The sequence below is a fragment of the Leclercia sp. Colony189 genome, from assembly GCF_009740165.1.
Taxonomy (GTDB): Bacteria; Pseudomonadota; Gammaproteobacteria; order Enterobacterales; family Enterobacteriaceae; genus Enterobacter.
This window is the reverse complement of record NZ_CP046557.1, coordinates 516,510-630,633: the sequence shown is the minus strand read 5'-3', so window position 1 is coordinate 630,633 and position 114,124 is coordinate 516,510. Positions and strand designations below refer to the sequence as shown.

At 59.0% G+C, this 114,124-nt stretch carries 103 protein-coding genes, 1 tRNA gene and 1 pseudogene (2 of these 105 only partly in view); 41 read left to right on the top strand and 64 right to left on the bottom strand.

Annotated features, from left to right (window positions below; translation table 11 throughout):
- Window positions 1-1,242, top strand: partial view of a DUF445 domain-containing protein gene (locus GNG29_RS03005; protein WP_156653841.1) — the 3' portion only. The gene continues 39 nt to the left of window position 1, outside the view; the window shows 1,242 of its 1,281 coding nt (coding positions 40-1,281); its start codon lies off the left edge, out of view; it ends in the stop codon at window positions 1,240-1,242.
- A gap of 30 nt (window positions 1,243-1,272) precedes the next feature.
- On the opposite strand, the gene GNG29_RS03000 is transcribed toward GNG29_RS03005, so the two are convergent.
- Both GNG29_RS03000 and GNG29_RS02995 read right to left on the bottom strand, forming a co-directional pair.
- Window positions 1,273-2,346, bottom strand: a complete 1,074-nt coding sequence (locus GNG29_RS03000) for a glycoside hydrolase family 105 protein (protein ID WP_156653840.1) — start codon at window positions 2,344-2,346, stop codon at window positions 1,273-1,275.
- Entirely contained in the window at window positions 2,343-3,419 is a 1,077-nt protein-coding gene (locus tag GNG29_RS02995; RefSeq protein ID WP_156653839.1) for a hypothetical protein, read from the bottom strand. Before GNG29_RS02995 ends, GNG29_RS03000 begins: the two co-directional genes overlap by 4 nt.
- Window positions 3,420-3,507: 88 nt before the next feature.
- Here GNG29_RS02995 and GNG29_RS23440 point away from each other — a divergent pair, with 88 nt between their 5' ends.
- Complete coding sequence (locus GNG29_RS23440) at window positions 3,508-3,633, top strand: hypothetical protein (protein ID WP_255410173.1); 126 nt, start codon at window positions 3,508-3,510, stop codon at window positions 3,631-3,633.
- A 16-nt stretch (window positions 3,634-3,649) separates the two neighbouring features.
- On the opposite strand, the gene GNG29_RS02990 is transcribed toward GNG29_RS23440, so the two are convergent.
- From GNG29_RS02990 to GNG29_RS02970, 5 genes are all read right to left on the bottom strand, one after another.
- Window positions 3,650-5,323 (bottom strand): hypothetical protein, encoded by a 1,674-nt coding sequence (locus GNG29_RS02990; RefSeq protein WP_156653838.1) that lies wholly within the window; start codon window positions 5,321-5,323, stop codon window positions 3,650-3,652.
- Between the two features lie 84 nt (window positions 5,324-5,407).
- Window positions 5,408-6,487 carry a DUF2955 domain-containing protein gene (locus tag GNG29_RS02985; RefSeq protein ID WP_103823107.1) on the bottom strand — a complete coding sequence of 360 codons (1,080 nt, stop codon included), beginning with the start codon at window positions 6,485-6,487 and terminating at the stop codon, window positions 5,408-5,410.
- Between the two features lie 2 nt (window positions 6,488-6,489).
- A complete protein-coding gene (locus tag GNG29_RS02980) occupies window positions 6,490-7,557 on the bottom strand; it encodes an HlyD family secretion protein (protein WP_103823106.1) in 1,068 nt (355 codons plus the stop codon).
- Complete coding sequence (locus GNG29_RS02975; protein ID WP_103178102.1) at window positions 7,557-8,024, bottom strand: MarR family winged helix-turn-helix transcriptional regulator; 468 nt, start codon at window positions 8,022-8,024, stop codon at window positions 7,557-7,559. The genes GNG29_RS02980 and GNG29_RS02975 overlap by 1 nt, the downstream gene beginning before the upstream one ends.
- Window positions 8,025-8,214: 190 nt before the next feature.
- Window positions 8,215-8,778 carry a LuxR C-terminal-related transcriptional regulator gene (locus GNG29_RS02970; RefSeq protein ID WP_197431829.1) on the bottom strand — a complete coding sequence of 188 codons (564 nt, stop codon included), beginning with the start codon at window positions 8,776-8,778 and terminating at the stop codon, window positions 8,215-8,217.
- A 390-nt stretch (window positions 8,779-9,168) separates the two neighbouring features.
- Between GNG29_RS02970 and GNG29_RS23260 the strand changes: the two genes are divergently transcribed.
- On the top strand, window positions 9,169-10,605 hold the full coding sequence (locus GNG29_RS23260; RefSeq protein WP_231736583.1) for a hypothetical protein: 1,437 nt from the start codon (window positions 9,169-9,171) through the stop codon (window positions 10,603-10,605).
- Window positions 10,606-10,698: 93 nt separating this feature from the next.
- On the top strand, window positions 10,699-13,209 hold the full coding sequence (locus GNG29_RS23255) for an autotransporter outer membrane beta-barrel domain-containing protein (protein WP_231736639.1): 2,511 nt from the start codon (window positions 10,699-10,701) through the stop codon (window positions 13,207-13,209).
- A 73-nt stretch (window positions 13,210-13,282) separates the two neighbouring features.
- Here the strand turns inward: GNG29_RS23255 and GNG29_RS02960 are convergent, their stop codons facing one another.
- The 4 genes from GNG29_RS02960 to GNG29_RS02945 all read right to left on the bottom strand — a co-directional run bounded on the left by GNG29_RS02960 (window position 13,283) and on the right by GNG29_RS02945 (window position 16,317).
- Window positions 13,283-13,978 (bottom strand): helix-turn-helix transcriptional regulator, encoded by a 696-nt coding sequence (locus GNG29_RS02960; protein ID WP_156653836.1) that lies wholly within the window; start codon window positions 13,976-13,978, stop codon window positions 13,283-13,285.
- Complete coding sequence (locus tag GNG29_RS02955) at window positions 13,953-14,348, bottom strand: amino acid-binding protein (RefSeq protein ID WP_156653835.1); 396 nt, start codon at window positions 14,346-14,348, stop codon at window positions 13,953-13,955. The genes GNG29_RS02960 and GNG29_RS02955 overlap by 26 nt, the downstream gene beginning before the upstream one ends.
- On the bottom strand, window positions 14,341-14,664 hold the full coding sequence (locus GNG29_RS02950) for an antibiotic biosynthesis monooxygenase (protein WP_103178097.1): 324 nt from the start codon (window positions 14,662-14,664) through the stop codon (window positions 14,341-14,343). Before GNG29_RS02950 ends, GNG29_RS02955 begins: the two co-directional genes overlap by 8 nt.
- A 237-nt stretch (window positions 14,665-14,901) precedes the next feature.
- Window positions 14,902-16,317, bottom strand: a complete 1,416-nt coding sequence (locus tag GNG29_RS02945; RefSeq protein ID WP_156653834.1) for an aldehyde dehydrogenase family protein — start codon at window positions 16,315-16,317, stop codon at window positions 14,902-14,904.
- 100 nt (window positions 16,318-16,417) lie between these two features.
- Between GNG29_RS02945 and GNG29_RS02940 the strand changes: the two genes are divergently transcribed.
- A complete protein-coding gene (locus GNG29_RS02940; RefSeq protein WP_156653833.1) occupies window positions 16,418-17,320 on the top strand; it encodes a LysR family transcriptional regulator in 903 nt (300 codons plus the stop codon).
- On the opposite strand, the gene GNG29_RS02935 is transcribed toward GNG29_RS02940, so the two are convergent.
- Complete coding sequence (locus tag GNG29_RS02935; RefSeq protein WP_103178094.1) at window positions 17,307-17,786, bottom strand: carboxymuconolactone decarboxylase family protein; 480 nt, start codon at window positions 17,784-17,786, stop codon at window positions 17,307-17,309. The two genes, GNG29_RS02940 and GNG29_RS02935, sit on opposite strands and share 14 nt — an antisense overlap.
- Before the next feature lie 100 nt (window positions 17,787-17,886).
- Between GNG29_RS02935 and GNG29_RS02930 the strand changes: the two genes are divergently transcribed.
- The gene (locus GNG29_RS02930; RefSeq protein ID WP_156653832.1) at window positions 17,887-19,278 is read left to right on the top strand and encodes a PLP-dependent aminotransferase family protein; all 1,392 of its coding nucleotides are present in this window, start codon (window positions 17,887-17,889) and stop codon (window positions 19,276-19,278) included.
- A gap of 94 nt (window positions 19,279-19,372) precedes the next feature.
- Here the strand turns inward: GNG29_RS02930 and GNG29_RS02925 are convergent, their stop codons facing one another.
- Window positions 19,373-19,534: a DUF1127 domain-containing protein gene (locus GNG29_RS02925; protein ID WP_114316002.1), complete on the bottom strand. Its 162-nt coding sequence runs from the start codon at window positions 19,532-19,534 to the stop codon at window positions 19,373-19,375.
- Window positions 19,535-19,710: 176 nt separating this feature from the next.
- On the opposite strand from GNG29_RS02925, the gene GNG29_RS02920 reads away from it, so the two are divergent.
- The gene (locus GNG29_RS02920) at window positions 19,711-21,126 is read left to right on the top strand and encodes a PLP-dependent aminotransferase family protein (RefSeq protein WP_156653831.1); all 1,416 of its coding nucleotides are present in this window, start codon (window positions 19,711-19,713) and stop codon (window positions 21,124-21,126) included.
- A gap of 97 nt (window positions 21,127-21,223) precedes the next feature.
- On the opposite strand, the gene foxA is transcribed toward GNG29_RS02920, so the two are convergent.
- From foxA to GNG29_RS02905, 3 genes are all read right to left on the bottom strand, one after another.
- On the bottom strand, window positions 21,224-23,332 hold the full coding sequence (foxA, locus tag GNG29_RS02915) for a ferrioxamine B receptor FoxA (RefSeq protein WP_156653830.1): 2,109 nt from the start codon (window positions 23,330-23,332) through the stop codon (window positions 21,224-21,226).
- A 196-nt stretch (window positions 23,333-23,528) separates the two neighbouring features.
- Window positions 23,529-24,434 (bottom strand): helix-turn-helix domain-containing protein, encoded by a 906-nt coding sequence (locus GNG29_RS02910; protein WP_197431828.1) that lies wholly within the window; start codon window positions 24,432-24,434, stop codon window positions 23,529-23,531.
- Between the two features lie 137 nt (window positions 24,435-24,571).
- On the bottom strand, window positions 24,572-24,805 hold the full coding sequence (locus GNG29_RS02905) for a DUF2171 domain-containing protein (protein ID WP_103178088.1): 234 nt from the start codon (window positions 24,803-24,805) through the stop codon (window positions 24,572-24,574).
- A gap of 210 nt (window positions 24,806-25,015) precedes the next feature.
- Between GNG29_RS02905 and GNG29_RS02900 the strand changes: the two genes are divergently transcribed.
- Window positions 25,016-25,201 carry a DUF2767 domain-containing protein gene (locus GNG29_RS02900; protein ID WP_114317151.1) on the top strand — a complete coding sequence of 62 codons (186 nt, stop codon included), beginning with the start codon at window positions 25,016-25,018 and terminating at the stop codon, window positions 25,199-25,201.
- Window positions 25,202-25,242: 41 nt separating this feature from the next.
- Here GNG29_RS02900 and GNG29_RS02895 read toward each other — a convergent pair whose 3' ends face one another.
- On the bottom strand, window positions 25,243-26,364 hold the full coding sequence (locus tag GNG29_RS02895) for a cupin domain-containing protein (RefSeq protein ID WP_156653829.1): 1,122 nt from the start codon (window positions 26,362-26,364) through the stop codon (window positions 25,243-25,245).
- A gap of 208 nt (window positions 26,365-26,572) precedes the next feature.
- On the opposite strand from GNG29_RS02895, the gene GNG29_RS02890 reads away from it, so the two are divergent.
- Window positions 26,573-26,869: an SH3 domain-containing protein gene (locus tag GNG29_RS02890; RefSeq protein WP_114316006.1), complete on the top strand. Its 297-nt coding sequence runs from the start codon at window positions 26,573-26,575 to the stop codon at window positions 26,867-26,869.
- Here the strand turns inward: GNG29_RS02890 and GNG29_RS02885 are convergent.
- Window positions 26,866-27,636: a DeoR/GlpR family DNA-binding transcription regulator gene (locus GNG29_RS02885; RefSeq protein WP_156653828.1), complete on the bottom strand. Its 771-nt coding sequence runs from the start codon at window positions 27,634-27,636 to the stop codon at window positions 26,866-26,868. The two genes, GNG29_RS02890 and GNG29_RS02885, sit on opposite strands and share 4 nt — an antisense overlap.
- 97 nt (window positions 27,637-27,733) lie before the next feature.
- Here GNG29_RS02885 and GNG29_RS02880 point away from each other — a divergent pair, with 97 nt between their 5' ends.
- From GNG29_RS02880 to GNG29_RS02865, 4 genes are all read left to right on the top strand, one after another.
- Window positions 27,734-27,892 carry a hypothetical protein gene (locus GNG29_RS02880; RefSeq protein WP_156653827.1) on the top strand — a complete coding sequence of 53 codons (159 nt, stop codon included), beginning with the start codon at window positions 27,734-27,736 and terminating at the stop codon, window positions 27,890-27,892.
- Entirely contained in the window at window positions 27,889-29,046 is a 1,158-nt protein-coding gene (locus tag GNG29_RS02875; protein WP_156653826.1) for an MFS transporter, read from the top strand. Before GNG29_RS02880 ends, GNG29_RS02875 begins: the two co-directional genes overlap by 4 nt.
- A 1-nt stretch (window position 29,047) precedes the next feature.
- Window positions 29,048-29,434 (top strand): VOC family protein, encoded by a 387-nt coding sequence (locus GNG29_RS02870; protein WP_156237681.1) that lies wholly within the window; start codon window positions 29,048-29,050, stop codon window positions 29,432-29,434.
- Between the two features lie 388 nt (window positions 29,435-29,822).
- On the top strand, window positions 29,823-30,422 hold the full coding sequence (locus tag GNG29_RS02865) for a response regulator transcription factor (protein WP_156653825.1): 600 nt from the start codon (window positions 29,823-29,825) through the stop codon (window positions 30,420-30,422).
- 9 nt (window positions 30,423-30,431) lie between these two features.
- Here GNG29_RS02865 and GNG29_RS02860 read toward each other — a convergent pair whose 3' ends face one another.
- Genes GNG29_RS02860 through GNG29_RS02840 form a run of 5 tightly spaced genes read right to left on the bottom strand, consistent with a single transcriptional unit; the run spans window position 30,432 to window position 37,704 of the window.
- Window positions 30,432-36,035, bottom strand: a complete 5,604-nt coding sequence (locus tag GNG29_RS02860; RefSeq protein WP_156653824.1) for an AAA family ATPase — start codon at window positions 36,033-36,035, stop codon at window positions 30,432-30,434.
- Between the two features lie 58 nt (window positions 36,036-36,093).
- A complete protein-coding gene (locus GNG29_RS02855) occupies window positions 36,094-36,462 on the bottom strand; it encodes a response regulator (protein WP_156653823.1) in 369 nt (122 codons plus the stop codon).
- Between the two features lie 26 nt (window positions 36,463-36,488).
- A complete protein-coding gene (locus tag GNG29_RS02850; protein WP_103823084.1) occupies window positions 36,489-36,746 on the bottom strand; it encodes a DUF1427 family protein in 258 nt (85 codons plus the stop codon).
- Window positions 36,743-36,952, bottom strand: a complete 210-nt coding sequence (locus tag GNG29_RS02845; protein ID WP_032616311.1) for a DUF1427 family protein — start codon at window positions 36,950-36,952, stop codon at window positions 36,743-36,745. The genes GNG29_RS02850 and GNG29_RS02845 overlap by 4 nt, the downstream gene beginning before the upstream one ends.
- Window positions 36,953-37,011: 59 nt before the next feature.
- A complete protein-coding gene (locus GNG29_RS02840; protein WP_103823317.1) occupies window positions 37,012-37,704 on the bottom strand; it encodes a hydrolase in 693 nt (230 codons plus the stop codon).
- 234 nt (window positions 37,705-37,938) lie between these two features.
- Between GNG29_RS02840 and GNG29_RS02835 the strand changes: the two genes are divergently transcribed.
- The 5 genes from GNG29_RS02835 (at window position 37,939) to GNG29_RS02815 (ending at window position 43,550) form a co-directional block, all read left to right on the top strand.
- Window positions 37,939-39,810 carry an amidohydrolase gene (locus tag GNG29_RS02835; RefSeq protein ID WP_156653822.1) on the top strand — a complete coding sequence of 624 codons (1,872 nt, stop codon included), beginning with the start codon at window positions 37,939-37,941 and terminating at the stop codon, window positions 39,808-39,810.
- A 5-nt stretch (window positions 39,811-39,815) separates the two neighbouring features.
- Window positions 39,816-40,226, top strand: a complete 411-nt coding sequence (locus GNG29_RS02830; RefSeq protein ID WP_409201133.1) for a DoxX family protein — start codon at window positions 39,816-39,818, stop codon at window positions 40,224-40,226.
- Window positions 40,223-41,833, top strand: a complete 1,611-nt coding sequence (locus tag GNG29_RS02825; protein ID WP_156653820.1) for an MFS transporter — start codon at window positions 40,223-40,225, stop codon at window positions 41,831-41,833. The genes GNG29_RS02830 and GNG29_RS02825 overlap by 4 nt, the downstream gene beginning before the upstream one ends.
- Window positions 41,834-41,863: 30 nt before the next feature.
- Complete coding sequence (locus GNG29_RS02820; RefSeq protein WP_156653819.1) at window positions 41,864-42,685, top strand: alpha/beta fold hydrolase; 822 nt, start codon at window positions 41,864-41,866, stop codon at window positions 42,683-42,685.
- A gap of 313 nt (window positions 42,686-42,998) precedes the next feature.
- Window positions 42,999-43,550 carry a hypothetical protein gene (locus GNG29_RS02815; RefSeq protein ID WP_156653818.1) on the top strand — a complete coding sequence of 184 codons (552 nt, stop codon included), beginning with the start codon at window positions 42,999-43,001 and terminating at the stop codon, window positions 43,548-43,550.
- Between the two features lie 224 nt (window positions 43,551-43,774).
- Here the strand turns inward: GNG29_RS02815 and GNG29_RS02810 are convergent, their stop codons facing one another.
- The 3 genes from GNG29_RS02810 to GNG29_RS02800 form a co-directional block, all read right to left on the bottom strand.
- Window positions 43,775-44,200, bottom strand: a complete 426-nt coding sequence (locus GNG29_RS02810) for a FosA8 family fosfomycin resistance glutathione transferase (protein WP_156653817.1) — start codon at window positions 44,198-44,200, stop codon at window positions 43,775-43,777.
- 193 nt (window positions 44,201-44,393) lie between these two features.
- Entirely contained in the window at window positions 44,394-45,818 is a 1,425-nt protein-coding gene (patD, locus tag GNG29_RS02805) for an aminobutyraldehyde dehydrogenase (protein ID WP_156653816.1), read from the bottom strand.
- Between the two features lie 33 nt (window positions 45,819-45,851).
- A complete protein-coding gene (locus tag GNG29_RS02800; protein WP_156653815.1) occupies window positions 45,852-47,333 on the bottom strand; it encodes an APC family permease in 1,482 nt (493 codons plus the stop codon).
- Window positions 47,334-47,679: 346 nt separating this feature from the next.
- Between GNG29_RS02800 and glaH the strand changes: the two genes are divergently transcribed.
- Genes glaH through csiR form a run of 5 tightly spaced genes read left to right on the top strand, consistent with a single transcriptional unit; the run spans window position 47,680 to window position 53,439 of the window.
- The gene (glaH, locus tag GNG29_RS02795) at window positions 47,680-48,657 is read left to right on the top strand and encodes a glutarate dioxygenase GlaH (protein ID WP_156653814.1); all 978 of its coding nucleotides are present in this window, start codon (window positions 47,680-47,682) and stop codon (window positions 48,655-48,657) included.
- A gap of 11 nt (window positions 48,658-48,668) precedes the next feature.
- Window positions 48,669-49,937 carry an L-2-hydroxyglutarate oxidase gene (lhgO, locus tag GNG29_RS02790; protein ID WP_156653813.1) on the top strand — a complete coding sequence of 423 codons (1,269 nt, stop codon included), beginning with the start codon at window positions 48,669-48,671 and terminating at the stop codon, window positions 49,935-49,937.
- A gap of 23 nt (window positions 49,938-49,960) precedes the next feature.
- On the top strand, window positions 49,961-51,409 hold the full coding sequence (gene gabD / locus GNG29_RS02785; RefSeq protein WP_156653812.1) for an NADP-dependent succinate-semialdehyde dehydrogenase: 1,449 nt from the start codon (window positions 49,961-49,963) through the stop codon (window positions 51,407-51,409).
- A gap of 17 nt (window positions 51,410-51,426) precedes the next feature.
- Window positions 51,427-52,710, top strand: coding sequence for a 4-aminobutyrate--2-oxoglutarate transaminase (gabT, locus tag GNG29_RS02780; RefSeq protein ID WP_156653811.1), 1,284 nt, complete (start codon window positions 51,427-51,429; stop codon window positions 52,708-52,710).
- A 45-nt stretch (window positions 52,711-52,755) separates the two neighbouring features.
- Entirely contained in the window at window positions 52,756-53,439 is a 684-nt protein-coding gene (csiR, locus tag GNG29_RS02775; RefSeq protein WP_156653810.1) for a DNA-binding transcriptional regulator CsiR, read from the top strand.
- 270 nt (window positions 53,440-53,709) lie between these two features.
- On the opposite strand, the gene GNG29_RS02770 is transcribed toward csiR, so the two are convergent.
- The 7 genes and pseudogenes from GNG29_RS02770 to rraB all read right to left on the bottom strand — a co-directional run bounded on the left by GNG29_RS02770 (window position 53,710) and on the right by rraB (window position 59,226).
- Window positions 53,710-53,856, bottom strand: a complete 147-nt coding sequence (locus GNG29_RS02770; RefSeq protein WP_156653809.1) for a type II toxin-antitoxin system CcdA family antitoxin — start codon at window positions 53,854-53,856, stop codon at window positions 53,710-53,712.
- 142 nt (window positions 53,857-53,998) lie between these two features.
- Window positions 53,999-55,041: pseudogene (locus tag GNG29_RS02765) on the bottom strand (DUF1176 domain-containing protein).
- Window positions 55,042-55,148: 107 nt separating this feature from the next.
- A protein-coding gene (locus GNG29_RS02760) for an IS3 family transposase (RefSeq protein WP_156653808.1) occupies window positions 55,149-56,296 on the bottom strand; the annotation gives its coding sequence in 2 pieces (ribosomal slippage) (window positions 55,149-56,062 and window positions 56,062-56,296; 1,149 coding nt in all).
- A gap of 751 nt (window positions 56,297-57,047) precedes the next feature.
- Window positions 57,048-57,132 (bottom strand) — tRNA-Leu (locus GNG29_RS02755).
- A gap of 104 nt (window positions 57,133-57,236) precedes the next feature.
- Window positions 57,237-57,968, bottom strand: coding sequence for a topoisomerase II (locus GNG29_RS02750; protein ID WP_156653807.1), 732 nt, complete (start codon window positions 57,966-57,968; stop codon window positions 57,237-57,239).
- A gap of 34 nt (window positions 57,969-58,002) precedes the next feature.
- Entirely contained in the window at window positions 58,003-58,761 is a 759-nt protein-coding gene (gene miaE, locus GNG29_RS02745) for a tRNA isopentenyl-2-thiomethyl-A-37 hydroxylase MiaE (RefSeq protein WP_156653806.1), read from the bottom strand.
- A 42-nt stretch (window positions 58,762-58,803) separates the two neighbouring features.
- Complete coding sequence (gene rraB, locus GNG29_RS02740; RefSeq protein ID WP_103178050.1) at window positions 58,804-59,226, bottom strand: ribonuclease E inhibitor RraB; 423 nt, start codon at window positions 59,224-59,226, stop codon at window positions 58,804-58,806.
- Here rraB and argL point away from each other — a divergent pair.
- Both argL and argF read left to right on the top strand, forming a co-directional pair.
- On the top strand, window positions 59,116-59,421 hold the full coding sequence (gene argL, locus GNG29_RS23500) for a putative translational regulatory protein ArgL (protein WP_371413825.1): 306 nt from the start codon (window positions 59,116-59,118) through the stop codon (window positions 59,419-59,421). The two genes, rraB and argL, sit on opposite strands and share 111 nt — an antisense overlap.
- Window positions 59,391-60,395 (top strand): ornithine carbamoyltransferase, encoded by a 1,005-nt coding sequence (gene argF, locus GNG29_RS02735; protein WP_156653805.1) that lies wholly within the window; start codon window positions 59,391-59,393, stop codon window positions 60,393-60,395. Before argL ends, argF begins: the two co-directional genes overlap by 31 nt.
- A 64-nt stretch (window positions 60,396-60,459) precedes the next feature.
- Here the strand turns inward: argF and GNG29_RS02730 are convergent, their stop codons facing one another.
- Complete coding sequence (locus GNG29_RS02730; RefSeq protein WP_114316038.1) at window positions 60,460-60,819, bottom strand: hypothetical protein; 360 nt, start codon at window positions 60,817-60,819, stop codon at window positions 60,460-60,462.
- Window positions 60,820-61,073: 254 nt separating this feature from the next.
- Between GNG29_RS02730 and GNG29_RS02725 the strand changes: the two genes are divergently transcribed.
- Window positions 61,074-61,832, top strand: coding sequence for an IclR family transcriptional regulator (locus tag GNG29_RS02725; protein WP_156237651.1), 759 nt, complete (start codon window positions 61,074-61,076; stop codon window positions 61,830-61,832).
- Between the two features lie 4 nt (window positions 61,833-61,836).
- Here the strand turns inward: GNG29_RS02725 and GNG29_RS02720 are convergent, their stop codons facing one another.
- From GNG29_RS02720 to GNG29_RS02700, 5 genes are all read right to left on the bottom strand, one after another.
- The gene (locus GNG29_RS02720) at window positions 61,837-63,450 is read right to left on the bottom strand and encodes a glycoside hydrolase family 43 protein (protein WP_156653804.1); all 1,614 of its coding nucleotides are present in this window, start codon (window positions 63,448-63,450) and stop codon (window positions 61,837-61,839) included.
- Between the two features lie 12 nt (window positions 63,451-63,462).
- Window positions 63,463-64,845 (bottom strand): MFS transporter, encoded by a 1,383-nt coding sequence (locus tag GNG29_RS02715; RefSeq protein WP_156653803.1) that lies wholly within the window; start codon window positions 64,843-64,845, stop codon window positions 63,463-63,465.
- Between the two features lie 239 nt (window positions 64,846-65,084).
- Window positions 65,085-67,052: a YjhG/YagF family D-xylonate dehydratase gene (locus GNG29_RS02710; protein WP_156653802.1), complete on the bottom strand. Its 1,968-nt coding sequence runs from the start codon at window positions 67,050-67,052 to the stop codon at window positions 65,085-65,087.
- Window positions 67,053-67,066: 14 nt separating this feature from the next.
- Window positions 67,067-67,975: a dihydrodipicolinate synthase family protein gene (locus GNG29_RS02705; protein WP_156653801.1), complete on the bottom strand. Its 909-nt coding sequence runs from the start codon at window positions 67,973-67,975 to the stop codon at window positions 67,067-67,069.
- A 188-nt stretch (window positions 67,976-68,163) separates the two neighbouring features.
- Window positions 68,164-68,616 (bottom strand): YhcH/YjgK/YiaL family protein, encoded by a 453-nt coding sequence (locus GNG29_RS02700; protein WP_156653800.1) that lies wholly within the window; start codon window positions 68,614-68,616, stop codon window positions 68,164-68,166.
- A 203-nt stretch (window positions 68,617-68,819) separates the two neighbouring features.
- On the opposite strand from GNG29_RS02700, the gene GNG29_RS02695 reads away from it, so the two are divergent.
- The 5 genes from GNG29_RS02695 (at window position 68,820) to gbpA (ending at window position 72,453) form a co-directional block, all read left to right on the top strand.
- Window positions 68,820-68,924 carry a pyrBI operon leader peptide gene (locus GNG29_RS02695; RefSeq protein ID WP_156653799.1) on the top strand — a complete coding sequence of 35 codons (105 nt, stop codon included), beginning with the start codon at window positions 68,820-68,822 and terminating at the stop codon, window positions 68,922-68,924.
- Between the two features lie 34 nt (window positions 68,925-68,958).
- Entirely contained in the window at window positions 68,959-69,891 is a 933-nt protein-coding gene (gene pyrB / locus GNG29_RS02690; RefSeq protein WP_156653798.1) for an aspartate carbamoyltransferase, read from the top strand.
- A gap of 12 nt (window positions 69,892-69,903) precedes the next feature.
- Window positions 69,904-70,365: an aspartate carbamoyltransferase regulatory subunit gene (gene pyrI / locus GNG29_RS02685; RefSeq protein ID WP_039030593.1), complete on the top strand. Its 462-nt coding sequence runs from the start codon at window positions 69,904-69,906 to the stop codon at window positions 70,363-70,365.
- 68 nt (window positions 70,366-70,433) lie between these two features.
- Window positions 70,434-70,820 (top strand): 2-iminobutanoate/2-iminopropanoate deaminase, encoded by a 387-nt coding sequence (gene ridA / locus GNG29_RS02680; protein ID WP_103178039.1) that lies wholly within the window; start codon window positions 70,434-70,436, stop codon window positions 70,818-70,820.
- Window positions 70,821-71,004: 184 nt separating this feature from the next.
- Window positions 71,005-72,453, top strand: coding sequence for an N-acetylglucosamine-binding protein GbpA (gene gbpA, locus GNG29_RS02675; RefSeq protein WP_156653797.1), 1,449 nt, complete (start codon window positions 71,005-71,007; stop codon window positions 72,451-72,453).
- A 142-nt stretch (window positions 72,454-72,595) separates the two neighbouring features.
- Here gbpA and GNG29_RS02670 read toward each other — a convergent pair whose 3' ends face one another.
- Together GNG29_RS02670 and mgtA are read right to left on the bottom strand one after the other, a co-directional pair.
- The gene (locus tag GNG29_RS02670) at window positions 72,596-74,980 is read right to left on the bottom strand and encodes a beta-N-acetylhexosaminidase (RefSeq protein WP_156653796.1); all 2,385 of its coding nucleotides are present in this window, start codon (window positions 74,978-74,980) and stop codon (window positions 72,596-72,598) included.
- 155 nt (window positions 74,981-75,135) lie between these two features.
- A complete protein-coding gene (mgtA, locus tag GNG29_RS02665; protein WP_156653795.1) occupies window positions 75,136-77,838 on the bottom strand; it encodes a magnesium-translocating P-type ATPase in 2,703 nt (900 codons plus the stop codon).
- Between the two features lie 388 nt (window positions 77,839-78,226).
- Here mgtA and treR point away from each other — a divergent pair, with 388 nt between their 5' ends.
- From treR to nrdG, 5 genes are all read left to right on the top strand, one after another.
- Window positions 78,227-79,174 carry a trehalose operon repressor TreR gene (treR, locus tag GNG29_RS02660; RefSeq protein WP_156653794.1) on the top strand — a complete coding sequence of 316 codons (948 nt, stop codon included), beginning with the start codon at window positions 78,227-78,229 and terminating at the stop codon, window positions 79,172-79,174.
- A 129-nt stretch (window positions 79,175-79,303) separates the two neighbouring features.
- Window positions 79,304-80,722 (top strand): PTS trehalose transporter subunit IIBC, encoded by a 1,419-nt coding sequence (gene treB, locus GNG29_RS02655; RefSeq protein WP_180210234.1) that lies wholly within the window; start codon window positions 79,304-79,306, stop codon window positions 80,720-80,722.
- Window positions 80,723-80,770: 48 nt separating this feature from the next.
- On the top strand, window positions 80,771-82,426 hold the full coding sequence (gene treC / locus GNG29_RS02650) for an alpha,alpha-phosphotrehalase (RefSeq protein WP_156653793.1): 1,656 nt from the start codon (window positions 80,771-80,773) through the stop codon (window positions 82,424-82,426).
- A 370-nt stretch (window positions 82,427-82,796) separates the two neighbouring features.
- Complete coding sequence (nrdD, locus tag GNG29_RS02645) at window positions 82,797-84,935, top strand: anaerobic ribonucleoside-triphosphate reductase (RefSeq protein ID WP_156653792.1); 2,139 nt, start codon at window positions 82,797-82,799, stop codon at window positions 84,933-84,935.
- A 106-nt stretch (window positions 84,936-85,041) separates the two neighbouring features.
- Window positions 85,042-85,506 (top strand): anaerobic ribonucleoside-triphosphate reductase-activating protein, encoded by a 465-nt coding sequence (gene nrdG / locus GNG29_RS02640; RefSeq protein WP_156653791.1) that lies wholly within the window; start codon window positions 85,042-85,044, stop codon window positions 85,504-85,506.
- 3 nt (window positions 85,507-85,509) lie between these two features.
- Here nrdG and GNG29_RS02635 read toward each other — a convergent pair whose 3' ends face one another.
- The 12 genes from GNG29_RS02635 to GNG29_RS02580 form a co-directional block, all read right to left on the bottom strand.
- Complete coding sequence (locus GNG29_RS02635) at window positions 85,510-85,794, bottom strand: type II toxin-antitoxin system RelE/ParE family toxin (protein ID WP_156653790.1); 285 nt, start codon at window positions 85,792-85,794, stop codon at window positions 85,510-85,512.
- Entirely contained in the window at window positions 85,784-86,026 is a 243-nt protein-coding gene (locus tag GNG29_RS02630; protein WP_103178029.1) for a type II toxin-antitoxin system RelB/DinJ family antitoxin, read from the bottom strand. The genes GNG29_RS02635 and GNG29_RS02630 overlap by 11 nt, the downstream gene beginning before the upstream one ends.
- Before the next feature lie 77 nt (window positions 86,027-86,103).
- Window positions 86,104-88,014 carry a transcription antiterminator gene (locus GNG29_RS02625; RefSeq protein ID WP_156653789.1) on the bottom strand — a complete coding sequence of 637 codons (1,911 nt, stop codon included), beginning with the start codon at window positions 88,012-88,014 and terminating at the stop codon, window positions 86,104-86,106.
- 19 nt (window positions 88,015-88,033) lie between these two features.
- Complete coding sequence (locus GNG29_RS02620; RefSeq protein ID WP_156653788.1) at window positions 88,034-89,170, bottom strand: lactonase family protein; 1,137 nt, start codon at window positions 89,168-89,170, stop codon at window positions 88,034-88,036.
- 54 nt (window positions 89,171-89,224) lie between these two features.
- On the bottom strand, window positions 89,225-89,965 hold the full coding sequence (gene dagF / locus GNG29_RS02615) for a 2-dehydro-3-deoxy-phosphogluconate aldolase (protein WP_103178026.1): 741 nt from the start codon (window positions 89,963-89,965) through the stop codon (window positions 89,225-89,227).
- On the bottom strand, window positions 89,962-91,080 hold the full coding sequence (locus GNG29_RS02610) for a DgaE family pyridoxal phosphate-dependent ammonia lyase (RefSeq protein ID WP_156653787.1): 1,119 nt from the start codon (window positions 91,078-91,080) through the stop codon (window positions 89,962-89,964). The genes dagF and GNG29_RS02610 overlap by 4 nt, the downstream gene beginning before the upstream one ends.
- Entirely contained in the window at window positions 91,064-92,197 is a 1,134-nt protein-coding gene (locus tag GNG29_RS02605; RefSeq protein ID WP_103178024.1) for an amidohydrolase/deacetylase family metallohydrolase, read from the bottom strand. The genes GNG29_RS02610 and GNG29_RS02605 overlap by 17 nt, the downstream gene beginning before the upstream one ends.
- A 42-nt stretch (window positions 92,198-92,239) precedes the next feature.
- Window positions 92,240-92,881 carry a DUF4310 family protein gene (locus tag GNG29_RS02600; RefSeq protein WP_103178023.1) on the bottom strand — a complete coding sequence of 214 codons (642 nt, stop codon included), beginning with the start codon at window positions 92,879-92,881 and terminating at the stop codon, window positions 92,240-92,242.
- 13 nt (window positions 92,882-92,894) lie between these two features.
- Window positions 92,895-93,671: a DUF4311 domain-containing protein gene (locus GNG29_RS02595; RefSeq protein WP_039030609.1), complete on the bottom strand. Its 777-nt coding sequence runs from the start codon at window positions 93,669-93,671 to the stop codon at window positions 92,895-92,897.
- A gap of 22 nt (window positions 93,672-93,693) precedes the next feature.
- Window positions 93,694-93,993: a DUF4312 family protein gene (locus GNG29_RS02590; protein WP_006810338.1), complete on the bottom strand. Its 300-nt coding sequence runs from the start codon at window positions 93,991-93,993 to the stop codon at window positions 93,694-93,696.
- 2 nt (window positions 93,994-93,995) lie between these two features.
- Window positions 93,996-94,358: an SFCGS family glycine-rich protein gene (locus GNG29_RS02585; RefSeq protein ID WP_006179053.1), complete on the bottom strand. Its 363-nt coding sequence runs from the start codon at window positions 94,356-94,358 to the stop codon at window positions 93,996-93,998.
- 10 nt (window positions 94,359-94,368) lie between these two features.
- Entirely contained in the window at window positions 94,369-94,707 is a 339-nt protein-coding gene (locus tag GNG29_RS02580; RefSeq protein WP_103178022.1) for a glycine dehydrogenase, read from the bottom strand.
- 418 nt (window positions 94,708-95,125) lie between these two features.
- On the opposite strand from GNG29_RS02580, the gene GNG29_RS02575 reads away from it, so the two are divergent.
- Window positions 95,126-95,281, top strand: coding sequence for a Hok/Gef family protein (locus GNG29_RS02575; protein ID WP_156653786.1), 156 nt, complete (start codon window positions 95,126-95,128; stop codon window positions 95,279-95,281).
- A gap of 68 nt (window positions 95,282-95,349) precedes the next feature.
- On the opposite strand, the gene cybC is transcribed toward GNG29_RS02575, so the two are convergent.
- Window positions 95,350-95,733 carry a cytochrome b562 gene (gene cybC / locus GNG29_RS02570; protein WP_156653785.1) on the bottom strand — a complete coding sequence of 128 codons (384 nt, stop codon included), beginning with the start codon at window positions 95,731-95,733 and terminating at the stop codon, window positions 95,350-95,352.
- 225 nt (window positions 95,734-95,958) lie between these two features.
- The gene (pmbA, locus tag GNG29_RS02565) at window positions 95,959-97,311 is read right to left on the bottom strand and encodes a metalloprotease PmbA (protein ID WP_156653784.1); all 1,353 of its coding nucleotides are present in this window, start codon (window positions 97,309-97,311) and stop codon (window positions 95,959-95,961) included.
- 95 nt (window positions 97,312-97,406) lie between these two features.
- Here pmbA and yjgA point away from each other — a divergent pair, with 95 nt between their 5' ends.
- A complete protein-coding gene (gene yjgA, locus GNG29_RS02560) occupies window positions 97,407-97,958 on the top strand; it encodes a ribosome biogenesis factor YjgA (RefSeq protein WP_156653783.1) in 552 nt (183 codons plus the stop codon).
- Window positions 97,959-98,059: 101 nt separating this feature from the next.
- Here yjgA and mpl read toward each other — a convergent pair whose 3' ends face one another.
- Complete coding sequence (mpl, locus tag GNG29_RS02555) at window positions 98,060-99,433, bottom strand: UDP-N-acetylmuramate:L-alanyl-gamma-D-glutamyl-meso-diaminopimelate ligase (protein ID WP_156653782.1); 1,374 nt, start codon at window positions 99,431-99,433, stop codon at window positions 98,060-98,062.
- 179 nt (window positions 99,434-99,612) lie between these two features.
- Between mpl and fbp the strand changes: the two genes are divergently transcribed.
- A complete protein-coding gene (fbp, locus tag GNG29_RS02550; RefSeq protein ID WP_103178013.1) occupies window positions 99,613-100,611 on the top strand; it encodes a class 1 fructose-bisphosphatase in 999 nt (332 codons plus the stop codon).
- A 159-nt stretch (window positions 100,612-100,770) separates the two neighbouring features.
- Window positions 100,771-101,124 (top strand): LysR family transcriptional regulator, encoded by a 354-nt coding sequence (locus GNG29_RS02545; protein ID WP_103178012.1) that lies wholly within the window; start codon window positions 100,771-100,773, stop codon window positions 101,122-101,124.
- Here GNG29_RS02545 and GNG29_RS02540 read toward each other — a convergent pair.
- The 5 genes from GNG29_RS02540 to ytfQ form a co-directional block, all read right to left on the bottom strand.
- The gene (locus tag GNG29_RS02540) at window positions 101,099-102,667 is read right to left on the bottom strand and encodes a methyl-accepting chemotaxis protein (RefSeq protein ID WP_103178011.1); all 1,569 of its coding nucleotides are present in this window, start codon (window positions 102,665-102,667) and stop codon (window positions 101,099-101,101) included. The genes GNG29_RS02545 and GNG29_RS02540 overlap by 26 nt on opposite strands.
- Before the next feature lie 93 nt (window positions 102,668-102,760).
- On the bottom strand, window positions 102,761-103,759 hold the full coding sequence (yjfF, locus tag GNG29_RS02535) for a galactofuranose ABC transporter, permease protein YjfF (RefSeq protein WP_103178010.1): 999 nt from the start codon (window positions 103,757-103,759) through the stop codon (window positions 102,761-102,763).
- Window positions 103,746-104,771 (bottom strand): galactofuranose ABC transporter, ATP-binding protein YtfT, encoded by a 1,026-nt coding sequence (gene ytfT / locus GNG29_RS02530; protein ID WP_168191997.1) that lies wholly within the window; start codon window positions 104,769-104,771, stop codon window positions 103,746-103,748. The genes yjfF and ytfT overlap by 14 nt, the downstream gene beginning before the upstream one ends.
- A 10-nt stretch (window positions 104,772-104,781) precedes the next feature.
- Window positions 104,782-106,284: a galactofuranose ABC transporter, ATP-binding protein YtfR gene (gene ytfR, locus GNG29_RS02525; RefSeq protein WP_156653781.1), complete on the bottom strand. Its 1,503-nt coding sequence runs from the start codon at window positions 106,282-106,284 to the stop codon at window positions 104,782-104,784.
- Between the two features lie 103 nt (window positions 106,285-106,387).
- Window positions 106,388-107,344, bottom strand: coding sequence for a galactofuranose ABC transporter, galactofuranose-binding protein YtfQ (ytfQ, locus tag GNG29_RS02520; RefSeq protein WP_103178007.1), 957 nt, complete (start codon window positions 107,342-107,344; stop codon window positions 106,388-106,390).
- 308 nt (window positions 107,345-107,652) lie between these two features.
- On the opposite strand from ytfQ, the gene ppa reads away from it, so the two are divergent.
- A complete protein-coding gene (gene ppa, locus GNG29_RS02515) occupies window positions 107,653-108,180 on the top strand; it encodes an inorganic diphosphatase (RefSeq protein WP_103178006.1) in 528 nt (175 codons plus the stop codon).
- A 146-nt stretch (window positions 108,181-108,326) separates the two neighbouring features.
- Here ppa and GNG29_RS02510 read toward each other — a convergent pair whose 3' ends face one another.
- The 3 genes in view from GNG29_RS02510 to tamA are tightly spaced (at most 2 nt apart) and all read right to left on the bottom strand, a layout consistent with a single transcriptional unit that may run on beyond the window.
- Window positions 108,327-108,671 carry a gamma-glutamylcyclotransferase gene (locus GNG29_RS02510; RefSeq protein WP_039028479.1) on the bottom strand — a complete coding sequence of 115 codons (345 nt, stop codon included), beginning with the start codon at window positions 108,669-108,671 and terminating at the stop codon, window positions 108,327-108,329.
- Between the two features lie 2 nt (window positions 108,672-108,673).
- Window positions 108,674-112,450: an autotransporter assembly complex protein TamB gene (gene tamB / locus GNG29_RS02505; protein ID WP_156653780.1), complete on the bottom strand. Its 3,777-nt coding sequence runs from the start codon at window positions 112,448-112,450 to the stop codon at window positions 108,674-108,676.
- A protein-coding gene (gene tamA / locus GNG29_RS02500; protein ID WP_103178004.1) for an autotransporter assembly complex protein TamA crosses the window boundary here: on the bottom strand, window positions 112,447-114,124 show its 3' portion. Its footprint extends 56 nt past the window's final position; the window shows 1,678 of its 1,734 coding nt (coding positions 57-1,734); its start codon lies off the right edge, out of view; its stop codon occupies window positions 112,447-112,449. The genes tamB and tamA overlap by 4 nt, the downstream gene beginning before the upstream one ends.

The following is a 114,124-nucleotide window of genomic DNA, read 5'->3' as shown; positions in this document are numbered from 1 at the left end:
GCGCTGTCGCTGCTGCTGATTGCCGCCGCGACCTTTATCGCTACCCTCTTTCTGCCACAAACCTTTTGGGTGCGCGGCGTAAAAGCCATTGCCGAAGCGGCGATGGTTGGCGCGCTGGCGGACTGGTTTGCGGTGGTGGCCCTGTTTCGTCGGGTGCCGATCCCCTTTATCTCAAAACATACGGCGATTATCCCGCGCAATAAGGACCGGATTGGCGACAATCTCGGCCAGTTCGTGCAGGAGAAGTTTCTTGATACCCAGTCGCTGGTGGCGCTCATCCGCAAGCATGAACCGGCGCTGCTTATCGGCAACTGGTTCAGCAAGCCGGACAACGCCGAGCGCGTCGGGCAGCATATCATGCAGGTGATGAGCGGTTTTCTGGAGCTGACCGACGACGGGCGCATTCAACGGATGCTGAAGCGGGCGGTACATAAGGCGCTGGATAAGGTCGATTTCAGCGAAACCAGCGCCGCCATGCTGGAGAGCATGACGAAAAACGGGCGTCATCAGGTGCTGCTGGACGCGGTCATTAATCGCCTGATTACCCTGCTGCAGCGCGACAGCACGCGCGATTTTATCGCCGCGCAAATCGTCCACTGGCTGAAGACCGAACATCCGCGCAAATCGATGGTGCTGCCCACCGAGTGGCTGGGGGATCAGAGCGCCGAGGTGGTTTCAAACGCGGTGAACGCCATCCTGGATGATGTCAGCCACGACCGCACCCATCAGATCCGCCAGGCCTTCGACCGCGCGGTATTTAAGCTGGTTGATAACCTGAAAAACGACCCGGAAACCGCGGCCAAAGCCGAGAACATCAAAACGTATCTGAAGAACGACGAGGCGTTTAACCGCTATCTGGGCGAGATGTGGGCCGACCTGCGCCAGTGGCTGAAGGCCGATATGCAGCGCGATGACTCCCGCGTGAAGCAGCGCCTTGCCAACGCCGGGCTGTGGTTTGGTGAAACTCTGGTGGCGGACAGCAACCTGCGCGCCTCGCTGAACGAACATCTGGAGCAGGCCGCGCACCGCGTGGCGCCCGATTTTGCCCGCTTCCTCACCCGCCATATCAGCGACACGGTAAAAGGCTGGGATGCCAAAGATATGTCCCGCCAGATTGAGCTGAACATCGGCAAGGACTTACAGTTTATCCGCGTCAACGGCACGCTGGTGGGCGGCACGATTGGGCTGATCCTGTTTTTACTTTCGCAACTGCCGGAACTCCTGCCGCTGCTGGGCCGCTAAAAAAAGGCCGGATCGCCGGCCTTCTGCGCATTACGCCAGCCAGCCACCCTGATCGATCTCCAGCAGCAGCAGGATGGTTAACGCCTGGGCGTAGGGCACCGGGGCCATCGCGATATCGCAGTAGTACTGAATATCCCAGCCCAGCATGGTGCCGCGGGAGGCTTCCCGCACAATCCCCTCCTCGTCAATGCGCGCCATCACCGCGTCGAACGCCCGCAGGGCATGCCAGCTCACCGACGCATCCAGAATCCCCATCCGCACGCCGCGCAGCATCCCCCAGGCGATACCCGCCGTGGCGGAGGACTCCTGGGGTGAGAACGGATCGTCCAGCACCGTGTGCCACATGCCGTTCTCCGCCTGTAGCTCGCACAGCGTGCGCACCTGACGCGTCACCACCTGCGCCAGATAGCGCCGCACGCTGGCGTCCAGATGCTCGCCCATCAGCGCGATAAATTCCGGAATGGCGACGGTGATCCATGCGTTGCCGCGCGCCCAGAACGCCCCGGCGAAATGGTGCTTATCGACAAAGGTCCAGCCGTGATACCACAGCCCGCTTACCGGATCGCTGAGATAGCGGGTATGGAGCAGGAACTGGTAGCTCGCCTCGTCGATCAGATCCCGGCGTTTGAGCACGATCCCCGCCACGCCGAGGAACAGACAGGTCATAAATAGCGTGTCATCCCACAGCTGGCCGGTGTTCGCCTGCTCTTTCACCACGTGCTGGAATCCGCCCTCTTCGGTTTTTGGCAGGTCGCGCAGCAGGGCATCGGCCCAGTCGTTGACCGTCTCCAGTAGATCCTGGCGCTGATGATGCCCGGCCACCAGCGCCAGGGCGATCATCGGCGCGGTGGTGTTGATCTGCATCTCCGGCAGCCCTTTCGCAATCTGCGTTTCGTACCACGCCAGAATCGACTGCTGCAGCGCCGCATCCTGTTGGTGTTCCGCAAAGCGCCAGAAGCCATACAGCCCGACGCCAATCTCCCACTCCCACTCTTCAAAGTTGATGGAGAACCCGTCTCCAGCCCCCACTTCATCAAGATTTTTCAGTCGGCAGAAACCGCGCACCACGCGATCCAGTATTTTCCTCTGCTGCGCGCTGTTCATGCTGTCGCCCCTTCTACAAATGTTTCTGCATGGGCCAGTAATGCCCCGGTATCGGCGGCACGCGCGAGCGCCAGGCGTTGCTGTTGATGCCCCCGGCGGCCAGAGGCGATAAACAGCGCATCCGGGAACAATTTCCCCGCCAGATACTGCGCCGTCTGGAAGGCGATCACATTCTCCTCGCCCCAGAACGCCATCACGTCGCAGCCCCGCTCATCGTGCCAGTAGCGATAGCCCAGCAGCGTGGATTTTACCCGCCGCCACAGCACCGCCGGGAAGTGCTCTCCCCGATGGCGATGCCAGAGAACGAGCAGCGACAGGAGTGAAAACACCGAGCCCGCCTCCCGGGCGCTGACGCGCGTCAGGGTGCTGTACAGCAGCGCGTCGAGTTCCGGGCCATATTCCCGCTGCGCCATCAGCGTCAACAGGCGTTGGCCGCTATCGTCGTGGGCCGTCGTACTGTGCGCAGGCGGCGTGTACTGCCGTGGGGCGATGAGCTGCGGGCACGCGTCCGGCAGCCCATAGCCAAGCGGGATCGCGTCGAGGTAGACCATTTGCAGGGCAAATGTCGTATCACGTTCAAACAGTTCATCCAGATGGATCAGCAGGCGGTTCTTACCGGCGCTCAACGGTAGCGCGACCCCGGTGTGCTGCATGCTGTTGCGGGTGAAGGGCGTAAAGCAGACCAGCGGCTCGTCGTCACGCCAGAGCCGCACGCCGCCGCAGGTCGTCAGACGAAAGGTAAAGGTGCCGCTATGGGGCGCAAAAAGATCCACCCGCAGCCAGCGCTGCAGATGGTACGCCAGCGGATAAAAGCCCGAAAAGGAGAGAATGTTGTTGTCGTCGCTAAAAATCCCTTCCCGGCACGGCAGGGCCTGGGCGGGCTCCACCCGCCGCCGGGCGTGGGTTTTCAGGAACACCCGACGGCAAAACGACGGCGCATCCGGTCCCACCTCACAGGTGGGCTCTGTCGTTTCACCGGTATAAAACTCGGCGAAGCGCTCCGCTTTTGCCGCTGACCCCAGAAAACGCGTGAGTGCGTCGCCCTGTGCTAACTGCCAGTCACCTTGTGACATATCTTCCTCATCAACCCGTCCATTACGCCGCTATCATCAGCAGATTGGCCTTGCGGGGCGAGCAGCCCAGGAGGGGAATTGGCGGGATATGCCTGACAACTCACAAACCGGACGACAGGCAGCGATGCAGCGTGATGCCGATCACACCACGCAACCGGCAAGGAAGAAGAATGATGAGGACGATCACGTCAGGTTTTTAGCCCTCTCCACCTGACGTGATGTTGATCACACTAAGACTTCAGCGCTTTCAGCTCTTCGCTCAGGCTGTCCGCCAGCGCGCGTACGCGGGAGGCATCGAACAGCACGTGCATGCCGGGAGAAGCATCGGCATGCTTTAAGCAGAAGTCGTCCAGTTCGGCGGCGCTGCGATAGAGCTCCTGGATGTTGATCTGGCAGATTTCGCGCATGCTCCAGCTGTTCTCCACCTCGCGGGCAAAGCGCAGGGTAAAGAACGCCTTCTGGGCATGGACAAACAGATGGCAATAGAGGGCAAAGCCCTGCCACTCCTCAAGCCAGCGGCGTTTCAGCGCATACGGGAAGGCGGCGGTGTCGGTAAAGCGCAGGGCCGCTTCCTGTAACGTCTGCGAGGCGTCCCGGGCCTCGTCTTTTTCGCGGGCAATGCGCGCCAGCGACGCGGCAGAGGCTTCCACGTCGCTGGCGCTAAAGAAAATATCGCGCTCCGAACCCGGCAGCCAGTGGTTGCGGTTGAGCTGCCCGTAGAGGCTCCACACTGCCTGGCCATAGCTTTCCGGCACCTGACTGTGGCGATGAAAAACGTGATCGCGCACGTAGATGGCGCCATAGAGCACCTGCCCGGCCTGTTCCAGCAGTGCGTGGAAAGTGGCAAAAGTATCGGCATCTGGCTGCCAGCCATAGCGCTCATCCAGCCAGCTATGCAGCAGTTGCGCCACGCTAAGGTGGCTGCCATCGCTGGCTAACATCCGGCTACAGGCCACCAGATTGCACTCGCTCAGGGTGCCCATCACCCAGTGGTTATCCACCCCTTCCCAGCTGGCTTTGCACACCACGCCGCGGATCGCCGGATTCGAGCGGCACCACAGCAGACGCCCCTGCAGTTCGTCGATGCGCAGCCAGGGAAAGACGCCCCAGCCCACCTCTTCGCCCACCAGATCGATATCCGCCCACACTTCGCGCTCCTCCACCGCCAGCAGGGCCGGGTTATTGGGAAACGACGGCCAGAAACGTTCCGGAGTGAGTTTAATGGAGACGCTGACGCTCTCGGGCAGCGGGCGGATCGCCTCCAGCACGTTGTGCAGATCGTGATTGCCCGCCGGAAATACCCGCAGCACCAGATGTTTATTTTCGGCCTGCATGGTGCGGGACATGGCATTAAAGCAGCGGCTGTAGATGGCCTGGCTTCGGGCGTCGCGCTGGATCTGATTGACCTCGCCCTCTGCCTGTAACTCCCAGTTAGGGCGCGACACGGGCAGCAGGCCGTCGGTGCTGGAGATAGCGATCAACAGGCCGCTAGTGGCAGGAATCCGCTGGCAGATCAGGGCGATTTTACGGGTCAGGAACCCGCACCAGAAATCAACGTCGAGGCGCACGCCGTGGCCCGGCTCAAACAGGTGCGGGTGCGCCAGCAGCAGTTCGGTAGGGAAGCTGAACTCTTTGGCCTGCAGGTAAAAACGCAGCCCCTTTTGCTGGCAGAGTTGGCCCAGCCGGTTGAGGTAGACGCAGCGGGCACGCTGCTGGCTGGAGAGGCGGTCGTTGTCGAGATGCGGCGTGTAGCCTTTCGGGGAGACCAGCTTGTCGAACAGATCCGCCTGCCCGACAACCACGGTGTTAAAGTCATGCGCGACGGCCCAGTCCACCAGTTCGCAAGCCTTTTCCCAGTTCCAGTAAGCCTGATTATTCAGCTCCAGCGCCCGCGTCTGCCACATAGATCCCTTCCCTTTGTCATCCGGTTAGCCAACCGGCATTACTACCACAGAAGGGCGAAGTAATGTGCAGACTACCGCACATTATCATTTATCCCCGGCGGGTGGCGTGATGATATAGCGCGTCGGCGCGAAACAGTTAAGAAACAGATGCATAAGGAACACGATCGTCAGGGTCGCCACCAGCGCCACCGTCACCGAGACGATACGGTAGAGATCGCTGAACACCAGGTCGCCGTCCGGGTGCATGTTCTGGCCGAACATGATGCCGATGGTGGTGATGCTGGCAAAACCGACCCCGGCTCCCACCTTCTCCATCACGTGCAGGCGGGCGCCAAACGCCAGCCCGAGCCCAATCAGCGGCATCATTAGCAGCATGTGGCTGCTGTGATCGTAGAGCACCATCTGCACCAGCAGAATATAGAGGCAGCCGAGCACCACCCCCACCACGCGCCACAGGGAGCTCATTACCGCGCCGCGATAGTGCATCGGGAAGAGGATCAGGATGCCCGCCATCAGCGCCGACAGCGAATCGCTGAGATCGCTTATCTGGAACACCACAAAGATCAGCGTCGCCACGGTCCCGGAGAGCAGCGATTCATGGCGCACGCGGGCGGCATCTTTCTCCAGCCGCGGCGGTGGCGTGCGCGGCTCAACATCCGGCAGCAGATAGTGCATCAGCGCGCTCAGGCAAACCGCCATCACACTGGCTTCGAGGTTGGAAAAGAGCAGCGTGTGCCAGTTGGTGGTGGGATAGCTCATAAAGTTGAGCATGGTGCTCTGGCACACCACCCCCATCGAGCCAAAGAGGAACAGCGGCCCCTGGCTCATAAAGCGAAAACGCATCACGTAGAGGCCAAACACCACCAGGGTCATGATCACTGGCCATTGCGCCAGATAACCGATGATAAATACCATTTCAATGCAGTTCAGCGCCGAACTGAACACAAACTGTTTTGCCACGTGACGGTTAAACACCGGCACCAACGACAGCAGCATGATCGGGTAGATCACGAAAAAGACGCCGTAGCTGGTGTTGTAGAAGCTCGACACGCTCAGGGCGATCATCCCGGCAAAGACGATGCGCAGCGTCTGGCGAAAGTCGTTGGCGGTGTAGACGATATTGCCGTGCGGGGTAAAGACCCGCGCCAGGGTATTAATAGACATGATCAGTACACATAGTGCAGCAGGCTGACGAGGTGAATCTGCATCCCGGAGAAGAAGCGGGCAAACGGACCTTCGCTGTTATAGAGCTGCACGGTGGCGCGCGCCCCGGTCGGCAGGTGCTTTGGCAGCGGCTCGTCCAGCGCCACGTGAATGCGCATGCGCTGCGCGTCTCGCACCCAGCGGTTGGAGGTTTCCGGCTCAGAGAGCTGGCCATTGACGGCCTCCTGCCCGGCCAGAATACCGGCGTCGCTGCTGGTGACGTGGGCGCGGAAAACGTGGCCCGGGAAGGCGTCAAACACCACGGCGGCATCGGTCCCCTGACGGGTATGACGCAGGCTCTTTTCCCGGAAATCGGCGACGATATCGCTCTGGTTATTCACCAGCGCCAGCGCCGCCGAACCGGAGGTGGCATAAAAACCGGGGCTCAGCTGCACGTTACTGACGGTCCCGTCCGCCTCGGCGTAGATTTTCGTCCAGCGGAGATTGAGTTCCGCCTCGTCCAGCGCATTACGGTATTTTTGCAGGGTCACGTTACGCTTTTCGTCGCGCTCGCCGCGCTCAATACGCAGCTGATGAATGGTGGCTTCCAGATTCGCCACCGCCTGCTCGCTGCCCTGCCAGGTGGTGCGGACTTTATCCAGATCCGCCTGGGAGACGTTCTGCAACGTGCTGAGTTTCTGATAGCGATCGAAGGTGACTTTGTCGTTACGGGCGGTGAGCTGGGCGGTTTTCAGGCTCGCCTGGGTCGCCACAATTTGCGCGTCCAGCTGCTGATTGGCGAGACGCGCCTGTTCCAGCGCAATCTGCGCCGCTTCCACTTTATTACGGAATGGCGTCGGATCGAGTTCAAACAGCAGATCGCCCCGCTTCACCTGGCTGTTGTTATGCACGTGCACCGCCGCCACATAGCCGGAAACGCGCGCGGAAACGGGCGTCACCACGCGCATCACCGTGGAGTCCGGCGTCAGCGGGATCCAGATATCGGCGATAATGAAATAGACAAACATCAGCAGGAAAGAGGCAATACTTACCCTTACCCAGCGGGCAAACTTTTGTTCAGGGGTCATGATTATTCGGTCTTGTTATCTTCTTCGCGGATAGTCCGCAAGTTGCAGGCGATTTGATTGAGTGTGGCGCTGAAAATCTCCAGATGTTCCGGGGCGATATTCTGCGATACCCGCTCCTGGAACGTCTCGATAATCCGGGTCAGGGTTTTCAGCACCGCGTTACCCTCGGGTGTGAGCGTCAGCAGCCGGATACGCTTGTCATAAGGCGATGTGGTGCGCAGCAGGTAGCCCTGCTTTTCCAGCTGTGAAAGGGTGCGCATCAGCGGCGGCAGTTCAATGCCCTGCACCTCCGCCAGTTCGCTCACCGAGACGTTATCCCCCAACTGCTTTAACTGCATCATCACCGTCCAGCTCGACTGGGTTAACCCGGTGTCGAGAATGGCATCGTCAATCACTGCGCGCCACTGACGCACAATCATTGCCATCCGCATGCCCATCGGCCTGCGGCAGAACAGATCTTCTTCACGCATGGGAGGTCCTCACTTCACACGCTGAGAAGATAATAGTTATCAGGGTAAGTATCAAGAAACGAGGATGTTAAGCGCAGGAATTGCGAAAGCGGGCAGAGCGTTCATCCCCTGGCAGGTATCAAAATCAACAGCGCTTTTTCCAGGCTTTTTTGTGCCGTCATCCTTCGTTCAATAGAGGTCGCTTGCAGAATCAAGCACGTTGATCAAATTTTTTAAACAACCCGGTCAGATTGGTCACAGCGAATTTACGATAAATATTGCGTCGATGATGGCTTACTGTTTTTCCCGTTACGTCCAGATAGCGGGTAATTTCTTTATTCTTTTTCCCCGACACAATATAGGGCAGCAGCATGGTTTCCATACGGGTTAACCGTTGTTCTTTTTCAAGATGGTGCCAGCGGGCATTTTTAAAAATAGTGACCGGCTGATCTTCCTGGGCAAGATGGGCAAGACATGCGCTTAACTTTCGCACGGCACTTTTACAGTCGATGGTATAATCGGCAATAGTATTAATGAGAATATTTTCAATCGTGCTTTCGTAGCACACATCCCGGGTGATAAAAATAAAATAGCTCTGCTCGTACCGGTTTTTTAGATCCAGTAGGGCATGCAGAACTTTGATATCAGACTCACCATAATCCACTACAATCGCTTTGGCGCGAGAAAGATCCTCTTTTGTCGCTTTTTTGATGTCATCAAGATAATGCACCTGCTGAAACGACGGCGCGTCGAACATTAACTGTTCAACCAGCATGGCAAACCCCTGCTGGAAATATCTACAGGATGTTAAAACTATTACCATTCCCTTTACCCTCACCATCACTGTGGATTTATTAATAATCAGTGAGAATGTATTAATTTGCAATTAACAGTTTTCCGGGGGATTGTAGGAATATTCTCAAGTAATTAGCGGCATTTCGTGCTATCGCGCACAAAAAATGATATTTAACGAAAAGTTTAATCAGTTATAACAGCAAGATATCCGACCACTTAAGACTTTTCCAGGCAAGGAAAGAACAATCCCACCCTCAATATTATTTTCTTTTGTTATGCTGCAAAATGTAACGAAGGATTAAACAGTGTATGTATTTTTATATTCGCTATCGCGAAATAAAATCATTACGTAATAAGAGAGGGACACCTTATGAATAAATCATTTCGCCTGAATCAGCTGGCTATTAGCATGAGCATGATTCTGGGCAGCAGTTTTCTTTTGTCTCCAGCACTGGCAAATACCTGCGCGGGCACTGCATTTACCGGAACCTGCGGATTAACGCAATATGACATGACGTCACCGATAACGCCAAAGCCTACCGCGTGGTATTTCACTCAGAAAACCCAGGATGCGGCCATTGACGGCACGGCCAGGGCCCAGAATATCTATTTTGCCAGCGGCACCTCTTCCCGAACCTCTTCTGATATCCAACAGCTTCTTGTTGATGGCGCGAATCTGAGTGGCCATTATATCAACGTCAGTAAAGAGGGCTCAGCTACCGTTGTCCTGAACAATAAGGCCGCGGTGGACTTCATCGAGGCGGGCGCGAAGAGTTCTAACACCAATACCCATATCGTTGTCGATAACTCTACCCTGAACGGTGCCGCTAAGGGGGGAGATTATGATATAAAAAACGCCCCAAACTCGAAGTACTATCTTGACGGAAACGCCATTCATCTGGACGTCGCTGACAGCGGTGATGCCGATATTGATATCCAGAACAATAGCTTGATTACAGGCCGCATCTACGTGGGCGGCGCGGGGACACACGACGTCACCGTGCAGGACAGCCGTATTCAGGCGGGCAGCATTTTGCTGTACAACGCGACAAATAATAACGCCATTACGGTGCAGAACAGCCTCATCGATACCACTAACGCCGTCTCCAAAACAGCCAATGCGATAGAAATCACAAACCTCACCGCTGCAGATAAAACGCATACGATTGTAGTTGACCACAGCCAGCTGACGGGCTCGGTGGCCCTCTCTACCTCAGGCAGCACCAGCGCGCTGTCGGTTACCGATTCCACCATCACCAAAACCACCCAGAAAAACGGTAACGCCATTAGCCTGTCAAATGGCAAAGCCGCTCAGCTGAGCCTGGATAATAGCGAGATTGTCGGTCATACGGTGCTTTCCGGCTCGGAGAGCGTTACCGCCTCGCTGGCGGACTCCTCCCTTAACGGCAACCTGATTGCCAACAAAGCCGCGCAGATTGCCATGGATATCACCCGCTCCGTGCTGACAGGCAACGTCGATGCCAGCGCCGGCCAGGGCAGCGTGGATCTGCATCTGACCGACAGCACCCTCTCCGGGGATATCAACCTCAACGGTGCCAAAGTGCTCCGCTCCGACATCTGGCTGGATAACGCTGAGGTGGCGGGTAATCTGTACGGCAGCGGCGCTGCGAGCACCCTGCACCTGGCGAACATGCCTGAGTTTAGCGGGACGAAGTTCAGCAACTTCGGCAAGCTGGCTATCGCGGACGATGTGGTCCTCACCGACGGCTTTACCGACACCAACGTGGGCAGCGCCCTGACAGTGAACGGCACTACCGTGACCGCGCCGGTGCAGCTGAGCAGCTGAGCAGCTGAGCAGCTGAGCAGCGGCAATTTAACCTTTGATAACACCAAACTTATCGCCGATACCCTGGCGCTGAGCAGCGGCGCATCGTTGAATATGATCAACCATAGCCAGCTGCAAACCCGTTCTGACCAGCTGTTCAACCTGGCGGCCTCATCCCTGCTGCCAGAGGGCTATAACGAGACCGGGGCGAACGTAGGCTTTACTGACAGCACGCTGATCCTGACCGATGACACCTACCATCTGGACTATGTGAAGGCGGTCAATGAGCTGCTGGGCTCCACAGAAGGCAACAGCCTGGTGATGCTCGGCACGCTGCAGAATGCCGATAGCGTGGCGGGCACCGCCAGCGTAATCGAAGCCGCCATGACCCAGGCGGTGCTGGCCAACACCCAGGTTACCTCTGACAAAAACCGGCTCATTATCGGCGAGAAAGATGCGATCACCGATGACACCATTTTCGTGCGGAACGGCTTCGGCGCATCGCAGCTGCGGTTTGAAGGTGAAGGCCAGCCAGCGGTGGATATTGTCGGCGGCCAGACGCTGACTCTGACCGGGGCCGCTGGCGCGTTGATCGACGTGGCCGGCGCACCCGATGCGCCTGTTGCGGTAGCGGTCAATAACGGGACGCTGAACTTAGGCATCGCAGCCATGCAGGATGTGACCGGTCATCTCACCGGTACCGTCACCGTGGCCCCTGAAGGCGCGCTGAACATTGTGGCAGGCGATCACACGCTGGTTTCCGGCGGATCTGCTGCCGGGGTAGTCAGCAGCGGCCTGGTCAGGGTTGAACAACAAGCCACTCTGCACAGCGATGTCGCGCTTCAGGATAGCGCCCAGATGGCGGTTAACGGTTCCCTGCTGGCAGGGCAGCTCTCGGCCAGCCAGGAGGCACAAATCACCGTCGGCGATATCGCCGCCGCGGGCACGCTGGTCGCAGAACGTTTGGATCTACAGGGCGCCCGGATGTTTATCGACCCGGCCTGGACGGATGGTGGGACGCTGGCTAACGCCTCCCATGTGGCAAGCGGCGGCAGTGAGATTAACGGGCGCGTCACCGTGGGTCAGAACGCCCTGCTGGTGCTGGGTGATACCTCCACCGCTGCGGCAGAAGCCCGTTTCGCCAACAGCGGCTTAACCTGGGGTGAAAACGCCATCACGGCGGCGGTCTCTGTCCATACCCCGCAATACCTTAACGCCACCCAGGGCGGGCTGCGGGTCGACGGTTCACTGACCGGCAGCTCAGCCGACCGTGACGCCGCCTTTAATACCGTTGACTTTGCCGACCACTCTTTGCTGATGGTCAGCACGAAGGAGATGACCAATGGCCAGGCCGCGCTGAATGCGACCGAGGGTAGTCTGAACGTAGCGGACAGCGCCGCACTTTACGTCGCGGATGCGAAGGCCAACCAGACTTACTCGGTTGCCAGGGGCTTTAGCGATGTCAACATCGCTGGAAACGGCTGGCAGAACGAGAATCTGCTGTTGAATAAACTGCTGACGGCCACGACCCAGGAGCGTGACGGCGAGGTGCGGGTCACTACCCAGGCTCGTGCGGCACAGGACGTCCTGCCGGGCGTGGTCACTACCCATGCGCTGGATCAGCTTATCGCCAGCGGAGAGAACTCACGCTCTGCCAGCCAGGCGGGCGGCGTGCAGCACAATACCTGGGCGGCAGGCAACGCGGCGGTGGATGCCGTTCTGGAGCGTAACTCCATTGCCAACGCGGGCCTGCAACCCGCTGACACTGACGCCAGCGTCTGGGTTCACGCCCTGTACGGTAACCCGCGCAGCAGCGACCTGAGCGCCGGAAATCTGAGCTACGGCCAGAACAGCAAATTCTACGGCCTGATGATGGGAGGAGACAAAGCCTGGCAGACCGAACACGGCACCCTGCGCAGCGGCGCGGCGTTCCATGCCGGTAATGGCGACAGTGATTCACGCGGCGATACCAACGCCACCCACAATGATTTCAGCTTCTGGGGCGTTACCCTGTACCAGAACTGGAACCAGGATCGCTGGAACCTGACGGGCGACGTCAGCCTGACCCAGACCAGCAACGATGTTTACCAGAAACAGCCGGGCTGGCTGGAAGCAGGCAACAAGCTGAAGGCAAACGTCGACGGGATGCTGTTCAGCGCGGGCGTGCGGGGCGAGTACCTGATCGAAACCGATGTGCTGGATATCATTCCTCATGCGGGTGTGCGTTATAACCAGCTCAAGACCGAGGCCTTTGATACCAAAAACGATCAGGATGAACGCGTCTTCCATACCGATAAAGGCACGCAGAACATCTGGCAGTTCCCGGTAGGGGTGAAAGTCGCGAAAACCTTCGCGCTGGATTCCGGCTGGAAGATGAGTACCCAGGCCGATGTCGGCGTGGTTGCTGTCACCGGCGACCGGGAGAGTCAAAACACCCTGCACACCGTGGGCATCAGCGCCAGCGATACTCTCCGCGCAGAGATCATGGATGACACCGCCTTTAACGGCCAGCTGGGGGTGAAAATGCAGAAAGGCAATATGACCTTCGGCGTAGGCTATAACGTGAATGCCTCTCATCACGACACCGATCAGACAATGAGCGCCACCTGGTCGCTCAACTTCTAAAACAAACAAGCCGCATACAGAGTATGCGGCTACTTTTTGTAGGCCCGGCAAGCTGGCGCCGCCGGGCGTTTCCTCAACGGCTAAAACGCTGCTGAATGGCCCGCAGCCCTGATGCCGTCACCGTCACCTCGCGAAACCCTTCCACCCGCTGGATCCAGCCTTTGGTTTCCAGGAAAACCAGCAGCGCTGCGCCCGCCTCACCGCCCAGGTGGAAACGGCGTTCGCTCCAGTCCAGGCAGGCGCTACACGCTTTGCGCCGGGTATTAGCCTTAAGCACGATCCCCAGCGCCAGGAACGCCTCGCGGCCTTTTCCGGTGAGGGCAGACCCGTCTGCCACCAGCCAGCCTTCGGCCTGCATAAAATTATAGATCTGCACGGCGACCGTGCCCGCGAGATGGTCGTAACAGGTGCGGGCATAACGCATCGACGCTGGCGCGGTGGTTTCCGGCGGCGTGATGCGGCTCCACGACAGCCCCATCATCTGCTCTACCAGCTCCGCAACGTCGTGCCCCGCCAGACGATAGTAGCGATGCCGCCCCTGAGAAAGGCAGGTAATCAGCCTGCCCTCCACCAGCCGGGCGAGATGGCCGCTGGCGGTTGAAGGGGCCACATCCGCCACCGCGCTGAGCTCCGTGGCGGTCCACGCCCGCCCGTCCATCAGCGCACAGAGCATTTTGACCCGTGACGGATCGGCCATCGCCGCCGCAACAGCCGCAACGGCCAGCTCCAGCGCAGCGCTATTATCAGGAGGTAAACGCGTCTTTAACATTGGCAGCCCACGGCCCGGTGATCTCTGCGGCCAGCTTATCATTATCCGTCAGCAGAATAAGGTGATTCGCATGATCGCTGTACTGGGTCAGGATGGAGACCCCCTGCGCGGCCAGCGCGGCGGCAATCTCGCCCAGCTCACCAGGGCGCGCCTGTTTCAGCTTACGGATCAGTGGTTTTCGCACCGCTTTCACATTAAAACCCGCGGCAAGGAGGAGGCGCCGGGCTTTTTCGCCCTCCACCATCAGGAAATGCGCCTCCACGCCAAACACGCCGCCGCCCTCCAGCCCTACGCCGTTGCGCCCCAGCAGTTGACCAAAACGTGCCAGCTCGCCTGGGGTGTCGTTGAACCTCACATGAACGTCATACATCGGCATGCCCTCCGGTTTCTGAACTGTACTCCCGCACCACCTGCGCCACGCGAATACGGTAGTGGGTAAAAATCGACGCCCGCCCTTCGGCCTGTGCGGCCTGGTGAAACAGATTTTGTCTCCAGCGGCAAATCGCCTCCTCGTCCCGCCACCAGGAGAGGGAGAGGATTTTGCCCTCGGTGGTCAGGCTCTGAAAACGTTCAATATCGATAAAACCGTCGATATCCGCCAGCAGCGGTTTTAGCTCGGCGGCCAGCTGCAGGTAACGCGCCTGGTGCGCGGGTGCGGCTTTGGCTTCAAACAGGACTGCAATCATGATCTCTCTCCGTTGTGAGGTTAAGGAGAGAGTGCAGGAAACAAAAACGTGATGCTTCGGTGAAGAGCGAAATGTCGCTTTCGTGCGCCGGGGGTTGCCGGGTGGCGCTGCGCTTACCCGGCCTACGGAATGGCGGTTGTGGCATCGATACGCTGGAACCGCCGGGTGGCGCTGCGCTTACCCGGCCTACCCAGGCACGAACCGTAGGCCCGGCAAGCTTGCCCCGCCGGGCGTTTTTTAGCTGAGGATCGACTTCGGCTCCATAAACGCGCTGATGCCCCAGGCCCCCATCTCGCGCCCCACGCCGGAGTGCTTAAATCCGCCAAACGGCGCTTTGGGCTCGTGTGTGAGGGTATTGACCAGCACGCGACCCGCCTGGATCTGCTGCGCCACGCGGCGGGCACGCCCGCTGTCGCCGCCGAGCACCAGCGCGCTCAGGCCATAGTCGGTGTCGTTGGCAATGGCGATGGCCTCCGCCTCATCGCGGTAGGCGATCACGCACAGCACCGGACCAAAAATCTCTTCCCGGGCGATAGCCATCTGGTTATGCACATCGGTGAACAGCGTTGGCCGGACAAACCAGCCGTCCCGGGTACCCTCCGGCCGCCCTACCCCGCCCGCCAGCAAACGCGCCCCCTCTGCCAGCCCTTTCTGAATATACCCCTGCACCCGCTGCCACTGTCTCTCGCTCACCATCGGGCCGACCACGGTCTTCGCATCGCGCGGATCGCCCGACACCACCGCCGCGATGGCCTGGGCCAGCGCCTGCTCGAATTCAGCTTTTCGCGACTGCGGCACCAGAATACGCGTACCGGCCACGCACGCCTGGCCGCTGTTCATCAGCCCGGCCTGGACCGCCAGCGGGATCGCCTGTTTGATATCGGCATCGTCAAGAATAAGCGTCGGCGATTTACCGCCCAGCTCCAGGGTAACGCGGGTAAAGTTCTCCGCCGCGTTGCGCAGGATCGCTTTGCCGGTGCGGGTCGATCCGGTAAAGGAAATTTTTGCCACATGCGGGTGACGGCTAATCGTCTCCCCCACCGTATCGCCGCGCCCGGTAACGATGTTAAACACCCCCGGCGGCAGATCTGCGGCGTGCAGCGCCTCGGTCACAATCTGCGTCTGCAGGGCGCTCATCTCGCTGGGCTTGATCACCGCGGTGCAGCCTGCGGCCAGCGCCGCCGCCAGTTTGCCGCAGATAAAGCCCGCATCGCTGTTCCACGGGGTGATAAGCCCGGCGACGCCGAGCGGGGTCATCTCTACTGTCGCCGCACCCGCGACGGTCGTAAATTCGAACGCCTCCAGCGCCTCAATGGCCTGGGCAATCACCTCCGCCGGATAGCTCGCCATCCAGGCCGAGCGTGATGCGGGGGCACCGTACTCCTCAACCACCGCCTCCAGCAGATCGTCGTGGCGGGCGGCCACCGCCGCGTGCATCCGTTGCAGGGCGGCAATGCGCACCTGCTTTGTGGTTTTCGACCACGCCGGAAACGCGGCTCTGGCCGCGGCAATGGCACGTTCGCCATCCACCGCGTCGGCCAGACGCACCTGACCGATGACGCGCGCCGTCGCCGGGTTATACAAATCGAAGCGCTCGGTGCCGTGTGGAGTGACAAACTCCCCGTTGATATAAACCTGTTCGATGTGATGCATAGCGACCTCCTCAGACTGGATAAAGCGAGTCTGACACGCCTTCTCTGTGACGATAATCCACGCTATGCTGCAAAGGTTGTTTCGATTTTCAGGATAATCTATGCACCGTTCAGGACTGACAGAGCTGGAAGTGGTCATGGCCGTAGTGCGTCGCGGCAGCTTTCGCGCCGCCGCCCAGGAGCTGGGGATGTCGGCCACCGCCGCGAGTAACGCCATTGCCGGGCTCGAAAGCCGCCTGCAAACGCGCCTGTTCAATCGCACCACCCGCAGCGTGGCCCTCACCGAGGCGGGGCAACGCTTTGTCGCGCGCGTGGGGCCTGCCTTGCAGGAGATCCGCCAGGCCAGCCTGGAGATCCACAGTGATCCCGACGAGCCTGCCGGCATCCTGCGCCTGAACGTGCCGAACAACGTCGGCTCGCTGTTCCTGGACGCGCTGCTGATCGACTACATGATCCGCTACCCGAAAATGCGCGTCGAAGCGGTAAGCGAAGCGCGGATGATCGATATCGTGGCGGAAGGGTACGACGCCGGGATCCGCCTCGCGGAATCGGTCCCGCAGGATATGATCGCCGTGCCGCTTACCCCCGATATCCGCCAGCTCATCACCGCCACACCGGACTATTTTGCCCGTCACGGCATTCCGCTTACGCCGGACGATCTGCTGCAACATCAGGGGATCGGCATGCGGATGGCGCACGGCGGGATCTACCGCTGGGAGCTGGAGCGGCGCGGAGAGCAGATTGCCCTGGCGGTGGCGCCCCGTTTTGCCACCTCGGATCTGTTTGCCTCGATCCGGGCGGTAAAAGCCGGGCTGGGGGTGGGATTTTTACCGGAACTCTATATTCAGCAGGAGCTGCAAAGCGGGGAACTGGTGAGCGTGCTGGAGGAGTGGACGCAGCCCTTTGCCGGACTGCGTCTCTATTACCCTGGCCATCGTCACGTCCCGCCTGGGTTGCAGGCGCTGGTGGCGATGATCCGCGAGCGGGGTCTTACTCGAGGTTAGCCTTGTTGAGGCCGTAGGCACCGTCGAGGGAGCCCGGTTCCATACGGGAGGTGATGCCTAAGCGGTTCCAGGCGTTGATCGCCACAATGGCAAAGTTCAGCTCTGAAATCTCCTTTTCCGAGTAGTGTTCCGCCACGCTGCGGTAGAGGACATCGCTGATCCCGTGCGGGCCAATCTGCGTCAGCGCTTCGGCGAAGGCCAGCGCCGCTTTTTCCCGGGCGCTGAACAGCGGGGATTCACGCCATGCGGCCAGATGGTAGAGGCGCAGCTCACGCTCGCCCGCAATTTTCGCCTCTTTCGCGTGCATATCCAGACAGAAGGTACAGCCGTTGAGCTGGGAGACACGAATGTCGATCAGGTGCTTCAGCGCCGGGTCGATGGAGGTCTGGCTCACCGCCATGCTCAGGTCGGAGAGCGCTTTAGCGAGGGCAGGTGTGGCTTTATGGTGGTTAACGCGAGTGCTCATGGTCTTTCCTCTTTTGTGCGGTACAGGTCATGCGATGGGGCAAATTTACGCCGTTCATGACATAGTAAAAAGATACAAAAACCGCGAAACGAGGTAGGACATGAAACCGGGCTATCACCAGATCTATACCCGCTACCGGGACAATATCACCCGCGGCATACTGAAGCCCGGCGACAAGGTGCCCGCCATTCGCGTGCTGGCGGAGGAGCTGAAGGTCGCGCGCAAAACGGTGGAAACCGCCTACGCCATTCTCATCGGCGAGGGGTATCTGGTGAGCCAGGGGGCGCGTGGCACCCGGGTGAACCCGGACTTAAACCTCCCCGCCGCGCCACCGCCGCCCGACGATCCCGTCACCGGCACGTTACCGGAGTCCCTGGTCAGCCAGCGCGAACGGGCCGGCTTTTTACGCCCCGGCATCCCGGCGCTGGACAGCTTTCCCTACAAAAAATGGCTGCTGCTGGCGGGCCAGGCGGTGCGCGCCATGCGCCAGGAGGAGATGCTCAACCCGCCGGTGATGGGCTGGGCTCCCCTGCGCCAGGCGATTGCCCGCTACCTGAACATCTCTCGCGGGCTGACCTGCACGCCGGATCAGGTGCTGATCACCAGCGGCTACAGCGGCAGCCTGCGCCTGATCCTCGATACCCTCGCCAGCCGCAACGACAAGGTGGTGTTTGAAGATCCGGGCTATTTTATGGGCCAGCAGCTGCTGCGGCGCATCGTGCCCCGCCTCTATACGGTGCCGGTAGATCGCGCCGGGATGGACACAGACTACCTGCTGCACCACCACGCCGACGCCCGGTTTGCCATCGTCACCCCGTCGCACCAGAGCCCGCTGGCGGTCACCCTCTCGCTGCCGCGCCGTCAGCAACTGCTCGACTGGGCCACCCGCAACGAGGCGTGGATCATTGAAGATGACTATGACGGCGAGTTTCACTACACCCGCAAGGTGCTGCCGTCGCTGAAAAGCCTCGATCGCCAGGATCGGGTGATCTACATGGGCACCTTCAGCAAAACCGTGATGCCGTCCCTGCGCCTCGGCTATGTGGTGATGCCCGCCAGCACGGTAACGGCTTTTAACGACTGCGCCGATCTGCTCGCCAGCGGCCAGCCGGTGCTGACGCAAAAGATCCTCACCGCCTTTATCAACGACGGCCACTTCTTCCGCCATCTGAAAAAGATGCGCGCGCTCTACCAGCAGCGACGCGACTGGATGATTGCCGCCCTGCACGCGGTCTATGGTGACCGCTTCTTCACCGAACAGAACGATGGCGGAATGCATATCGTGGCGTTCTTAACCAAAGGCAGCTGTGACCAGGAGATCGCCCACTGCTGGCAACAGCAGCAGTTACAGGTCAACGCGCTGTCGGCGTGGTACAGCGGGTCGGGCAAACGCTACGGGCTGGTGATGGGGTATAACAACGTGCGTTCGTATCAGGAGGCGGTGGCTCTGCTGGAAAAACCGAAACAGCAGACGCTGGCACTGTTGCGCTGACAAGCGCCGGGTGGCGGCTACGCCTTACCCGGCCTACGGTTCGTGCCCTTGTAGGCCCGGTAAGCGCAGCGCCACCGGGCGATAACTGCGCAAGCTACAAATCATACCGTGACAACCCGATGTCCTTTAAATCTTCATCACTTAACTCGCTCAAAATCCGGCGCGTGCGGTTGATGCGATACCAGCGGACAAGGGCTTTTCCCATCCAGATAAAGATCGCAAAGGGGCGTTTGGCTCGATTTTCGTGGAATTCCATGATGCTCTCCTCGGGGTGTCTGAGGGGTTATCATCACGGATCCCACACCTTCCAATACAGATTCAAAAATTACTTTTTTTTAACATACAGATCGTCTAAAACAGGAACTGCATGGCAGTTTTTACCGCCATCTGTACCGGTTTACTTTTCTGTATGGTGAGAATAAGGGATACAGCATGACGCGCTACCAACATCTGGCCAATCTTCTGGCGGAACGCATTGAACAAGGGCTCTATCGCAGCGGGGAGCGTTTACCCTCGGTGCGCGCCCTGAGCCAGGAGCACGGCGTCAGCATCAGCACCATACAGCAGGCCTATCAGATCCTCGAAAATTTACAGCTGATCACCCCCCAGCCGCGCTCGGGCTATTTTGTCGCGCCGCGAAAGGCGCAGCCGCCGGTGCCGGCGATGTCGCGCCCGGTGCAGCGTCCGGTGGAGGTGACCCAGTGGGATGAGGTGCTGACCCTGATGGAGGGGCGCAATAAAACCGACATCACGGCATTTGGCGGCGGCCAGCCCGACCTGACCCAGCCAAGCCTCAAGCCCCTGTGGAAAGAGCTGAGCCGGGTGGTGCAGCACAGCGTTAAAGAGGTGCTCAGCTATGACGAACTCGCCGGGCGACGTGAACTGCGCGAGCAGATCGCCCGCCTGATGCTGGACGCCGGATCGGTGGTCACCGCCGACGATCTGATCGTCACCAGCGGCTGCCACAGCGCCCTCTCCCTGGCGCTGCTGACCATCTGTAAGCCCGGCGACATCGTGGCGCTGGAATCCCCCTCTTTCTACGGCACCATGCAGATGCTGCGCGGTCTGGGGATCAAGGCGATCGAGATCCCCACCGATCCGGTGACGGGGATCAGCGTCGAAGCCCTGGAACTGGCGCTGGAGCAGTGGCCGATCAAAGGGGTGATTGTGGTGCCCAACTGCAATAACCCGCTGGGGTTTATCATGCCCGAGTCCCGCAAACGTCAGCTGCTGGCGCTGGCCCAGCGGCACGATATCGTCATTTTTGAAGATGATATTTATGGCGAGCTGGCGTTCGAATATCCCCGCCCCTCCACCATTCACTCGCTGGACATCGATGGCCGGGTGCTGCTGTGCAACTCCTTTACCAAAACTGTCGCCCCCGGGCTGCGGGTGGGGTGGATTGCCCCGGGCCGCTATCACGACCGGATTATGCACATGAAGTATGCCGCCAGCGGCACCAACGTGCCCGCCAGCCAGCTGGCACTGGCTACCTTTATCCGGGAAGGGTATTACCACCGCCACGTGCGGCGGATGCGCCAGATCTACCAGCAGAATATCGAGACCTACACCTGCTGGGTCAGGCAGTTCTTCCCCTGTGGCATCTGTGTGACCCGCCCGATGGGCGGCTACATGCTGTGGGTGGAGCTGCCGGAACATGTGGATATGGTCTGCGTGTCGCGGGAGCTGACGCGGTTTAACATCCAGATCGCCGCCGGATCGCTCTTCTCGGCTTCCGGCAAGTACCGGAACTGTTTGCGGATCAACTGCGCCCTGCCGCCAAACGAGAAGCACCGTGCGGCGGTAGAGCAGATGGGGGAAGCGGTGAATATTGCGATGGCGGAGTAACGCGGTGCGGTCTGTTTGCCGGGTGGCGGCTGCGCCTGACCCGGCCTACGGTTCGACTCTTTTGTAGGCCCGGTAAGCGCCACCGGGCATTTTCACATCAGAACGTCCATGACACGCTGCCGACAATGCTGCGCTCGGCACCAAAGTAGCAGTATGAGAGCGAGTTACAGGCCGCCACGTAGCTTTCGTCCGTCAGGTTGTTAACGTTGAGCTGCGCGCTTACCCCGGTCAGCCCCACCTTCGACAGATCATACCCCACCGCCAGATCCACCAGCGTGTACGACGGCAGCGTATGGGTATTCATGCGGTCGCTGGTCACGCCGTTGACGTAACGCACACCGGAGCTCATCGTCAGGCCATCCAGCGGCCCGGTTTTCACGTCATAGCTGAGCCAGCCGCTGGCCATATTGCGTGGGGCATAGACCGCACGCTTGCCCTCTTCCTCCGGGCTGCTCTTCTTGTAGCGAATGTCGGTATAGGTGTAGGCCGCCTGCAGGCGCAGGCTGTCGGTCAACTGCCCTACCGCTTCCAGCTCCACCCCTTCCGATTCAATTTCGCCGATGGAGCGGTATGGATCGGTCGGCTCCTCTTTGGTGGCGATGTTTTTCTGGTTGATGCGGAACACCGAGGCGCTGAACTGGCTGTTCATCCCCTCCGGCTCAAACTTCACCCCCGCTTCCCACTGCTTGCCTTTCATCGGGTCCAGCAGATCGCCGTTCTCATCGGCAAAGCTGGTTGGGGTAAAGGCGGTGGAGTAGCTGATATACGGCGCGATGCCGTTATCGAACAGGTAGAGCAGCGCCGCGCGGCTGCTGAAGTTATTCTTGTCCAGATCGCTGCGGGTATCGTTGAGCTTGTCGACATTGGAGACGCTCACCTGGTCATAGCGCCCGCCCAGGGTCAGGCGCCAGCGGTCCAGCGAGAGCTGATCCTGCAGGTAGTAGCCGGTCTGGCGCAGCTTGTGCTTCTCCTTGCTGTACATCGTGATGCTGTCCGGCCCGGCACCGTAGACCGGGTGGAAGGAGTTGATCGGCGGGAAGCTGCCGTAGTAGCCGGTGGTGTGGTTGCTGCGATCCTGGTAATCGAGGCCAATCAGCACCCGGTGGTTCACCGCCCAGGTATCGAAGCTGCCGTCGATCTGGTTGTCCAGGGTGATGGCGTTCATCTTCTCGTCCGAGCCAGAGTAACCGCGGTTGAGTTCGGTGTCGTTCAGCCAACCCGCGGCATAGACCTGGTTCAGCTCCACTTTGGTGTGCAGATAGCGCAGCTTCTGGCGCACCGACCAGCCGCTGTCGAACATGTGCTCGATGTTATAGCCGACCATATCCTCGCGGCGGTCGTACTTGTCATAATCGTCCTCGCCTTCGAAGAAGGTGTTAGAGATCATCTTCCCGTTGTGCGGCACCACGGTGCCGTCGTACGGCAGGCCGGAGTGGCTCCCGCCTTCGGGATCGCGGTGAAGGTAGGCCATCAGATCCAGACGGGTGTTATCGGTGATGCGCCAGGTCAGGCTCGGCATCAGGGCGTAACGCTCCTCTTTCAGCGGATCGAACTGGGAGTCGGCATAGCGGGTCATACCGCTCAGACGGGCCGCCACGCGGTCGTTATCGTCCAGCGCGCCGGTGACGTCAAACATCGCCCCGCGCTGATCGTTGTTCCCGGCGAACAGCTTGATCTCGCCGCCCGGATCGAACGACGGTTTGCGCGAGGTGAGCGCTACGATCCCCCCCGGCGATGAGCGGCCATACAGCACCGAGGCCGGGCCGCGCACCACTTCGATATTTTCCAGGAACCAGGGGTCAACCACCAGCGAGCTGTGAGAGTTGGTGTCGCCCATCATCTTCAGGCCGTCGAGGTAGACATTATCCAGGCTGCCGTCGGAGAAGCCGCGCAGCACGATGTAGTCAAAGCGGTTTGAGGCGCCGATCTGGTTGCTGTAGACGCCCGGGGTGTAGCTCACCGCCTGGCGGACGCTGGTGGCGCCCTGCTCCTCAAACTGCTCACGGGTAACAATCGACACCGCCTGCGGGGTCTCGATATCCGGCGTCGCCAGCTTGGTGGCGCCGCTCTGCATCTGCGAGGTGACAACAACCGTTTCGGTTTTTGGCGTCTCCTGCGCCATCAGGGGGAGCGCGACGCTCCCGGTAACCCATCCCACCAGCAGTGCCAGCCGCGATTTAGCGAACATGAATATCTCCAGAGCCATTTCTAATTATTAATGAGAATTATTACCTTTTTCATTTAGAAGATAGCTATGCGCGCTGCCAGAGTACGTATGCGCAATGCCAAACCGCACGAATGGCGTTGGCGATGGAGGAAAAAAGGGATTAGCAGCCGTTACGGACCGCGCCGGGGCAGATACCGTAGCGACGGCGAAAGGCGGTGGCAAAGTTGGTGGCGTGCTAGTAGCCCGACATCCAGGCCGCCTGCTGTACGCTGTGCCCTTCCAGCAGATAGCGGCGCGCCAGCGCGAGGCGGCAGTCGCGCAAATAGTCGAATACCGTGCAGCCATAGGCCTGACGGAATTTGCTGCGCAGGCTGCTGGGGCTCATTGCGGCCTGAGCCGCCAGCTGGGCGAGGGTGTACTCCTGCTCCGGGGCCTGTTCCAGCAGATGGCGGATCTGCTCCAGCCGGGCCTGTTCACCGCTTGATGCGCCAGCAAGCGCCGTGCCCTGCTGCTCCCGCAGGTGCAGGCCATGGCCGAGGAGCTGGTACATCACCCCTTCCAGCAATAGCTGGCGCGACAGGCTGCTGCGCTCGCGCTGGCGGGCATGCTGGATCCCGGCCAGCACAAAATCTGGCACCTGCCAGACAAAGGTGGGGGCATTCAGCCTCTCCCACTGCGCCAGCAGTGAGGCAAGCAGGTTTTCCCGACGGGCATCGTCGGGGTAAACACCAAAAGAGAGGGTTTTCAGGGCGATATCCGCATCATGACGGGCAGACATCGCCTGCTGTTCGCTGAGCCGGGCGCTGAAAGCCATACCCGGGCGCACCGAGTAAACCTTGCCGCTGAGGGTCAGGGTCACGCACCCTTCCAGCACCACCAGCACATAGAGCGGGCTGCTGTGGCGGGAGGTGGTTTCATAGGGTTGCAGAACGCGGACATCGGAGTGGGTTAATGAGATGCCGGACGGCAGGATCATCTCTTCGACATCGCCGTGCAGAACCGGGCTGCTGCTGGCACATGTATCAGTGAGCAGCGGAAAACGGTAGTCAATGCCGTAGCGCTCGCCAAAGACCTTAAAGTCAGCAACGGAAAAGGTTTTTTTCGCTGTGGGGGCCGGGTGAGGGAGCATTGTGTCGGACATACCTGCGCCTGGAAAAGCATATTAAAAATAAAACAGTATCACTCCTTTAACGCGGCGGCAATGCAGGCAAATTTAATAAATATTAAGCTCCGACAAGATGCCGGAGCTCAAATATATCCGCCTGGTGCTGACGATTATTACGCTTCTTGCCAGCCAGCAAACACTTCTTTATGGTCTTTGGTCAGAACCACATTATTCCCGTCGATTTTATCGACCCACTCCAGCGGAATATAATGGTGTTTACCGCCGGACTCGGAGTCATTTTTTGCCAGCTTAATGCGGTTGCCGTCAAGATGGTCAACGGTGCCAACGTGGGTACCGCAGCTTGCCATTACCTGAGCATGGTCCTTGATTTCACTCTGGTTTACCATAATTAATTCTCCTCATTTGGTTTCTACGGGTGTGACACGAAACTAACTGTAGTCCATAAATAACGTTTCTACCGCCTCATTAGCATTTCGAAACATTATTTCCCGCCGCGTTTAAGGTTCGCACGAAATATATAAGAATCAACTGAGAAATATTCCAGGCACGTGATTATGCCGCATAATTATCTTCACGCACTCAACACGGAGGCATATATGGTAGAAACGCATCGTACCGAAATATCCCTGGCTCTTGGTGAAGCGGTTTTAGATATCGTCCAGAAAGGCCAGGAGGTGTCGAGAGAGAATCTGGCACGGGCCATGAAAAGTAAAGCGGAGCGAGAACCTGATGACGAGCGCCTACTCGATTACTGGAAAGCCTGTCATATCCTCGCCGCTTAAAGTTGGCGGCGTGGGGCCTGTGCCCCGCGCCGCCTTTGTGATCATTCGTCGAAGTACCAGTAACCCTGGTTAATCAGTCCGGTCAGCTCTATCACAAACGCCGGATTTTGCAGGGCATCCCCCAGCTCAGCACGGCTAAGCTCGGTGTAGCGACACAGTGCATCCGCTGCGTTTGCATCCGACACCTCCAGCCGCTCGCTGTTGATAAAGAAGCTGCCCCCGACATTCAGCACCCGCAACCCGCTCAGGCGAGTCAGCGTTTCGCCGCCCGTCAGCGCGTCCAGCACCTCTTCCGGGGTGTACTCCGGTTCCGCCGGGGCAATATCCAGCTCGTGGCGCGGCGTCGAGATGAAGCTGCCAAACCACTGTGTAAAATCGTCTGGCTTGCTGATCATGTCGATCATCATCTTGCGCAGACGCTCAAGTTCATAGGCTTCAACCCGGCCCGGATGCTCCCGGCAGGTGAGATCCGGATCGCTGTAGTGCTCCCCGCCCAGATCGTTTTCCAGCGCGTAATCGGCAAAGCTGCTGATCAGATCCCGGCCATTCGGCCCGCGGAAGCCTACGGAGTAGTTGAGCGCCGTCTCGTGGGTGAAGCCGTCGTGCGGGAATCCAGGCGGAATATAGAGAATATCGCCCGGGGCCAGATCTTCATCGATGATCGGCTCAAAAGGATCGACATGCAGCAGCGCCGGATGCGGACAGAACTGACGCATCGGCAGCTTGTCGCCTACGCGCCAGCGACGGCTGCCCATCCCCTGGATGATAAACACATCGTACTGATCGATATGTGGACCCACGCCGCCGCCCGGCACCGAGAAGGAGATCATCAGATCGTCCAGACGCCAGTCCGGCAGCACGCGGAACGGGCGCACCAGTTCGGCAGAAGGGGCGTGCCAGTGGTTTACCGCCTGCGCCAGCAGCGACCAGCCGGTTTCGCCTAAGCCATCGAAGTGTTCAAACGGACCGTTGCTGGCATGCCATTTGCCCTCTTTATGGCTCACCAGGCGACTGTCCACCTCCGGATCCATCGCCAGCCCTGCCAGCTCATCGGGGCTGATAGGATCGACAAAATTGGGCAGTGCGTTTTTGAGAACAACGGGTTTCTTTTGCCAGTATTTTTCTAAAAATTCCGGCCAGTTCAGGTTGAGTTGATACGCCATGGTTAGCACCAGTTAAAAAGACAAACGGGTGTGATTATAGGAAGAGGTGGGGCCGCGCTGCCTTGTCGTGGGTCAAGAGGGAATGAAAACCTGCCGCATTCAGCCATTCGCATGACACAGGGTGACAGTTTCACGCTTTATCGTGAGCGCGAGTTACAGAGCGACTTATATCGTTAATCACTAAGAGCATATTGTCATGAGGCCTGCCATGAGCCCGTTTATTGAACTGCCGGTTTCCGCCAGCGTAAAGACCCTGATGGGGGTATATACCCGTAAGGAGAACCCGTCCGTTTTCGCACCTGTGGCCGGTGAGCTGCCTGAAGGAAGCGTGGTTCGCATTCAGGCGGCGGTGGTGGGTGATGCGGTGCAGGGCAATCCGCACTGGTACCGGATTGATGAAGAGACCTTTATCTGGGCGGGCGCCTGCACGCCGATCCAGCCCCGTCCCGAATTTCCCCCAGCTACGCGCGTTAACTGGACGGCGGTGGTGTTTGCGGTGCGTTAGGCGCTGATAACCCGCACATCCTCTGCCGTAAACGCCGCAATCGCCTCCTGCTCCAGGCTCGCCTCCACCACCAGCACGTCGATATCACTGCTTTTCGCTACTACAAAGCGCGCCACGCCGGGGATTTTGTCGGTGGTGAGCGCCACGATGGTCTGGCTGCTCTGGCTAATTACCGCTTTCTTGAACTCGCAGTCAGCAAAGTCGAACCCGGTCAGCCCCATGCCGGGATCCATCGCGCAGCCGCCGATAAACGCCTGATCGAAAATCATCCCCTGGATCTGGCTCGCCGCCGTCGCCCCCACGGCCCCGCCGGAGCTGCGCTGGATCTGTCCGCCGGTGATGATCACCTCGCACAGGGGGTGACGCAGCAGCTCTGCGGCGATGGCCGGGGAGTTAGTCACCACGGTGACGGCCAGATCCGGTGGTAGCGCCTTCGCCAGCGCAAGGTTGGTGGTGCCGGTATCGATAAAGATACAGCTGCCCGGCTTGATCAGGGTTGCCGCTTTCTGCGCGATCGTGGCTTTTTTTGCATGGTTTTGTTGCTCACGGCTGTAGAAGTTCCCGGCATCGGCCAGCTGTAACACCGCGCCGCCATAGACCTTCTTACAGAACCCTTCTTTGCTAAGCTCATGTAAATCACGGCGGATCGTGTGTTCCGATACCTGCATCCGGGTCGCCAGGTCGGCACAGACCACCCGGCCATTTTCTTGCAGGATCTGGCGGATCCGATCTTGTCGTTGTTCCGGGAAAGCTGCATAATCGAGCATAAATTATCTTCTCTGGATTTGAATCGAGCAACAATGCGCATAATGTTGCATGAACGCCTGCTCTGTCAATCCATGCCATCACAACCGGAGCGTCACAATGAAGCGCGATGATGATTACCATCAGCAGGTGCCCGCCACTCAGCCCTATGACGGCTTCCTGTTTGAACCTGTAAACGCAGATGCGCGCGCCGGGGAAACGGTGCAGCGCAAGACGCCTGCCCCCCCGTTACTGAAACCGTATAAGGATGTGAAATGACCTCTCAGACCACCGGAGCCGTCCACCGGCTTGCCACCCGGATCGTCTTTTTTATTGCCGGTTACGTGACCGCCACCTGGGCGGTGCTGGTGCCTTTCGCCAAAGCCAACACCGACGTTAACGAGGCCACGCTTGGCTCGCTCCTGCTCTGTCTGGGGATGGGGGCGTTAATTGCGATGCCGCTCACCGGGATGCTGACCAGCCGCTACGGCTGCCGCCGGGTGATTATCACCGCGATGGCGATCGTCCTGCTCACTACCCCACTGCTTGCTATCATCCCGGATCCACGCCTGCTCGCCGCCGCATTGCTGTTGTTTGGCGTGGGGGTCGGCGTGACGGACTGCGCCATGAATATTCAGGCGATCATCGTTGAGCGCGACGCCCCCGGGCCGGTGATGTCCGGTTTTCACGGCATGTACAGCGTGGGCGGCATCGCGGGCGCCGGGGCGATGACCCTACTGTTGACCCTCGGGGCCAGCGCTTTTGTCGCCTGCCTGATCATCATCCTGAGCGTTATCCTGATGCTCGCTTTCAGCCTGAAAGGGCTGCTGCCCTGGGCTAATCCCGCCTCTGGCCCGGCCTTTGCGGTGCCGCGAGGCGTGGTGCTGCTGATCGGCCTCATCTGCTTTGCCGTGTTTCTCGCCGAAGGCACGGTGCTGGACTGGAGCGCGGTGTTCCTGACCGAGGTGCGCGGCGTGCCTGAATCCCTGGGTGGGCTGGGCTTCACCTGCTTCTCGGTGGCGATGACCTTTTTCCGCTTAACCGGCGATAAATTGATCGCCCGCACCGGTGCGCTGCGCGCCGTGGTGGGGGGTGCCATCGTGGCCGCCGCAGGGTTTGCGCTGGTGACCTTTGTCCCGCAGTGGCAGTTGTCACTGCTGGGCTACGTGCTGGTGGGCGCCGGTTGCGCCAATATCGTGCCGGTGATGTTCTCCGCCGTTGGCCGTCAGACCCGCATGCCGCAGGCGGTTGCCGTCCCGGCCATCACCACCCTGGGCTATCTCGGCGTGCTCGCCGGGCCCGCGATTATCGGTTTCGTGGCGCATTCCACCTCTTTAACCCAGGCGTTTATGGTCATTATGGTGCTGATGCTGGTCGTCGCCCTGCTCTCCGTGACCGTCACCGCCTCTCAACCCGCCCGCAGCGAGGGATAAGATGAATATTGCACACGTGGCACTCTGGACCCGTAACCTGGACGCGCAGGTCCACTTCTGGGAGACGGTTTTTGGCGGCCAGCGTAACGAACGCTACCTCAGTAAAAACCGTCCCGGTTTTGAATCGCACTTTATAACGCTTTCCGACGGACCGACCATCGAGCTAATGACGGTGCCGGATCTGCCCGATCGCCCGTCGCACCCGGAGTTTGTCGGCTGGGCGCATATCGCGCTGAACGTAGGCAGCAAGGCGGATGTGGATCGGATGGCGGAGCAGGCGCGGCTGAATAACACGCTGCTGAGCGCCCCAAGGATGACGGGTGATGGCTATTATGAAGCGGTCATTGCGGACCCGGACGGGAACCGTATTGAGCTGGTGGGGGAGTAATCTGCCAATATTTTACCCCTCGGGAGAGAGCATCAGGCAGCACTGCGGCATCGCCGGGTGGCGGCTACGCCTTACCCGGCCTACAAAACTAACCCTCTCCCCAAAGAGGAGAGGGGATCGTCCTTGCGACTATCAAGCGTCCTCCCCTTCTTTATTGGCGACAATTTGACCATTTCTGGCCTACGCTTACCCAATGTGAAAAGCGGTTTTGAATACTCACCCCTCGCTTTCATATAGTTATCATATTGTTAAATGATAATGAGAATTAATGTGTTAGAGTAATTGCGTTCGAAAGCTGCCGCCATACTCGCTTGATCGTCAGGGAGGTAGCTTGCACGCTGAGCGAAAATCCTCTCATCTCTGTCAGGCTGAAACATTGGGGCTATTAATGGAACACATTGTCTATGTCGTTGATGATGATCACGCTGTCAGGCGGTCCGTGGTCGGGCTGCTGGAGTCTGCCGGGCTGAACGCCCTCGACTTCTCCTCGGCAGAATCTTTTCTGCAACACACCTTTGAAGATGTGCCCTCCTGCGTGATCCTCGATATGCAGATGCCCACCATCAGCGGGTTTGAAGTGGCGGACTCCCTGAAGGCCAGCGGGCGCGAGATCCCGATAATCTATCTTACCGGTCACGGCACCATTCCGATGACGGTGAAGGCGATGAAGGGCGGTGCGTATGAGTTTCTCACCAAGCCGGTGGCGTCGAACGATCTGCTGAACTCCATTGGCGACGCGCTGAAGCTGGCGGAAGAGAACGCTCTGCAGTTGCGGGAGCAGTACTCTCTGAAGCAGCGCCATCTCTCGCTAACGCCGCGGGAACAAGAGGTGTTGCAGCTGGCGATCAGCGGGATGCTGAACAAGCAGATCGCCGCCGAGCTGGGGGTGAGTGAAATCACCGTCAAAGTCCACCGCCGACGGGTGATGGACAAAATGCAGGCCCGCTCGCTGGCGGATCTGGTCAGGGCCGCGGAGCGCCTGACCTGAAGCCAGCCCTCAGAGTGACGTCTCGCCCTCCGCCAGCGGCAGGGTAAAAGCAAAGACAGAGCCGTACGGCTCGCGGTTGCGGGCCGTCAGCTTGCCGCGATGGCGCTCGATAATGCTGTAGCTGATGGTCAGCCCCACCCCCATCCCCTGGGCTTTGGTGGAGTAGAATGAGTCAAAGATGCGCTCTGTCTGCCCCGGCGCGATGCCGGTACCGCTGTCGACGATTTCAAATGTGATCCCGCCCCCTTCCGGGTTCGAGGTAGAGAGCAGCAGCGTACCGGGCCGCGTTTTGATCTCGGCCATCGCCTCCACCGCGTTCATCACCAGATTCAACAGCACCTGCTGGATCTGCACGCTGTCAGCCACAACAAAACTGTTCGCCGCCGCCAGGGCATAGCTGACGCTGATGCTCCGCCGCTCCAGCTCGCTGCGCGACAGGGTGATGATGTGCCGCACCAGATGGTGCAGATCGATGCGGGCAAAGGCCGGATCCTGTTTGCGGGTGAGGGACTGCAGGCTGCGAATGATCTCTCCTGCCCGCTCCCCCTCGGAGACAATCTCTTCCAGCCCGAGCCTGGCCTTATCCAGCCGGGCCGGATCGCGGTTCAGCCAGCGCAGGCTGGCCCCGGCATTCGCGACAATCGACATCAGCGGCTGGTTGATCTCGTGGGCGATGGACGAGGTTAACTGCCCGACGGTGGTCGCCCGGGAGACGCGGGCCAGCTCGGCCTGCGCCACCCGCATGGCATCTTCCGCCGTCCGCTGGGTGGTGATGTCGGTGATAATGCCGTAATACTCATTCACCTCGCTGCCCACACCGACCGGATCGCCAATCCCCAGAATGGTGCGCACGGCGCCGTCGCCACGAATAATGCGGAACTCGGCGCGCATGGTCAGGCCATCGCGCACGCTCTCGGTCACCAGGGTGCTGATGCGCGGATAGTCATCCTGATGCACAAAGGTGAGAAACTCCGCCATCGAGATCATCTTCTGCTTCTCCGGCAGGCCCAGAATGCGGGCGTACTCCTCCGACATAAACATCAGATCCTGCTGCAGCTCCCAGCGCCAGCTGCCGGTATGGCTGATCTGCTCCCCCAGCATCAGCGAGGTCTGGCTGGCCCGCAGCTCTTTCTCCACCCGACGCCGCTGCTGGTTCTCCTCCAGCAGCTCGGCATAGAGCCGGGCGGTCTCCAGCGAGATGGCGGCGTGTGCCCCCAGCAGGCTGACCACCCGGGAGTGCTCGACGGTAAAGACCTCCGGCATCAGGCGGTTCTCCAGGTAGAGCACCCCCACCAGCCGCGCCTGCTTGAACATCGGCACGCACATCACCGCCGCGCCGGAGGTGACCAGATACGGGTCCTGGCTGAAGGGGTGGAACTCTTCCGGTTTGCCGGTGTGGATCTCCTGCCCGGTGCGGATCACCGCCGCCAGTACCGTCAGCGGCATCTCGGTGGCCGTCGGCACCTCTTTGCGGATCTGCACCTGCACCCCGTCGGTGGTGGTGCTGGCGCTGGCCTCGATCTCCGGGATGTTATTGTCATTCACCCGGATTAAAAAGCCGCGCTGCGCCCCGGCCCGCTCCAGCAGGATGGTCATCAGGGTTTCGATCAGCCGTTCGAGGTTGATCTCTTCCGACAGGGCGCGCGACGCCTTGATAACGCTCTGTAAATCGCGGATCTCCTCGTTACGGGCAAAGGCCACCGTGTCCCAGGCGTTGGCCTGGCCGGGGGCCAGCAGGTAGGGGAAATCCCGCTCCAGCTGGCGTATTTTGGACTGCGCCCCGGCCCGTCCCCAGGCGGTCATCGCCCCGCGGAAATGTGCCTCGGCGGCGGTGGTGTAGCCGCAGGCGTGGGCGAAGCGGCCCGCCAGCTCGTGGGCCAGGGCGTTGAAGGGGTTGAAGCCCCCTTCGCGCGACAGGCGCACCGCCTTCTCGTACTGTTCGAGGGCGATGCTGTTCATGCCGTCGAGGCGCACGATCTCGGCGTAGATCAACGCCTCTTTATCGGCGAAGGTGCCGGGGTTAACCCGCGCCCAGAGGGCGATCTTGTCGTAATGAAGATGGATCTGACGGCGCAGATCGGCGGAAAAGGTCTCCGGGGTCAGCTGCTGCGAGAGGGTGAGCGCGCTGTAAAGGTGGTAGTCCAGCAGGTGGATATGGCCCGGCGCGGACCAGGCAAAGCGCCCGGCCTGGGCCAGATTATCTGCCGCCAGGGGGAACTCGCCGCAGGCGAAGTGGGCCATGCCGCGGTAGAGCCAGAACCAGAACAGCATGGTGGAGGTCTGCTCCGGAGCCTGCTCTGTAGCTCCGGGCAGCAGGGATTGCGGCAGCACCTCGCTGGCGCTCCACTGCCCGTTCACCGGGGTGCGCAGGTGCTCCACGTAGTGGCGCTGCATCAGCAGGATCGCCTCTATGTCCTGAAAATGGGTTTTACGCACGAAGGCCAGTCCGCGCTCAATGCTCATCAGCACCGCGTCGAGGTGATCGCCCCGGGTGAGGAAGTTGATCACCTGGTGACAGGCGGCGAAGCAGGCCACCGTCATATCGCCGTGCGTCACGGCGGAGGTGAAGCAGGCCTTGGCGCACTCAATGGTGTAGCCCAGCGGCTGGGTCCAGACGCTAAGCTGATCCAGCGCCAGCAGGGTTTTGGCTTCAAAGGCGTCGTAACCGTGGCGGTTGACCAGCTCCCGGGCCAGGGTGCCGTACTGGAAGCCGAGGCGATACTCAGCGTAGCGGTGGCCAATCAGCACCCCGAACCACGCCATCGCGGTGGTGGAGGCGCCGGTGATGCCGTGATCCAGCGTCAGGTGCATCATCCGGCACAGCAGTATGAAATGCAGGCGCGAGCTGGTGAAGCTGGCGAACAGGCTGGCGCTGTTGAGCAGGTTCATCACCGCCTCGGTGTCGCCATCTTTCATCAGCGGCAAGCGGCTAAAATGATCCTGCGGGTTCTCGCCAACGCGGTTGCACAGGCTCTGCCAGGCCTCGTCGCACTCGGCGGTCTCCGGGAAGCGGCTGACGTGAATGCCAAACACCGCCAGCCAGCACAGAGCCGCCTCCAGCGCCAGCCGGTTGTCGGACTGGCGCATGTAGACTTCGGCCAGCAGGTTGGCCGCCAGGGCTTTCTCCGCCAGCCCACCGGGGGAGCCGAGAATGCGGTCGCACAGCCTGCGGGTGGCCTCGAGATTGCCCAGCGCAAACTCGCAGCCCGCCTCTTCGCTGTCGAGAATAAAGTCGCTGGTGCTCTCGGGCGCCGATCCGGCGTTGCCCAGCGCCCGGGCGGTCTGGATATAGCTCAGGGCCGACAGATAATCCCCCGAGCGCCGGGCGCGGCGGGCGGCCAGCAGGCTCAGCTCGCGGAACATCTGGCGCTGGGGCGCAGGCTGAATGCTGTCCAGCGCCGCCGTCACGTGGTGGACGGCGCGGAACAGGATTTCATTGCCCGCCGCCTGGCGGGCCGACTCCGCCAGCAGGCTGGCGGTGGTAAGGTGCAGGCGGCTGCGCTCGGCATTATCCAGCAGGGCGAAGGCCGCCTCCTGAACCCGGTCGTGGATAAAGGCATAGCCTTCGTCGCTGAGGGTGATCAGCTGCGCCGTCACCGCCGGATGCAGGGCGTAGCGGATCTCCGCCACCGACATCGACACCACCCGGCAGACCATCTCCAGCTCGCCGCTGCCGCCCAGACAGGCGATGCTGCCCAGCAGCCGACGGGTCTCTTCGGGCATCTCCTCCAGCTGCTGAAGCACCAGCGTGACCACGTTTTCGGTGTAGTGCCGGGTGCGGATGGCGTGCAGATCGTAGTGCCACTTATCCTGATATTTGTTGTGCGTTACCAGCCCGTCATCGACGATACGGCGGAAGAACTCATGGACAAACAGCGGATTGCCGCCGGTTTTCTCGTGGATCAGCCCGGCCAGATCCGCGGTGCTGGCGGAGCGGGTATGGAAGATGCTCGCCAGCCAGCGCGACACCGCCTTCACCGACAGCGGCTCCGGGCGCAGCTCGGTGGTATTGCGCGAGGCCCGGTGCAGGTTCGCCAGCTGCTGATTCAGGGTTGCGTCCGGCACCGGGCAGACATCCCGGTGCGCCACCACCAGCAGCAGCGGCACGTTACTGGCGTTGGTCAGCAGGTACTCCAGAATTTGCAGGCTGGCGGCGTCGATCCAGTGGATATCATCCAGCAGCAACACCAGCGGGCAGCCCGCGCTGGCGAAGGTTTTCACCAGCGCCAGTACCATATGGCTGAAGCGCGCCCGGGCGTCGAGGGAGAAGCTGTCGCTGGAGAAGCGCGGCTTGTTCTCCAGCAGCAGCCGCAGCTCCGGCACCAGGCTGACGGCCAGCTCTTCATACCCCTCCAGCTCCCGCGACAGGCGGATCTTCCACTGCGCCACCTCCGTTGCCGACAGCCCCAGCAGGTGCAGCACCAGGGTGCGAAAGGCTGAGCTCAGGGCGGCATAGGGCAGCGTGGGGGAAAACTGATCCACCTTGCCTACCGCCAGCAGCACGTTGCGGTGCTGTAGCGCCTTTAGCGCCGAGGCGATAAGGGACGATTTACCGATCCCCGACGGGCCGCTGATCGCCACAAACCCGGCGAGGTTGTCGCGGCATACCCGGTCAAAGGCGTGGATCAGATCCGCCGCCTGGGGATGGGCGGTGTAGAGGGTATCGGTAAGATGAAACGCCGGGGAGCGATCCTGCAAGCCGGGGGTAAAGGCGGCAATATCGCCCTCGTCGCTCAGGGTAGCCTGGCAGCGGCGCAGGTCGGCGATCAGGCCGTCGATGGTCTGGTAACGATTTTCCGGTTTTTTCGCCAGCATCTTCAGGATGATGGCCGAGATCATGGCGGGCACGCCGGGGCAGACCGCTCCCGGGGAGCGCGGCTCCGAGGCGATGTGGTAGTGCGCCCACTTGCCCTGATCCTGGCCGCCCAGCTCAAACGGCAGGCTGCCGGTGAGCAGCTCGTAGAGCACCACCCCGAGGCTGTAGAGATCGCTGCGGCTGTCTACCGAGCGGTGGGTACGGGTGGTGTGCTCTGGCGACATGTAAGCGGGCGTGCCGCCGACGATGGCCAGTCGCGTCTGCTGTAGCTCTTCCGAGGCGCCGGACGACAGGCCAAAACCCCCAAGACGACAGCTGTTGTCGTCATGAATAAAGATATTGCCGGGCTTGATATCCCCGTGTACCAGGTTGCGCAGATGCATCAGACGCAGAGGGAGGCTGATGCGGATCGCCAGCTCCAGGAAGCTCTGGATACAGGCCATCGGCGCACCGACGATGCGCGTCAGCAGCACAAAGGAAAAAGGGGCGTAAACCAGTGCAAAGCGCCCGTGGTACTGCGTGGTGGCGACCGGACGGATAGCCCAGTCGTCGCTCAGGTACTCCCGCAGGGCAAACTCATTACGCAGCAGGCGCGTTGCGCTGGCCTCTTCTTCATCGCTCACGGCGGTGGCGATAATAAACGACCCGCCGGAACTGGGCAGGCGGGCATTCAGCCAGCAGAGGCTTCCCTCCTGGCCCAGCGGGGTAAAAATGACATCTTCTTTAAGCACAAAAGCCCGCCCTTCGGATAAATTTCCGGGGGCGGGCCAGAGTGCAGGCAGCGATGGGGTGTTCATCCACGTTTCCTTATTTTTCTTCATTAATGGTTCTCGTGGGATAACGGTGCAGGTGGTATCAGGTGGCGAGCGCGCGCTGAATGTGCGCCAGCAGCACATCGACGTTTATCGGCTTGCGCAAAAAAGCAACGGCGCCATTATCAACAGCGTAGCGCTCTATGTTGTCATCCGCATGACCTGAGATAAAAATGATCGGCGGCGGTGAACTGGCGATAAGGTGCAGCCTGTCGAGCATCTCCAGACCGTTCATCCCCCGCAGGCGGATGTCGGCAATCACCAGCGCCGCATCTGTCAGCGCGGTGGGGTGGCTGAGAAACCCCTCCGCCGAGTCGAAGGCTTCTGTGGCATACCCCTCCGACTGCAGCAGGTTGCTTAACCCGCTGCGAACAGACCGTTCATCATCAATGATGGCTATGCGCTGCGGCATGCTCTCTTTCCTCAATATGGACGTGATTAACCCTCGCTGCCGTCGCCGGGACGGGGTGGAGGCGGAGTGCCGCTGATTTTGGGTACGCATTCGTGGCGAAACCAGGTCATCGTCAGCTGACGGCTGAACAGGCGGCGGCCAATCGGGATCAACTGCTCCCCCACCAGCATGCCAAACAGCCCCATCAGCGCAACAACGGGCGGCGCGGGCGAGTGTACATCAATTGCGGCATAAATAACCCCTGCCAGAATTCCGCAGCTCAGCGAAACGACCCAGGCTTTCATGACGAGGCTCCTGTGGAGAGGGTGACAGGCGCCTTTTGCGCGGTGTCGTCAGCATGCAAAAAATGGCGGGTGGCCTGTTCACCGGCCAGCATGCCCAGCAGACCAATCAGCGCCAGCGCGGGCGGCGCCGGAGAACGGACTTTCAGCAGCGCGTAGAGCAGGCCGATAAGCACGCCTGCCGCGAGGGAAATTAACCCAGTACTCATGATGCACTCCAGAGAGGTCAGCGGCAGGCCGGATGAGGGCCCAGCATGCCGCTGTTAACTTAGCGGACCGGGGCCGGTACCGGCGCAAGGGTTTCGTGCTCGCTCTTCTGACGAGACGGTGCTTTGTGCACCATGGTGTAGGCGTAATCCACGCCCATGCCGTAGGCACCGGAGTGCTCACGCACGATATCCATTACCGCGTTGTAGGTCTCTTTGCGCGCCCAGTCACGCTGCCACTCCAGCATCACCTGCTGCCAGGTTACCGGGATCACGCCCGCCTGGATCATGCGCTGCATGGCGAAGTCGTGGGCCTCTTTTGAGGTGCCGCCGGAAGCGTCCGCCACCATGTAGATCTCGTAGTCGCCTTCCAGCATCGCGCACAGGGCGAAGGTGTTGTTGCACACTTCGGTCCACAGACCGGAGACCACCACTTTCTTCTTGCCGTTGGCTTCCAGCGCGTCACGCACTTTCTGGTCATCCCAGGAGTTCATGGAGGTACGCTCAAGGATCTCTTTGCCCGGGAAGACATCCAGCAGTTCCGGGAAGGTGTTGCCGGAGAAGCTTTCGGTTTCAACGGTGGTGATGGTGGTCGGGATGTTGAACACTTTGGCCGATTTCGCCAGCGCTACCACGTTGTTTTTCAGCACCTGACGGTCGATAGACTGCACGCCAAACGCCATCTGCGGCTGTTGGTCGATGAAGATAATCTGACAGTTATCCGGGGTTAACACTTCGAGCTTTGAGTTAGACATAATGGTATCCAGTGAGGTTAACAGGTGAAATCGCACCACGCGTTGACGATGCGTTGAGTGCATCCTATGCCTCTCTGGTCCCGGCGGTAATTATCTCTTTGTATAATTAACCTTTCGTATAGTTATACGCAGGTATAGTTATACTTTGGTATACCTATCCCTTTGTATAACTGGTTTTTTTCAGTAACCGGTTCCAATAATCCTGACCATTCCCCCTCTCAGTCAGGAGCAATTATGACTTCCTCTGCCAAAGCAGATCTGATTCTGGTGAATGGCCAGTTTCACACCGTCGATCGTGAAAATCCCCTCGCCGAAGCGGTGGCCGTGCGTGACGGTAAATTCCTTGCGGTGGGCACCGCTGCCGAGGTGATGCAGTACCACGACGACGCCACCAAAGTGGTGGATCTGAAAGGCCACACCGCCATCCCGGGCCTCAACGACTCGCACCTGCACCTGATCCGCGGCGGGCTGAACTACAACCTCGAGCTGCGCTGGGAAGGAGTGCCCTCGCTGGCTGACGCCCTGCGGATGCTCAAAGAGCAGGCCCTGCGCACCCCGTCACCGCAGTGGGTGCGCGTGGTGGGCGGCTGGAGCGAGTTCCAGTTCGCCGAGCGCCGGATGCCGACCCTGGACGAGATCAACGAGGCCGCGCCGGATACCCCGGTCTTTATCCTGCATCTGTACGACCGCGCCCTGCTCAACCGCGCGGCGCTGAAGGTGGTGGGTTACACCAAAGAGACGCCGAACCCGCCGGGCGGTGAGATCCAGCGCGATGCCAACGGTAACCCGACCGGGATGCTGATCGCCCGTCCGAACGCCATGATCCTCTACGCCACCCTCGCCAAAGGGCCGAAGCTGCCGCTGGAGCAGCAGGTGAACTCCACCCGCCAGTTTATGCGCGAGCTGAACCGTCTGGGCTTAACCAGCGCCATCGACGCCGGCGGCGGTTTTCAGAACTACCCGGAAGACTACGAGGTGATCGCCGAGCTGCACGAGAAAAAGCAGATGACCATCCGCATCGCCTACAACCTCTTCACCCAGCGCCCCGGCCACGAGCTGGAAGATTTCGAGAAGTGGACCGATATGCTCAAGCCGGGCCAGGGCACCGACTTCTTCCGCCATAACGGTGCGGGGGAGATGCTGGTCTTCTCCGCCGCCGACTTTGAAGATTTCCTCGAACCGCGCCCGGATCTGGCCCCCGGCATGGAGGACGAACTGGAGCGCGTGGTGCGCCATCTGGTGGAGCACCGCTGGCCGTTCCGCCTGCATGCTACCTACGACGAGTCCATCAGCCGGATGCTGGATGTCTTCGAGAAGGTGAACCGCGAGATCCCGTTCGACGGCCTGCACTGGTTCTTCGACCACGCCGAGACGGTGACCCAGCGCAACATCGACCGCATCAAGGCGCTGGGCGGCGGCATCGCCGTGCAGCACCGCATGGCCTTCCAGGGGGAGTACTTCGCCGAACGCTACGGGATGGAGGCGGTTCGCCACACTCCGCCGGTCACCCGTATGCTCGAGACCGGCGTGCCGGTGGGGCTGGGCACCGACGCCACCCGCGTGGCGAGCTACAACCCCTGGACTGCCCTCTACTGGCTGGTCTCTGGCCGTACCGTCGGCGGGATGCAGCTGTACGATCACAGCGCCCGTCTGGATCGCGACACCGCCCTGATGCTCTGGACCCAGGGCAGCGCCTGGTTCTCCAACGAGCAGAATCAGAAAGGCCAGATCAAAAAGGGCCAGCTCGCGGATCTGGCGGTGCTGAGCAAAGACTACTTCCGCGTGCCGGAAGAGGAGATCAAGGGCATCGAGTCGGTGCTGACGGTGGTGGATGGCGATATCGTTTACGCCGCAGGCAGCTTCGGTCCGCTGGCGCCGCCTGCCATCCCGGTTCTGCCGGAGTGGTCGCCGGTGGTGAAGGTGCCGGGTCACTACCGCAGTGCGCCACCACAGGCCGCCCGCGTGGGGATGCAGCCTGCGCACCACTGCAGCGGTCCGTGCGGGGTGCACAACCATTCGCACGATTTTGCCCGCACCGCAGAGATGCCGGTGGCCGACGATAACGCCTTCTGGGGAGCGCTGGGCTGCAGCTGCTTCGCGTTTTAATCATGATGAATTCACAAACACAGACCCTGCCCCGGATCGACCTGGGGCTGTTCTTCCTGCGCATCACCGGCAGCCTGCTGTTGCTCTATGTGCATGGCCTGCCGAAAGTGCTGCACTTCAGCGAAGAACTGACGCGGATCGAAGATCCCTTTGGCTTCGGGCCGTATTTCAGCCTGATCCCGGCGATCGTCGCCGAGGTGATCTGCCCGATCCTGATCCTGTTCGGCGTGGCGACCCGGCTGGCCTGCGTGCCAATCATCGCCGTGCTGCTGGTGGCGATGCTGGTAGTTCATCCGGGCTGGTCGATCGCCGAAGGTCAGTTTGGCTGGCTGCTGCTGATCATCTTCACCACCCTGGCAATCACCGGCCCCGGCGCGTGGCGGATACGCTCGCGTGCCACGGAGAGATTCGCATGACCCAGATCACCGACGCGCACGTGGAGCATCCGCCTGCCCCGACGATGTCCACCTGGCAGCCGCTGCACCAGCGAGTGTTCCGCATGCTGTGGATCGCCACGGTGGTGTCGAATGTCGGCTCCTGGATGAGCGACGTGGGGGTCAACTGGAGCATGCTGACCCTCAGCGCCGATCCGCTGGATATCGCCCTGGTGCAGGCGGCAAGCAGCCTGCCGATGTTCCTCTTCGCCCTGCCCTCCGGCGTGATGGCGGACATCGTCGACCGGCGTAAGTACCTGCTCTTTTCCCAGCTGTGGGTGTTTATCGCCGCGGCGGGACTGACGGTGCTGTCGTTTACCGGCCAGGTGACCCCGACGGTGCTGCTGGTGGCGGCCTTTCTGCTGAGCGTCGGCAGCGCCATGAGCTCGCCGCCGTTCCAGGCGGTGGTGCCGGATCTGGTGAGCAAGGCGGAGCTGGGCCCGGCGATTGCGCTGAACTCGCTGGGGGTGAACATCAGCCGCGCCATCGGCCCGGCGCTGGGGGGCTTTTTGCTCTCGCTGGCGGGGCCGTGGATGGTATTCCTGCTCAACGCCCTGTCGGTGCTGGGCGTGGCCTGGGTGCTGTGGCGCTGGAAACCTGCGGCATCGGTACAGCGCCTGCCGCCGGAACACTTTTTCTCGGCGGTGCGTGCCGGGGTGCGCTATGTGCACGCCGCCCCGGTGCTGCGTAACGTGTTGATTCGCACCGTGGCGTTCTTTGTCTTCGCCAGCGCGGGCTGGGCGCTGCTGCCGCTGGTGGCGCGCCGGGAGCTGGGCCTCGGCCCGGCGGGGTACGGCATCATGCTGGCCTGTATCGGGCTGGGGGCGATTGCCGGGGCGGTGCTGCTGCCGCGCCTGCGCCAGCGCCTCAATGCCGATCAATTGATGGTGGCGGCAAGCCTGGTCTTCGCCATCACCATGCTGGCCCTGGCCTTTGTGCGTCACTTCTGGCTGCTGAACCTGTTTGAGTTCTTCACCGGCTTTGCGTGGATCGCGGTGCTCTCCACCCTCAACCTGGGGGCGCAACGCAGCGCCGCACGCTGGGTGAAGGCCCGGGCGCTGGCGGTCTATCTGACGTTCTTCTTTGGCTCGATGACCGCGGGCAGCGCCCTCTGGGGGCAGATCGCCTCGCACGTGAACACCGCCACTTCGCTCTGCGTGGCAACGGTGGGGATGCTGCTGGCGAGCGCCACGGTGCTGCGCTGGAAGCTGGAGAAAGATCCTAACCTGAACCTCGACACCAGCGGGCTCATCGCCGACGACGCCCGGGAGAACATCCCCAACGAGCGCGGCCCGGTGCTGGTCTCCTGTGAGTACCGGATCGATCCTGAAGCGGTCAACGATTTCCTGCAGGCCGTCCACGAGCTGCGCCGGGTACGTCGCCGGGCGGGAGCCATCAGCTGGGCGGTGTATGAAGATATCGACCAGCCGGGCCTTTATATCGAGACCTTCCTGCTGGGATCGTGGGTGGAACACCTGCGCCTGCAGGAGCGCCACACCATGAATGACCACCTGCTGCAAAGCCGCGTGCTGGCTTTTCATCAGGGCGATGCACCCCCGGCGACCCGCTATCTGGTGGCGCCGGTTTAAAACCTAAAACAACCTTTTGAGGAAGAGACTATGGCTACGATCAAAGCGAAAGACGGCACGCAGATTTACTACAAAGACTGGGGTGCAGGTAAGCCGGTGCTGTTCAGCCACGGCTGGCCGCTGGATGCCGACATGTGGGACAGCCAGCTTAACTATCTGGCCGAGCGCGGCTTTCGCGCCATCGCCTTCGACCGTCGTGGCTTTGGCCGTTCGGATCAGCCCTGGAACGGCTACGACTACGACACCTTTGCCTCCGACATCAACGACCTGATCATCGCGCTGGATCTGCGCGACGTGACCCTGGTGGGCTTCTCCATGGGCGGCGGCGACGTCAGTCGTTATATCGGCACCTACGGCACCGACCGCGTGGCTGGCCTGGCGCTGCTGGGTGCGGTAACGCCGATCTTCGGTAAATCCGACTCTTATCCGCAGGGTGTGGATCAGTCAGTCTTCGCCGACATTCGTGACGGGCTGCTGAAAGATCGTGCCCAGTTCATCAGCGATTTCGCCACCCCGTTCTACGGCACCAACGCCGGGCAGACCGTCTCTGAGGGCGCCCTGACCCAGACCCTGAACATCGCCCTGCTGGCCTCGCTGAAAGGGACCCTGGACTGCGTGACCGCCTTTGCCGAGACCGACTTCCGCCCGGATATGGCGAAAGTCGACGTCCCGACGCTGGTGATCCACGGCAGCAATGACCAGATCGTACCGTTCGAAACCACCGGAAAAGTGGCGGCGGAGCTGATCGGCAACGCACAGCTGAAGGTGTATGACAACGCGCCGCACGGCTTTGCGCTGACGCATCAGGACCAGCTGAACGAAGATCTGCTGACGTTTGTGAAGTCGCTGTAAGTGTTTAAACGCCGGGTGGCGCTACGCTTACCCGGCCTACATGGTTTGTAGGCCCGTGCAAGCGCAGTGCCGCCGGGCGCTTTAATTACCTACATACTGTTCATGCCGATGTAATAACAGTTCCACACCCTTGCCGCAATCGGATGGTTGATTGTCTATGTCCTCCTGCAAATAACACTTGAATAATGCTTGAATTAAGTTTCACTCCACTTTTGCAAATTTGAAATATTACCCTCCTATAATTGACAGCAGAAAATAACAAATAATTATCATACAATGATAGCCATCTTCCTTAAGCGAACACGTTAATCATATGAAAAAAAATAACACCCCTTACTTAAGCAATCTTCAGTCATTATTTATTTCTATTGCATTAATAATTATTGGCTGCGGCATTACACCTTACACCAGCCTTGAAACCGCTTGGTTATTTCTGCTAGGAGGGCTTTTTTTATGTTTTAAATCAATTTTGGATAGCAAACGTCTGTCACGAATTGAGAAAGGTATCACCCTTATTTTTTTCGGGCTTTTTATGGGATTCGGCATTCCAGCCTTAATCCTAAAATATTATACGAACATTATCAGTGATAATTTCAAAGAGAATCTTCATTTATTTGAACAGATGGCGCTCTACGTTTGTGCTGGCGCAGGAGGAGGGATTCTGGCTAACTATGCAGAAAACATTAAAACCGTAGATGTCACCCCCTATATTAAAAATGAAACCGATAGTACAACATCAAATCTTATAAAAAATCTGCAAACCGAGGTGCGACTACAACGTAAAAAACTGGGGCAGTTACGTTTAGTATTAATAGTAACTGTAATATTAGGAGCGGCAAACCTCATCGTAGCCATATTGAAATGAGCTAAATGAACAGTAAACAGAGAATTAATGTTGGAATGTTAATGGGCATTAAAATTAAATACCATCTCTATCATTATCTATAACACCCAGAGTCAGGAGGATTTCAGCACGACATATTCTAGGTTCCCATATGCAATTCCTTTCCAGATGCCGCGCCGGGTGGCGCTACGCTTACCCGGCCTACAACACCTCAGGCCCGTGCAAGCGAAGCGCCGCCGGGCAAATTACGTTTCATCTGAGGTAAAAACCATCCCCGCGTAAGGCTTCTCCCGACACGCCGCCAGCCGCGCAGCCAGATCCCCCACGTGCAGTTCCAGCTTGTGCCCGTCCGGGTCGAGAAAATAGAACGACTCCCCTTCGCTTTTGTTCTCTTTCCAGACGGTAACGCCTGCGTCTTTAAGCTTTTGCGTGAAGGTGTCGAAATGTTCTGGTGCGATAGAGAACGCGTAGTGGGTGTAGTCGCTCTCCTGTGGCGGAATAAATTTGCGCGTATCGTCATAGGACAGACAGAGCCAGAGATCGCCGCAGGTGAGATATGCCCCGGTGTGCCATTCGGCATGCAGGCGCAGGCCAAGGAGATCGCGCCAGAAGGTGATGCTGACGGGCAGATTGCTGACGGCGAGGGTCAGGTGGTTGAGGGCGTTGAGCATGAGGTTCACTCCTGGATAGAGGTTAACCTCACTTCTTTAGCATGTTTATCGACGTATAAATAGATGCGGTTTCTGCACGCTTTTTTGGGCTGGCACCACACCGTATTTCCGCCGGGTGGCGCTACGCTTACCCGGCCTACGAAATGACAAAACCCGTAGGCCCGTGCAAGCGCAGCGCCGCCGGGCAATGCCGTTAGTGCTTCACCATCACGTGCCGTACCACGGTGTAGTCTTCCAGCCCGTACATCGACATATCTTTGCCGTAGCCGGAGAGCTTCTGCCCACCGTGCGGCATCTCGCTCACCAGCATAAAGTGGGTGTTCACCCAGGTGCAGCCGTATTGCAGGCGGGCGCTCATGCGGTGCGCGCGGCCCACATCCTGGGTCCAGACCGATGAGGCCAGCCCGTATCGGGAATCATTGGCCCACTCCAGCACCTGCTCTTCATCGTCAAACATGCTCACACTTACCACCGGGCCGAAGACCTCGCGCTGGACGATCTCATCCTCCTGTTTCGCCCCGGCCAGCAGGGTGGGCTGGTAGTAATACCCGCTGCCGCCCGCCACATTGCCGCCGGTGACCACGTGAATGTGCGGCAGGGATTTGGCGCGCTCTACCGCCTCGCTGACGCGGGTCAGATGGGCGGCGGAGCTGACCGGGCCCAGCTCGGTAGTTTCATCGTCCGGGGCGCCCATTTTCAGGCTGGCGACGGCGACGCCCAATTTTTCCACCAGCGTGTTATAAGCCTCTTTTTGCGCATAGATACGGCAGGCAGCCGTGCAGTCCTGCCCGGCGTTGTAGAACCCGAAGGTGCGAACGCCCTCCACCACCGCATCGATATCGGCGTCGTTAAAGACGATCACCGGTGCTTTGCCGCCGAGCTCCATATGGGTGCGCTTAATCGACGGCGCGGTATGGGAAATAATATGCTCCCCGGTCGCGATGGAGCCGGTGAGCGACACCATGCGCACCTTGTCGTGGCCGGTCAGCGGGTCGCCCACGGTTTTTCCCCGGCCAAACAGGACGTTAATCACCCCTGCCGGGAAGATATCTTTCGCCAGTTCGGCCAGCTTCAGGGCGGTGAGCGGGGTGATCTCCGACGGCTTAAGCACCACGCAGTTGCCCGCCGCCAGCGCCGGGCCCAGCTTCCAGGCCGCCATCATCAGGGGGTAGTTCCAGGGGGCAATAGAGGCGACAACGCCCACCGGATCGCGGCGGATCATCGAGGTGTGCCCCTCCATATACTCCCCGGCGGCGAGGCCGTTCAGGCAGCGGGTGGCACCCGCAAAGAAGCGGAACACATCGACAATGGCCGGGATCTCGTCGTTCAGCACGCAGTGCAGCGGCTTGCCGCAGTTCTGCGATTCCAGGCGGGCAAAGGTGTCGGCGTTCTGCTCAATCACCTCCGCCAGCTTCAGCAAACACTCGGCGCGCGCTTTTGGCGTGGTCTGGCCCCAGGTACGGAAGGCGCGATCGGCCGCCTGCACGGCGGCATCCACCTGCTCCGCGCTGGCTTCGGCTATCTCCAGCAGGACCTCGCCGGTGGCCGGGTTGTACACGGGTTGCATCTCACCTGAACCCGCAACCAGTTCGCCATTAATCAGTAAGTTGTGTTGCATAGCCGACTCCATTGTTTTTATGGTCTGAGTGAATTACAGAGATTGTCCCGCGTTAAGGCGTTTTGCATGCTCAATCGCGTCGTTTTCCGGCGCGTTTGAGCGGCCAAACGGTCGGGCCAGCGCCATGTACACCAGCCCCGAAATCACCACCACCGACAGCCCCACCAGCACCGTCCAGCGGTCGATAAAACTTGCGCTCTCGGCGGGCTGGGCCAGCAGCCAGATGCCGCACAGCCCGTAGGCCAGGGCCAGGATATTGACCAGCATCCCCCAGCCGCCGACGCTCCACTCCCCGGCGGGTTTCCAGCCTTTGAGCCGCTGGCGCAGCGCCGCCAGCACCACCATCTGGAACGAAATGTAGATACCGATAACCGCAAAGGCGGTGATGCGCGCCAGGTTATCCGGCTGGAAGTAAACCCACACGCAGATCAGCACCGGCAGCAGGCAGCTGACGATCATCGCGTTGTCCGGGACGCTGTTTTTCGACAGCTTTGCCATCCAGGCGCTACCCGGTAGCATCTGGTCGCGGGAGAAGGAGAAGATCAGGCGGCTCAGCGCGGCCTGTAGCGAGAGGATGCACGACAGCATGGCGATCACCGCGATGATGATAAATACCGTGGCACCGGTTTCTCCCAGGGCTTCGTTGAGGATCGCCGGGATCGGATCGGCGATCTGGCCGTTGACGATGTTCATCAGATTCGGGGAGGCCAGCAGATAACCGAGGATCGAGATCAGCGCCGAGATGGCGCCAAAGACGATGCTCAGGATCATCGCCACCGGGATCTTCTTGCTCGGGTTTTTCACCTCTTCCGCCACGTTGCCGCAGGCTTCAAAGCCGAAGAACATAAACAGGCCGATCAGCGCCGCCGCCATAAACGCCGGCTGGTAGCTGCCATCTTTCGCCAGCACCCCCATCGAGTCGAAGACCACCGAGAAGGGCTGCGCGCGATGGAAAATCAGCAGGTAGATCCCGAGCGCAATCACACTGACGATCTCGCACCAGAAGCCAATTCGGGCCACCCGGGCGAGGTTTTTGGTGCCCGACATGTTGATGGCCATCATCATCAGGAGCAGCACCACCGAGGTGATGAGCATGTTGCCTGCCGAGGTTTCAAAACCGAACAGTGACCCGACGAAGGTGGCGGTATATTCCGCCACCGAGGTGATGGTCACTACCAGCGCCCAGAGGTAGATCCAGGCGGCGATCCACGCATATTTTTTGCCCCACAGGCGTCTGGCCCACGGGTACAGCCCGCCGGTAATCGGATACTGCGACGCCACTTCGCCAAACACCAGCGCCACCAGCAGCTGCCCGCAGGCCACGATCGGGATCCACCATATCGCCGGTGGCCCCGCCAGCGTCACCGCCAGGGCAAAGAGGGAGTAGACCGCCGTCAGCGGCGAGAGGTAGGTGAACCCGAGCGAGAAGTTAGAGATAAGGCCGATGGAGCGGTGAAATTGCTGTGTATTATCGCTATGAATTGCTTCACTTTTCTTGCCAGAAGTCTGTTCCATACGTTTTTCTCTGTGTAGTGATTAGGCCGCAGGTAACACGAATCAAGGTATAGAAGAGCGCCTGAAGGCCGTACAGCGTCGCCCGTGCGATTTGTTAAGATTTGTATGGATATGTCACGCTTTTGTTATGGTTAACCAGCATTTTCCGTGAGACGCATCACGTCAGTGTGATCAGATAGCGACCTGAGCGCGCTTTTTCCCGACCACTTCGCCTTTTTTCCTGTCTGTATCACAGAATTCAAACAATCTCCCCTGAATAAATCCATTTTGCAAAAACGTAGATATTTTTAATTTATGGCTACGAAACACCCCGTTCCCTGAATACTTTCTGAGAGGATTGATTCTGATGAATGCACTGACCGCCGTACAACAGCCCGACGAGGCGTTAGCCCGAACCATCACCGGTTTTAGCATTGCGCCCTCTGCGCAGTCTCCGCGCCTGCTGGAGCTGACGTTCTCTGCGGAGGTCACGCAGCAGTTCCTGCGGGAGGTGGAGCAGTGGCCCATCCAGGCGCTGGAATACAAATCCTTCCTGCGCTTTCGGGTGGCGAAGATCCTCGATGACCTGTGCGGCAACCAGCTTCAGCCCCTGCTGCTAAACACCCTGCTCAGCCGTGACCAGGGTGCCCTGCTGATCTCCGCCGACGGGGTGGATAACGTCGCCCAGGCGGACGAGATGGTGAAGATTGCCACCGCGGTGGCGCATCTGATCGGACGCTCCAATTACGACGCCATGAGCGGCCAGTACTACGCCCGCTTCACGGTGAAAAACGTCGATAACTCAGACAGCTACCTGCGCCAGCCCCACCGCGTGCTGGAGCTGCACAACGACGGCACCTTCGTCGACGAAGTGACCGACTACGTGCTGATGATGAAAATCGACGAGCAGAACATGCAGGGCGGCAACTCCCTGCTGCTGCATCTCGACGACTGGGAAGCACTGGATAAATTCTTCAGCCATCCGCTGGCCCGTCGCCCGCTGCGCTGGACGGCACCGCCGAGCAAAAACGTCTCTCAGGATGTGTTCCACCCGGTGTTTGACGTCGACCAGCAGGGCCGCCCGGTGATGCGCTATATCGACCAGTTCGTACAGCCGAAAGATTTTGAAGAGGGCGTCTGGCTGAGCGAACTTTCTGACGCGCTGGAGAGCAGCAAAAACATCATCTCCATTCCGGTCCCGGTGGGTAAGTTCCTGCTGATTAACAATATGTTCTGGCTACATGGCCGGGATCGCTTCACCCCGCATCCGGATCTGCGTCGGGAGCTGATGCGTCAGCGCGGGTATATCAGCTATGCCACCACCCACTATCAGACTCATCAGTAGGGATGGCGCGGATGTATGACTTCGTGATTACCGGCGGCGGCATCATCGGCATGTCGACCGCCATGCAGCTGATAGCGCTCTATCCGGATGCCGGCATCGCCCTGCTGGAGAAGGAGGCGGGCCCGGCCTGCCACCAGACCGGGCGCAACAGCGGGGTGATCCACGCCGGGGTCTATTACACCCCCGGCAGCCTGAAGGCGCAGTTCTGCCTAGCGGGGAACCGGGCCACCAAAGCCTTCTGCGATGAGAACGCTATTCGCTATGACACCTGCGGCAAGATGCTGGTGGCTACCTCCCCGCTGGAGATGGCACGGATGCAGGCCCTGTGGGATCGCACCGCCGCCAACGGGATCGAGCGCGAGTGGCTGAGCGCTGCCGAGCTGCGCGAGCGCGAGCCCAACATCACCGGGCTGGGCGGGATTTTTGTCCCCTCCAGCGGGATCGTCAGCTATCGCGAGGTGGCAGCGGCGATGGCAAAACGCTTCCAGCAACAAGGCGGGGAGGTGATTTTCAACGCTGAGGTCAGCGCCCTGAAGGAGCACGCCAGCGGCGTTGTCATTCATACCCGCGACGGGCGCGAGTTTGAAGCCCTTACCCTGATTGCCTGCGCCGGGCTGATGGCCGACCGGCTGGTGAAAATGCTCGGCATCGACCCCGGCTTTATTATCTGTCCGTTCCGCGGGGAGTATTTCCGCCTGGCGCCGGAGCACAATCAGATCGTGAACCACCTTATCTACCCGATCCCCGATCCGGCCATGCCGTTCCTGGGCGTGCACCTCACCCGGATGATCGACGGCAGCGTGACGGTGGGGCCCAACGCGGTGCTCGCCTTTAAGCGCGAGGGCTACCGCAAGAGCGATCTCTCCCTCACCGATATGCTGGAAATTCTGGGTTCAACGGGTATCCGCCGGGTGCTGCAAAACAACCTTCTCTCGGGTTTAAGCGAGATGAAAAACTCCCTGTGCAGAAGCGGCTACCTGCACCAGGTGCAAAAATATTGCCCGAGCCTGACCCTGAAGGATCTGCACCCCTGGCCTGCGGGTGTGAGGGCGCAGGCAGTTTCGCCAGAAGGGAAGCTGATCGACGACTTTTTATTTGTCACCACGCCGCGCACCATCCATACCTGTAATGCGCCCTCACCGGCGGCGACCTCGGCGATCCCCATCGGGGCGCATATTGTCAGCAAGGTCCAGACCCTGCTCGCCAGCCAGCACAACCCCGGGCGTTCACTGCGGGCGGCCAGTCGCGCAGAGCCACTACACGCCGCGTATACCCGTTAATCATTCTGAGACAGGAAGCCATCATGCAACTCAACGATCCCAGCTTATTCCGCCAGCAGGCATATATAGAAGGAGAGTGGTGCGACGCCCACAGCGGCGAGACCCTCGCCGTGACCAACCCAGCGAACGGCCAGACCCTGGGCAGCGTGCCGAAAATGGGTGCCGGTGAGACCCGCGAGGCGATTGAGGCGGCGAACCGCGCCCTGCCCGCCTGGCGCGCGCTCACCGCCAAAGCGCGCGCCAACATTCTGCGCCGCTGGTTCGATTTGATGATGGCGAACCAGGACGATCTGGCCCAGCTGATGACCCTCGAGCAGGGCAAACCGCTGGCCGAAGCGAAAGGCGAGATCAGCTATGCCGCCTCCTTTATAGAGTGGTTCGCCGAAGAGGGGAAACGCGTTTATGGCGACACCATTCCGGGCCATCAGGCGGACAAGCGGTTGATTGTGATTAAGCAGCCGATTGGCGTGACGGCGGCCATCACCCCGTGGAACTTCCCGGCGGCGATGATCACCCGCAAGGCGGGCCCGGCCCTGGCGGCAGGCTGCACCATGGTGCTCAAACCCGCCAGCCAGACCCCCTACTCCGCCCTGGCGCTGGCCGAACTGGCGCACCGCGCCGGGATCCCGGCAGGCGTGTTTAACGTGGTCACCGGTTCGGCATCCGATATCGGCAACGAGCTGACCGGCAACCCGCTGGTGCGCAAGCTCTCCTTTACCGGCTCGACCGATATTGGCCGCCAGCTGATGGCCCAGTGCGCGAAGGACATCAAAAAGGTCTCGCTGGAGCTGGGCGGCAACGCCCCCTTTATCGTCTTTGACGATGCCGACCTCGATAAAGCCGTGGAAGGAGCGCTGGCCTCCAAGTTCCGCAACGCCGGGCAGACCTGCGTCTGCGCCAATCGACTGTACGTGCAGGAGGGCGTGTACGACCGCTTTGCCGAAAAACTCCAGCAGGCGGTGGAAAAAATGCAGATTGGCGACGGCCTGACCCAGGGCGTCACCATCGGGCCCCTGATTGACGGCAAGGCGGTCGACAAAGTCGAAGAACACATTGCCGACGCGGTGGAGAAAGGCGCTCGCGTGGTTACCGGCGGATCGCTGCATAAATTAGGCGGTAACTTCTTCCAGCCGACTATTCTGGTAGATGTACCCGGTGATGCGAAAGTGGCGAAAGAGGAGACCTTTGGCCCGCTGGCCCCGCTGTTCCGCTTTAAGGATGAAGCGGACGTTATCCATATGGCTAACGACACCGAGTTCGGCCTCGCCGCCTACTTCTACGCCCGTGATTTAAGCCGCGTGTTCCGCGTGGGCGAGGCGCTGGAGTACGGCATCGTCGGGATCAACACCGGCATTATCTCTAACGAAGTGGCCCCGTTCGGCGGCATTAAAGCCTCTGGCCTGGGTCGGGAAGGTTCTAAATACGGCATCGAAGATTACTTAGAAATCAAATATATGTGCATCGGCCTTTAATCTTTCAGGAGATTTCAATGAGCAGCAATAAAGCGTTAATGCAGCGTCGTAGCAATGCCATCCCCCGCGGCGTGGGCCAGATCCATCCCATCTTTGCCGCCCGCGCCGAGAACTGCCGGGTGTGGGACGTCGAAGGCCGTGAGTATCTTGATTTCGCCGGAGGGATTGCGGTGCTGAACACCGGGCATCTGCACCCGGAGGTGGTGAGCGCCGTAGAAGCGCAGCTGAAAAAGCTGTCGCACACCTGCTTCCAGGTGCTGGCCTATGAACCCTATCTGGAGCTTTGTGAAACCCTGAACCAGAAAGTGCCGGGCGATTTCCCGAAAAAGACCCTGCTGGTGACCACCGGCTCCGAAGCGGTGGAGAACGCGGTGAAAATCGCCCGCGCTGCCACCAAGCGCAACGGCACCATCGCCTTTACCGGGGCCTACCATGGCCGCACCCACTACACCCTGTCGCTGACCGGGAAAGTGAACCCTTACTCGGCGGGCATGGGGCTGATGCCAGGCCACGTCTACCGCGCCCTCTATCCCTGCGCCCTGCACGGCATCAGCGATGACGATGCCATCGCCAGCATCCATCGCATCTTCAAGAACGATGCCGCGCCGGAAGATATCGCCGCCATCGTGATCGAGCCCGTCCAGGGTGAAGGCGGTTTCTATGCCTCCTCCCCGGCCTTTATGCAGCGCCTGCGCACGTTGTGCGACGAGCACGGCATCATGCTGATTGCCGATGAAGTGCAGAGCGGCGCGGGCCGTACCGGCACCTTCTTCGCCATGGAGCAGATGGGCGTGGCGGCGGATATCACCACCTTCGCCAAATCCATTGCCGGTGGCTTCCCGCTGGCGGGCGTCACCGGTCGCGCCGACGTGATGGATGCCATCGCCCCGGGCGGACTGGGCGGCACCTACGCCGGGAGCCCGATTGCCTGCGCCGCAGCGCTGGCGGTGATCAAGGTCTTTGAACAGGAAGATCTGCTGGGCAAAGCCAACAAACTGGGCGACACCCTGCGCGAAGGGCTGCTGGCTATCGCTGAAAAACATCGGGAGATCGGTGACGTTCGCGGCCTGGGAGCGATGATCGCTATCGAGCTGTTTGAAGAGGGCGACCACCATAAACCGGACGCTGCCCTGACGGCGCAGATTGTGGCCCGGGCGCGGGACAAGGGGTTGATCCTGCTCTCCTGCGGCCCTTACCATAACGTGCTGCGCATCCTGGTGCCGCTGACCGTGGAAGAGGCGCAGCTCCAGCAGGGGCTGGCGATTATCGCCGAGTGTTTTGACGAGGCGAAGCAGGGTTAATTTTTATGCCCGGTGCGAGCCGGGCAGTCTTTAAGGAGCAGGACCATGACCATCATTTCCCAGGCGACGGCCATCGACGGCTACCGCTGGCTGAAGAACGACATTATCCGCGGCGTTTATCAGCCAGATGAGAAGCTGCGCATGAGCCTGCTGACGTCCCGCTATGAGCTGGGCGTCGGCCCGCTGCGCGAAGCGCTGTCGCAACTGGTTGCCGAGGGGCTGGTGACGGTCATTAACCAGAAAGGCTACCGGGTGGCCCCGATGTCCGAACAGGAGCTGATCGATATCTTTGATGCCCGCGCCAACATGGAGGCGATGCTGGTCCGCCTCGCCATCGAACGCGGCGGCGAAGAGTGGGAAGCGGAGCTGCTCGCCCGGGCACATCTACTGAACAAGCTGGAATCCCGCGACGCCAGCGAGACGATGCTGGACGAGTGGGACCAGCGCCATCAGGCGTTTCATACTGCGATTGTGGCGGGTTGTGGGTCGCGGTATTTGATGCAGATGCGGGAGCGGCTGTTCGACCTGGCGGCGCGGTATCGGTATGTGTGGTTGAGGAAGACGGTGTTGTCGGTGGCGATGTTAGAAGAGAAGCATGTGGAGCATCAGAAGCTGATGGACGCGGTGCTGGCGCGGGATGCGGATAAGGCGGGGGAACTGATGTATCAGCATTTGTTGACGCCGATTCCGATTATTCGGGGGGCGATGGGGGTGGGTCTGGCGACCTGAAAGTTAAATGCATCTTAAAACAAGCACTTTGAAGTGGATGTATGTTTGTGGGCCCGGAAGCGATGCGGCACAGGCGGATGCAGATGCGCCGCTCCCCCAGATACTCATCCGCCAGGGGTCCGTACTTCCATCTGGTACGGATAGGTCTTGTTCTTACTTTATGGCGTTAAACGCAGAATTACATCATGGCTTCCCTGGTTCGTCAGAAAAACGACCGTGGGTTCCAAAGAAGCGGCGCATCTCTTCCAGCCCTCCCCTGTTCTCTTCAGTCTAGCGAGCGGCCTGCAGCCGTTTCTGTTCGGCGAGCAATACTTTATTAAGGAGGGCGGATATGTTCGCCCCGGATTGCTTCACTTCATCGTAGAGGGCTGGGTCCACGATCAGGGTAACAGTTTTCTTTGGTTCAGTATGAGTCATGATATTTATCCTTATATTTATTGTGGTAAATATCCATTATGGCTGGTCCGCTCGTGAAAGCAGAATGCTTTTAAGCACAACCTTCCCACAAGATATATCGGGAAGGCCGTATCAGAACGTAGGGAGTAATGACTAAGGGACACTATTTTTGCTTACCTGCGGGCTTAACATCCGCCACCTTGGTGGATAAATCCCAGGTACCGCCCAGATGCAAATAACGGCACATCCCGGTGGTGGCCTGTCTACTTTTGCGGAATGTCTCCCCATCCCAAACCCAGCTTGCCACCGCCCAGCAATCGCCGATGCCACGTCCTTTCTGGCTCATAGAAATCACACCCTCGCCATAATCAGAACCGGAAACCGTGATCAGCTCAGGTTTCCCATCAAGCTTGCTGTCAACCACCCAGTAACCTTTACCTCCGTTATACGCCGCCCGCCAACAGAGCGCAGAAATCATGGAGTGCGCCTTATCCAGCGGCATGAGGCTGATCGTTCCGGCCTCTTCATCCTCAGAAGGCTGGATATAATCGCACCAATCATCCTCAGTCAGGGTTGCCAGAAGTTTGGCATCAACACTGCCAGCTCAGGTGCTGTGAGTGTTCTTTCCTCCGCTTTATCAGGTTTAACATGGTGAATAACAGGTGCAGGTATGGCAGCGCGGACGCTGCTTTCAGGCTTCGCGCCTTTTTTGGTCAGCGCACCCGGCGTTCCGAGACGGCCCTGAACGTCGTCCATTTTCAGCAGGACGGCATAGGCGCCATCACCCGAGAGCACGAACGGATCAGGTCCACCTTTAAACTCCACTTTCCCGCTGCCTTTGACCGCCGTAATAATGCCCTGGATCTGTCTGGCCGACAGTGTCCAGCCCTCTTTTTCAGACTTCACTTCCCCTGCTGGCTGGTCATTGATCCAGAGTGTCAGTTTTTCAGGCATAACATCGCTTTCACTCAATTCCGCCAACGTCACCTCTCCTGAGATAGGAGTATTCGCTCCAGCCTGACGGGTGAACAATACCGACCCTCCGGTTCCGTCTTCAGAAGTGTACCCCGCAGCCCGGCAGGTCAGCGTGTTATCGCATGCCACTTCCCAGTCTTTATGGCTGAAGGATACGCCGCTTTGTTGCGCTATTACCGGGGCGCTCAGTATCGCCAGAGCCAATAATCCTGTCCGAAATCCGTTTTCCATATCATCTCTCCGTAACGGGTAATATCTGTAGTTTGACCATAATGTGCCTGCGAATAGTGCAAATATTATGGTCTTTTAGAAACGCTTTTTGAATCGCCACGGATAATCTAGACACTTCCGAGCCGTTGATAATACTGGTTTTCATATTCTGTCGGTGACATCTGTTCGCTAGAACCATGCCGACGCTTACTGTTATAAAACATTTCGATGTAATCAAAAATATCGCTGCGGGCTTCTTCCCGCGTTCCATAGATCTTTTTCTTTATCCGTTCGCGTTTCAACAACTGGAAAAAGCTTTCTGCAACCGCATTATCGTGGCAGTTACCGCGACGGCTCATGCTGCCCTCCAGGCCGTGTGATTTCAGGAACGACTGCCACTCATGGCTTGTGTACTGACTGCCCTGATCCGAATGAACCAGCACCTGTTTTTGGGGATTACGGCGCCATACAGCCATCAGCAGTGCGTTCAGGACAATGTCCTTTGTCATCCGGGATTGCATGGACCAGCCGATAATTTTGCGTGAGAACAGATCAACAACCACGGCAAGATACAGCCAGCCTTCGTGGGTCCTGATGTAGGTTATGTCCGTTACCCAACGCTTATCCGGAGCATCCGGATTGAACTGTCGCTGGAGCCTGTTGGGCGACACGATACTGGCCTCGCCTTTACGTGCCCGCGGGCTCCGGTATCCGACCTGAGCCTTTATCCCGACACGTTTCATCAGTCGCCAGACTCTGTTCACTCCGCACTGTTGCCCGCTGTCCCGCAGATCCAGATGGATTTTGCGATAACCATAGACGCATCCCGATTCCAGCCAGAACTGTTTAATCTGTCCTGTCAGTCTCAGGTCTGCCTGATGGCGTTGTGAATGCGGCTGCTGAAGCCAGGCGTAAAAACCACTGGGATGAACATCCAGCACCCGACAGAGCAGGCGAACAGGCCAGCAACAGGTGTTGTCACGGATAAAGGCGTACCTCAGTCGGACAGCTTTGCGAAGTACGCCGCGGCTTTTTTTAATAGGTCCCGTTCGTCGGTAACCCGCTTCAGCTCTTTCTGGAGACGGCGGATCTCGGCCTGAGCATCTGACTGTTCTTTATTAGTGGAAGAATCCGGACCGTACTTCTTTATCCAGGCATAAAGGCTGTGGGTGGTGATATCGAGACGTGTTGCAACGCTGGAAACAGAATAACCGCGATCAACAACCTGTTTGACTGCTTCAGTTTTAAACTCTTCGGGATAACGCTTACCGCTCATGGGCACCTCTCTTTAAGCCATCTTAAATGACTCTGAGGTGTCTGTTAAACCCGTGGCGATTCAAATGCAATTTTAAAATTTCAAAAAGTAATTCCTCAACGAAAAGATGCCCTTTTAGCATGATTGAGGTGGTATCCATACCAGCATGCAGGTGCTTCTCGTACCTTGACCATCTGGCTTCGTAAATGGCTTTAAGCCCTTCCTGTGTGCGCATCGTATTCCCTCAGCAGTACCAGTTTTCATGCACTGTACCAAAGCTACCACATACATGATTCCATACATTCAACCATTACAAACCATTAGCCCCGTTGGTGGTAAGACAGCAAGCGGAGCCTCTGGCGACTTCATCAGGGTTGTGTCAGTTAGTGAGGCTTATCAGGATGACCATGTACCCAAAGGGAGCGAGGCCGAACCGCTGGCAGAGCTTGCATATGGTCTGCAAGTACTGTGACCACCATAAACCTGTTTATCCCCTGCGGCGTCTCGCGACGGCGACAGAACGGGGGCATCGGGCTGTAATGCGCTTCACTAAAAGTTTTTGGGATTGTTTAGAGACGGTGGCTACGTCATAGCTTTCAAGTTGAGTCAGTACGTGTTTGACGCTTGGAACTACACGCCGCTATGAGTTAACATCCCAATTACCACTATCAACCACAGCGGCTTTTTCAAGGGACATAACAAAGCATTTCTTACAGGCAAAAGAGACAGATTGTATTGTCTAACTAGCTGTATTGTAAGGAATTTAGTGACTTGGTGCCGAAGGCCGGACTCGAACCGGCACGTATTTCTACGGTTGATTTTGAATCAACTGCGTCTACCGATTTCGCCACTTCGGCACTGAAGGGGATGCGGAAACGTTGTGGATTATACCTGTCGCACGCCGCCATGCAAGCGGCGACGCGCTAAACCGCGTTAAGTGCCCAAAAAACCAGCGCCTCCGTCAATCCAGTTCCGTTACCGCCATCCGAATCACCCTCGCCGCCTTCTGCTCCGGCAGCTTCAGCACCTTACCCCACATCGCCTGTACCATCTCGCAGGTGAGCTTCTCTTTACCCACCGCATTCTCCGGCATCACCAGCAGCTGGATATCCTTGCCGTATTGAACAGTGAGTTCCTGCATAATCGGCCGCACATCCTCCACCGCGGCGGCGTGTTCCTCCGGGGTAACGGTGTGGCGATCGTTACTCCAGCCCGCGCGCATCATCTCGGCGTCGGCCTGCATGCGGCGCTGCATCATATCTTTATCCAGCACCCGCATCGGGTTGATGCCCCCCTTCACGCCCGGAAACAGGAAACGAAAACAGGCGTCATCACTCACCTTCTGAATGGCGGCGGTCTGCTCCATGTTGATCTTCATATACGCCACCGCATTCGCGTCGGGGGCATATTGCAGGCGCGACATCTGCAGGCTAAGGATCTGCGGCTGGACCACGTCGATAATGTCCTGCTCAGAATCGCCCGCCTTTTGCATAGTGAGGATCTGCTCGCGAATACGTGTCACAAATCTGGGGTCCTGCTCTTTCAGCACCTGCCAGGAGGGCATGGCGTTAAGGGTGGTATCAAGCCGGTGTTCGGGCGTGTTTTGCAGGCGTTGCTTATCGTAATAAACCCAGAAGGCTACTGCTGCGGAGATAACTGCCACTGCGACTATAGGTGTCCACGCTCTTCTCATCGTTACGCATCCTTAATCCTTTAGCTATGCCGGTTTACACCGGCACGCCGCTATGGAAGCGAAACTCGTTATCCGGTGTTGAGATAAGTGTGGCTTCAATTTCACCAAAAAGCTGTATCCGGGAAGAGATATCCTCGTCGCTGACCTGTTGGGCAAGCGTCAGATAGTCCTGATAATGCCGCGCCTCAGAGCGCAGCAGCGACAGGTAAAACTTCTGCAGATCGTCGTCGAGGAAGGGTGCCAGCGCGGCGAAGCGTTCGCAGGAGCGGGCTTCGATATAGGCGCCGCAGATGAGCTTGTCGATCAGCGTCAGCGGCTCGTGGGTGCGCACGGCTTTCAGCATCCCTTTGGCGTAGCGGCTGGCGGTGATTTTTACGTAGGGGATCTTGCGGGTCAGCATCGCCTCGCGCACCTGCCAGAAGTGATGCAGCTCCTCTTTAATCAGCAGCACCATGCTGTCGATGAGCGCCTGGCCCCAGGGATCGTCGGTCTTCGGCATCACGCTTTTGCCAATCTGCTTGTGCAGGGCGACAAAGTCTGGTTCCGGGCCTTCGCGGAAGGTAAAGGCTTCGTAGGGCTTGAGCCACTCGAGCAGCGCGTCGGCCCCGCTCTCGTCGGCGACGTATTTACGCACTAGTAACAGCGCGGTCTGGGCGGCTTTGAGCTCGCACACCATATGGTCGGTGAGCAGCAGCGGCAGGTTCGCCGGGTCGCGGGCTTGATCAATCCATGCTTGCGGGGTCGGGCACTGGAGGAAGTTTAAAACAGGAGCGAGTATCTGCGGGTAGTCCATTATTTTTCCTGAAGCGGCAGCCGAAGCTGCCGCAAATAACACTTAGTGACGCACGCCGTCGTCATCTTCGTCGATGAAATCTTCGTCGTCTTCGTCACCCTCTTCGCCGTTCGGATCTTCGAAGTAGGTGCCCCAGCCGTCGTATTCTACTTCAAACTTCTCGGCCAGGTTCATCAGCTGTTCTACCTGGGCGTCGATCAGCTCCGCCTTCAGCGCGCCTTCGCTCAGAATGTCGCAGCAGATGACGGTGTCGCCCTCTTCTACTTCCAGCTCTTCCGGCTCGGTCACTTCATAACCCAGACGGAACGCTTCCACCGCCAGTTTCTCCAGCGCTTCGAAATCATCCGCAGAGAAATGGTGCTCGATGGTGTAGAGCGCATCCGGATCGCTGCCGTCTTCCAGCAGTTCTTCAATAATCAGTCGCGTCTCTTCGCGCTGTTCTTCCAGCAGTTCTGGGTTTGCCATGGCTCGTTCCTCTTTAAAGTGCGGCAGATACTTCTATTTTCACACACGGATGTGTTTGCCTCCACCTTTGTAAGAAAGATTTGTGCAACGGGGTTGCATGTGCATATTGATACAGATAAAGTGAATTTTAATTCAATAAGTGGCCTTTGCCATGTGAGGATAAAATGTCTGAACTGTATAAAAAACATTTCCTGAAATTGCTCGATTTTACCCCTGCACAGCTCACCTCTCTGCTTGCCCTGTCAGCAAAGCTGAAGTCCGATAAGAAAAAAGGGACAGAAGTACAGAAACTTACTGGCAAAAACATCGCGCTCATCTTCGAAAAAGACTCAACCCGCACACGATGCTCTTTCGAAGTTGCCGCATTTGACCAGGGCGCTCGCGTTACTTATCTCGGGCCGAGCGGCAGCCAGATTGGGCATAAAGAATCAATTAAAGATACCGCGCGGGTGCTGGGCCGGATGTACGACGGCATTCAGTATCGCGGTCACGGCCAGGAAGTGGTCGAAACCCTGGCGGAATTTGCCGGGGTGCCGGTGTGGAACGGGCTGACCAACGAGTTCCATCCCACCCAGCTGCTGGCGGACCTGCTCACCATGCAGGAACATCTGCCGGGCAAGGCGTTCAACGAGATGGTGCTGGTCTATACCGGCGATGCGCGTAACAACATGGGTAACTCGATGCTGGAAGCAGCCGCCCTCACCGGGCTGGACCTGCGTCTGGTGGCACCCAAAGCCTGCTGGCCGGAAGAGCGCCTGGTGGCGGAGTGCAGCGCGCTGGCAGAAAAGAACGGCGGCAAAATCACCCTCACCGAAGATGTGGCGGCGGGCGTGAAGGGCGCGGACTTTATCTACACCGACGTGTGGGTGTCGATGGGCGAAGCCAAAGAGAAGTGGGCCGAGCGTATCGCCCTGCTGCGTGGCTATCAGGTGAATGCGCAGATGATGGCGCTGACGGGTAACCCGGAGGTGAAGTTCCTGCACTGTCTGCCGGCGTTCCACGACGACCAGACCACCCTGGGTCAGCAGATGGCGAAAGAGTTCGATCTGCACGGCGGGATGGAAGTGACGGACGAGGTATTTGAATCGGCGGCAAGTATTGTATTTGACCAGGCAGAGAACCGGATGCACACCATTAAAGCGGTGATGGTCGCGACCCTGGGTGAATAACGGTTGCGTTTAAATAACGGGAGGGTTTTGGCCCTCCTGCTTTTCAAATTATCCGTTCAGGAAATTAATTTGCTGTTACCCGCACCTTACCGTAAGGGCACTTTTTAAAAATACATTTTACCGGGGCATCGCACTGTTTGCTCTCCGGATCGCGATGGCCGGGGCATCTGGACATGTTGTGCATCACGCGCCACAGGGTGTGGCTGTATTTATCAATTTGCAGGATATTGATATCGCGTAGCTCGTCGTTCACGAATAAACGGTTATAAATCACCTTTATTTCATCGCCCGGTTTAAAAAGCTGCTCGCTGTTATACCACAGAATATATTTATGATTATGCTGAGTAAGAACTTTTGAAAATAATGTTCCTGTGGCCGGACTGGCAATAGTACCTAAAGTGATCCATGTTTTAGAAGCGGTCATCAAAATACCTTTTAAACGAGCGTGCAGAAAGCGGAAAGCCATACGGTAAATAAGTGTAAAAGAACAATCAAAATGTGGTAATAGGTACAGCCTATCCTTTCAATCAAGGGTAATAAGCCTCAAAGTTTACTTAAGTCAAATTACAGCGGCATGAATATGACCCGGCGTAAAGAACCTGCCTCCCGCATCGATTGATTTTTCAGCGTAAACAGGGTACGTTTTGGCCCTGATTCCAGCGCGGATGTCCCGATCTTATGCCTATTATTCAATCTGTTGAACGTGCCTTACAGATCCTCGATCTCTTTAACGAACAGGCGACGGAACTTAAAATCACCGACATCAGTAAACAGATGGGCCTGAGCAAAAGCACGCTCCACTCGCTCCTCAAAACCCTGCAACTGCACGGCTATATCGATCAGAACCCGGAGAACGGTAAATATCGCCCGGGCATGAAGCTGGTCGAGCGCGGTCACTTCGTAGTGAGTACCATGGATATCCGCCAGAAAGCGAAGCATTTCCTGACCGCGCTGTCGGAACGTACCGGGCAGACCACCCATCTGGGCATTCTGGACGGGCGTGAAGGGGTCTATATCGAGAAAATTGAAGGCAAACTGGCGGCCATCGCCTACTCCCGCATTGGCCGTCGCCTGCCGGTGCATGCCACCGCTATCGGCAAAGTGCTGATCGCCTGGCTGGGCGAGGCCGAGCTGAACACGCTGCTTGAGGGTTATCAGTACACCACCTTTACCCCGGCGACCCTGGCCTCCCGCGAGGCGCTGCTGGCCGCGCTGGCGCAAACCCGCGAGCAGGGTTATGCCCTCGACAGCGAAGAGAACGAGCAAGGTGTGCGCTGCGTATCGGTCCCGGTGCGTAACCACGAATCCCGGGTCATTGCCGCCCTGAGCCTCTCCACCTTAACCTCCCGGGTGGACGACGAGGAGCTGGCCCGCTTCCGCGAACAGTTGCAGGAGGCCGGGCGCCAGCTCTCACGCGCGCTGGGCTACCCGGCCTGAGCCGTTATACCGGCTCGTAAGTGAAGTAGTCGAAGTCGGCGTGACAGCCGTCACCGCTGATATCCTCGCAGTGCAGCCCCACAAACGCGCCGGTAAAGAAGCCCCGCCCGCCGATATAGTCATCCGACAGCTTCCACGCCTCGTACGTGACCGGCACGGTGCACCACGTCTCGCCGTCAAAGGAGTAGCTGTAGCGGTAGACCAGACGATCGACATCCACCCGCAGCCATATGCTCTGCGCGCTCTCCGGCACCGGGATGGGCTGCTCGTGCAGCGGCCACGACGGTACGTTGTGGTCGAGCTGGATCACCTTGAGGGTTCTGCCCTGCCCCTCCTCGTAGTCGACAAAGCAGTAGCTCCAGTTTTTGCTGTTGTAGTAGCAGGTTAACCCCGCACTCTGCTGGAAGTGACGCGGGGCAAACTCCATCCGCGTTTCCGCCCGGAAGGTGAAGTGCTGCCAGCGGCGCGCCACGGTGGACTGGGTGAAGGTTGAGTTCAGCGAGTCGTTACCGTACAGCCGTAAAAAGCCTTTACGGGCCCGCAGGGAACCAAGGGAGTCGTCGAACGGAATGCGCAGGGTCTGCAGCTCCGGGTCGAGGCGCTCGCCGTCGAAGTCGTCACGCCAGTTGGTCTGCGCCACGGCGGGGCTCTCGGTCATCTGCGGGCCGGGCACCGTCAACCGGGCATGCTTACCGCCTTCCACGTACGGCCAGCCGTCGCGCCATTCAATGCGCGCGATCCCCGTCTCACGCCCCAGGGAGCAGTATCCCCGCCCGCCGGAGCCCAGCAGCGGAATACCCGGCAGCCGCTGCGGGCGGCTGGTGAGATAGGCCATGTACCACTCTCCCGTGTGGGTCTGGAGCAGTGAGCCGTGGCCGCTTTTTTGCAGCGGGTTCTCCGGCAGGTGCCAGCTGGTCATCATCGTCACTTCCGGGTGTAGCTCGTAGGGCCCGTCGATGGTTTTTGAGCGCAGCACTACCACCGCGTGCTCATAGCTGGTGCCGCCTTCGGCGACCACCAGATAGTACCAGCCATCCTTACGGTAGATATGCGCCCCTTCGGTGTAGCAGAGCGGCGTGCCGGTGAAGAGGGTTTTGCGCTCCGGCGACAGCGTGCAGGTCTGCGGATCATACTCCTGCATCACGATGGTGTTATGCGGGTTGCTGTGGTGGCGCGGCCCCCACGGGCGGTAGATGTAGTATTTGCGGCCATCGTCATCATGGAACAGGGAGGGATCGAACCCGCCGTTGCCCATCGGGATCGGCTCGCTCCACGGCCCCTCGATGGAGGAGGCGGTGACCAGTAAGTTGCGCCCGTTTTTCCACGGGGAGTCGACAATCTTCACATCGGTATAGAGCAGCCAGAACTGCCCGTCGGCGTAGCTCAGGCACGGCGCCCAGATGCCGCCGGAGTCCGGGTTGCCCTTCATGTCCAGCATCGACACGCGATCCAGCGGGGTGCTTACCAGCCGCCACTTCTTCAGATCCCGGGAGTGATAGATGCGCACGCCCGGGAACCACTCGAAGGTGGAGGTGGCGATGTAGTAATCCTCGCCCTGGCGACACATCGACGGGTCGGGGTTAAAGCCGGTCAGAATCGGGTTGGTAATGGTGTACATAGTGCCTCCTGCTTAATGAGATGCTGCCGTTGCCGCGGCGGGGATGGCTTCGCCCTGCGCTGCGCGATGTTTGAGTAACTGCTGGCTGATGGCTTCCACCCGCGCATCGGTGAGTTTGTAAAACGACAGCATGGTGAACATGCCCACGTAGAGCGCCACCGGCACCACGCAGAACAGAATTTTGATGGTGGTGAGCACCTCTACCGGCTGTACGCTGCTGCTGGCGGAGTAGTTCACGTACGCCAGGATCCAGCCCACCACCGCGCCGCCAATCGCCAGGCCGATCTTCAGGCTGAACAGGTAGGTGGAGAACACCAGCCCGTCCAGACGACGGCCGCTGCGGCTCTCCTCGTAATCCACCACGTCGGAAGCCATCAGCCATTGCAGCGGCGTGGTGGTGTTAAAGACAAACAGGAACACGATGTTGAGGGCAAAGATCAGGGCGATATGCTCGGCCGGGGTGAAGAAGATCAGCAGGCTGATCAGGGAGTAAGCGACGATGATCCACTTGAAGGCCTTCACCCGGTCGAAACGGCCCAGCAGACGGGAAGAACAGAGCGAGCCAAACATGGTGGCGATGCTGCCGTAGAGCAGGAACTGGGTCGCCAGCTCCGGATGATCCATCACATATTTCACAAAGTAGAGCGTCGCCCCGCCGCGCACCACGTTGGAACAGGTGGCCATCATTTTGAATGCGCACATGATTCGCCACTGGCTGTTGCCCAGCAGCAGCTTCAGATCTTTCGCCACCGACGATCCCGGCTGCACCTCAAAGGTGTAGCGCTCTTTGGTGGTGAAGAAGCAGACGAACAGCAGCACCACGCCGCAAAGCCCCAGCACGCACATCGCGCCGAAGTAACCCAGCTGCTCGTTGCCTTTCCCGATGATCCCGACCAGCGGCAGGGCAATGCCGCTGATCGCCAGCGATCCCGCCGCAGCGAGGAAGAAACGCCAGGACTGCATGGCATGACGCTCCTTCGGATCGGCGGTGATCACCCCCGGCATGGCGCAATAGGGCACGTTCACGAAGGTATAGACCAGGGTCAACAGGATGTAGGTGACGCAGGCGTAAATCACTTTGCCGTTGGCGGAGAAGTCCGGCGTGTAGAAGGTGAGCATGCAGACGAGGCCAAACGGGATGGCGCCCCACAGCAGGAACGGGCGGAACTGGCCGTAACGGGTGCGGGTACGGTCCACCAGCAGCCCCATCAGCGGGTCGGTTACCGCATCCAGGACGCGGGAGACTAAAAACAGCGTGCCCATAATCCCGGCGGATAAACCAAACACATCGGTGTAGAAATAGGCCAGCAGAAACATGGTCGCCTGCCAGACAAAGCCGCAGGCGGTGTCACCCAGCCCGTAGCCAATTTTATCTTTCATGGTTAATGGCATCATCAGAAATACACCCTTATTTAGTGTGCTGAATTCACAATAACGTGTTAATAGAGTGTAATAAGCTGATTAATTTATCAGCAATGGCCATATCTTATTTCTGAATTACGTTATTTTGCTTTTGTGACACTGCTCGATATATATCAAATTGCTGTTTTAAAAGCTTAAAAATAAATAAATTACAGGCATGAAAAAGCCGTCCACGGAATATTTTCCGTAGACGACAAGAGCAATAAATATAATTAAAGACCGAGCGCTTTTTTACCGGCGTTAATAACCTCGATAATTTTGTCCGTGTCGTAAATACACCCTTTCCAGGTGCCGCCGCTCACCGACTGTAATGCCGCCCACAGACGCGTATCGTCCGGTAAAAATTCATGGGCATGCAGTTCAGGATGCGGCTGGCGACGTGCCAGTTCAATGGCGCCCTCTTCCGGGGTGAGCGGCGTCAGTGGCGTGCCGATAAAGTTCACGCTGCCGGTCAGGGTAAGGCGGTCCACCACAATCTCGATGATGTCGTTATCCCGCAGCTTACCAATCGGCCCACCGGCCAGCGCCTCGGGGGCCACATGGCCAAAACAGGCCCCGGTGGAGACGCCCGAGAAGCGAGCATCGGTGATCAGCGAGACCGTTTTACCCCATGAAACATGCTTTAGCGCCGAGGTGAGCTGGTAGGTCTCCTCCATGCCGGTGCCGGACGGCCCGCCGCCGATCACCACCATGATGTCGCCCTGGGCGATCTCGCCGTTTTTGATTGCCTTGATCGCCCGGGCTTCCGAGACGAACACCCGCGCCCGGCCGGTATGACGGTAAACGCCATCCTCACCCACCACCGACGGGTCGATGGCCGTGGCCTTGATCACCGATCCCTCCGGCGCGATGTTGCCCACCGGGAAGGCCACCGTGGAGGTCAGTCCGCGGGCTTTCGCACGCGCCGGCGGCAGGATCACATCATCCGGATCGACGCCGTCCTGCTCGCGCAGGCACTGGCGGAAGCGTTCCCGCCGCTCAGAGCCCTGCCACCAGTCGAGGTTTTCCCCGACGGTCTGGCCGGTGACGGTCATGGCATCCAGATGCAGCAGACCGAGATCGCGCAGATGGAGCATCACTTCCGGCACGCCGCCCGCGAGGAAGGCCCGCACCGTCGGGTGGTAATCCGGCCCGTTCGGCAATACGCTCACCAGCCGCGGCACCTTGCGGTTGATGCGCGTCCAGTGCTCCACGTCAGGAATAATGCAGCCCGCCGCGTGGGCAATGGCGGGGATGTGCAGCAGCAGGTTGGTGGAGCCGCCGAACGCGGCATGGATCACCATCGCGTTTTCAATCGCTTTATCGGTGAGGATATCGCGGGTGGTGATGCCGCGATTATCCAGTTCGATCACCGCCCGCGCGGACTGGCGGGAGATCTCCAGCCACACGTCCTGCCCTGACGGGGCCAGCGCCGAATGGGGCAGCGCAAGACCTAAGGCTTCGGCCACCACCTGCGAGGTGCCTGCGGTGCCGAGAAACTGACAGCCGCCGCCCGGTGTGGCGCAGGCGCGGCAACCCAGCTCGGCAGCCTCCTGCAACGAGAGTTCATGGTTGGCGTAACGCGCCCCGATGGTCTGCACCTTGCCGGCATCCTCGCCGAAGGTTGGCGGCAGCGTGGCCCCGCCCGGCACCAGAATCGTCGGCAGAGTATGCATCGCGGCCAGGGCGATCATGGTGGCAGGCAGCCCTTTGTCGCAGGTGGCGACGCCAATCACCGCCCGGCGCGTGGGCAGGGAGCGGATCAGACGACGAAAGACGATGGCGGCATCGTTGCGGTACGGCAGGGAGTCAAACATCCCGTGCGTGCCCTGGGAGCGGCCATCGCAGGGATCGCTGACAAAGGCGGCAAAGGGTATCCCGCCGTTGCGGGTGATCTCTTTCGCCGCCGCCTGCATCTGCAGGCCAATCTCCCAGTGACCGGTGTGGTAACCCAGCGCCACCGGGCGGCCATCCCCGGCGCGGATCCCCCCCTGAGTGCCGATAATCAGCACCTCTTTGCCGGTGAGTTTATTGGCGTCCCAGCCCATCCCGGCGTTCTGCGTCATGCCAAACAGATTGCCGCTGGGGGATTCCATCAGCATCTGCGGGGTCAGGGGCAGCGCCCCCTGCGGCCCCGCCGCATGGGTGATCACCGAATAGAAGGCGTCATCCTGCGGGGTAAAAATGGTTTCTATCGACATCGTGACCTTCCGGTTCAGCAGAGCTTGAGCTGTTGCAGCAGCGTTTTCAGTTGCGCCTTGCGCGCCTCATCCAGCGGCCCGGCAGGCGGCAGCACGTGGGTGGAGACCGGGCGCACGCACAGGGAGATCGCCTCTTTGATCACGTTCACAAACGGCGTATCCAGCTGATACATCTGCGGGATTTGCAGCAGGGTCTGATGATACTGCGCCGCCCGGGCCAGGTCGCCGTCGCGGAAGGCCTGCAACAGGTTGACTGACACCTGCGGGGCAAAGTTACCGCTGGCGGAGATCGCCCCGTCGCCCCCCAGCAGCAGGGTGTTGAAGAGGTGATCGTCGTAACCGCACAGCACCACAAACTGCGGGTGCGCCGCTTTGACGGTGAGGACCATGCTGCGCAGATGGGCCACCGAGTCGATGGTGTCTTTAATGCCCACGATATTGGCCCGGGAGTCCACCAGGGTTTTGACCAACTGCGGGGTCAGATCCTGCCCGGTCAGGGCCGGGAAGTTATAGAGGATCACCGGCAGCGTAACGCTGTCGGCCACCTGCTCAAAGTAGCGGATCAGGTTCGCTTCCGACACTTTCCAGTAATAGGGATTGATCACCACGATGCCGTCGGCCCCGGCCTGCTGGGCATGCTGGCTCAGCTCGATGGTTTCCCGGACGTTGGTGCCCCCGGTACCGATCAGCACCGGCACACGACCGTTCACGTGGGCGATGGCGAATTCGGCGATTGCTTTGCGCTCTGCGGTGTTGAGCTGGGAAAACTCCCCGCCGCTGCCTAAAAAGAACAGGCCATCGACCCCGGCATCGATCATATGGTCGATAAGCGCGGCGCTGCCCTGCTCATCCAGCCTGCCGTCGGCGGTGAAGATAGTGGAGACAGGGGGAATAATGCCTGAGAACTGCACGGTCTGCTGCATGAAAACTCCTTGCTGACTCATTTTGTTCTACATTATAGAATAGCGTTCGTTTATTTAACTTTTATACTAGAACGCGAAGAAAGCGAAGGACAATCAGGTAACACGAGGGTGTGTCTGTTTTTTAAGCTTGATCACAGAACGGAATGAAAGGATGAAACTCCCTCTCCCGACGGGAGAGGGGAAAGGCGTCAGGCCACCAGCATCTTCACAACCACTTTGCGCACCTGCGCCGGGTTGGCCACTGCGCACAGCGGCTTGTGGACTTCGCCGGGATAGAAGACCACGAAATCGCCTTCGCTCAGCACCACGGTTTTCTCCTGCTCGCCTTCCGGCAGGAAAGCGATATCTTTATCCGCCAGCCAGTCGGTCTCAGGCGTGCCGTTTGGCAGGGTGCTGAAGGTCATCCCTTCCTGGCCTTTCAGGACGATCTGGATGTCCAGATAACGGGCGTGGTACTCGGCGCGACGCTCGGCGAAGGGCTGGGTCATATCTTCGGAAACCAGATAGAACAGGTTGTTACCGTCGATGTCGTGTTTACCGGTCGGGGTGGCATCGGACACATGGGTTTTAACGTGTTCGATTGCCTGGCGCAGCTCGTGCGGCAGCCAGGTCTGGAGGTTATGGATGTTGCCAACGATCATGATGTAATCCTCAATATAAAACAACGTTTCATTTTAAACTTTTATACGAGAATTTTAGCTGCCATACCACCACTTTTTGCCCGGGATTTGCACTTGCGCATAACCATGCACGCCCAACCGTTTTCGCTGCGTAAAGTGTGCATTATTCGCTTGATCCGCGGGTCAGGCTGCGTATAATGCCCCACAATTTGCCAGGAGGAAGCATGCTCAAACATGTTCGACAGAGTGCCACAGCGCGTCTTAAAGCAGACGCTGGCCTGCTGTTTTTCTTCCCGTTGCGATCCCTATTCCAGAAGCCCCTCATTTGAGGGGCTTTTTTTTGCCCGGCGTCAGGAGATAAAAATGAATCCGCTTTATCAAAAACACATCATTTCCATCAACGACCTCAGCCGTGAAGAGCTGGAGCTGGTTCTGGCAACCGCGGCAAAACTGAAAGCCAATCCACAACCGGAGCTGCTGAAGCACAAGGTGATCGCCAGCTGCTTCTTCGAAGCCTCCACCCGTACCCGCCTGTCGTTTGAGACCTCTATCCACCGCCTGGGCGCTAGCGTGGTGGGCTTCTCCGACAGCAGCAACACCTCGCTCGGCAAAAAAGGCGAAACCCTGGCGGACACGATCTCGGTCATCAGCACCTACGTTGACGCCATCGTCATGCGCCATCCTCAGGAGGGTGCGGCCCGCCTGGCGACCGAGTTTTCCGGCGGCATTCCGGTGTTGAACGCCGGTGATGGCGCCAACCAGCATCCCACCCAGACCCTGCTGGATCTGTTTACCATTCAGGAGACCCAGGGCCGCCTGGAGAAGCTGAACATCGCCATGGTCGGCGACCTGAAATATGGCCGTACCGTCCACTCCCTGACCCAGGCGCTGGCGAAGTTCAACGGCAACCGCTTCTACTTTATCGCCCCGGACGCGCTGGCGATGCCGCAGTACATCCTCGATATGCTCGATGAGAAAAAGATTCAGTGGAGCCTGCACGCCAGCATCGAAGAGGTGATGGGCGACGTGGATATTCTCTATATGACCCGCGTGCAGAAAGAGCGCCTGGATCCGTCGGAGTACGCCAACGTGAAGGCGCAGTTCGTCCTGCGCGCCAGCGACCTCGAAGGCGCTCGCAGCAACATGAAGGTGCTGCACCCGCTGCCGCGCATCGATGAGATCACCACCGATGTGGATAAGACGCCGCACGCCTGGTACTTCCAGCAGGCCGGAAACGGCATCTTCGCCCGTCAGGCGTTACTGGCACTGGTTCTGAATCGCGATTTAGCTCTGTAAGGGGAAATGACAATGACACACGATAACAAACTCCAGGTCGAAGCCATCAAGCGCGGCACCGTAATTGACCACATCCCTGCGCAGGTGGGCTTTAAGCTGCTGACCCTGTTCAAACTGACCGAAACCGACCAGCGCATCACCATCGGCCTGAACCTGCCCTCCGGCGAGATGGGCCGCAAAGATCTGATTAAAATCGAGAACACCTTCCTGACCGACGAGCAGGTTAACCAGCTCTCCCTCTATGCCCCGGAAGCGACCGTTAACCGCATTGACGACTACGAAGTGGTGGGCAAATCCCGCCCCAGCCTGCCGGAGCGCATTGAAAGCGTGCTGGTCTGCCCGAACAGCAACTGCATCAGCCATGCTGAGCCGGTAAACTCCAGTTTTGCAGTGAAAAAACGCGCGGATGATATCGCACTTAAATGCAAATATTGTGAAAAAGAGTTTTCGCATAATGTGGTGCTGGCCAACTAATTGAGGTGGCAATGCATGTCTGGCTTTCTATAATGGCCGGGACTATTTGTATTTATTCAGGAGAAATCATGACCAAAGAACTCGCGACGGAAAATGCACCTGCAGCTATTGGCCCTTACGTTCAGGGCGTTGATCTTGGCAGCATGATCATCACCTCCGGCCAGATCCCGGTGAACCCAAAAACCGGTGATGTGCCAGAAGATGTCTCCGCTCAGGCGCGCCAGTCGCTGGAAAACGTCAAAGCGATCGTTGAATCCGCTGGCCTGAAAGTGGGCGATATCGTTAAGACAACGGTATTCGTAAAAGATCTCAACGACTTCGCCACCGTCAACGCCACCTACGAAGCTTTCTTCACCGAGCATAACGCCAGCTTCCCGGCGCGCTCATGCGTGGAAGTGGCACGTCTGCCAAAAGATGTGAAAATCGAAATCGAAGCGATTGCCGTGCGCCGCTAATAGTTGATTTTGATATGCAAAAGGCAGCCTGGGCTGCCTTTTTTATTTTCTTAATACACAGCCGGAAATAGACTTCAAGTATTTTCACCATTATTTTTCATCGCCGATTGAAATGATTAATTTTTTATTCCTGGGGAAACTAATCCTGCCCCGAAATTATTGATCCCTTTTAATGGAATAAAAAATGAAACTGTCTAAAATTGCGTTGGCACTTGCCACACTCACGGTTGCTTCATCGGCTTTAGCGCATGGATATGTTGAATCTCCGGCCAGCCGCGCTTATATGTGTAAGCTTGGTAAAAATATTGATTGTGGTTCCGTACAATGGGAACCACAGAGTGTTGAACGCACCTCCGGCTTCCCGACTGGCGCTCTGCCACCGGATGGACAGCTGGCCAGCGCCGGTATTGCTCAATATTCTCAGCTCGATCGCCAGAGCCTGAATGCCTGGACTAAGACCCCAATTACCGCCGGCAAAAATACCTTCACCTGGTATCATACTGCTCCGCATAAAACCACCAACTGGCGTTGGTATATTACCAAACAAGACTGGAATCCAAATAAACCGCTGACCCGCGATCAATTTGAATCCACCCCATTCTGTACCGTAAATGGTAATGGCCAGGCTCCGGCTCAGCGTCAGGAAATGACCTGTAATGTGCCACAGCGTACCGGCTACCAGGTTATTTACGCGGTATGGGAAATTGCCGATACCACTAACAGCTTCTACCAGGCTATCGACGTTGATTTCGGTAACGGCGGCAATGTGACCCCTGACGAAACCCCGGCTCAGGTCTCCGAGTGGACGAAAACCCTGAGCGGCCAGATCGCCGGTAATAACGTCAATGCAGGCGATAAAGTGATTGCCCGCTTCTTCGATGCCAATGGCGAAGTGGTCTCCATGCGCACCCAGCTGACCATCTCTTCTGCTTCCCAGGGTCAGGCAAGCCAGTGGTCTTATGACCTGGCGCAGGCAATCAACGCCGCGCACAGCGATGTTCGCGTCGGTGTTAAAGATGAGAGCGGCGTGGTGAACCCGGTTCACGGCGCGAACAACGTCTATGCGAAAGATGGCAGCACCCTGAAATCTGTCGCGATCTCCTATGAAGAGCAGCAGGCTCAGGTGAGTGAAGACATCGCCGTCACCAACGTGCGGTTCTCCAAAATCAAGAACGGCGCAGCAACCGTGACCTTCCACGTGAATACCCAGGGCGATGTGAGCCTGGAAGCGCGTGCGATGAACCACGCAGGTGCGGAAAAAGGTTACCTGAAGCAGGATATGAATAACGCCAACCAGGACGTGACCATGAACCTGACTGACGTGACGCCTGGCCACCACATGCTGAAATACTTCGCCACCAACAAAGATGGCGTACTGTTCGCGCAGGATGTGATCGACATGATGCTGGAGAACGAGGAGTCATCCGGTACGACGGGTAAATATGACTACACCTTCCCGCAGAACATCGCCTCCTACAAAGCGGGCACCGTGGTACTGCAGCCGAAAGATGGCAAAACGTACCAGTGTAAGAAAGCGCCTTACAGCGGCTACTGCGTGCAGTACGCTCCGACGGCTAACCAGTTCGAACCGGGTGTAGGTTCCCACTGGCAGATGGCGTGGACCCTGAAGTAATAGGCTCTCCTGATGCCCGGTGAACAGGTCTGTGCGATCTGTTTGCCGGGTGGCGGCTTCGCCTTACCCGGCCTGCGTGACCGCAGAATGGTGCGGGTTCTGTAGGCCCGGTAAGCGTAGCGCCACCGGGCATTTTCACCGACTACTGATTGCGCGTCGCGCGCAGCAGTTTCTCCAGCGGATAGACCGCCGCAATCACCACTTCATCCTCTATCTGCGCCGCCTTATCCAGCTCGCCCTGAATCGACGCAATCTCCGTATCATCCAGCGTCCCCTGGCGCGCCACCAGATCCGTTAAGCGCAGCCCAATCGCCGCCAGCTTGTCCACCGTCTGGATCACCGGCTTCAGCGCCTTCAGCTGATAGCTGTTCTCGGCCAGCGCCAGCGCATCCGGAGTGTTGGTCTGCCAGCGGGTAAAGAGATGGCGCAACGACTCCGCGCTTTCGCTATCCTCAGCATCGCTCACCAGCCGCTCAACCCAGCGGTTCATCTGCCGCACCTGGCTGCTCTCCGGCGCCAGCGCGTCGGCCAGGCGGTTTAACGGCTCAAACAGATCGTAGTTCCCGGCCTGGAACTTAAGATGGTTACGGGTGTAATAGTGCGCAGGCTCCAGCGCCTGGGCGAGGATCGTCAGCGGCAGGGTGTCGGTGGTGTTCCCAAGACGCGTGAACTGCACCTGCTGGCGGGCATGCTGCTGCAACCCTACCGACACCGTCGACCAGCTATCCATCGCCTGCAGGCGGGTATACATGTTCTCCACATCGTTCACCTCCTGCGCCGACCACAGGCGCTCCGCCACCGCAAACGCCCGCGGCCACAGCTTGATATCCAGCACCGGCGCCGCCACGTTTTCTGCCCACAACGCCGCCTCGCCGCCCAGCAGATTCGCCTGCTGGCTGGCATCCGGCACCGCTGGGGCGATCCCCTCCGGCACCGCATCCAGCCGCTGGCCTGTCACCGGATAACGGCTGTTGCCCAGCAGGAAATAGCCGTCAATCTTGTCGTCAGAGACGTTCACCACCGGGCGGGTCTCCCCCATCCAGGTATCGACGGTGAAGGTTACCTGATTGTCGCTGCGCCAGACGATATCCTGCACCGCACGCCGGGATTTTCCGCTGAAATCGATAAACCCGCGCCAGCCCGCCTCGCCTTTTATCAGGGTAAAGCTGCCCTCCAGCGGCTTGCCCTTCAGGCGCGGCAGGGTGAAGGACCAGCTCTGGGCGCTGTCGCTGTCGGTAATGACATCCACATTGTTCAGCCCCTGGGGCACGATCTCATTGCGGTAGTGATAGGCGGTGTACTGGGGCTGATCGATATAGAAGCCGGTGGAGAGAATTCCCCTGTAGCCCTGCTTCGCCACCTCCCCCAGTGCGTCCTGCCCCTGCCAGGACTGGATCAGAATGCTTTTGGGCAGATCCGGGTGGAAGATCTCATCCCAGCCCACCATCTGGCGCTGGTTTTTCTCGAGGATCGTCTCCAGCTTGCGGTTGAAATAGGCCTGCAATGCGTGGCTGTCCGCCAGCTTGTTGTCGCGCATAAACTGCTGGATGGCGGGGTTGTTTTTCCACTGGGTGTCATCTACCTCATCGCCGCCGATATGCAGATAGGGATCCGGGAAGATCGCCGCCAGTTCAGCGATCATCGCGCCGGCGAAGGCGTAAGTGGCCTCTTTGGTCGGATCCATCACCGGCTTGAGCACACCCCACTGGCGCTCCATCTCATAGGGCCCCGGGGCGCTCATCAGCTCCGGATAGGCCACCGCAATGGCCGACGCGTGGCCGGGCATGTCAATCTCCGGCACCACGCGAACACCACGCGCGGCGGCGTAGCGCACCACATCGCGCATCTGATCCTGGGTGTAGAAGAGTCCGTCACTGGCGAGTTCGGTCAGTTTCGGGTAGCGCTTCGAGGCAAACCGCCAGCCCTGATCGTCGGTTAAGTGCCAGTGCAGCACGTTGAGTTTTGCCGCTGCCATGCCGTCGATCTGGCGTTTGATATCCTCCAGCGGAATAAAGTGGCGGGCCGAATCGAGCAGCAGGCCGCGCCACGGGAAACGCGGGGCATCTTCAATGATGACCCACGGTACAGAGGTGTTTTCCGGGCCGTTCTGCACCAGCTGAAGCAGGGTCTCCATGGCACGCAGCGCGCCGAAGCGGGTGTTGGCGGTAATGTTCACGCCGCTGGCGTCGACGGTGAGTTTGTAGCTTTCGTCGCTGTCCGGTTTCGGCAGTGGCGCCACCTTGCGGGCGATGGCGATGGTCACCGTAGGCTTCTCTGGTTTTTCTGCCTGCGGCTGAAGCGTCCAGCCGGTTTGCAGCGCCACCCGCTGGCGCAGACGTGCCACCGCGTCACCGAGATCGTCCCCGGAGACACTCACCTGGAAGTTATTGTTAATGACCAGCGCGCCCTGGGTGGCGGGGCGTTCGACCTTTGCAGGCCAGGGCATCAGGGGGAGATCGCCTGCGGGGGCCGCAAACGCAGAAAAGCCGAGCATAAGCCCGGCGGTTAAGAGGCTGTACCGTAACATGAATGTTCCTTATTTGACGGGCCGAAAAAGGCAAAACATTCTGTTAACATGCGCTCAATTTGTCGTCAAGCGCGGCGAATGACGACGATCACAGGTTGTTGAATTTGGGAAGAAAGCCATTTGCCGGGCGGCGGCTTCGCCCTACCCGGCAAAAATCACTGCCACCCGTACCGGCGGCTATAGAACCCTTTCACCAGCTGCGTCAGCGTCATATACCCGGCGAGGATCGCCACCAGCCATGGGAAGTAGCTGAGCGGCAGCGCCTGCAGTTGCAGATAGCCCCCAAGCCCCGAGAACGGCAGCGCGATACCGAGCACCATCACAATCCCCGTCATCACGATCAGCGGCCAGGCGGCGCGGCTCTGGAGGAACGGGATACGCCGGGTGCGGATCATATGCACAATCAGCGTTTGCGACAGCAGCCCCACCACGAACCAGCCGGACTGGAACAGGGTCTGCTGTTCCGGGGTGTTAGCGTGGAACACAAACCACATCAGGCAGAAGGTCAGAATGTCGAAGATGGAGCTGATCGGGCCGAAAAAGAGCATAAAACGGCCCAGTTCTGCCGGCTCCCAGCGCTGCGGCTTCTGGATCTGATCGTCGTCAACGTTATCAAACGGGATCGCCACCTGGGAGATGTCGTACATCAGGTTCTGGATCAGCAGATGCAGCGGCAGCATCGGCAGGAACGGCAGAAACGCGCTCGCCACCAGGACGCTAAAGACGTTGCCGAAGTTGGAGCTGGCGGTCATTTTAATGTACTTGAGCATATTGGCGAAGGTGCGGCGGCCTTCGATCACCCCCTCTTCCAGCACCATCAGGCTCTTCTCCAGCAGAATGATATCCGCCGCTTCCCGGGCGATATCCACCGCCCCGTCGACCGAGATGCCGATATCCGCGGCACGCAGCGCGGGGGCGTCGTTAATGCCGTCACCCATAAAGCCCACCACATGCCCCTCGCGCTTCAGCAGGGTGACAATGCGCTCTTTGTGCATCGGGGTCAGGCGGGCAAAAAGCGTAGTGCGTTGGGCCAGCAGCGCCAGCGCGTCGTCACTAAGGTGTTCGATATCGCTGCCCGTCACCACCTCACCTGCATCCAGCCCCACGTCGCGGCACACTTTCGCCGCCACCAGCTCGCTGTCGCCGGTGAGAATTTTCACCGTGATGCCGCTCTCTTTCAGCGCCTTTAACGCCGGTGCGGTGGTCTCTTTCGGCGGATCGAGGAAGGCGATGTACCCTTCGAGGATCAAATCAGATTCATCGATACGCTGATAGTCCCCCTCCCGCGCGGGCAGTAGCTTGCTGGCGACCGCCACCACGCGCAGCCCCTGGCGGTTCAGGTTGTCGGTGACGCGTTTGATGCGTCGCAGCATGGTCTCATCCAGCGGGACAATCTCGCCGTGATACCGCACCTGGGTAGTCACGTTGAGGATCTCCTGCAATGCCCCTTTGCAGATCAGCTGATGCACGCCCTGCTCTTCACTCACCACCACCGACATCCGGCGGCGCTCGAAATCGAAGGGGATCTCATCCACCTTCTGCCAGCGGGATGAAAGGGCGCGGGCGGCGGCTTCATCCACCCCTTCCAGCACCGCGACGTCGAGCAGATTTTTCAGCCCGGTCTGGTAGTGGCTGTTCAGCCAGGCGGTTTCCAGCACCCGCTCGCAGATCTTGCCTGCGATGTCGGTGTGGTGCTCCAGCACAATCTTGTCCTGGGTCAGGGTGCCGGTTTTGTCGGTGCAGAGGATATCCATGGCGCCAAAGTTCTGGATGGCGTCGAGGTGTTTGACGATCACCTTCTGCTTCGAGAGTTTTACCGCCCCGCGCGCCAAGGTCGAGGTGACAATCATCGGCAGCATCTCCGGGGTGAGGCCTACCGCCACCGAGAGGGCAAACAGCGCCGCCTCCCACCAGTCGCCTTTGGTGTAGCCGTTAATCAGCAGCACGATGGGGGTCATCGCCAGCATAAAGCGGATCAGCAGCATGCTGACGCGGCCAATCCCCTGCTGGAAGGCGTTGGGTTCGCTCTCCTGCTCGCTGACGCGCCCGGCCAGCTGCCCAAACCAGGTGTTGCCCCCGGTGGCGATCACCATCGCCTGCGACGTGCCGCTCACCACCGTGGTGCCCATAAAACAGAGGGTGTCGCACTCCAGCGGGTTGCTCTGCTGCGGGTCGCGGCTGTGGGCCTCCTTCTCCACGGGCAGGGATTCGCCGGTCAACGATGCCTGGGCTACGAACAGGTCACGGGCCTGGATAATGCGTAAATCTGCCGGGATCATATCCCCGGCCGCCAGCTTAACCAGATCCCCCGGCACCAGCTGGTCAATGGGGATCTCCTGCCAGCCGCTTTCCCCTTTGTCGTTAAGGGTGCGCAGGACGGTGGCGGTATTGCTGACCATCGCCTTCAGGGCATCCGCCGCGCGGGTGGAGCGGGCCTCCTGAATAAAGTTCAGCAGCGTGGCGATGCCCACCATCAGGGCGATCACCCCGGCGGCAAACAGGTCTTCGGTGGCATAAGAGATAAGACCAAGCACCGTCAGCAGCAGGTTAAAAGGGTTGCGGTAGCAGGCCCACAGGTGCATCCACCAGCGGGCCTGCTGTTGTGCCGGGAGGGTATTTTCGCCGTGAAGGGCGCGGGTAGCCTGAACCTCGGCGGCAGTGAGCCCTTCCGGGTGGCTGCCAAAGGTCCGCCACAGGGCGGGCTCATCCATGGCGGCAACCTGCAGGCAGTGGGCGGCAAGGGTGGCGGGAATAGCGGCATCGCTTTTGCCGGTTGCCATAGGGGTGCGCTGTACCAGACGGCGCGGCAGGTGACGGCTCAGCCGGGTAAACAGCTGCTGTGTGAAATTTTTGAACATAATAAGTCCCCCGCACCCGCAAAAAACGGGCGCAGTTTTGCCTTCAGACGTGACAGAGCCACGCCTGAGCGGCGATATCAGTTATGCAGGGACGCGGGAATACGCCACTGCCCTACGCATCCGGTAAGGCAGTGAAGAGGCTTACCGGAGAGAGAGGGTTCTCCCTGTCGGGAGAGGGGTGGGATCGGGATCCATACAGCCTCCGGTAAGAAAAAAAGGTAAGTCGGTGCGCACTATAGCGTTTTAGCCATACCGCGTACGGCAATTCGGGCGGTATGATAACGCCCGGGTATTAAACCAAACGTAAACCAGACATTGCCCATTGCACAACCCGGGACCCGGCTTAGGATTAGTGATTATTTCATTGATGCATAACAGGATATAAAGCATGCAGAACCGCCTCACCATTAAAGATATTGCGCGTCTGAGCGGCGTGGGTAAGTCCACCGTCTCACGGGTGCTGAACAACGAAAGTGGTGTCAGCCAGCGCACGCGCGAACGGGTCGAGGCGGTTATGAACCAGCACGGTTTTTCCCCTTCCCGCTCGGCGCGCGCCATGCGTGGGCAGAGCGATAAAGTGGTGGCGATCATCCTCACCCGTCTCGATTCGCTTTCAGAGAACCTGGCCGTACAGACCATGCTGCCTGCCTTCTATGAGCAGGGCTACGATCCGATCATGATGGAGAGCAAGTTCTCGCCGCAAATGGTGGAAGAGCACCTCGGCATGCTGAAACGCCGCAACATTGACGGGGTAGTGCTGTTTGGCTTTACCGGCATCAGCGAAGAGATGCTTATCCCCTGGAAGCCGTCGCTGGTGCTGATGGCGCGGGATGCCCGCGGGTTTGCCTCCGTATGCTATGACGACGAAGGGGCGATCCTTACCCTGATGCAGCGCCTGTATGAGAGCGGCCATCGCCATATCAGCTATCTTGGCGTGCCGCACAGCGACGTTACCACCGGTCAGCGCCGTCATGCTGCCTACCTCGCGTTTTGTAAACAGCACGCGCTCCCCGCCGTGGCCGCACTCCCCGGCCTTGGCATGAAGCAGGGCTATGAAAAGGTGGCCGACGTGCTGACCCCACAGACTACCGCCCTGCTCTGTGCCACGGATACTCTGGCTCTTGGCGCAAGTAAGTACTTACAAGAACAGCGAATCGATAGCCTGCAACTGGCGAGCGTGGGCAATACGCCGCTGATGAAGTTCCTCCACCCGGAGATCATCACTGTCGATCCCGGCTACGCCGACTCTGGTCGCCAGGCTGCCATGCAGCTGATTGAGCAGATCAACGGCCGCAGCAAACCGCGTCAGATCGTTATTCCCGCCACCCTCTCCTGAGCCTCAAAAAAGGCTTTATTGTGATCCTCGCCCGGTTTCGGGAACGTTCCCATTTTCGTTGTGAATACGAAAGAGTAGGCTTGCCGCCAGTTATCTCCTTCCCCTGAACCCGTATCATGAGGATTCATGATGAGCAAAGTAAAACAAACGGATATCGACCAGCTGATCGTGCTGGTTGGCGGACGTGACAACATCGCCACAGTCAGCCACTGCATTACCCGCCTGCGTTTTGTGCTGAACGACCCGGCCAAAGCCAACCCGAAAGCGATCGAAGAGCTGTCGATGGTGAAGGGCTGCTTCACCAACGCCGGGCAGTTCCAGGTGGTGATCGGCACCGAGGTGGGCGACTACTACAAGGCGCTGCTGGCGACCACCGGTCATTCATCGGCGGATAAAGAGCAGGCCAAGAAAGCGGCACGCCAGAATATGAAGTGGCATGAACAGCTCATTTCACATTTTGCGGAGATTTTCTTCCCGCTGCTGCCGGCGCTGATCAGCGGCGGCTTGATCCTCGGCTTCCGTAACGTGATTGGCGATGTGCCGATGAGCGGCGGCAAAACCCTGGCGCAGATCTACCCGGCGTTGCAGAGCATCTATGACTTCCTGTGGCTGATTGGCGAGGCGATCTTCTTCTACCTGCCGGTGGGGATCTGCTGGTCGGCGGTGCGCAAAATGGGTGGTACGCCAATCCTCGGCATCGTACTGGGCGTAACGCTGGTCTCTCCGCAGTTAATGAACGCTTACTTACTTGGACAGCAGGTCCCGGAGGTGTGGAACTTCGGCCTGTTCACCATCGCCAAAGTGGGCTACCAGGCGCAGGTGATCCCGGCCCTGCTCGCCGGCCTGGCGCTGGGGATGATTGAAACTCGTCTTAAGCGCATGGTGCCGGACTACCTCTACCTGGTGGTGGTGCCGGTCTGCTCCCTGATCCTCGCGGTGTTCCTCGCCCACGCCTTTATCGGTCCGTTTGGCCGCATGATTGGCGACGGCGTAGCCTTCGCGGTGCGTCACCTGATGACCGGCAGCTTCGCCCCGATTGGCGCCGCGCTGTTCGGCTTCCTCTATGCCCCGCTGGTGATCACCGGCGTGCATCAGACCACCCTGGCGATTGATATGCAGATGATCCAGAGCCTCGGCGGCACCCCGGTGTGGCCGCTGATTGCCCTGTCGAACATTGCTCAGGCCTCGGCGGTAACCGGCATCATCATCGTCAGCCGTAAGCATAACGAACGTGAGATCTCGGTGCCGGCGGCCATCTCCGCCTATCTCGGCGTCACCGAACCGGCGATGTACGGCATCAACCTGAAATACCGCTTCCCGATGCTCTGCGCGATGATCGGCTCCGGGCTGGCGGGCCTGCTGTGCGGCCTGAACGGCGTGATGGCCAACGGCATCGGCGTCGGCGGTCTGCCAGGCATCCTCTCCATCCAGACCGCCTTCTGGCAGGTCTTCGCGCTGGCGATGGCCGTGGCGATCGTCGTGCCGATGGCGCTCACGACCGTTGTCTATCAGCGCAAGTATCGTCAGGGCACGTTGCAGGCGGTTTAATCTTCTTCGGGGCGCAGTTGCGCCCCTTCGCATTTGCAGGAACGCATTATGAATACCCTTCCTCACTGGTGGCAAAACGGCGTCATCTATCAGATCTACCCGAAGAGCTTCCAGGACACCACCGGGCGCGGCACCGGCGATCTGCGCGGCGTGACGTCGCGTCTCGATTACCTCAAAACCCTCGGCGTTGACGCCCTCTGGCTGACGCCCTTCTACATCTCCCCCCAGGTGGATAACGGCTACGACGTGGCAAACTACCTGAGCATCGATCCGGCCTACGGCACGCTGGATGATTTCGACGCGCTGGTGGCCCAGGCTCATGCGCGTGGGATACTCATCGTGCTGGATATGGTGTTTAACCATACCTCCACCCAGCACCCCTGGTTCCGCGAGTCGCTCAATAAAGCTAGCCCGTACCGCGAGTTCTATATCTGGCGCGACGGCACCCCGGAGCAGACGCCCAACAACTGGCGCTCCAAGTTTGGCGGCAACGCCTGGCGCTGGCACGCCGAAAGCGAGCAGTACTATCTGCACCTCTTTGCCCCGGAGCAGGCCGATCTCAACTGGGAGAACCCGCAGGTGCGCGCCGAGCTGAAAAAGGTGTGCGAGTTCTGGGCCGATCGCGGCGTGGACGGCCTGCGTCTCGACGTGATTAACCTGGTGTCAAAAGAGCAGGACTTCCCCGACGATGCGATCGGTGATGGCCGCCGCTTCTACACCGATGGGCCGCGCATACACGCGTTTTTGCAGGAGATGAGCCGGGAGGTCTTTACCCCGCGCAACCTGATGACGGTGGGCGAGATGTCCTCCACCAGCCTGGCGCACTGCCAGCAGTACGCGGCGCTTGATGGGCGTGAGCTGTCGATGACCTTTAACTTTCACCACCTGAAGGTGGATTATCCCAACGGCGAAAAGTGGACGCTGGCGAAGCCCGATTTCGTGGCGCTGAAGGCTTTGTTCAGCCACTGGCAGCAGGGGATGCACAACCGGGCATGGAACGCGCTGTTCTGGTGTAACCACGATCAGCCGCGCATCGTCTCGCGCTTTGGCGATGAGGGAGAGTACCGCGTCCCGGCGGCGAAGATGCTGGCGATGGTGCTGCACGGCATGCAGGGTACCCCTTACATCTATCAGGGTGAAGAGATTGGCATGACCAACCCGCACTTCAGCCGCATCACTGATTACCGGGACGTGGAGAGCCACAACATGTTCGCCGGGCTGCGCGCGCAGGGACGGGACGCCGATGAACTGCTGGCGATCCTCGCGAGTAAATCCCGCGACAACAGCCGCACGCCGATGCAGTGGGACGCCTCCCCCAACGCCGGCTTCACCACCGGTGAGCCGTGGATTGCCCTGGGCGATAACGCAGAGACGATCAACGTTGCCGCGGCGCTGGCCGATCCCGACTCGGTGTTTTACACCTACCAGGCGCTGATTACGCTGCGTAAAACCCTGCCGGTGCTGACCTGGGGGGATTATCAGGATCTGCTTGCGGATCACCCGTCGCTGTGGTGCTACCGCCGTCAGTGGCAGGGCCAGACGCTGATGGTGGTGGCTAACCTGAGCCGCGCCTGCCAGCCGTGGCAACCGCAGGCGGTGGACGGCAACTGGCAGGTGGTGATGAGCAACTATGCCGAGGTCTCGCCGCAGCCAGGCGCCATGACCCTGCGACCCTTTGAAGCGGTCTGGTGGCTACAGGCATAACCTTCTGCGCCGGGCACCGCACGGTTGTCCGGCGCACGCTTTATGGCTGGAAAATCAGCCCGGTTTTGGCTTGAAAAATTTACAAATCCTCTATCGCGCGTCATCTGTACACTTCGTTTTTTACCTTGTCCTGAATCAAATAAATCGCAAACTTGTTTGATGCAAATCACTACATATAGAACTTAGAATGCTCGCCGACCCAAGATGTTGTATCCATGGTCTATTATTGCCACAAGACCACGAAAACCACACAACATAAAATTGTGGATAAAAAGGGTCGAAATCAGGAGAAATCGCGCACGCGTCGAGAGTTACGCTCCCGCGCCTTTTTCCTGCCTCTGTGGATAACCTGTTCTTAAATGGAGTGATCATGACACCGCATGTGATGAAACGAGATGGCTGTAACGTGCCTTTCAAATCAGAGCGCATTCAGGAAGCGATTCTGCGTGCAGCTAAAGCAGCGGGAGTCGATGACGCAGATTACTGCGCCACCGTCGCAGAGGTGGTCAGCAACCAGATGATGGGCCGCAGCAAGGTCGACATTAACGAGATCCAGACCGCGGTGGAAAACCAGCTGATGTCCGGCCCCTACAAGCAGCTGGCGCGCGCCTACATTGAATACCGTCACGACCGGGATATTGAACGTGAAAAACGCGGCCGCCTGAACCAGGAGATCCGCGGCCTGGTGGAACAGACCAACTCCGCGCTGCTCAACGAAAATGCCAACAAAGACAGCAAAGTGATCCCCACCCAGCGCGACCTGCTGGCCGGTATTGTGGCTAAACACTACGCCCGTCAGCACCTGCTGCCACGCGACGTGGTGCAGGCTCATGAGCGCGGGGATATTCACTATCACGATCTCGACTATTCGCCGTTCTTCCCGATGTTCAACTGCATGCTGATCGACCTGAAGGGCATGCTGACCCACGGCTTCAAGATGGGCAACGCCGAGATCGAACCGCCAAAATCGATCTCCACCGCCACCGCAGTGACGGCGCAGATTATCGCCCAGGTCGCCAGCCACATTTATGGCGGCACCACCATCAACCGGATCGACGAAGTACTGGCCCCGTTTGTGACCGCCAGTTTCAACAAGCATCGCCAGGTGGCGGAAGAGTGGCAGATCCCGGATGCGGATGAATATGCCCGCTCCCGCACCGAGAAAGAGTGCTACGACGCCTTCCAGTCGCTGGAATATGAGGTGAACACCCTGCACACCGCCAACGGTCAGACGCCGTTTGTCACCTTTGGCTTTGGTCTGGGCACCAGCTGGGAATCGCGCCTGATCCAGCAGTCCATTCTGCGCAACCGCATTTCCGGCCTCGGCAAAAACCGCAAAACCGCGGTCTTCCCGAAGCTGGTGTTCGCCATCCGCGACGGCCTGAACCACAAGTTCGGCGATCCGAACTACGACATCAAACAGCTGGCGCTGGAGTGCGCGAGCAAGCGCATGTATCCGGACATTCTGAACTATGACCAGGTGGTGAAGGTCACCGGCTCGTTCAAAACCCCCATGGGCTGCCGCAGCTTCCTCGGCGTGTACGAAGATGAGAACGGCGAGCAGATCCACGACGGGCGTAACAATCTGGGCGTGATCAGCCTGAACCTGCCGCGCATCGCGCTGGAAGCCAAAGGCAACGAAGCAACATTCTGGAAACTGCTGGACGAGCGCCTGGTGCTGGCGCGTAAGGCGCTGATGACCCGTATCGCCCGTCTGGAAGGGGTCAAAGCCCGCGTCGCCCCGATCCTCTATATGGAAGGGGCCTGCGGGGTACGCCTGAAGGCCGACGATGACGTGGCGGAGATCTTCAAGAATGGCCGGGCCTCCATTTCGCTGGGCTATATCGGCATCCACGAAACCATTAATGCGCTGTTTGGCGATAAGCACATCTACGACAGCGAAGCCCTGCGTGAGAAAGGTATCGCTATCGTCCAACGCCTGCGCGACGCGGTGGATCGGTGGAAAGAGGAGACCGGCTACGGCTTCAGCCTCTACAGCACCCCGAGCGAAAACCTGTGCGATCGCTTCTGCCGCCTGGATACCGCCGAGTTTGGCGTGGTGGAAGGTGTTACCGATAAGGGCTACTACACCAACAGCTTCCACCTCGACGTGGAGAAGAAGGTCAACCCGTACGACAAGATCGATTTTGAAGCGGCCTACCCACCGATCGCCAGCGGCGGCTTCATCTGCTACGGCGAATACCCGAACATTCAGCACAACCTGAAGGCGCTGGAAGACGTATGGGATTACAGCTATCAGCACGTACCCTACTACGGCACCAACACGCCTATCGACGAGTGCTACGAGTGCGGCTTTACCGGTGAGTTCGAGTGCACCAGCAAAGGCTTCACCTGTCCGAAATGCGGTAACCACGACGCCGCCCGCGTCTCCGTGACCCGCCGCGTGTGCGGCTACCTCGGCAGCCCGGACGCCCGTCCGTTCAACGCCGGCAAGCAGGAAGAGGTGAAGCGCCGGGTGAAGCATTTAGGGAATGGGCAGATCGGGTAACCCTCTGCCACATTTATGCCCGGTGGCGCGCAGCGATCCGGGCCTACAATTCGCATTCACACTGTAGGCCGGGATCGCTACGCGACACCCGGCGTGGTTATACGCTATGAAGTATCATCAATATTATCCTGTCGACATCGTCAACGGCCCTGGCACCCGCTGCACCCTGTTTGTCTCCGGCTGCGTTCACGAATGCCCCGGCTGCTACAACAAAAGCACCTGGCGACTGAATTCCGGCATGCCGTTTACCGCGGAGATGGAGCAGCGGATCATCGACGATCTCAACGACACGCGCATCAAACGCCAGGGGATTTCGTTATCCGGCGGCGATCCGCTGCACCCGCAAAACGTGCCGGATATCCTGAAGCTGGTGCAGCGCATTCGCGCCGAGTGCCCACGCAAAGATATCTGGGTGTGGACGGGCTATAAGCTGGACGAACTGAACGATGAGCAGATGCAGGTGGTGAATCTGATCAACGTGCTGATCGACGGCAAATTTGTGCAGGATCTGAAAGATCCGATGCTGATCTGGCGCGGCAGCAGTAACCAGGTGGTACATCATCTGCGTTGAGTCTTAAAGCCGTTGATTTGCGTCGTGATAGACGGCTGATTTTTCGCGTTTTCCCACTGCGACCACAAATACCGTAATGACCTTATCCCTGACCTGATATACCAGCCGATAACCGGACGAACTGAGTTTAATTTTGTAGCAGCCCGGTAAGCCATGTAGCCTGGCAGACTCTCTTCGCGGGTTTGACAGGACGACTGCCAGCTTCTTCTTAAACTGACTCTTAACCGTATCACCCAGTTTCTGCCACTCCTTTAGCGCACGTGGATCGAATTCCAGCTCATAGGTCATCCAGACTAACCTTGATCCCTTTTTGCGGATTCGCCAGCCGTTCCCTGACCGTCCTGATCAGTTCATCTTCGCTGTCACTTACCGTCACGGTTTTGACCGGCATGCGGCCATTTTCCGCGACATACTGGAACAGAAGCCGAACGGCTTCCGTCGGGGTAATGTTCAGTTTTTCCAGCACGGCATATGCCTCGTTTTTGAGTTTGTCATCCAGACGGACGTTAAGCGTGGCCATTATGCCTCCGGTAAAAACGAATGTGTAATGCAGTTTAGCATTACATTCGCATTACATCGAATTCTGGATAGCGCCTCTCAAAACCGGCTCAAACTCTCCATCGCCACGGTTTTAAACTCCGTGAAGTCGTGACATTGACAGAGCCGCGTCATCGCCCGTTCGCGCAGGAAGGTGACGAAGATATCGTAGATGGCCATCGCCTCTTCATACTCGCTTTTACTGATCGCCAGCAGGAAGATCACGTGCGCGGTTTCATCCCCCCACTGGATCCCCTGCGGGGCCAGCACGGTGTAGACCACGGTTTTTTGCGCCAGCAAACCGAGGGAGTGCGGCAGGGCGATGCCGTCGCCGAGCAGGGTGCTGACGATGGCCTCGCGCTCCACCACCGAGTCGAGAAACTCCGCATCCACAAACCCCTCCTCCTGTAGCTGACCGCACAGCTCACGGAACAGCGTCTGCTGGTCGATGGGTTGATTAATCACGCGGAAGTGGCTGGCATCAAAGTACTTTTCCAGCATCCAGGGGCGCGTTCTGTCCACCAGCACCAGCTTGCCGATCTGCTCGAGCTGATAGTCGGTCGGGAACGGGGCAATCATCACCACCGGCTTGGCTTTTTCGCCGATCCGCGCGGTGGAGATGACGAAATCTTCGCTGATGTTCTCGCACTGCTCATACTCCCGCAGCGTCAGCACACGCGTTACCTCGATTTGCGGATACTTGCGCTGCAAAACGGCCTCGATCATCCGCACCATCGCGTTGCCCGCGTCGCACACCAGCATCACCCGCGGCTGGCGCTGATAGCCAATGTTGTAGTGGCGTTCCAGGCCGACGCCGATATGCAGCACCAGGAAGCCAATCTCGTTTTCGCTGATCGCATACGGGGTGTACTTGCCCCAGCTCGACACCGCCGCCAGGGTCATGTCCCATTCCATCGGATAGTGCTGCTTGATGTTATCCAGCAGCGGATTGGGGATCATGATCTGGTAGCGCACCCGGGTGATCATGGTTTTTATGTGGGTCAGCAGATCCGCGTGGAGCTGAGCGTCCGCGAGGAGGTTGTAGTTATAGTGGGTGTTGATATAGCCCAGGATGTAGTTCACCAGCGCCTCTTCATCATCGGCGTTGATGGCGCTGGGGGAGATCTCCTGTACCTGGCGGGCGGCGATATGCACCCCCAGCCAGGTCACCTCCGAGGGAGACAGCGTTTTATCGGCCAGCCGGGCGATGGCGCTGGCGATATCCCGCGCGGCGTCGCGCACGTTCTCGGCCACCTCTTCGGCGTTAAACTCCGGCAGCGGATAGCCTTCGCTGATGCGTCGCACCGTTACCGCGCCGTAGAGCCGTAAAAACAGCTCCCCCTCGTCGGTCAGACGGATATGGTGACGGGTAAAGGTCTCATGCAGGACGGCGGCGAGCTGCTCCGGCACGCCGGCATTGAGTGCCACTTCCGTCACCAGCGGATTAAGGTTGTCCTGCTGCGCCAGCTGCCACAGCAGATCGGTGAGGCAGGCGCGGATCGCCATCTCGCTGCCAAACAGCTTCATGCCGTGACGCGGGCGGGTCTCCAGGGTCAGGCGATAGCGATGAAACCACTCGCGCACCTCCGCCATATCGCTCTGTAGCGTGGCGCGGCTGACAAACCACTCGTCGGCCAGATCCTCCAGCTTGAGGGAGAATGCCGAGGTGAGAAAGCGCACCACCAGGTAGTGCACCCGCTCCTGGCTGGTGCGCGGAATACGCAACGTCCGCGGATGCGAAGCCTGCAACAGCTGATAGCGCGCCGGATCGTCAATTTTCAGTTGATAGCCGTTACCGCGGCTGAGGATAAACTGCGCCCCGTTCCCCGCCAGCAGCGCGTTCAGCGCGGTGATATCAGCCCGGACGGTACGCGTGGAGACCGACAACCGTTGCGCCAGTTCGTCCTGCGGCAGCGTCTCGTTTTGCAACATCTCGAACAGTTGCGCTAAACGTTGGTTGGGAAATCGCACGGGGTTGTCCTCTTACAGCTTAGGGTGAAATGACCATCTGGGATGGGCTGCCGACCGGGGTATAGTCTGGCTCGACGCTCAGCTTGCCGTCCTGCGCCACGCGAAACCGGGTGATGTTGTCGCTGCGCTGGTTCATGACATAGAGCCAGCGCCCCTGTTTATCGAGCGTCAGGGTGCGCGGGTAATCGCCACGCGTCCAGACATCGTCCTGATGCGTCAGCGTACCCTCCGCCGTTACGGTAAAGTGGCCGATGCTGTTATGCAAACGGTTAGCAACATACAACTGTTTACCATCACCACTTAACGCCAGCCCGGCGGCAAAACTGGTGCCCTTGTAGCCGGCTGGCAGCGCAGAGACACTCTTGCCCTCTTTCAGCGTGCCGTTGGCCTCTACGGCATAATGGGTCAGCGTAGACGCCTCTTCGTTAATCAGCCACAGGGCATCACCTTTTGGCGTAAAGACGAAATGGCGCGGTCCGGCCCCTTTCGAAGAGGCGCTGATAAACGGCGGATCGTTCGGGGTGAGCTTCCCGGTGCGATCGTCAAAACGGTACTGATAGATACGATCCAGCCCCAGATCGGTTGAAAAGACAAACTTCCCGCTCGGATGGGCGGCGATCATGTGCGCATGGGGACCATTGTGATCGCTAATGGCAAAACTGCCCTCTACGGCGGCTTGGGGTTTCGCGGCACCCGGTTCGCCTTGATCCTGGTGGGTATCCGTGGCATTACCCAGGCTGCCGTCAGCGTTGATCGGCAGCACCGCAATAGATCCGCTGACATAGTTGGCCACCAGCAGGTGCTTGCCGTTCGGCGTCAGCGAGAGATAGACCGGTCCCGCACCGCCGGAGGCCACCTGATTCAGTTCGCTCAGCTCGCCGTTATCATTTACCCGCAGCGCCTGCACCACCCCCTGCTCCACTTCGCTTGCCAGATAGAGCGTTTTGCCGTCGTGGGAGGCGGTTAACTGCGCGGCGTTCGGCAGTTTGCTCACCAGCGTTTTGTTGGCGAGCGCGCCGGATTGCGGATCGACGGTAAAGCGGTAGAGCCCTTCGCCGTTGGGGTTGTAGGTCCCCACCCAGGCGTACTGCGTCTGGGCGACAGCGGCGGTGGCAAGTATTGAGAGTGAAGCGACAAGCAGGTTACGGGTATGCATGGTGGCTCCTGAACGTGTTTCCCTCCCCCGGCGGGAGAGGGTTAGGGTGAGGGACTACTTAACCTGTTTTTTCGTCATCTCCAGCAGCGTACGCACATCTTCCGGACGCGTATCCCCGCTGGCTTTGTCGATAATCGAGCTGTAGATATGCGGGATGATCTTGCTCACGCCTGCATCGAGGGCGATCTGCAGGATCGCCTCAAAGTTGTCCAGATCGATACCCCCGGTCGGCTCCAGCCAGAAGTCGTGCCGGGCGCACGCTTCCGCCACCGCCTGGTATTCGTCCCGGCACTTCAGACCGCCCATCGGGAAGTATTTGATTGAGCTGCCGCCGAAATCTTTCAGCAGGGCAATGGCCGTTTCCACCGGGACGATCCCATCTGGTGCCGCGCTGCTCAGCGGGCCGGTGGAGATCTTCACCATCCCGACGGTGCCGGTGGGGGAGACCAGACCGTTGACCACGGACTCGCTCTGCCCCAGCAGCGCGCGGCTGGTCGCCACGCCGGTAAAGACCTGGTTGACGTGCTGCGGCTGCACCTGACGGGCGATCTCGCTCACCATCGCCGACTGGTTCGGGTCACCTGCTCCCAGCCCTACGGAGAGGGCGTTATCGATAAGCTGAGCGTACTCGCGCATATCCGCCACCGCGCTTGCCACGTCCGGGTAGTTTTTGGAGAGTACGCCCACCAGTACATGGCCCTCTGCGGCTTCGTAGATGGCGCTGGCGTTGGCTTTCGAGCCGGCCAACACGTTCAGGCAGACGCGGTCGCGGTAAAAGTTAGGGGTCAGTTTCATGCGGTTTTCTCCTGGCCTAATACTTCGCTGATGCGGCGGTAGACAATGTTCAGCTGGTCAGCGGTGACGCTGCGCACGTCCGCTTCGATAATCCCTTCGTTCGCTTTATAGCCGCGGAAGTAGATGGCGTATTCGCCCTGCTTCAGCGCATGCACCAGATCGCCGGTGCCGACGCCGGTGGTGGCTTCGTCGAACTTAATCTCGGTGCGGGCGATATCGCGGCCCGCGCTGTCCCACACCACGCGGGCGGTCACGCCGTTCAGGGTGTTGAGGGCGTCGATAAACGGCGTCATCTTCGCCACCATCTCCGCCCCGCTCTCTTTGGTCGCCGTCAGATAGTGTTCGATGGCGCAGGTGAGGCCCAGAATGCCCTCTTTACCCACCTTCATCGCCCGGCCAATGCCCGCCGTCTGGCGTTTGACCCACTCCACATACTGGGTTCTGCCAATCACCAGCCCGCTGGTTGGCCCTTCGATCGCCTTCGCGCCGCTGTAGATAACAAGAGACGCCCCGGCTCGATAGTAAGTGTGCAGATCCTCTTCCGCTGCGGCATCGACGATCAGCGGCAGGTCGTGTTTACGCGCCACTACTGCCGCCTGCTCCACGCTGAGCATGCTCTTCTGCACGCAGTGGTGCGATTTGATGTAAAGGATCGCCGCGGTGCGCGGGGTGATGGCCGCCGCCAGCTGATCGGCGGAGCATTCGTTGGCGTAGCCCGCTTCCACCAGTCGGCCGCCGCCCAGCGCCACCATGGTGCCCACCGGCGCGCCAAAGTTAACGTTGTGGCCTTTCGGCAGCACGATTTCGTTGTTCTCAATCGGAGTGACGTGCAGGTTTTCCAGCAGCCAGTCGCTGTCTTTCACCAGCACCGCCGCCACGGACTGGGCGATGCCCGCCGAGGCGCAGGAAACGACGGTTGCCTCTTCCACATCCAGCAGCTTCGCGATGTATTCGCCGGTTTTGTTCACCAGATCCTTCATCTCGAAGTACTGGTTCATCCCCGCCATTGCCGCCTGCACCACTTCCGGGCGCGGGGTGGAGACGCCGAGCGCCGTCATGCGCCCGGAGGTGTTAATCACCTGTTTTAAATTGTATTTCTCAAAAATTGAAGGCATGTTCCGTGCTCCCTTGTTCGGTCATGTAGCCCTTGCCCGCGCGGATCGCGGCAAGCGGCACCAGAATGTGTTCAGCCTGCAGGCTGTCGTTTTCGGCATCCACCAGCAGCGTTGGCTGGCGCTTAAGGGTGAAGAGCGTCAGGTCGGCGTCGAGACCCGGCTGAATGCGGCCTTTGCGCGTCAGGCGCAGGCCGTCGGCGGCGTTGGCGGTGACGCACTCAATCACCTGCGGCAGCGACATGCCGATGGCGAGGAATTTTGACATTACGCTCGCCAGCGAGCCGACCGGGCCGTTAAGGCGGTTGCGGCAGTAGATATCCGAGCTGATGGTGTGCGGCAGAATGCCCATCGCGATGGCGCGTTTTGCCACCTCAAAGCTGAAGCTCGCGGTGCCGTGGCCGACGTCGAGGCGCACGCCGCGCTTCAGGGCGGAGGTGATGGAGGCGCGCAGCTCCCCGGAGGGGGTCAGAATGCGGTTCGGTTTGCCGTTGTAGCAGTGGGTGATGATGTCGCCTGAACTCAGCAGTTCGGCGATTTCGTCGAGGTTTGGCGGGTTGTTGCCAATGTGCACCATCAGCGGCAGATCGCCGTTCTCTCTCTGGATGGCCTTCGCACGTTCCAGCGGCGTAATGCCATTCTCGCCCACCACGCTGCTGCTCATGCGCGCTTTCAGGCCGACGATAAAATCAGGGTGGCGCTTCACCGCCTGCTTCACCGCGTCGGCGTCGATATTGGCCATGTTCGCCAGCTCGTTCTGGGCAATCAGCCCCACGCGGGAGATGTTCAGCAGGGCAAAGACCTCGGTTGTGGCCTTGCGGGTGATGGCGTAGAAATCGTCCACGTCGTCCGCCCCGGTGCTGCCCGCGTCCACCACGGTGGTGACGCCGGTGGCGATGCCGACGCTGTCCGGCTCGTCGTGATAAATCGGCGAGTTCGGGTAGCAGTGAACGTGGGAGTCAATCCAGCCTGCGCTGACCCAGGTGTCACCGTTAAGCTCAACGGTGTGCTGTGCGGGATCGGTGATGTCGCCAACCGCCGCGATCTTCCCGTCCTGAATGGCGATATCGGTCAGGGTATCGTCGGTGAGGCGCGCACGGCGCAGGAGTAAATCAAACATGGGGTTCTCCTGAGAAGACGGGCGCCGGAGCGCCCGCGGGTATTAAAGGGCGACCGGGAACAGCCAGCCCAAAAGCATTGCGCCGAGGATGGCGCCACCGGTAATCGGCTTCTGCCAGATATAGAACAGCAGTGCGCCCAGCAGGGAACCGATGCCGATCGGGATCGAGGCGGTCATCGCGCTGAGGATAATCAACGGCCCGAGGAAGCGGCCGGAGGCGTTACCGGCGCCCATCATCACGTCTGCCCCATAGGTGGAGTTGCTCTGATTGATGGTGAACTTACGCGCCAGGATGATGACGTAGCCAATCGCCAGGCCAATCACCAGGCCGGTTGCCAGCGAGGCGATAAAGTTGGTCACCGGGAACATGATGCCCGCCCCCAGCAGCAGCGCCGGCACGCCTAAGCCGACGCCGGTCTGGATCGCCCCGCCGATATCCAGGATCCCCACCAGGGAGCCTTCGATAATACGGGCGAACAGGAAGCTGGCGCCGAACGCCGCCACCGCGCCGTAGGCACCGGTATCGATGCCCGCTTTCAGCATCGCCACGAAGGCCACTTCGTTAAAGGCGCCGATGCCGTAGAGGTAGTACATGTGCGTCCCGGCGAAGACGCCGGAGGAGAGCAGGCCAACAAAGATCGGGAACGACCAGTCGGCATACCAAAAACCTTTATTCTGTTCCATTTAGAGGCTCCTGTTACTTGCCGCTGAGCGAGTTGTGGATCATGTCGAGCCAGTTCGGCACGGTCAGATGGAAGGATTCGATCATCTTCATGTCGAAACCGCGGAAGAAGCCGCTCAGCACGAAGAGCAGAACGATGGCCGCCATCATCACTTTGGTGACGTGGTTCCAGCCGCTCTCTTCCACCCCTTTACCGATCAGGATCCCCAGCACCAGACCCGGCACGGCGTTACCCATAATCAGCTGCGCCGCGCCGCCAAAGACGGTGGCCCAGAAGCCCGATTTTTTACCCGCGTCGATGGCCGCCAGCCAGAAGATCACCGGCATCACGGTGTTGACCAGCAGGTTTGCCGCCGGAACCAGCACCTTAACGGCGGTGACCTGCAGCGCAGCCGGAACGGAGGAGGCGGTGAGGTTCAGGAAGGTGACGACAATCATGCCGATCACGCCGCAGGCGATCGCCATTTTGCGGGGATCGTGCAGCGTCTCGCCGACGTTGCGGTTTTTGATCATCAGCGCTGCGGCACCCCAGTTCGGGATGATGCGGTGGTCAACGTCCTGGGTGAAGGAACCCGCCGCAACCGACGAGGCCCAGGCGTTAAAGAAGAAGCCTAACCCAAAGGAGAAGTGGGACGCTGGATCCCCCTCGCAGGAGTTCAGCTCCCCCAACGTACGAAACGCGCCCATACCCTGTGTGGTAGGCGCATGAAACATGCGTGCAGCCCCGGCCCCAACGCCGACGCCAACCAGGCCGCCGATGATGAGCGATTTTATTAAAATTATCAGGAACATTCGTCTGCCCTATTAGTAAGAATCAGCGTTGCGTGACAAAGTCCACCTGGTCCAGATTGATGGCAGTCACGTTGACGGTCACGTCCAGCTCCACGCTGTAGGTGCGTCTTTCCCGGCGCAAAAAGAAGAACAGAAACGCCTCTTTACGCACCGCTTCTTGCGCCTGAACAACCTGCACATCCTGTGGCTCAATACGCAGTAAGATATGCGGCGATGCTTTCATCACCGCGGCCTGAACATGGTTCAGCGCGTCGGCAAAGGCGCGCGCTTTGGCGTCGCCCTTGCCCTTCACTCTCACCGTGGTGGTGAACTGTTCTTTCATGCTTATGCGCCGTGCTTCTTCTGCCACGCCTGAACCAGACGCTCGCCCAGCTCTTCTTTATCCATAAAGCCAAAGCCGAGCACGTTGCAGCCTTCGTTGATGGCGGTCACCCCCTCATCGACCGAGCGCATGCCGTACTTCGCTTTGTAGCCATATTTGGTCTGGGCGGTAATGGCACCCGCGCCGCCGCTGCCGCAGAAGGAGATACCGAAGGTGGCGTTCTCCGCCTTCATCACGTCGCCCAGCTTCATATCTGCCGCCATGCCCGGTACTACGACCGCGCGGCCACCCGCTTTTTCAACGCCTGCTGCAACCTTCTGGCCTTTACCCAGGCGATCGCCGATGACCACTGTAATTTGTTCCATGATGTGCTCCTTAAAGGTTGTCTTTGGCGACTTCGAAGTGAACGGAGAGCAGCCAGGCTTCTTCATCAGGAAGATTGCCAAACTGCGCCACCACTTCACGGGCAAGCCGCATGGATTCTGGTGAAATTTCGTCAAACAGGTCAGCCTCGACCTCCGGCAACGGCTCGCCGGTTACCGACCGGTGCGCCATGGCGCGAACGTGGGAGGTCAGCATCTGCTCCTGAACGGCATTGGGGATAATGTGGTGATGACTAAGCAGGGCGAAAGTCTGCCTGAGCATGGTGTCGGCCAGCTGTTCAGTTTGCGCCGCCTGGTCTCCAGTGTCGTTTATTACCGTTCCGTTAATCACTCGTCTTACCCCGTTATTGGCTCTGGGATAAAACTAACGCCGGGTGTCAGGGGTTTGTAGCGAGTTGTTTTCCACTTCGAAGTGGAAAGGAGAGCGGCACCAGTGATCTGTGCCACATAATTGCTCTGAATAATGATTTTTCGCTGGCCTAACGTGATGAATATCACGCTCCTGAGCGGGAAAAGGGGCATTGCAGAAGTGAAAAAGTTTACGAGCAGACTCGTAGAAGTGTGAGCTGGATAAGGTTTTCTTATGAGGATTCGTTAGAGTGGCCGTGGGTGCTTGAGACTGACCGTCTCATGCATGGGACGGGAAGTGGAAAGCCCCGCCTGACGAAAAATCAGGGCAGGGGCTCGAAACGACACGTCGCAACCGTGGAGTTCGCTACCTCGCCCGCTTTAAAAGCAAGGAGGCATCCATGAAACGCAGAGATCCCAGTATCAGGGTTTTGATGATCATTTCTTTGACAATAATCATCTTAACGCTGGTGACGCGGAAAACGCTTTGCGAGATCCGTTTCCGAAACGGTTCCCTTGAAGTGATAGCGCAAATGGATTGTCGCTCCGGATTGTAGGAGCAAACCGGCGGAGGCGTTTAGTGCGCCTCCGCACACGGGGAGAGGACGTAAGGCTCAGGCACCCATTAACGGTATTTTTTGTGATAGGTATTGCGCGTGGTAACAAAGCCATCGGCTGCCGCCTGGGCCTCTTTCACTTTACCTTCGTTCGCCAGCTTCAGCGCGCCGTCAATCTGCCCCACCAGCGTCTCAAGACCGTGGCGGAAATCTTTCATCTCCGGGCTGTTTTCCGCTTTGCCTTCCAGCTTTGGCGGGGTCTCTTTTTGCGCGTCTACCGCCGCGGTACGCATTTTGGTTAACGCCTCTTTCATCTCTGCCGCATTGTCCGTTTTCTGCACCACCTTCAGGTTTTCGCTGAGGGTGTCCATATTGTCTTCCAGGTCGGCCAGGACCGAGGTGCTCATGACCAGCGATGACGCTGCGAGGATAGCTAACAGGGTTTTACGCATTGCTCACTTCCTTTTTATTATTAAAAAAACCGACTAATACCCTAAATAATTCGCGTTGCAGAACAAGGCACACGTGCCTTGAACAGCGCTTGCGCTGGCTCCAAAGGGGCGAGGCCATAGGCCGAGTAACGCGGCAAGCGCGTGAATCCCCGGGAGCTTACATAAGTAAGTGACCGGGGTGAGCGCGCGCAGCCAACGCATCTGCGGCGTGAAGTATGACGGGTATTACTGACCGGCGATCTTCATTTCCGGTAACAGAACAGATCCGCACTGGATATTGCTGCGCGTCTCAATATCGTTCCCCACCGTCACGATATTACGCCACATATCTTTCAGGTTACCGGCGATGGTAATTTCGCTCACCGGATACTGAATCTCACCGTTTTCCACCCAGAAGCCAGACGCCCCGCGCGAGTAGTCGCCGGTGACGCCGCTTACGCCCTGCCCCATCAGCTCGGTGACCACCAGCCCGGTGCCCATCTCTTTCAGCATCTGCTCAAAGCCCAGGCCCTGGCCCGCAATGCGCCAGTTGTGGATGCCGCCCGCATGGCCGGTGCTCTTAAGCCCCAGTTTGCGTGCGGAGTAGTTGGTCAGCAGCCACTGGGTCAGGATGCCCTCTTTGACGATATCGCGACGCTCGGTGCGAACGCCCTCGCTGTCGAACGGCGTAGAGGCCAGTCCTTTCAGCAGGTGCGGGTGCTCTTCAATGGTCAGCCACTCCGGCAGGATTTGCGTACCCAGCGCATCAAGCAGGAAGGTGGATTTACGGTAGACCGCGCCGCCGGCAATCGCGCCGACCAGATGCCCAAACAGACCGGTTGCCACTTCATTGGCAAAGATAACCGGTGCTTTCATGGTAGAGAGTTTACGCGGAGCCAGGCGGGATAAGGTGCGTTTTGCACACTCCGCCCCAACCCACTCTGGCGACTGCAGATCGCCCATCGCGCGGCCAATGGTATAGGCGTAATCGCGCTCCATGTCGCCGTCCTCTTCGGCAATCACGCAGCTGGAAAGAGAGTGACGGGTGGAGCAATAGCCCTGCAACATGCCGTGGCTGTTGCCAAAGACTTTAATGCCGTAGTGGCTGTTAAAGCTGCCGCCTTCGGTATTGGTGATGCGCTTATCGGCATTAAGGGAGGCCTGCTCCGCGCGAGCGGCAAACTCAATGGCTTCGTCCGGGGTCACTTCCGCCGGATGGAAGAGATCCAGATCCGGGGCCTCAAAGGCCAGCAGCTCTTTGTCAGCCACCCCGGCATAGGGGTCCGGGGAGGTATAGGAGGCGATATCCAGCGCCGCCTGCACGGTCCGCGCAATGGCGTCAGGGCTTAAATCGGTAGAGGAGGCGCTGCCTTTACGGTTCTGGTGATAAACAGTAATCCCTAATGCGCCATCGCTATTAAATTCAACGGTTTCCACTTCGCCATAGCGGGTGCTGACGCTCAGGCCAGTGGTTTTGCTGACGGCGACTTCTGCCCCGTCCGATTTCGCTGACGCCAGCTCCAGGGCCATGGAGACGGCCTCTTCCAGTGCTTTACGCTGCGCTGCAACTTGTGAGATCACTTTCATCGTAAATGCCATAATGTAAGGTGTAGTTAGCTGAAGTCTAACAGAGAACCGTTTCTCAGTACGCGTCTAAACTGGTAACATTAGCCTCTTTTTTTAAGGAGCCTGACATGACTAAGCAGCCCGAAGACTGGCTCGACGACGTTCCCGGTGATGACATCGAAGACGAAGATGATGAGATCATCTGGGTCAGTAAAAGTGAAATTAAACGCGACGCCGAAGAGTTAAAACAGCTTGGTGCGGAGATGGTAGAGCTGGGTAAAAACGCGCTGGATAAAATCCCGCTCGACCCGGATCTGCGTGCCGCCATCGAACTGGCACAGCGCATCAAGAAAGAGGGCCGTCGCCGCCAGCTTCAGTTGATTGGTAAATTATTGCGCCAGCGCGACGTAGAGCCGATTCGCCAGGCGCTGGATAAGCTGAAAAACCGCCACAACCAGCAGGTTGCGCTGTTCCATAAGCTGGAGCAGATCCGCGATCGTCTGATTGAACAGGGCGATGACGCCGTACCGGAAGTGCTGAACCTGTGGCCGGACGCCGATCGCCAGCAGCTGCGCTCTCTGATCCGTAACGCGAAGAAAGAGAAAGAGGCGAACAAGCCGCCGAAGTCTGCACGTCTGATTTTCCAGTATCTGCGCGAGCTGTCTGAGAACGAAGAGTAATCCGTGCGGTTTTGCGCCGGATGGCGGCGTAAACGCCTTATCCGGCCTACAAGGTCGTGCAACGAGTAGGCCCGGTAAGCGCTAGCGCCACCGGGCTTTTTTTACTCTGCGGCCTCAGCCTTTTTCGCCAGACCGTCCAGCAGTTTCTGATGGATCCCACCAAACCCGCCGTTGCTCATCACCAGAATGTGATCCCCCGGCTGCGCGGTTTTCACCACCATCTCCGCCAGCGTATCCACGTCGGCACTCCAGTGCGCAGGCTGGACGCAGGCTTCGGCCACTTCCGCCACCTGCCACGGAATGTGCTGCGGTTGCAGGAGGAAGACCTCGTCCGCGCGACCTAAAGAGGGGGCTAAATCGTCTTTGCAAATCCCCATCTTCATGGTGTTGGAGCGCGGTTCCAGTACGGCCAGAATGCGTGCCGTGCCGCCCACTTTGCCGCGCAGGGCAGCCAGCGTCGCGAGGATCGCGGTCGGGTGATGGGCAAAATCGTCATACACCGTCACGCCATTGGCTTCGCCGCGCAGCTCAAGACGACGACGGGCATTGATAAAGGAGCCCAGCGCGTTGGCCGCATCGGCAGGCAAGACGCCCACATGACGGGCCGCGGCGATTGCCATCAGGCCGTTATGCATGTTGTGCTCGCCCACCAGCGCCCACTGCACTTCCCCGACTTTTTCGCCATCCAGCAACACTTCCCAGCGGGAGGCATCGTTGGTGAGCTTTTTCGCCTGCCAGTGGCCCTGCTCGCCCACCAGCTCTTGCTCGCTCCAGCACCCCATCGCCAGGGTCTGCTTCAGGTTAATGTCGTTCTCCGGCAGGATGATGCGTCCCTGGCCCGGCACGATGCGCACCAGGTGGTGGAACTGCTTCTGAATCGCTTTCAGGTCGTCGAAAATGTCCGCGTGGTCAAACTCAAGGTTGTTGAGGATCAGCGTGCGCGGGCAGTAATGAACGAACTTGGAGCGTTTATCAAAGAACGCGCAGTCATATTCGTCCGCCTCAATAACAAAGAACGGGCTCTCGCCCAGGCGGGCAGAAACGTCAAAGTTCCCCGGCACGCCACCAATCACAAAGCCCGGCTTGTAGCCGCAGGCTTCGAGGATCCACGTCGCCATGCCGGCGGTGGTGGTTTTGCCGTGGGTTCCCGCCACCGCCAGCACCCAGCGATCGCGCAGAACGAAATCATGCAGCCACTGCGGCCCTGACATGTAGGGAATATTCCTTTCCAGCACGGCTTCTACGCAGGGATTACCCCGGGTCATGGCGTTTCCGATAATCACCAGATCCGGCTGCGGCTCCAGCTGGCTGGCGTCGTAGCCCTGAATCAGATCGATGCCCTGGTTTTCCAGCAGCGTGCTCATCGGCGGATACACATTGGCGTCCGAACCTGTCACCTCATGGCCAAGAGCGCGCGCCAGCATAGCCAGGCCGCCCATGAAAGTGCCACAAATCCCCAATATATGAATGCGCATACGTCACTATCCTTCTTCAATGTGGCGCACATTTTACGCATATGTCAGCAGCAGAGAAATGCATTTCAGGAAAATCTGTAGCAAGCTGGCGCGATTCACCTCTGCGCGACAATTTGAAAGTTTGTTAAGATTGTTGGGCATCAACAACTTTACTCAACATCCAATGCAGGGAAAGTGTTATGAAAACGTTAGGTGAATTTATTGTCGAAAAGCAGCACGAGTTCTCGCATGCTACCGGTGAGCTCACTGCTTTGTTGTCGGCAATAAAGCTGGGCGCCAAGATCATCCATCGCGATATCAACAAAGCCGGACTGGTCGATATCCTGGGTGCCAGCGGTGCTGAAAACGTGCAGGGCGAAGTTCAACAGAAACTCGATCTGTTCGCGAATGAAAAACTGAAAGCTGCACTGCGCGCGCGCGACATCGTTGCGGGGATCGCCTCCGAGGAAGAAGATGAAATCGTCGTCTTTGAAGGGTGTGAACACGCCAAGTATGTCGTCCTGATGGATCCGCTGGATGGCTCCTCCAACATCGACGTTAACGTCTCTGTCGGCACCATTTTCTCCATTTACCGTCGCGTCACCCCTGTCGGCACGCCGGTCACCGAAGAAGATTTCCTGCAGCCGGGCAATAAACAGGTTGCAGCGGGTTATGTGGTATATGGCTCCTCCACCATGCTGGTCTACACCACCGGCTGCGGCGTGCACGCCTTTACCTACGATCCGTCGCTGGGCGTATTCTGCCTGTGCCAGGAGCGTATGCGCTTCCCGCAGAAAGGCAGCACTTACTCCATCAACGAAGGGAACTACATTAAATTCCCGGCCGGGGTTAAGAAGTACATCAAATTCTGCCAGGAAGAGGATAAATCGACCCAGCGCCCTTATACCTCGCGTTATATCGGCTCCCTGGTGGCGGATTTCCACCGTAACCTGCTGAAGGGCGGCATCTACCTCTACCCAAGCACCGCCAGCCACCCTGAAGGCAAGCTGCGCCTGCTGTATGAGTGCAACCCGATGGCCTTCCTCGCCGAACAGGCGGGCGGTAAAGCCAGCGACGGCAAAGAGCGGATTATGGATATCATTCCTGAAAGCCTGCACCAGCGCCGTTCGTTCTTCGTTGGCAACGATCATATGGTTGACGACGTGGAACGCTTTATCCGTGAATTCCCGGATGCCTGATTGTTGAGTTTGACCAAAAGGGGCCAACTGGCCCCTTTTGTTTTTCCAGATATTTATATCTTTGTTGGTATAAAACTATATAAAAATCCTGCTGTAACCCATTGAAACCTTGCGTCATCATGACGGCGTTCAAATAGTGTTCAATGGGAATCAGCCGATATGAAAAACCTCTCTCGCTCATCCACTGGCATCGACCTCAATCTGATCCCGATATTTATTGAAGTCGTCAGGTGCGGGAGCATGGCCAAAGCCTCTTTACGTCTGGAGATGTCCAGGCCAGCAGTCAGCCTGGCCCTGAAACGCTTTGGCATGCTGTTTAATGAGCCGCTGTTTACCCGTAAGGGGTTGTTCCTGGAGCCAACGCCATACGCGCTGAAGCTGTCCGCCGAGATGGAAAAGCTGCTGGGCGCCATTCATGACTATATCGCCCACACCCCGGCTGGCGCGGAAAGCCTCCCGACGCCAGCGGCGCCGGAAGGCGATAAGGCTACGCCTGTTGCGACGACAGCCTGAAGAGTGACATCGCCTCGATGAGCTCGCGGGATTGCTCTTCCAGCGAGCGCGTCGCGGCGGAAGATTGCTGGACCAGCGCCGCATTTTGCTGCGCGGTTTCGTCCATCTGGTTGACCGCAATATTCACCTGCTCAATACCACGGCTCTGCTCGTGCGACGCATTGGCGATCTCACGCATCAGGCGGGTCATGCGCATCACCTCGTTGGCGATCTCGTCCATGGTTTCCCCCGCCTGCTGCGCCAGTTCGCTGCCTTCGCTGACGTGCGCCTGGGAATCGCTGATGAGCGTGCGGATCTCTTTTGCCGCATCGGCGCTACGGCTGGCGAGGTTACGCACCTCGCCGGCCACCACCGCAAAGCCGCGCCCCTGCTCACCCGCGCGGGCGGCTTCCACCGAGGCATTCAGCGCCAGAATATTGGTCTGGAAGGCGATACCGTCGATCACGCTGAGGATATCGGCGATACGGTCGGCGCTGCCGGAGATATCGCGCATCTTCTCAATGACATAACAGACCATCTCGCTGCCGCGGTCAGCGGTATCAGACATCGTCTTCGCCACCTGATGCGCCTGCTCGGCGTTGTGGGCGTTCTGCTTCACCGTGGCGGTGATCTCTTCCATGCTGGCCGCGGTCTGCTCCAGCGAGGTGGCGGTGGATTCTGTACGCTGGGCAAGGTGCATATTGCCTGCGGTCAGCTCCCGGCTGCCGGTATCAATCTGCGAGCTGGCGTCACGCACCCGCAGCACCGAGCCCATCAGCGACTGGCGCATCTCCTCAATGGCGGCGTTGAGGCGGTTAAATTCCTGGCTTGCGGGGGTGGTCAGGGCGTGGGTCAGATCCCCGGCAGCCACGTGCTCAAGCTGGGCAATAGAGGAGGAGAGCGGCTTCAGCAGCATATGACGAAGCGCCAGCCACGCCAGCACGATAATGCCCGCGGTCAGCAGCGCGGCGACGATGATCAGCAGCATCACCCGACTTTTACTCGCCTGTACCGCGGCGACTTCAGCTTTGCCGCGGCTGTCGCTCCAGGCCTGGAAGGCCTGCATATCGTTATCAAACTGACGCGCTACCGGCACCAGACGGTTCTCCAGCAGATCGTAATAGTCATCCGCATTCTGCGCATTCAGGGCGTTCTGCATCGGCACGATCCCCTGGGCGTTGTACGCCGCCAGGCTCCCGGCGAGCTGCTTCAGCAACCGATCGCCTTCTGGATCGTTTATCCCACTATCGATCACGCTTTTCAGCGTGGTTTGCGCCTGTTTGAGTTCGTCATTGATGTTTTTCACCGATTTTGTGGCGTCATCCAGCAGCCCCACCTCCATCATGCGGACGGCCTGCCCCGCCTCGTTGCGCGCGCGCAGGATCAGGGTGTAGCCCGAGTTGAGCTGCACCAGCTGTTCGCCCTGAAGATGGTTAATGCGCTGTAAAGAGGAGGAGCTCTGGGTGAGGGCATAAATGCCGATACCGCTGACAAGCAGCAGCAGAAGGGTCATAACGGCCAGTAACGAAAGCAAGCCGGTACGAATCGATAGCGTTTTAAGCATGATGTAATTTCCGGTAGCGAGATAAATCTGGACAGAATTAAGGGTTATCGGCCGCTACCGGAAAAGATTTAGACTTGACGTAAATTCAGGCGCTTATAGCTTGCTGGTGGTGCTCACCCGTGTGACAGGCGAGTTCTGGCGGTTCTCCCAGAGCACCGTCAGGCCGCGCTGCAGGGCGATAAAGATGAACAGCAGAATGCCAATCGCAATCTTGGTCCACCACGAGCTGAGGGTGCCGTCGAAGTTAATATAGGTCTGGATCAGCCCCTGGATCGCCACCCCAAACAGCGTGCCCAGCACCGTGCCGACGCCGCCGCTGAGCAGCGTGCCGCCAATCACCACCGAGGCAATCGCGTCCAGCTCCACCCCTACCCCTGCCAGCGCATAGCCCGCCTGGGTGTAGATGGAGAAGACGATCCCCGCCAGCGTCGCCAGCCCGGTGGAGAGCATATAGATACGAATGGTGGTGCTACGGGTGGAGATCCCCATCAGGTTCGCCGAGGTGGCGTTACCGCCGATGGCATACACTTCGTTGCCAAAACGGGTGCGGTGGGCGAGGAAAATGCCGATCACCACCACGCCCAGCATCACCAGACCGAGAATACTCAGACGGCCGCCGCCGGGGATTTTCCACGCCAGGCTTGAGAGGGTGTCGTAGACCGGATGGTTAATCGGGATCGACTCCTCCGACACCAGATAGCTGACGCCGCGCAGGAAGAACATCCCGGCGAGGGTGATAATAAACGCCGGGATCTTCAGGGCGTCGATCAGCAACCCCATAAAGGCGCCAAAGGCGCAGCCCATCACCAGCACCAGCGGGAAGGCCAGCAGCGGGGAGATCCCCCAGTAGCCAATCGCCTTAGCCAGAAAGACGCCGGTAAAGGCGATCACCGACCCGACGGAGAGGTCGATCCCGCCGGAGAGGATCACGAAGGTCATGCCGACGGCGATGATCCCAAGGAAGGCGTTGTCGGTCAGGATGTTGCAGATCACCCGCGTCGAAGCAAAACCGGGGAACTGCGTCAGGCAGTAGAGATACCCCAGCACAAATACGCCCAGGGTAATCATGAGCGGTAAATTACGTTTTATCATGACCACGCATCCCCTTAATGAGACTGATAAAGCGCGGCGACTGCACGATGAGCACGCAGAGCACCACCACCGCTTTCACCACCTGGTTGAGTTCCGGCGGGAAACCCGACAGCAGGATCCCGGTGTTCATCCCCTGGATAATCAGCGCGCCAATCACCGACAGCAGCAGGTTGAAGCGCCCGCCCATCAGCGAGCCGCCGCCAATCACCACCGCGAGGATCGCATCCAGCTCCAGCCAGAGCCCGGCGTTATTGGCATCGGCCCCGCGAATATCGGCCGCGACGATAATCCCGGCAATGGCGGCGCATACTCCGCTCAATACGTAGGTGAGCATCACCATCAGACGGGTGCTGACCCCGGCGTTTTTCGCGGCGCGAATGTTAATCCCCACCGCTTCGATAAACATCCCGAGGGCGGTTTTGCGGGTGAACAGCCAGAAGGCGATCAGGGTGACCACCACAATAATCACCGGCGTCGGGAAGAAGAGCAGCGATCCGCTGCCAATCCACGCCAGATTCGGGGCGTTGAAGGTGACGATCTGCCCGGAGGTGATCAGCTGCGCCACCCCGCGTCCGGCCACCATTAAAATGAGGGTGGCGACAAAGGGCTGGATTTTGAGGATCGCCACCAGGATGCCATTCCACAATCCCGCGAGCACGCCGGTGCCCAGCGTCGCCAGCAGCACCACCGGCAGGCTGTGTCCGGCCACGGTCATCGAAGCCGCCGTCGCCCCCGCAATCGCCATCACCGCCCCGACCGACAGGTCGATACCGCCGGTGGCAATCACCAGCGTCATGCCGATCGCCAGCAGGGCGACCGGCGCGGCGCGGTTTAAGATATCAATCGGACTGCCGAACAGGCGGCCATCCTGAAGGATAATTTGATAAAAATGCGGCGAAACGAGGCTATCCACCAGTAATACCAGGATCAGCGCAATGATTTGCGGCGTACCGGTGGGCCAGCTGAAGCGGCGCTTCGTCTCGCCGGTCTGAGAAAGTGAACGTGACATCACGATCTACTCCTTATGCCGCAATGGCGTTCATGATTGCCGGAACGGAGAGCGCGTCCAGCGGGATCTCGGCCACCTGCTGACGGTCGCGCATGATGATCACCCGATCCGCATACCCCACCAGCTCCTCCAGCTCCGAGGAGATCACCAGCAGCGCCAGACCGTCGGCGCAGAGGGTTTCGATCAGGCGGATAATTTCCGCGTGCGCCCCCACGTCGATACCGCGGGTCGGCTCGTCGAGGATCAGGAACTGCGGTTTGGTCAGCAGCCAGCGTGACAGCAGCACCTTCTGCTGGTTACCGCCGGAGAGAAATTCGATTGGCTGCTCCGCGCTCGGGGTGCGGATGCCGAGCTGGCGAATAAAGCGCTCGGCAATCACATTTTGCTCTTTACGGGGAATGGGACGCAGCCAGCCGCGCTGGGCCTGCAGGGCCAGAATGATGTTCTCGCGCACCGAGGCGGCGGCGATAATGCCGTCGGTCTTGCGATCTTCCGGGCAGAAACCGATCCCCAGGCTGGAAGCCTGATGCGGGGAGCGCAGCGTCTGCGGTTTACCTTTGATCAGCGCAGTGCCGCTGTCGGCAGGTTTAATCCCGAAGATCACCTCTGCCGTTTCGGTACGTCCCGATCCTAACAGCCCCGCCAGTCCGACGATTTCGCCCGGGCGCACCTCGAGATCAAAGGGCGCAATGGTGCCTTTCTTGCCGTACCCTTTAAACGCCGCCACTGGCTTCTCGCTGAGCAGCGTCCGGCCCACACGCTGCAGGGCATTGCTCTCCAGCTCGCGGCCCAGCATCATTTTGACCAGCTCGATTTGCGGCAGCTCGCGGGTTTCGCGACAGCCGACGAAGCCGCCGTTACGCAGGACGGTAATGCGGTCGCTCACCTCATACACCTGATCGAGGAAGTGGGTGACGAAAATCAGGCTCACCCCCTGGTCGCGCAGCTGGCGCATCAGGGTGAAGAGCATCTCGACCTCCTGGGTATCCAGGCTGGCGGTAGGTTCGTCGAGGATCAGCACTTTTGCCGAGAGATCGATAGCCCGGCAGATGGCGACGATCTGCTGCATCGCCACCGAGAAGCGGTTAAGCGGCTCGCGGACGTCGAGAGAGAAACCGTATGACGCCATCAGTTTGGTGGCGCGGTCTTCCATCTCTTTACGGCGCAGCAGGCCAAAGCGCCGTGGCTCGCGGCCGATAAACAGATTATCCGCCACCGACATATTCGGCAGCAGGTTCACTTCCTGATAGACCGTCCCGATACCCAGCTGCTGGGCATGGGCGGTATTTTTAGGCGATATAGCGTGGCCTTCCAGCCAGATGGTGCCGCGATCGGCATGATAGACACCGGTCAGGGCTTTAATCAGGGTCGATTTTCCGGCGCCGTTTTCGCCCAGCAGGGCCATGATCTCACCACGCCGCAGGCTGAAATCGACGTTATCCAGCGCTTTTACGCCGGGAAAATATTTGCTCAATCCTTCTGTGCGGAGGATTTCCTGGTGTTGGTCTGTGGTCATGGTTCCCCCTGCATCATGTCGGATGGCGCTACGCTTACCCGGCCTACAAAAAGCGAGCCGAAGGCCGGGCAAGCGCAGCGTCGCCCGGCATTTTCAGTCGAGCTTAGTAGCCCATATTTTTCTTCTTCTCTAACTCTTCTGCAGCGGTATCAGGCAGATAGAGCGTGGACTTGGTGATCGTGACTTTCTCCGGCATGGTGCCGTCTTTCTTGAATTTCTCCAGCGCGTCAAAGGCCGGACCTGCCATGTTTGGCGTCAGCTCCACGCTGGCGTTGGCCTCTTTGTCGATCATCGCTTTATAGATATCCGGTACGCCGTCGATAGAGCCGGTCAGGATGTCGGTGCCCGGCTTCAGGCCCGCCTCTTTGATCGCCTGGATAGCGCCGATCACCATGTCATCGTTATGGGCGTAAACCATGCAGATGTTCTTGCCGTTGTTCTCGGCTTTGATAAAGCTCTCCATGACCTCTTTCCCTTTACTGCGGGTGAAGTCGCCGGACTGAGAACGGATAATCTTGATGTTTGACGCTTTGGAGATGGCATCAGCAAAGCCTTTCTTACGGTCGATGGCCACGCTGGCGCCCACGGTGCCCTGCAGCTCAACCACATTACACGGCTTGCCATCCACCTGTTTCACCAGCCATTCACCAATCAATTTGCCTTCCAGCACGTTGTCGGCAGTAACGGTGGTCATATAGAGAGATTTGTCTTTTACATCGATGGAACGATCGAGCAGGAAGACCGGAATTTCGGCATCTTTCGCTTCTTTCAGAACCGGCTCCCAACCCGTCGCTACGACCGGCGCAATGAAGATGGCGTCAACGCCCTGAGCGATAAAAGAGCGTACCGCTTTGATCTGGTTTTCCTGTTTTTGCTGGCCATCGGCGATCTTCAGCGTGATGCCGCGTTTTTCGGCCTCACTCTTCGCGACGTTGGTCTCAGCGGCGCGCCAGCCGGACTCTGAGCCGACCTGGGCAAATCCTACGGTTAAGGGGGCGGCCATCGCCATAGACGACATGGCTGCCGAAACTGCTGTGACAAGAAGTAAGCGCTTCCACATAAGTGCGTCCTCGTAGGGGAGTTTATTGTTGGGTAAAAAATGTTCTGCGAAGAGACTATAGACAATGCGAGATGTAACGAAGTGTGTTACATCACACTTCAGAAAAGTGAATAAAACGTTAATCACAACTTTGTAATCGCTTTCACTGAGCCATTAAAAAAGCGGCTGAGTTTATGGATTATCTTGTCATGAGAAAGTGCTGATAATGGTTTTCAGGAACAGGGAACGGCGAAAACAGGCGGAGACATTCCGCGCCAGTTGGCTATAATACTCGCCACTTGATTACCAATCATTTAAAGGACACAGACATGAGCTTACTCAACGTCCCAGCGGGTAAAGAACTGCCGGAAGACATCTACGTAGTTATCGAAATCCCGGCGAACGCTGATCCTATCAAATACGAAATCGACAAAGACACCGGCGCACTGTTCGTTGACCGTTTCATGTCTACCGCGATGTTCTATCCGTGCAACTACGGTTACATCAACCACACCCTCTCTCTGGACGGTGATCCGGTAGACGTGCTGGTCCCAACGCCATACCCACTGCAGCCGGGCTCCGTGATCCGCTGCCGTCCGGTTGGCGTGCTGAAAATGACCGACGAAGCGGGTGAAGATGCGAAGCTGGTTGCGGTACCGCACACCAAGCTGAGCAAAGAGTACGATCACATTAAAGATGTGAACGACCTGCCAGAGCTGCTGAAAGCGCAGATCGCCCACTTCTTCGAGCACTACAAAGATCTCGAGAAAGGCAAATGGGTGAAAGTGGAAGGCTGGGACAACGCAGAAGCCGCGAAAGCGGAAATCGTTGCCTCCTTCGAACGCGCGAAGAAGTAATGCTTAACGTGTGAAAAAAAGCCCCGACTTGTCGGGGCTTTTTTTATCTGTGCGGTCTGTTGCCGGGTGGCGGCGACGCCTTACCCGGCCTACAAAATCTGTGCGGCCTGAAAAAACAACGCCACCCGAAGGTGGCGTTATTCATATCAGTACTGGTCACGGTCTAACCAGTTACCGCTTTCAATCAGCGTCAGACCTTCCACCGAACGTTGGTACACGTACATCCATGCACTGCCGTAGGGTGTCTGGATTAACCGGCGAGCGTATTCCCCGCCTTTGGTGCGCAAGGCATCAAGTTCGGCCAGCGTGGCATTATCAATACGATAAACCTCACCCTGTACTGCTCCTTCTCCCGGAACGGCGCCTGGATAGTGGCCCAGGCTGTACAGCTGGTAGTTCTCGATACTGTAATCCCCCAGCAACTGGGCGTTAGTCATCCAGTGGCTGTTGCCTTGCTTGGTTCTTAAACTGCCGTAGACAAATATTCGCATTGCTAAAACTCAAACTGATAGAGCAGATCGAGTGCCTGGTCTACGCCAGACACCGCTTCCAGATATAGCTTAGGCATCAGGCGATAGCGTAACGTGAGAGTTGCTAATGAGTCAAAGATCCCCACACCATATTTCACCTGCAGACCCGGCAGTACATAGCCGCTGACCACCACCTGAGAGGAGTCGCCGACCCCCTGGGTGTCCAGCGCCAGATTGCTTACGCCAAACGTCTCGCCGATTTTACCCACAACCTGACCACTTTGTGCAACCCCCAGACCGACTAACATTGAGGTCATCGCCGCGCTGTCGCTCTGATTGCTGTCCAGCCCCTGCCCGCGCAGCAGGTATGAGAGCGCTTCCTGCTGGGACATGGCCGGGTCAGAGAAAATTTCCGCTTTCGGTTCGTCCGCGGTGCCCGTTACGCGCACCCCGGCGATCACATCATTTTCGGTGGCCTCTGGATTACGGATCGCTTCGATATTCAGCAGCGGCTGATCCGGCGGGCCGGAGAAGAGCAGTTCGCCTTTACGCACCATCAAATCCTGGCCGTAGGCGTGGAAGCGCCCTTCCGGAATGTTGATCTGCCCGTTCAGGCCCAGCCCCTGTTTATCCTGCGCGACTTTCAGATCGCCGGTCAGTCTCGCCTTCAGCCCAAACGCATCCAGGCGCACGTTGTTACCCACGTGTACGATCAGGTTGCTGTTGATCGGGATAGAGGCGCTCTGTGGCTCCTCCGGCTGGAGATTGTTGTTGAGCATGACCTCATCACTGGAGACGCCCACCGCGCTTTCCGGCAGTTCATGCACCACGATACGGGCCCACGGTACATCGACGCGGCCATCAAGGGTGAAGAGCTGCGGCGTGGCCTCAAAGACCACATCCGGCGAGACGTCTAAACGCACCATCGGCGGCACGGTGATCCGCACCTTGCTGCCTTTGGCCGCCACCCGGGCGCGCCAGTTATCGAGCTGGCTCCAGTCGGCATCGCCGCTGAGGTTGATCTGCCCCTGCTGGGTACGTACGGTGCCCGTAAGCGTCGAACTCATGCCGTTAAAGTTCATCGCCAGCTGGCTCGGCAGCATATCGAACGGCATAAAGTTGCCGTCGATATCTACCCCGTTGAGCTGCATCTGGCCGAACAGCTGCGGGCTCTGGGCGCTGCCCGCCAGCCGCAGGTTGGCATTCAGCATACCTGCCGCCTTCTCGCCGCGGGAGAAAATGGCATTCGCCATCGCCAGGTTAAGATTGCGAATGTTGACGTTGCCGCCCAGGTTGCGCCGTCCTTGCGGATCGGTCACCTGGATCTGGCCGTCCAGCTGCCCGTTGTTGGTGAGGCGGATCAGCCAGCCCAGCTCGGCGCGGTTGTTATGCAGATCGGCGGTGAGATTGAGGGTGCTGAAGTCCAGCGGCAGCGGCGCATCGTTCACCACCTGCGTCACCTTCACGTTACGCCCGGCGAGCGTGACGTTGCCCTCCGGCAGCCCCGGTTTGGTGGTATCCCAGGAGACATCCGCCTTGCCGCTGAACACGCCGCTTGCTTGCGTAGTGTCCGGCATGAACGGCTTGAGCATCGCCAGATCGAAGCGGTTAAGGTTGACCACCGCCCGCCCTTCTGCGCCTGCGTCAATGGTCTGCGGCACGCACAGTTCGGCATTCGGGTTGGTCCAGCAGTGCGGCCCGATACTGATCTTCTGCTCTGCGTTGCGGTAATCCAGGGCAATAGCGCGCGATAACGACCACGGTCCCACCGGGGTGGCAAAGCGGGTGTTATCCAGGGTGCCTTTCCAGCGGGTCTCCTGGCGGTCAAAGCTGCCCGCCAGGTGCAGCTGGCCGGAGACCGGTTCACCCTGAATGCGCAGCTGGAGGTCATGCTGTTTCTCGCTACCTTTGGCTTCAAGGGTGACCTGGTTGAGGTTGAGGCCCGGCTGCGAGATACGATCGACGCGCAGGTTCAGGTGCCCGGCGATCTGATCGGTGGATTTCACGTCGCCATCTACCCGCACCCGGGCGATGGTGAGATCCTGCCAGCGCAGGCCGTTGGCGGTGATATCCGCCAGCAGCTGCGGGGCTTCTACCGTGCCGCGCACCTTCAGCAGCCCTTTCGCGGTTCCGCCCAGCCCTGGCAGGGCATTATCCAGGTTCGGCGCGTCGATAGTGGCATCCAGATCCAGATCTTTCACCCCCAGCTCGCCCTTAATATCGGCGGTGTTGCGCCCCAGCGCGACGTGCAGGCCCGGGATGACCCACTGCAGGTAGCTGTTGCCCTTCAGCGAGCCGTTCACATCCACTTTGTTCTGCTTCACGTTGCCGGTGATTTTCAGCTCCGGCACCTCCATCTGCCAGCTACCGCCGTAGAGACTGCCTCGGGTTTTAATCAGCCCGTCGAGCTTCGAGGGCCAGTCCGGCACCTCTTTGGCGGTGTTGATCCCGGTGAGCTTCAGCTCCCCGCGCCAGCTGATCGCCTTCTGCCAGTCCAGCAGCGCCGTCAGCTCGGTTTTGCCCTCCAGCGCGGCCACCGTCAGCTTGTCGAGGTTGATCTGCTGTTCGTTGCCCTTCGCATCCAGAGTGATGCCGGCAGGCGGCAGCCCCTCCCCTTTCACCGCGGTGCGGAACGACAGGGTGTAGTCGGTCATTTTGCCGGTGAGCTTCAGCTTCACGTCATCGGCCTGGTACTGCTTCTCGCCGGTAAACGGCCAGTAGAGCTGCTCACTCACCACCTCAAGGTTGAGCGGCAGGCCCGCCTCTGCAAGCCGGGTCTGGCCGCGCAGCACCATATCTACCGGGCCGGAGAGGTTCACGCCAAACTCCAGCTGTTCGCGCATGGCGCCGCCCACCTTCAGCTTCACCTTCTCGCCTTTAATTGGATCGATGTTCAGGGTGCTGTTGAGGGTGATATCCACCGGCCAGTTATCCCGTAACAGGGCGTTGCCGGTGGCGTTGACGCTGCCCTGGTTGGTGTCGATATCCAGCGCGTCGAGCTTCATGTTGCCGTCGATGCTGCTCACTTTCAGCAGCATGTTGAAGACCGTCAGATCGGTATCGCCGGTGAGGCGCAGCTGCTCGCCCTTAAACTCTTCAATATTAAGGTTCAGCGGCAGGTGAACGTCGGTCATCTCCGGCAGGACCGGTTTCGAGAAGAGATCCTTCAGAGTTTCGCCCAGCGGCTTCTCTTCCGGCTGCGGGTTCTGAATTTTAGGCTCGACAATCTCTTCCTGGGCCACCTCCGCCACTTTCGGCAGGGCAATCAGCAGCCCTTGCAGAGAAGTCGGGGTCAGGGTCAGGTTTTTCTCCTGCCAGCGCAGGCCGGAGGTGAAATCCATCACCGACACGGTGGTGTCGTCGATTTTGACGTTGATGTTATTCAGCGCCACCCGGTTTAGCGATATCGGGTATGGCGTGGAGAGATCCAGCGGCCCGCTCTCCTCTTCGGCAACGGGCTCCGTTTGCTCCATTTTTTTGGAATCTATCGTTACGAAGAGATCTTTTAACGACAGATCGTTAATGCACAGGCTGCTGTCACGCAGGCAGCCGAGCTTCACCGCCAGATGCAGATCCCCGGCGTTGACCGCCACGCCCGGCTGGTCGTAGCGAACGTTTTTCAGGTGTAAGTCGCGCCAGCCGCCGGTGACCTGACCAATCTCCAGCCCCGGCACCCAGCGGTCTGCCGCCTTAAACAGCAGATGCAGCCCGCTGGTGGTGCCCACCAGAAAGGCCACCGCAGCCAGTAGCAGCAGGATAAACAGCAACACGCCGAGGCTGATTTTCTTCCATAAACTCATAATTCAGGCCCCAGACCGATGTAAAACTGTAAACCGTGTTCATCTTTATCGCCCACCGGCACGGCGAAATCGAGCTTGATCGGCCCAACCGGTGACTCCCAGCGCACCCCGACGCCTGCGCCGGTTTTAAAGTCGCTGCGGCGGATATCGCTTACTGCTTCTCCGCTGTCGATAAAGGTCGCGCCCCACCATTTTCCGGTGACGTTGTACTGATACTCCAGCGAGCCGGTAGCCAGCTTCGAGGCCCCGATCAGCTTGCCGTCGTCATCTTTTGGCGCGATGGATTTGTATTTGTAGCCACGAATGCTGCGATCGCCCCCGGCGAAGAAGCGCAGATCCGGCGGCACTTTTTCAAAGTCGCCGGTTTCAATCCAGCCCAGGTTGCCACGCACCACAAAGCGATGGCGGTCATAAAAGGTGCGGATCCAGACGTTTTGCGCCTGTACCACGGAGAAATCCACATCCGAGCCCCAGGCGGTATTGGAGTAGTCTATCGAATAGCGCTGGGAATCCCCCCAGTCCGGCATCAGGCCGCCGCGGGAACGGGTCCGGCTGATCATCACCCCCGGATAGAGCAGCATGGTGGTGTTGGTGACATTGGCCTGGGTAAAGTGGTCGAGGCTCCAGCGCAGGTTGATGGCGCGCTGCCAGCCGCTGGAGAGATCCCAGTAGCGCGACACGGCGAGGGTCGTAGAATCCGCTTCGGTGTCGTTCAGATCGGTGCGCTTAAAGCCGCCCTGCACCAGGTAATATTGCTCAAGCGGATTTTTCAGCAGCGGCATTTTATAGCTGAAATCGAGCTGTTGCTCCGGAGCGGAGAGGCTGACGTTGCTGGTCAGGCTGTGGCCGTAGGAGTTCATCCACGGCTTTTTCCAGGTCGCTTTTACGCGCGGGCCGACGTCGGTGGAGTAGCCCACCCCGGTCTCAATGGTGTTCTCGGTGCGTGGCGATACCACGCCGTGCAGCGGCAGCACTTTGGTCTGTCGCGCTTTATCAAACTCAGGTGCCACCACCACGGAGTTAAACCAGCCGGTAGCTGACAGACGGCGGTTAAGCTCGGCCAGATCTTTCGACTGATAATAGTCGCCCTCTTTAAAGGGGATCAGATTCTGCAAATACTCATCACGGATTTGCGACCCTTCGAAGGTGACATCGCCAAAGCGGTAGCGTTCCCCGCTGTCATAGTCGATGTCCCAGAACGCCTGATGCCGATCGAGGGCGATGCCGAGCTGACTTTTATTGAACTGGCTGTCAAAGTAGCCTTTGCGCAGCGCCACCTTCGTCAGATCTTTTTTGAAGCCGTCATAGTCGCTGTGATTGAGCACGGTGCCATTCTTTGGCCGCGTGTTCAGCAGTTCAAGATAGTCCTGGTCGGTGCGCGCGCCGCCGCGCAGCACCACGTCCGTGCCGCCGATGAGCACCGGAACCCCTGGCTTGACGCGGGCAATCAACACCTGCCGCCCTTTGGCCGGAGGTGGACGCAGCTCGAAGTCGATGGTCGGCTCATAGTAGCCGAGCGCTTTTAAACCGCCGCGGATGGCGTCGTCCACGCGGGCGCGAAAGCGACGATCGGGCGTCACTTCGTCGCTCTCAATAGTGGAGAGCTGTGCGCGTACGTTTTTTTCCAGCGCCCCGGATAGCCCCTCAACCTGTAAACGAACGTTCGCCGCGCTG

Coding starts and splice junctions, on each gene's coding strand:
- ppa (WP_103178006.1), top strand. CDS start 107,653: ATGAGCTTACTCAACGTCCCAGCGGGTAAAGAACTGCCGGAAGACATC.
- GNG29_RS02895 (WP_156653829.1), bottom strand. CDS start 26,364: ATGGCGTATCAACTCAACCTGAACTGGCCGGAATTTTTAGAAAAATAC.
- mpl (WP_156653782.1), bottom strand. CDS start 99,433: ATGCGCATTCATATATTGGGGATTTGTGGCACTTTCATGGGCGGCCTG.
- rraB (WP_103178050.1), bottom strand. CDS start 59,226: ATGGCAAACCCAGAACTGCTGGAAGAACAGCGCGAAGAGACGCGACTG.
- GNG29_RS02730 (WP_114316038.1), bottom strand. CDS start 60,819: ATGACCGCTTCTAAAACATGGATCACTTTAGGTACTATTGCCAGTCCG.
- GNG29_RS02860 (WP_156653824.1), bottom strand. CDS start 36,035: ATGAACACCCCATCGCTGCCTGCACTCTGGCCCGCCCCCGGAAATTTA.
- GNG29_RS02875 (WP_156653826.1), top strand. CDS start 27,889: ATGACCTCTCAGACCACCGGAGCCGTCCACCGGCTTGCCACCCGGATC.
- GNG29_RS02950 (WP_103178097.1), bottom strand. CDS start 14,664: ATGATTGCAGTCCTGTTTGAAGCCAAAGCCGCACCCGCGCACCAGGCG.
- treB (WP_180210234.1), top strand. CDS start 79,304: ATGAGCAAAGTAAAACAAACGGATATCGACCAGCTGATCGTGCTGGTT.
- GNG29_RS02910 (WP_197431828.1), bottom strand. CDS start 24,434: ATGTCCGACACAATGCTCCCTCACCCGGCCCCCACAGCGAAAAAAACC.
- pyrI (WP_039030593.1), top strand. CDS start 69,904: ATGACACACGATAACAAACTCCAGGTCGAAGCCATCAAGCGCGGCACC.
- lhgO (WP_156653813.1), top strand. CDS start 48,669: ATGTATGACTTCGTGATTACCGGCGGCGGCATCATCGGCATGTCGACC.
- GNG29_RS02800 (WP_156653815.1), bottom strand. CDS start 47,333: ATGGAACAGACTTCTGGCAAGAAAAGTGAAGCAATTCATAGCGATAAT.
- ytfQ (WP_103178007.1), bottom strand. CDS start 107,344: ATGTGGAAGCGCTTACTTCTTGTCACAGCAGTTTCGGCAGCCATGTCG.
- fbp (WP_103178013.1), top strand. CDS start 99,613: ATGAAAACGTTAGGTGAATTTATTGTCGAAAAGCAGCACGAGTTCTCG.
- GNG29_RS02705 (WP_156653801.1), bottom strand. CDS start 67,975: ATGCAGCAGACCGTGCAGTTCTCAGGCATTATTCCCCCTGTCTCCACT.
- GNG29_RS02540 (WP_103178011.1), bottom strand. CDS start 102,667: ATGCTTAAAACGCTATCGATTCGTACCGGCTTGCTTTCGTTACTGGCC.
- GNG29_RS02635 (WP_156653790.1), bottom strand. CDS start 85,794: ATGACCTATGAGCTGGAATTCGATCCACGTGCGCTAAAGGAGTGGCAG.
- GNG29_RS02630 (WP_103178029.1), bottom strand. CDS start 86,026: ATGGCCACGCTTAACGTCCGTCTGGATGACAAACTCAAAAACGAGGCA.
- glaH (WP_156653814.1), top strand. CDS start 47,680: ATGAATGCACTGACCGCCGTACAACAGCCCGACGAGGCGTTAGCCCGA.
- GNG29_RS23255 (WP_231736639.1), top strand. CDS start 10,699: ATGATCAACCATAGCCAGCTGCAAACCCGTTCTGACCAGCTGTTCAAC.
- GNG29_RS02930 (WP_156653832.1), top strand. CDS start 17,887: ATGAAACCGGGCTATCACCAGATCTATACCCGCTACCGGGACAATATC.
- GNG29_RS02975 (WP_103178102.1), bottom strand. CDS start 8,024: ATGCGTGAAGAAGATCTGTTCTGCCGCAGGCCGATGGGCATGCGGATG.
- GNG29_RS02840 (WP_103823317.1), bottom strand. CDS start 37,704: ATGTCTAACTCAAAGCTCGAAGTGTTAACCCCGGATAACTGTCAGATT.
- GNG29_RS02885 (WP_156653828.1), bottom strand. CDS start 27,636: ATGCTCGATTATGCAGCTTTCCCGGAACAACGACAAGATCGGATCCGC.
- GNG29_RS02600 (WP_103178023.1), bottom strand. CDS start 92,881: ATGGAACAGAATAAAGGTTTTTGGTATGCCGACTGGTCGTTCCCGATC.
- GNG29_RS02990 (WP_156653838.1), bottom strand. CDS start 5,323: ATGTGGCAGACGCGGGCGCTGGAGCTGAATAATCAGGCTTACTGGAAC.
- treR (WP_156653794.1), top strand. CDS start 78,227: ATGCAGAACCGCCTCACCATTAAAGATATTGCGCGTCTGAGCGGCGTG.
- nrdG (WP_156653791.1), top strand. CDS start 85,042: ATGAAGTATCATCAATATTATCCTGTCGACATCGTCAACGGCCCTGGC.
- GNG29_RS02955 (WP_156653835.1), bottom strand. CDS start 14,348: ATGTATGACGTTCATGTGAGGTTCAACGACACCCCAGGCGAGCTGGCA.
- GNG29_RS02850 (WP_103823084.1), bottom strand. CDS start 36,746: ATGAAAGCCTGGGTCGTTTCGCTGAGCTGCGGAATTCTGGCAGGGGTT.
- GNG29_RS03000 (WP_156653840.1), bottom strand. CDS start 2,346: ATGAACAGCGCGCAGCAGAGGAAAATACTGGATCGCGTGGTGCGCGGT.
- GNG29_RS23440 (WP_255410173.1), top strand. CDS start 3,508: ATGCCTGACAACTCACAAACCGGACGACAGGCAGCGATGCAGCGTGAT.
- argL (WP_371413825.1), top strand. CDS start 59,116: ATGGTGCTCGATGGTGTAGAGCGCATCCGGATCGCTGCCGTCTTCCAG.
- nrdD (WP_156653792.1), top strand. CDS start 82,797: ATGACACCGCATGTGATGAAACGAGATGGCTGTAACGTGCCTTTCAAA.
- GNG29_RS02995 (WP_156653839.1), bottom strand. CDS start 3,419: ATGTCACAAGGTGACTGGCAGTTAGCACAGGGCGACGCACTCACGCGT.
- GNG29_RS02970 (WP_197431829.1), bottom strand. CDS start 8,778: ATGCTGGTTGAACAGTTAATGTTCGACGCGCCGTCGTTTCAGCAGGTG.
- treC (WP_156653793.1), top strand. CDS start 80,771: ATGAATACCCTTCCTCACTGGTGGCAAAACGGCGTCATCTATCAGATC.
- GNG29_RS23260 (WP_231736583.1), top strand. CDS start 9,169: ATGAATAAATCATTTCGCCTGAATCAGCTGGCTATTAGCATGAGCATG.
- patD (WP_156653816.1), bottom strand. CDS start 45,818: ATGCAACACAACTTACTGATTAATGGCGAACTGGTTGCGGGTTCAGGT.
- GNG29_RS02855 (WP_156653823.1), bottom strand. CDS start 36,462: ATGCCGCAGCGCATAGCCATCATTGATGATGAACGGTCTGTTCGCAGC.
- tamB (WP_156653780.1), bottom strand. CDS start 112,450: ATGAGTTTATGGAAGAAAATCAGCCTCGGCGTGTTGCTGTTTATCCTG.
- gbpA (WP_156653797.1), top strand. CDS start 71,005: ATGAAACTGTCTAAAATTGCGTTGGCACTTGCCACACTCACGGTTGCT.
- GNG29_RS02510 (WP_039028479.1), bottom strand. CDS start 108,671: ATGCGAATATTTGTCTACGGCAGTTTAAGAACCAAGCAAGGCAACAGC.
- argF (WP_156653805.1), top strand. CDS start 59,391: ATGTCTGAACTGTATAAAAAACATTTCCTGAAATTGCTCGATTTTACC.
- GNG29_RS02940 (WP_156653833.1), top strand. CDS start 16,418: ATGCACCGTTCAGGACTGACAGAGCTGGAAGTGGTCATGGCCGTAGTG.
- GNG29_RS02545 (WP_103178012.1), top strand. CDS start 100,771: ATGAAAAACCTCTCTCGCTCATCCACTGGCATCGACCTCAATCTGATC.
- GNG29_RS02820 (WP_156653819.1), top strand. CDS start 41,864: ATGGCTACGATCAAAGCGAAAGACGGCACGCAGATTTACTACAAAGAC.
- GNG29_RS02830 (WP_409201133.1), top strand. CDS start 39,816: ATGAATTCACAAACACAGACCCTGCCCCGGATCGACCTGGGGCTGTTC.
- GNG29_RS02605 (WP_103178024.1), bottom strand. CDS start 92,197: ATGTTTGATTTACTCCTGCGCCGTGCGCGCCTCACCGACGATACCCTG.
- csiR (WP_156653810.1), top strand. CDS start 52,756: ATGACCATCATTTCCCAGGCGACGGCCATCGACGGCTACCGCTGGCTG.
- GNG29_RS02610 (WP_156653787.1), bottom strand. CDS start 91,080: ATGCCTTCAATTTTTGAGAAATACAATTTAAAACAGGTGATTAACACC.
- ytfR (WP_156653781.1), bottom strand. CDS start 106,284: ATGACCACAGACCAACACCAGGAAATCCTCCGCACAGAAGGATTGAGC.
- GNG29_RS02710 (WP_156653802.1), bottom strand. CDS start 67,052: ATGTCGATAGAAACCATTTTTACCCCGCAGGATGACGCCTTCTATTCG.
- GNG29_RS02715 (WP_156653803.1), bottom strand. CDS start 64,845: ATGATGCCATTAACCATGAAAGATAAAATTGGCTACGGGCTGGGTGAC.
- gabT (WP_156653811.1), top strand. CDS start 51,427: ATGAGCAGCAATAAAGCGTTAATGCAGCGTCGTAGCAATGCCATCCCC.
- GNG29_RS02870 (WP_156237681.1), top strand. CDS start 29,048: ATGAATATTGCACACGTGGCACTCTGGACCCGTAACCTGGACGCGCAG.
- GNG29_RS02865 (WP_156653825.1), top strand. CDS start 29,823: ATGGAACACATTGTCTATGTCGTTGATGATGATCACGCTGTCAGGCGG.
- cybC (WP_156653785.1), bottom strand. CDS start 95,733: ATGCGTAAAACCCTGTTAGCTATCCTCGCAGCGTCATCGCTGGTCATG.
- GNG29_RS02695 (WP_156653799.1), top strand. CDS start 68,820: ATGCTCAAACATGTTCGACAGAGTGCCACAGCGCGTCTTAAAGCAGAC.
- GNG29_RS02880 (WP_156653827.1), top strand. CDS start 27,734: ATGAAGCGCGATGATGATTACCATCAGCAGGTGCCCGCCACTCAGCCC.
- GNG29_RS02720 (WP_156653804.1), bottom strand. CDS start 63,450: ATGTACACCATTACCAACCCGATTCTGACCGGCTTTAACCCCGACCCG.
- GNG29_RS02925 (WP_114316002.1), bottom strand. CDS start 19,534: ATGGAATTCCACGAAAATCGAGCCAAACGCCCCTTTGCGATCTTTATC.
- gabD (WP_156653812.1), top strand. CDS start 49,961: ATGCAACTCAACGATCCCAGCTTATTCCGCCAGCAGGCATATATAGAA.
- yjfF (WP_103178010.1), bottom strand. CDS start 103,759: ATGATAAAACGTAATTTACCGCTCATGATTACCCTGGGCGTATTTGTG.
- miaE (WP_156653806.1), bottom strand. CDS start 58,761: ATGGACTACCCGCAGATACTCGCTCCTGTTTTAAACTTCCTCCAGTGC.
- GNG29_RS02590 (WP_006810338.1), bottom strand. CDS start 93,993: ATGAAAGAACAGTTCACCACCACGGTGAGAGTGAAGGGCAAGGGCGAC.
- GNG29_RS02905 (WP_103178088.1), bottom strand. CDS start 24,805: ATGGTAAACCAGAGTGAAATCAAGGACCATGCTCAGGTAATGGCAAGC.
- GNG29_RS02845 (WP_032616311.1), bottom strand. CDS start 36,952: ATGAGTACTGGGTTAATTTCCCTCGCGGCAGGCGTGCTTATCGGCCTG.
- ridA (WP_103178039.1), top strand. CDS start 70,434: ATGACCAAAGAACTCGCGACGGAAAATGCACCTGCAGCTATTGGCCCT.
- GNG29_RS02595 (WP_039030609.1), bottom strand. CDS start 93,671: ATGTTCCTGATAATTTTAATAAAATCGCTCATCATCGGCGGCCTGGTT.
- GNG29_RS02770 (WP_156653809.1), bottom strand. CDS start 53,856: ATGACTCATACTGAACCAAAGAAAACTGTTACCCTGATCGTGGACCCA.
- GNG29_RS02890 (WP_114316006.1), top strand. CDS start 26,573: ATGAGCCCGTTTATTGAACTGCCGGTTTCCGCCAGCGTAAAGACCCTG.
- GNG29_RS02810 (WP_156653817.1), bottom strand. CDS start 44,200: ATGCTCAACGCCCTCAACCACCTGACCCTCGCCGTCAGCAATCTGCCC.
- GNG29_RS02725 (WP_156237651.1), top strand. CDS start 61,074: ATGCCTATTATTCAATCTGTTGAACGTGCCTTACAGATCCTCGATCTC.
- GNG29_RS02585 (WP_006179053.1), bottom strand. CDS start 94,358: ATGGAACAAATTACAGTGGTCATCGGCGATCGCCTGGGTAAAGGCCAG.
- GNG29_RS02620 (WP_156653788.1), bottom strand. CDS start 89,170: ATGCATACCCGTAACCTGCTTGTCGCTTCACTCTCAATACTTGCCACC.
- GNG29_RS02900 (WP_114317151.1), top strand. CDS start 25,016: ATGGTAGAAACGCATCGTACCGAAATATCCCTGGCTCTTGGTGAAGCG.
- pyrB (WP_156653798.1), top strand. CDS start 68,959: ATGAATCCGCTTTATCAAAAACACATCATTTCCATCAACGACCTCAGC.
- dagF (WP_103178026.1), bottom strand. CDS start 89,965: ATGAAACTGACCCCTAACTTTTACCGCGACCGCGTCTGCCTGAACGTG.
- GNG29_RS02960 (WP_156653836.1), bottom strand. CDS start 13,978: ATGTTAAAGACGCGTTTACCTCCTGATAATAGCGCTGCGCTGGAGCTG.
- GNG29_RS02920 (WP_156653831.1), top strand. CDS start 19,711: ATGACGCGCTACCAACATCTGGCCAATCTTCTGGCGGAACGCATTGAA.
- GNG29_RS02985 (WP_103823107.1), bottom strand. CDS start 6,487: ATGTCTATTAATACCCTGGCGCGGGTCTTTACCCCGCACGGCAATATC.
- GNG29_RS02670 (WP_156653796.1), bottom strand. CDS start 74,980: ATGTTACGGTACAGCCTCTTAACCGCCGGGCTTATGCTCGGCTTTTCT.
- GNG29_RS02835 (WP_156653822.1), top strand. CDS start 37,939: ATGACTTCCTCTGCCAAAGCAGATCTGATTCTGGTGAATGGCCAGTTT.
- GNG29_RS02575 (WP_156653786.1), top strand. CDS start 95,126: ATGAAACGCAGAGATCCCAGTATCAGGGTTTTGATGATCATTTCTTTG.
- GNG29_RS02825 (WP_156653820.1), top strand. CDS start 40,223: ATGACCCAGATCACCGACGCGCACGTGGAGCATCCGCCTGCCCCGACG.
- pmbA (WP_156653784.1), bottom strand. CDS start 97,311: ATGGCATTTACGATGAAAGTGATCTCACAAGTTGCAGCGCAGCGTAAA.
- GNG29_RS02935 (WP_103178094.1), bottom strand. CDS start 17,786: ATGAGCACTCGCGTTAACCACCATAAAGCCACACCTGCCCTCGCTAAA.
- yjgA (WP_156653783.1), top strand. CDS start 97,407: ATGACTAAGCAGCCCGAAGACTGGCTCGACGACGTTCCCGGTGATGAC.
- GNG29_RS02750 (WP_156653807.1), bottom strand. CDS start 57,968: ATGAGAAGAGCGTGGACACCTATAGTCGCAGTGGCAGTTATCTCCGCA.
- foxA (WP_156653830.1), bottom strand. CDS start 23,332: ATGGCTCTGGAGATATTCATGTTCGCTAAATCGCGGCTGGCACTGCTG.
- GNG29_RS02945 (WP_156653834.1), bottom strand. CDS start 16,317: ATGCATCACATCGAACAGGTTTATATCAACGGGGAGTTTGTCACTCCA.
- GNG29_RS02700 (WP_156653800.1), bottom strand. CDS start 68,616: ATGATCGTTGGCAACATCCATAACCTCCAGACCTGGCTGCCGCACGAG.
- GNG29_RS02815 (WP_156653818.1), top strand. CDS start 42,999: ATGAAAAAAAATAACACCCCTTACTTAAGCAATCTTCAGTCATTATTT.
- mgtA (WP_156653795.1), bottom strand. CDS start 77,838: ATGTTCAAAAATTTCACACAGCAGCTGTTTACCCGGCTGAGCCGTCAC.